Consider the following 112548-nt stretch of genomic DNA (forward strand, 5'->3'; position numbering starts at 1 on the left):
GAGCCAGTGATCGTCTCGTGCTCGAGCGCGACCGGATCAGCAAACACATCGACGATCTCATCAGCACCCGTGACTCACTCGACGTCCTGATCAGGACGAACCGTCGCCATCGCGCCACCCTGGAGCAAACCGCTGCTCCGGCACACTGAGCTGAGCGAACTGCTTGCGAAGGGGGAGGCCTGGGGTGGAGGTCACAGTGTTGTGCGATGCCGTTGCTGTCTTTCCGGAGGCGGTGGAGGCTGCGCTGCCGGGGTGGTCTTCGGAGCACCAGGCGTGGACCGAGGCGAACCTGCCGGGCAACGTGGCCGCGGACGGCGGCTGGCTGCTGCACTTCCACAGCTACCTGGTGACGTCCGATCGTGGAGCGGTCTTGGTCGATACCGGGATCGGGCCGGCTGGGAGTGAGGCGGCCAACTGGCTGGGCACGACCGGGCGACTACCTGGGTTGCTGGCCGCGGCAGGGGTTGGTGCCGACGAGATCGACACGGTGATCCTGACCCATGTCCATCTGGACCACGCGGGCTGGAACACCGCCGAGGAGAACCGGCCGCGGTTCACCAACGCGACGTACGTCGTACAGCAGGCCGAACTGGATCACCTCGGCGACGGCCCGACGTACGAGCGCTACCTCAAGCCGATCGCCGCAGCCGGCCAACTCCGCACGGTGTCGGGCGAGACCACCTTGAACGGCCTCAGGCTGCTGCCAACCCCAGGGCACACACCCGGCCACCAGTGCGTGATCACCGAGGTAGCAATCCTCGGCGGGGACGTCCTCGTCCACCCTGCCCAGGCCCGGTGGCCCGAACTCACCTACGTCTACGAACGCAACCCCACCATCGCCACCACCTCCCGCCACGACGTCCTAGCCCTAGCCACCACCACCGGCACCCCCCTCGCCGCCGCCCACCCCGCCTCAACCATCACCGCAGACCACCTGCGAGCAACCCGCCCAACTAGCTCCAGCCACCCACCACCCCGCACCGACCTCCTGACCCCGTGCCCACCCCACCGGCTCTAACCCGCACACAGCCCGGCGGACTTGAGTGCGCCTACTCACCGCTTCGCCTCTGATCGCGGACTGCCACGCCATCAGTACTCCGCTCCGATCTCCCCGCCCACGCTCAAGCACCGCTCAACCCGCCCCGAAACCCCAACCACTGATGGCCTGCAGGTCCAGGGTGCTCAGCGGTAGCCGGTAGTGTTGGCGGGTTTGCCGGGGTCCTGGATCTCGACGATGTAGCGCCAGGCGTCGGGCTGACTGCCGTCCAGGTCGGTGAAGCCGTAGAGCTGGGCCAGTGCGCCGCTGGAGGTGGACTTGCCGTTCCAGCGGGCCACCTGCGGATCAGCGGCGAGTGCGGCGACCGCGCGACCGACGTACGAAGGACTCTCGGAGATGGCGAAGTGCGGGAAGTTCTTGGTCGCGTCCCGCCAGTTCTCCTCGGTGACGCCGAACCCATCGAGCATCGCCTCCGACCGCAGCCAACCCGGTGTCAGCAGGACGGCTGTCCCGCCGCGGGAACCGACCTCGTGCGCGAGCGCGAACGCCATCCGGCTCACCGCGCCCTTCGCGACGTCGTAGAAGAACGAGACGCGGTAGTTGGTCGCGTTGTACTCGTCAGTGCCGTCGGTCATCTCGACGACCAGCCCACCCGGCGTCTTGAGCAGCAACGGCAACGCGAAGTGGCTGGTGATCGCATGCGTCTCCACACCCAGCCGCAGCAACCGCAGTCCACTCTCGAGCGACGACTCCCAAACCGTCTTGTCCCAGTCGGGTTCGCCGGTCTGACCCCAGATGTCGTTCACCAGGATGTGCAGCTCACCCTGCTCTTGCTCGATCCGCTCGACCAGCGCCCGAACCTGCTCCGGCTCGGTGTGATCAACCCGTACTGCGATCCCGCGACCGCCCGCCGCGTCGACAAGTTCCGCCGTCTCCTCGATCGTCTCCACCCGATCCATCTCGGACCGCCCTGAACGCGTACTCCGCCCAGTCACATACACCGTCGCCCCGGCCGCTCCCAGTTGCACCGCCACCCCACGCCCAGCCGCCCGAGTCCCACCCGCCACCAACGCCACCTTCCGGACCAGCGGCTTCTCCAGCTCGTGACTCATCTCTGCCTCCCGCGGTAGCCATACGCTGTATGATTTCGCTACCATACGACGTATGGTTAATGTCGGCAAGCCGGCGGGTGGGCGATCGGGACGGCCGCGAGCGGGTGAGGAGCGCCTCAGCCGGCAGACGATCCTCGACGCTGCGCTGCGGATCGTCGACGACGAAGGGCTCGAGGCGATGACGATGCGCCGCCTCGCCGCGACCCTCGGGGTGAACCCGATGTCGATCTACCACCACCTGCCGAACAAGGCAGCAGTCTTCGCCGGCCTGGCCGAACTCGTCTTCGCCGACCTCAACAACACGAGTCGCGCTGAGGCCACAACGTCACGGAAGGCGGGAAGAGAAGTCCCCGTACGCCGTTCGGCCGGCCGGAGTCCAGGAGCCAGCACCCCCACTCGCTCCGGCGGGGACCGATGGCAGGACGAGTTGATGAACGCGGCCCACGCCTACAGGAACGCCTTGCGGGCGCACCCGAATCTCGCGCTGCAGGTCTTGGCGGACGCGGCGGCTGTGTCAGAGGTGGTCGTGCTGACCGTCGAGCCGTTCTACCGGGCACTCGACCGGGCCGGGCTGACCCCGCGCCAGATCTTCGAAGCAGTGAACACGTTGATCGATTTCATCCACGGCTTCAGCCTCGGCGAAGCATCGGTGCGGGCCGACACCTTCGAACTGGCACCCGATCTGCTGGAACGGGTGAGCAAACTACAGCCGGGCCAAGCCCCGACCCTGACGCGGATCGTCGAGGAGCTCGGCGCGGACGGCTTGCACTACGAGTTCGACGACGGCTTCGAGACCGGATTGAGTTTGTTCGTCGCCGGCATCGGCGCGCGCTTCGGCCGATAGCGGGAGACGGCGACTCCGAGCAGACACAACGCCCCACCGGCAAAGGCCAGCGGCGCCGGCGACTCGTCGAGGAACAGCCAGCCGAGGAAGATCGCCAACGGCGGCACCAGGTACGTCGTCGCGCCCATCTTCCCCGCGCTCGTTCGCGCCAGGGCATACGCCCACGTGGTGAACGCCAACGCGGTCGGGAAGGCACCCAGGAACACGATCCACCAGATCGTCGACGACCGGGCGTCACCGGTCTCGCGGACCAGCGCGGGCGCGAACGGCAGGCAAGCGACCGCACCGATCGTGCAGGCCAGCCAGGTCACCTCGAGTGCGGGAAGCCGGCCGAGCAGGGGCTTCTGCGCCACCACCCCGACCGCATAGGCGACCGCTGCGACGATGCAGAGGATCACTCCCCAGGTCTCGGCCTTGCCGTCCGAGGACGACGTACCGATCACCACCACTCCACCGAACGCGGCGATGCTGCCGATCACCAACTGCCGCGGGAAGCCTTCACCCAGCAGCAGGCCGGCGAGCAACGCGATCAAGAGCGGGCCGATGTTCACGAGCATGGCCGCCGTCCCCGCGTCCAGCCGCTTCTCGGCCGCATTCAGCGCGACGTTGTAGACGCCGAACCACAACAGCCCGCAGACGAGCAGCAACTTCCAGTCACCCTTGGCCGGCCACCTCCGCGGCCGGGCGAAGACAAACGCGCCGAGCACCAGACTCCCGACCAGCAGCCGCCCGAGCGACAGCGCACCGGCAGAGAACTCGTGACCAACGTGCCTGATCGCCACGAAGGCCGAAGCCCAGAGAACTACCGTCACAGCTGCCGCGCCCGCAGCCAGCAAACCTTGGCGCCTATCGGTCCCGATCACATGCTGACCGTAAGCGCCGCTCGCTTCGGCCGACACCGAATAATCACCCTGTGGAACCAGCGAACCTCGCGTCCGGGGTGACCTGGCCGGGCGCCACCCGATCGCCGACCACAGCACGCCGTCGGCACGCCCGCCATCCACCGACCCCGGAGGCTTCATATGCGCGCCAAGATCCTGTACGTGACCGACCTCACCTACCCGGCCAAGGGCCGTCGGTACGGCGACGAGGACACGTACCTCACGCGCCAACTCCGCGAGCACTTCGATCTCGCGCTCTGCCATCCGCTCGACGCCGCCGCCCTGATGGACGGCTTCGACGCCGTCGTCGTCCGCAACAGCGGTCCGGTCATCCACCAGCAGGCGGAGTACGACGAGTTCCGCGCGGCCGCGATCACCCGCGATACACGGGTCTTCACCCAGCTGACCGGCAAGGCCGACATGATCGGCAAGCAGTACCTGGTCGACCTGTGCGAGATCGGCTACCCGGTGATCCCGACCACCGGCACCGATCCGGCATCATTGCCCGAGGCAAGCAGCTATGTCGTCAAGCCGAAGCTGGGCTCCGACTCGATCGGACTTCTCCGGGTCTCCCGCGACGAGCTCACCCACCTTTGTCTGGAGGGCCAACTGGCCCAGCCCTTGATCGACTTCCGCTACGAGGTGTCCTTCTACTTCATCGACCGGGATCTCCAGTACGCCTTGTACGCGCCGGATCCGGCCAAGCGCTGGGAACTCGAACGCTACGAACCCACCGACGAGGACCGGGCGTTCGCCCAGCAGTTCGTCGACTGGAACACGATCGACCACGGCATCCAGCGCGTGGATGCCTGCCGCACCGCGGCCGGCGAACTCCTCCTCGTCGAACTGGAGGACCTCAACCCCTTCCTGTCTCTCGAACTCACCGACGACGCCACCCGCTCCCGCTTCGTCGAACGGATGGCGCACTCCCTGACCGGCCTACTCGCGCTCTGACTCCAACCTCTCCCCGTCCTCCACAACCTCAGCCGCAGGAGCCGGCAGCGCGAAAGGAGTCAGGAACGCGGTCAGCAGCACCGGCACGGTCAGACCCGCGACCAGGACCGGAAGCGTGAACCAGACCGATCCGACCGCGAAGCCCGCATAAACGGCCACCGCGAACACCTCGGCGAACAATCCCGACACCGAGATCACCGTCGCCCGGGCAGGCCCGGTGATGGCGTCCTGCAACCGCGCCTCGGACACGATGATGACCAAGTGCATCACCCCGTAGCCGATCGCGATCGGCACGAACCCGAGCGCCGTCCCACTGAGCGATCCCCAGGCGATCAGCACGGCCGTAGCCGCCAGCCCGATCGCGAAGATCGACGCACGCAGCTTGTACGCCACTCCCGCGAGTGCACCGGCTATCGCCTGCGCGGCAACCGTGCCGGCGATCAGCAGTGGCACGAGGGTTGTCGACGCACCAACCTCCCTGGCCAGCACGGGGAAGTACTCGTCGAACGCCAGGAATCCACCCAGCAACGCGACCAGCGCAACAGCCTTGCGAACCGTCCGGCTGCTCCCGACTTCGGCCAGTCCCGTGACCAGCATCAACCGGTACCGCCCGAGGGCACTGTGTCTGCCGCCAGGCTCCACCTCCTCCGTTTCGTCAACCGTGGCGACAGCAGCCGCCTCGGGCAGGGACATCGCGACCAGTAGGTGCGCGAAACAACTGAGCACGCTGATCGCGCCCACCAACGAGTAGCCACCGAGCTGGAACAGCGGAGCCGCCAATGCGGTAGCAGCCAAGTTCAGGACCAGCGCGGGCCGCCTTGGCGCGACCGATCAGCCCCGCGTACTTGTGGGCAGTCCCCCGTGCGGCCAACTCGTCGTACACGAGGGCTTCGAAGGTCCCGGAGATCAGCGCGGAGCTGATACCCCAGAGGATGAAACCCAGCGCGAACCCGGCGTACGTGGGCAGCAGGATCCAGCTGGCGTAGCCGAGGCCACTCAGCGCTGAACCGAGCATCAGCAGTTTGCGGCGCGAGAACACGTCCGCCCAGGCACCCGAGGGCACCTCGAGAAGGAACGCGGTCGTCGACCAGATGATGAACAGCGTCGACACCTGCGATGTCGACAACCCGTGATCCGTGAACAGCAACTGGTACAGCGGATACAACGGGATGAAGTCCTGCAGCGCCGCGTAGGCGACGATGCGGACCGTTAGGCGGTCACTGAATCAAAGATGCGGGCTCGGATATCTCATGTCTTAAAAGGTATCCGTGAAGTCAGCCACCCAACAGGGCTTTTGTGCCGGGTGTGGACAAGTGCAGAACCTGGTAACGAGTCCCGGGGACGATCCCCGGCTCACCACTCCACAAGGTGAAGTGCACCAGCTCCCAGCGGCTCGGATCCACCGCGATCGCCGAGCTGTGGACACCGTCCAGCGCGGCGGTCTTCGTCAGCACCTCGACGGCGGCCGCGACCGGATCCGCCGGATCGACGTCGGGCGGCAGCAGCTGCACATGCTTGGTCGCAGCCAACGCCGGCTGATCCACAGCCACTCCCGGCCGGACGTCGACTCCCGTCCAATGCTGAACGGCAGGACGTCCGAAAGACTTGCAGATGCCGGTGAAGAAGCCGCCGCCCCACAGGAACCGGCTCATCCCCGCCGGATCGTTCCACAGGTAGAACGGCGCGTACTGGTTCACGATCGCGCCGTTCGCCTGGTCCTGCACCAGGTAGGCCTTGATGCCCAGACCGTCGAAGTCGTCGGTGCGGTCCCCCAGCGTCTCCACCCGCCGCCGGATGATCCCCATGTCGTAGTCGGTCGGCAGATTGATCTCGTACTGCATCGCGTACACGGCCACTCCTTCTCGTCAGGTGTCGCCATACATACTAGTAGGTACAGAATTTTAATTGGCAGGCGCGGCCGGCAGATTCCGGCCAAGCTTGGGTGATGAGCGACGTCAGCGAGCGGATCTGGAGCCGGCTACCGGCGGGAAGCCGCGAGGCCTTCATCGATGGTCTGAGCCCGTCCGACCTGCAGAGCGCGCTGCTCGATGTCAGCCGGGCCCGGGCTGCGAAGGTGTCGCCGGGCCCGCGTGATGCAGCGCTGGCGCGAGGACCGGTTCGTCCGCCCGACGACCGTCGATCCCCGGCAGCTGGTGAAGACCCAGGCGATGCTCTGGGACCGGCTGCCGGACAGGTTCGCCGGCGTGGAGTTGTCCCCGCTGGCCCCGCTCGGAACCTGCTCCGCCATCGCCACGGTCGACCAGAACAAGGTGGTCACGACCAACCGCGGTACGGAGGTGGCGAGTGACCCTACGAACGAGCTGGCGATCGAAGCCGCCGTACGCCGGAAGGCAGGCGCCGCGCGGGTAGATCTAGCCGCGTGCCAGCGGGTGGTGCGGGCCCAGGCGGTAGACGCACCCGGGATGTTCGCGCACTTCCAGCTGTTCGCCTTGGTGTCGAGCACCCGGGACACCGGCTCCGGCCGGGCCGAGGCCGAGATGCTCCTCGACCACCTCGGTTTCTGGGCGGACATACTCGGCGAGCAGGCGCAGCTGACCTTCACCACGCTCGCGCCAACCGCAGTACGGGAGCGCATCGACGACACCGTGCGCCCTGCACTGAAGGTGGACCTGATGGAGGATCCGGACCGGATGAAGGGTTCGAACTACTACTCCGGTACCGCGCTCGGCATCGCCCAAGCCGGAGCAGAAGTGGGCGACGGCGGCTTCACCCGCTGGACCGCCGACCTCCTCGGCGACGCCAAGGAACGATGCCTGATCTCCTGCATCTCGACAGAACGGCTAACTGCGATCACCGCCTCCTGACCGCGTTCAGCGCCCGCTCCGAGTACGCGACCTCACCTCAGCAGGGTCTCCGCCCAGCGCGCGCCAGACCAGATCCCCGGTTCTGCTCGCCCAGTTCGCGGGCGGCTCCGTCTCGGCGAGCGCGAACGCGTACCAGGAGCCGGTGAGAAACGAGGTCGCGATGGTGAAGTCGGCGTCATCGGGCAGGTCGCCCTGCTCGACCGCTGCGGCCAAGCACGCCTTGAGCCTCCGTCGACGAGGCGCGACGATCTTCTGCGCGTACTGCTCGCGAACCACCTGATCGACACCGTCTCCGAGCATGAGCCCCGCAAGCGGCAGCGCCGAGGCTTCGCTGATGCACTGCCGGAAGTGCTCCAGCTCCGCAACGAGATCGGTCAAAGCCTCCCCCGTCACAGTCGGCGGCGCGACCTCGGCCAAGTGAGCGACGGCGTCGACGACCAGGGCGGTCTTGTCCTTCCACCGCCGATAGATCGCGGGCCGGGTAGTGCCGGCGGCCGAGGCCACGGCCGCCAGGGAGAGCCCGGCCATACCGTTCCTCGCGAGTTCGCAGAGCGCTGCCTCGAGAACCGCCACGTCGATGGCGGTGTCCCGGGGCCGCCCGGCGCCCGCTGGTCCGGGGGTCGTGATCACCCAAGACACATTACGTGACAGACCCGTATTGCCTCTACAACCCTCCGCGGGTTACCTTAATAACGTTACGAGACATGCTTGTAACGTTATTAGAGTGAGGCAGCTGTTCATGAGCACTGATCAACCCCGAGCCGCCAAGAAGGTTCTGCTGCTCGCGTCCAACCCGAGTACGTCCGCCCAGACCGGCTGGCCGATCGGATTCTGGTGGGCGGAGCTGACCCATCCGTACTTCGAGTTCACCGCTGCCGGCTACGAGGTGACGATCGCCAGCCCCGATGGCGGCGCCCTGCAGGCAGACAGCTATTCCGACCCGAGGGACGAGTCCGGCTACTCCGCCGAGGACCTCATCAGCCGTGGCTTCATCGCCAGCCCGAAGCACGCGCAGTTGGTCGAGAAGACCCCCTCGCTGGCGGCCCTCCGCCCACAGGATTACGACGCTGTCTTCCTGGTCGGCGGCCAGGCTCCGATGTACACCTTCCGCACCGACCGGCGGGTCAAGGACCTGGTCGGCGAATTCGTTGCCGCCGGCAAGATCACCGCCGTCGTCTGCCACGCCACCTGCGTCCTGCTCGACGCGACCACCCCGGACGGCGACCTGGTCGTGGCCGGCCGGACCTGGACCGGATTCGCCAACTCCGAAGAAGAGTTCGCCGACGAGTTCGTCAATCAGAAGATCCAGCCCTTCTGGATCGAGGACGAGGCCAGGAAGCTCGACCGGACGAACTTCATCGTGCACGGCAGATTCAAGCCGCACGCGGTCCGTGACGGCAACTTGATCACCGGCCAGCAACAGAACTCCGGCGCGGCCGCGGCTCGCCTCGTCATCGAGGCGCTGGGACGGTGAGCGGCGATCAAGCTCGCAGCTTGAGTAGACCTGCGTTGGTGGGTGAGAAGCCGCAGGCTCTTGAGTAGAAGTTGGTGAGGTGTGGTTCGTAGTCGACGTGTAGCCACTCGCAGCCCGCTGCCGATGCCTCCGCGGCGGCGGTCTGCACTAGCTGCTGGCCGATGCCCTGTCGTCCGTACTGCGGGTGCACTGCGGTGTCGAGCACGAAGGCGTGCGCGCCGCCGTCCCAGCAGACCTGGACGAAGCCGACCAGCCGATCATTGCTGAAGGCACCGACCCAGGTGAGGGCGTGCCGCTCCAAGCGAGCTGCCCAGGGCTGGACTTCGACCGGTGACTCGAAGGCGAGCGCGTGCAGCGTTGACAAGGCATGGTCATCGACCGGGAAGCGCACTCTCATCTCCACGCTCGAGAGCCTGCCTGGTCAGGTCGCTGAGTGTCGACCGAATTCAGGCGAGGCCTCGGTGCTGATCAGGACGACCGTGCTGTCCTCGGTCAGTCCCAGCTCTTCACGGTGACCAGCAGCCAGAGCGGCACGGAGTCCTGCCAAGGTGGCGGCCCCGCTGGCGCCCGAGGAGATCCCTGCAGCACCGAGGTCCCGCTCGGCGCTCAACGCTTCGTCCTCCTCGACCGTGACGGCTGCGCTCAGCCCTGCTCGCAGTACTGGCCAAGCGAGGGTCGACGGCGTACCGCAGTTGAGCCCGGCCATGACTGTGGTGCCCGTACTGACCGAGACGAGCTCGTCCGCCTCCAGGCTCGCGCTGATGCACGCGGCACGCTCTGGCTCAACACCCAGTACTACGGGTGCAGCCGCGCAGCTTCGGTAATGCGTCACCGCCGCTTGCGCAACAGAGCCCACTCCCATCGGCACGACGACCAGATCCGGCTCCACCACGATCTCCCGGAACAGGGTGGAGTAGCCGTCGACGATGCGCTGCGGCACGACCTCGTACCCGGGCCAGGCCGCGTCCTGGATAAGCACTCGGTTCCCTGTCGCCACCGAGGCCGCAGCAGCCACCGCAGCGTCGTACGACTTAGGCACGACCGTGACGGTCGCGCCTTCTGCACGAATGGCATCGACAGCGCGTTCACTGATCACGTCCGGCACGAACACATGCGCCGGCAGACCGAGCATGGCCGCCATCCGAGCAACCGCGCGACCGTGGTTGCCGTCAGTGGCAGTAACAAGCTCCAGAGATCCGGTGTGCTCCTGGACCGCGCAGTGGATCGCCCACCAGGCCCCGAGCGCCTTGAAGGCTCCCAGTCCGAGTCGCTGGGACTCGTCCTTCACCAAGAGACGACCGACCCCGAGCTCCGCCGCCAGAGACGGCACCTCGCGCAACGGCGTCGGGGCGTAGTCAGCCAGCCCTCGATGGAACGCCAGTACTTCGGTCGGCGCGGCTGAACATCGCCAGTCCCGCCCGGCCGGGTTGTGGTGCCAGAGCACCTAGGCGACCAGTGCGAACGCCTGCGACGAGGTGGAGTAAGCCGCGGGACCCGAGGAGGCGACCCGGACCGACTGGGACTCGCGCACCTGAATGGCTGCGGTCTGCAGGCGGATCGGCAGCGCAGTACGGGCGACCGTGGCCAGGTCGTACTGGACCTCGTGCAGCAGGTCGGCAAGCTCCAGGTCGAGAGCGCGGCAGATGGCCGCCAGGATCTCCGACGAGGGCTCCTTGCGGCCGCGCTCGATCTCGGAGAGATACGGCACCGATACCTGGGCCTGTTCGGCCAGCTCGCGCAGGGTGATGCCCCGCTCGCGCCGCAGCCGGCGGAAGACGTTCCCGATCACCTGGCGTAGCAACACGTCTGGTCCTCCTGGTCGTGTGTCCTGTACCGAGTGTGCCACCCCGGCCGGGTCTGCGGTGGGCAGATCTGCCACGGGCAGATTCCCGGGACTACCGGACGGACCGGGGTCAGGCTGGAGAACATGAGCGAGACGAAGCTTCCGAATGCCCTCGACAACCACATCTACCAGCGGCTGCTCTGGCAGCGGATCCTGGTGCTCGGCGACGAGCTCAAGGACGAGAACGCGAACGCCCTCTGCGCCCAGCTGCTGCTGCTGAACGCAGAGGACCCGAAGGCGGACATCTCGCTCTACATCAACTCACCGGGCGGCTCGGTCTCGGCCGGACTGGCGATCTACGACACGATGAGCTTCATCAGCAACGACGTCGCGACGTACGCGATGGGCCTGGTCGCGTCGATGGGACAGGTCCTGCTGGCCTGCGGCGCACCCGGCAAGCGCTACTCGCTGCCGCACGCGCGGATCATGATGCACCAGCCGCTCGGCGGCATCGGCGGTACGGCGACCGACATCAAGACCCAGGCCGAGCAGGCGATCCTGGCGAAAAAGGACCTGGCCAAGCTGATCAGCCAACGGACCGGCCAGCCGCTGGACCGGATCGAGGCCGACTTCGATCGCGACCGCTGGTTCACCGCCGACGAGGCGCTGGACTACGGGATCATCGACAAGGTCCTGACCAACCCGGTCCCCGTCGGCTGAGCCTGTACGCCGTACGCCCGGGTGCGGTCAGTCAGTCTGTCCGTCGAGCGCCTGAGCCAGGTCGGTGATCAGGTCTTCCGCGTCCTCCAGCCCGACGCTGAGGCGCAGCAGGTCCTGATCCGGTCTGGCCTCGGCCGCCACCAGGCGATGTGTCAGGCCCGCCGGGTGCTGGATGAGCGTGTCCACTCCACCCAGGGACACCGCGTGGGTGATCAACCGCACCGACGCCGCCACGCGCGCCGCGTCCTTCGTAGTGAAAGCCAGTACCGCACCCGGCCCGGCCTGCTGCCGCCCGACGAGCCCTAGCGGGTCGCACTCGGGCAGTCCCGGGTAGAACACGTTGTCCACAGCCGGGTGGTCAGTCAGCCACCCCGCCACCTTCGACGCCACCGACTGCTGCGCCCGGACGCGCACCGGCAGGGTCTGCAATCCCCTGTGCAGCTCGTATGCTGCCAGCGGGTGCAGCAGGCCGCCAGTCACCGCCCGCACTTGCCGTAGCCGCGCGACCCACTCGTTCGGCCCGGCGACGAGTCCGCCCATCACGTCTCCGTGCCCGCCGAGGTACTTCGTTGCTGAGTGCAACACCAGGGTCGCGCCATGATCCACAGGCTGTTGAAGCACGGGGGTCGCGAAGGTGTTGTCCACAAGCACCGGGATCTCCGAGCCGGCCTGGCGGACCACCTGCGCGATATCCACCAGCTCCACGGTCGGGTTCGCCGGGGTCTCCACCAGCACCAGTCCGGTGTCCGGCCGTACGGCGTCAGCGACACCGCTCGGGGTCGCCCAGCTGACCGTCGTACCGAGCAGGCCTGTGGACAACAGGTGGTCCGAGCCGCCGTACAAGGGGCGGACAGCAACCACGTGCGGCTTCCCCGCCGCCACAGTCGCGAGCAGGCAGGCCGAGAGCGCGGCCATGCCGCTGCCGAAGGCGACGGCGCCATCGCAGTGTTCGAGCTCGGCGAGCGCCTCCTCCAGGCGGGCGACGGTGGGATTCCACAGCCGCTGGTAGACGAGGCTGCCGCCGTCCGGGCCGTTGCCGAGCGCCAGTTCGTCGTACGACGCGCCACCGGCCTCGACGCCCGGGAGCGGGTAGGTGGTGGACAGGTCGATGGGTGGGACGTGCACGCCCAGTGCGGTCAGGTCGTCGCGGCCGGCGTGTACGGAACGGGTGTCCAGTCGGGTCATCGGAGCCTCCTCGGTTGACCCGAGGATGGAATCTTGTGCAGATTTCGCGCAACAGTTCCGAAGAAAATTCGTCCACAGGCTTGTCCACACGCTGTGGATTCTGTGGAGGGGACTTACAGTGGGGTCATGCCGAAGGATCGCCGGACGCCCGGACCGGCCCCCCGGCCGGTACCGGCAGCGCTCGACGAGGTCGATCAGGAGCTGGTCCGGCTGCTGACCGCCGACGGGCGGATGCCGAACAACGCGCTGGCCGAGGCGACCGGGATCGCGCCGTCGACCTGCCTGATCCGGGTCCGCGCGCTCCGCGACCGGGGCGTCATCCGCGGCTTCCACGCCGACGTGGACCTGGGCGCGCTCGGGCTGCCGCTGCAGGCGATGGTGGCGATCCGGATCGGCGCTCACTCCCGAGACGAGATCGACCGCTTCCGCGCGAAGGCGCCGCGGCTCCCCGGCGTACTGGCGCTCTACCACGTGAGCGGCGCGAACGATTACCTACTGCACGTCGCGGCCGCCACCCCCGACGCCTTGCGCGACTTCGTCCTCGACCACCTCACCGCGGACCCGGCCGTCATCCACGCCGAAACCAGCCTCATCTTCGAACACCTCCGCGGCATCCCCGGCTAGGACCGAGCCCGGTGGGTCAAGGCAGCCATTCCGCTGTCAAGGTCACGCCTGGCTTGCCCTGCCCGATGGCCGGCAGCAGCAGCCTCTCGCCCAGCCAGACAGCCCCTCACCACCGTTCCATTCATTCGCCCCCTTTTCACCCTCATCCGAAGCCACCTCTCCCCAACCCCCACCACCGTCCGCAACCACGCCGCCGATGTGGGTGGGAAGGCGAGTGGGGAGCGGAGTACCCCGGCGAGGGCAGCTGGCGTCCCTAAGCAGCTGGGCAGTGGGCTCGGAGCGCTAAAAGGGGCGAATGATCGGGAGGTGGGCCGCGTTCAGGCGTCTTGAGCGAGCCGCAATCGCCTGTACTGACAAGCCTTGCGGCTGGGCCTGTGGAAAACCCGGCGACCTCCTGAGCCGAACTGGATACATTCCAGACGACAGGAAAGGAGGCCTGATGTCCGATTCGGTCCGCATCATCACCGAGGCCAACCGCACGAGCTGGAACCAGATCGCACCCCAGCGGCCGGGCGATCCGGCCGAGTTCTTCGCTGGCGGCGGCCTCGCGTTGGACGACTTCGAGCAGGAACTGGCAGGGGACGTTCGCGGCAGGCGTGTGCTCCAACTCGCCTGCTCCTCCGGCGACCAGGTGCTGTCCTGGGCCAACCTCGGCGCGAACGCCGTCGGGGTCGACATCTCGGACGTGGCGATCGACGTCGCCCGGCGGAAGGCTGCTGAGGCCGGCATCGAGGCCGAGTTCCTGCAGGCCGACATGTTCGAGTTGCCGGTCGAGCTCAGGGAATTCGATCTCATCTACTTCAGCGCGGGCGCGATCTGCTGGGTGCCGGACCTGGCGCAGTTCGCAGCCATCGTCGCCGACCGGTTGCGGCCGGGCGGCTCCGTGCTGATGGTCGACCATCATCCGGTCTGGGAGGTGCTGGCCGTTCGCGGTGACAACGAGTTCGGCGTGGTCGGCGACTACTTCGGCCGGCACACTCCGCGGGGTGAGACCGACGATGCGAAGCGACCGTTGGGAGCGCGTGGCGCCGAGAGCCCACCACCGTTCTCGGCGTTCATCTGGCCGGTGAGCGATGTGGTGATGGCCTTCATCGGCGCCGGACTCCGGCTGGAGGCCTTCTCCGAGGGCGGTGCGCCTGCCTTGTACGCCGGTGCCGGTGGCGTCGCGGCCAACCTCCCGGCGTACTACGTGATCAAGGCATCCCGGCCACAGCTATCGCGGGTCGCCGAGTAGCCGCATCACCTCGGTGTTGTCGGGCTTGGACCAGAACTGGTCGTGGAGAGCCGGCGGTAGTTCGTCGCGGTGGGCGCCGGTCTGGCCGCGACGGAAGAAGCCGGGGTCGGTCTGATGTAGCTCGTCGAAGGTGGGGATGGTGGCGCTCGCGAGTGGACGCAGACCTGGAAGGAGGCTGGTGAGCGTGCGGTCGACCGACGCGTGGGGATCGCGCGCGAGGTCGTCATACCGGAGGAGAACGCGGTGCGGCGCAGCAGGTTGCAGCCAGCTGAGGAAGTTGTGGCCAATCCGCAGGCGCAGGACGGAGCGGAAGCATTTGCCGGGTTCGTGCACTGGTTGCGGGGCGAGTATCCGGAGCTGCACCTCGACATCAAGCGCGTGATCGGCGAGGGCGATCTGGTGGTCACGCACTCGCACCTCGTGCTTGAGCCAGGCAAGCCGGGGCAGGCGCTCGCGGACCACTTCCGTCTGGAGAACGGCAAGGTCGTCGAGCACTCGGATGTCATCCAGGACAACCTCGAGACCTCGGCCAACAAAACACCATGTTGTAGTGTCCTGCGTCTGAAGTTCGCTGGATAAGTCTCGTTTCGCGGCGTTCACTTCATCGAGTGGAACCAGCATGCCATCGGGAAGCGATTACCAACAGCAGAGCGGTCACAGTCGGTGCCCCGATTCCCACCCTCGACGGTGCCCGCCGGGAAGGGGACAGATCCCCGGCCCGGTCGAGTGAACTCGGGGGTCTGGACACCACGCCGGGGGTCCGCGACAGGGCGTCGGCGGTCCGGACACCATGCCCGGGCGCGGGACGAGGCATTCCCAGACCCCGGCCCCCCCCGGACGGTGTCCGAGGCCGCACCGGTGGCAGCCACCCCCGTTGCCCCCAAGTACGGGCGTCTTTGTGCACCGGCTGAGTACCCCGCTCCCGGGAACATGCCACTGGATGCACAGAGGCCGGCCACCGACGCGGGCGTTCCGCGCTTTGTGCACGGCCTGAGCAAGCGATCGGCCCGGGGACGCTGAGCCGGTGCACAAAGACGTCCATACCGCAGGCAACGTGGCTTCCCGGACGCCCACAGCCCTCGGAGCCAGCTCTCGGAGCCGGCCGACCTCGCCCAATCACGCTCCGCGCGACTTGACCAACCCCATCAGGCCCCCGGGTGCCCCTGCCCCGACGGCGAGACGAACTTCCACCCGATTCGGGCGGGCGAAAGTACTACTGCCACGCAGCCGAAGCCGCCACCACCAACGCATCACAAGACAAAATCCCCGAGACCAACTCGCCCAGCGAACTCCAGAAGCAGGACACTATCGAGACCTCAAGGTTCTAGCGGGGCTTCGGTTCTAGCGGGGTTTCAGGTCCCAGGCGTTTGCGAGCAGCGTGTAGGAGTGGCGGCGTTCGGCTGGGTCGTGGATCGACGTGGTGATGATGAGCTCGTCTGCGCCGGCCTTGTTGGCGCGACGGCCGAGGTCAGCGGCGACCTGGTCGGGAGTGCCGACTGAGACGAGGCCGGTCCATTCCTCGACGGCGGCGCGTTCGCCTTCGGACCACGGGTACGCCGCGGCTTCTTCGGGTGATGGGAGCGGGCCAGGGCGGCCGGAGCGAAGCCGGAGCATGGAGAGCGCATTCGCCAGTGCGAGTTCCTGGGCGCGCTCCTCGGTCTCGGCGACGATCGCGGCGAGGGCGAGGATCGCGTGCGGCTCGACCTGCTCTGCCGACGGCTGGAAGGCGTTCTTGTACGACGAGATGACCCCGGCCGGGTCGAGGGTGCCGAAGTGCCCGGCGTACGCGAAACCGGTGCCGAGGATGGCGGCCGCCTGACCGCCGTACGTGCTGGAGCCGAGGATCCACACCGGCGGCAGCGGGATGTCGTCGGGCTGCGCGGAGATCGGGGCGAACGGATGCCCGGCCGGGAAGCCCTCGGCATACGCGCGAAGTTCGGCGTACTGCTCGGTGAAGTCGTCGGCGCCGAGCGCCTCCCGGCCGCGGCGCAGCGCGAGCGCGGTGCGCTGGTCGGTGCCGGGCGCGCGGCCGAGGCCGAGGTCGATCCGGTCCGGGTACAGACCGCCGAGGACGCGGAACCATTCGGCGACCTTCAGCGGGGAGTGGTTCGGCAGCATGATGCCGCCCGAGCCGACCCGAATCGTGGAGGTGACGGCGGCAACGGCCGCGATCATCACCTCGGGGCTCGAGCTCACGACACTCGGGATGTTGTGGTGCTCGGCGAGCCAGAAGCGGTGATACCCCGCCGCTTCCGTCGTACGGGCGAGCTCCAAAGTTTCGTGCAGCGCCTGGGACGGCCGCGTCCCGGTCGGCACCGGCGAAAGGTCGAGCACGGACAGGGGCATCGGTTCAGGGCTCACGTCCAAAGCCAACCCACCTCCAGCGCCGCCTATTCCTCGCCCGTTGCGTCCGAAGAAGTGGAGTACACGTCCCTCCGCTTCTTCGGACGTAACGGCCGGGGGTCAGACGGGGTACGGCGTGGTGGCGCGGGCGTCGCGGAGGGCGCGGGCCCACCAGGCGAGGCGGTCGAGCAGGGTGGTTGCCGCGTTCGTCGTGCCAGGCTCGACTGGCTCGCCTTCGTTCGTGAAGCAGCTGGGGACCTGGTGGAAGCTGAGGGTTTCGCGGATCGGCACCGCATGGAGTTCGGCGAAGACCAGGCGGAGTTGCTCAGCTGCTCGGAGGCCGCCTGAGCGACCGCCGTACACGATGAAGGCGACCGGCTTCGCGTACCAGGGGCGGCGGACGGAGTCGATCGCGATCTTCAGTTCGCCGGGGTAGGAATGGTTGTACTCCGGGCTGACGATCACCGCCGAGTCGGCAGCCGCGATCCGGTCCGCGAGCGAATCCGGTGGAGTGACCGCGAGATCGATGAGGTCGAGCTTGAAGTCGTCCCGCCGCTCCACCTGCCGCGCGAACCACGCGGTCGCGGCCGTCCCGAACCGCCCGGGCTCGGTCGAGCGCACCACGAGGGCCACGACGAGCGGATGAACGGTCACCCGGCGGACGCTATTACCTCAACAAGACTTGAGGTCAATCCTTGGCTGGTGGTTCGCCTTGCGGTGAGTCGGGGGTGGCGGTCGGCTCGGGCGGGGCAGGCGGGGTGTTGGGCGCGAGGGTCGTGTTGGCAGCACGCATCAGGTCAGCGGACTCAGCACTACTGGCATGCCCCTCGCCGCCCGTCTCGTCCCCACTCGACCGCTCGCCCGGCTCCGCCGGGGGCGGCGGTGCGGCGGGGTCCGCGGCGGGAGAGGGTGAGACGGCGGGGCCTGCGGGTGAATCGGCCGGTGGCTCGGCGGGATCCGCGGGTGAGTCGGCGGGTGAGGTGGTGAGGACTCCTACCTGGTTCCAGGCGGTGGTTACTGCTGTTAGTTGGCGGGAGTCTGCGCCGAACAAGGTGGTGGCGGCTGATTGGGTTGCTTCGGCGAAGGTGGTGAAGTCGGCTGTTTCGGGGAGGGTGCCCGAGGTGAGGGTGGCGTACCAGATGCGGCCCGCTTCGGACCAGGCGTTGCCGCCCAATTCCGTCGCGACCAGGTAGAACGCGTAGTTGGGGATGCCCGAGTTGAGGTGCACACCGCCGCTGTCCTCGGTGGTCTCCACGTACGCCGACATGTGCGACGGCTGCGGATCCTTGCCGAGCCGCGGGTCGTCGTACGCGGTACCGGGTGCTGCCATCGACCGAAGTGCGACGCCTTGCACGCCGGGCTGGAAGATGCCGGCCCCGATCAGCCAGTCCGCGTCGGCGGCGGCCTGACCGAGGTGATGCTGTTTCGCCAGCGAGCCGAACACGTCCGAGATCGACTCGTTCAGCGCGCCCGACTGTCCTTCGTACGCGAGGTTCGCCGTGTACTGCGTGACGCCGTGCGTCAACTCGTGCCCGGTGACCTCGATCGATTTGGTGAAATCGCCGAAGATCTCGCCGTCACCGTCGCCGAAGATCAGCTGGCTGCCGTCCCAGAAGGCGTTCGCGTAGTCGCGGTCGTAGTGCACCGTCGAGATCAGCGGGAGCCCGGCGCCGTCGATCGAGTCCCGCTCGAAGCACTCCTTGTACATCGTCCAGGTCGCGCCGGTCCCGTCGTACGCCTGGTTGACCGTGGCATCGGCAATGGCATCGGCAACGGCATCCGCGCCCTCGGCCCGGACCAAGGCCCCTGGCAACGACGTCTCGTGCTCGGCATCATGGACTTGCCGCCGCAAACCGCCCGAACCTTCGGAAGCAGTAGCGGAAGTAGCGGTTCCGGGCCTGGCCCGGAACTCTGCGTCGTTCTGCAAGGACTGGCGGTAACGAGCCCGCAGGTTCGGGTCGGGCGCGGTTCGCTCAAGGTGCGCGAGCAGGTACGGCGGCACGATGTGATGGACCCTCATGCCCACAGATGGTGCCCTTTTCGGGCTGCCCAGCAAAGGGCGAAATGCGTTAAACTTTCGTATTTGTGGCTGCTACCAGAGAATCCGAAGAATTGATCTGGGAGCCTACGGCCGAGGCCATAATTTTCAGGAAAGACTGAAACGCCTGCATTTTACCACAAGGGGTTTGGAATTGCTGAATCCGGTCCAAGATGAACAGGTTCACCTGACGGCTTTCTACGCGACGCTCGACCACGAGCGCGAGTTGACCGAGCGCCGCCAGGCCGATGAACAGGTGGCCGGCACGCGGAACCGGCAAGCCCTGCACCAGCGCGACGGACGGGTCCGTGACCTCAACGCGAGGCTCTCCCGACTGAACGCCGCCGAGGAGGGACTCTGCTTCGGCCGGCTCGACGACGCCGACGGCGAGGTCCTGCACATCGGCCGGCTCAGCCTTCACGACGAGACCTACGAACCGCTGCTCACCGACTGGCGCGCGCCTGCGGCCAGGCCGTTCTACATCGCCACCGCGATCCAGAACCACGGCGTGGTCCGTCGCCGGCACATCCAGACCCGGCTCCGCCAGGTGCTCGACGTACAGGACGAGCAACTGGACCTCGACCGGTCCGCGCCCGGCCGGTCGCAGCCCGGCCGCGGCGTGGTCGGCGAGCAGATCCTGCTCGGCGCGCTGAACGCCCGGCGGACCGGCACGATGGAGTCGATCGTGCGGACGATCCAGGCCGACCAGGACGGGATCATCCGGTCCGACCTGGCCGGCATCCTGGTGGTCCAGGGCGGTCCGGGCACCGGCAAGACCGCGATTGCCCTGCACCGGGCCGCATTTCTGCTGTACACGCATCGGGCTCAACTGGAAAAGCGCGGAATTCTCGTCGTCGGGCCAAATCCGACGTTCCTGAAGTTCATCGGCCAGGTGCTGCCGTCACTCGGCGAGGACGGGGTCCGCCTCGTCACCCTCGCCGAGCTGTACCCGGGCCTGACCGCGACCCGCCCCGAGCCCGCCGAGGTCACCGAGGTGAAGGGCCGCGCCGTGATGGCCGAGGTGATCACGAAGGCGGTCGCGGACCGGCAATGGATGCCGTCCGGGCCGATCGAGGTCACCGTCGACCGGACCGTACTGCGACTGGATCCCGCCGTCGTCCAGGACGCCCGCGGCAGCGCCCGGGCCCGCCGCACGACGCACAACCAGGCCCGGCCGTTCTTCCTGAAGGACATCGTCGACAACCTGACCAACCAGTACGCCGACATCATCGGCACCGACCCGCTCGACGGCGAGAACCTGCTCGACGAGTACGACCTGGCCGAACTCCGCAAGGAGGTCCTCGCCGAGCCCGCGATCCGCGACCTGCTCGATCGTCTCTGGCCGCTGCTCAGCCCACAGGCTCTCCTGGTCGACCTGTTCGGTGACGAGAAGCGGCTCGCTTCGTCGGCGCCGCAGCTCAGCGCGCTCGACCGCGAACACCTGCTCCGGTACGGCGACGACTGGAGCCCGGCCGACGTCCCGTTGCTCGACGAGGCCGCCGAGCTGCTCGGTGAGGACGACAACGATGCCGCTCGTCGCAAGGCCGAGCGAGCTCGCGCAATCGCTTACGCACAAGGGTCTCTGGACGTCCTGTCCGGCTCTGGCTCGACCGACTACGACGATGAGGACGAGGCGGAAGTCCTTACCGCTAAGGACATTCTCGACGCGGAGGCTTTCGCCGAGCGGTACGAGGCGGACGACGATCGCACCTTGGCCGATCGCGCCGCGGCCGATCGGCGCTGGACGTACGGGCACGTGATCGTGGACGAGGCGCAGGAGTTGTCCCCGATGGCGTGGCGCGCGATCGGCCGGCGGTGCCCGTTGCGGTCGATGACACTGGTCGGCGATGTCGCGCAGACCGGTGCCGCCGGTGGTGGGACGAGTTGGCAGCGGGCGCTCGCACCCACCTTCGGGGATCGCTGGCGGCTGGCGGAGCTCACCGTCAACTACCGCACCCCGGCCGAGGTGATGGACCTCGCGGCGCACGTGCTGGCCGAGGTCGATCCGACCGCGAAGGCGCCGGAGTCGGTGCGCTCGACCGGCGTACGGCCTTGGTACGAAGAGGTCGGGCCGACGGATCAGGCGCAGTACGTCGGGAAGGTGGCACGCGAGGAGGTGCACCACGGGCAGGTCGGCGTGATCACCTCCCGGTCCCGGCTGGAGCTGGTCCAGGAGGCGATCGGCGAACATCCCGACATCACCGTACTGACCGTGGCCGGCGCGAAGGGGCTCGAGTTCGACTCCGTCCTGGTGGTCGACCCGGACGGCATCATGCTCGAGTCCCCGCGCGGCCTGCGCGATCTCTACGTCGCCCTGACCCGCTGCACCCAGCGCCTCGGCGTCATCGGCCCGCTCCCGCCCGTACTACGGAACGCGGACGGCTGGGATGTCCGGGGTCAGTGATCGGCGCAGCATTTCTGCTGGTGTTCGACCTCGAAGGGGATGAGGACGCCGCCGGCCGCCGGTTGGACCAAGAGGACCACCTGGCCGTCGCGGCGGATCGGGCGGATGAAGTCGAGGGTGTCGATCAAGGTGTCGTCCTCGACCGGGAGTCCGCCGAGGGCTTCCACCTGGTCGATGCCGCAGCGGTCCCGGAGCTCCGCGGCGGTCAACACGCCGGTGGCGTGCTCCGCGCCGGGAAACCGGACCAGCCGGCCCGAGGTACCGAGGGCGCTTTCGACCGCGGCGGCGTAGGCGCCACGGACGAGTCGGCTGGGACCGGACAGCTCCGGCTCGGAGGCGCCAGGTCGGGTGATGGCCGCACCGGCCGACCGCTCCACCGACCAGGCCCGCACCCGAGCGGCCAAGCCGTCGGGTGAGTCCGGTGGGACGGTGACCGAGATGGCGAGGTGGGGGCGGTCGCCGGCGGCTACTACGTGGGTGCAGGCGACGACCGAACCGGCCATCGAGCCGAGCAACTCGTGCAGGAGATGCTCGGCTTCGACGGTGTCGCGGCTGTCCGCGTCGACGGCGATGATCACTTGCTCGGCAGGACCCAGATCGGGTTCGTGTAGAACCACAGGTCCGTCCACGGGTCCGCGTCGCCGACCACGTCGAGCGCAGGGCCTTGCGGGTCGATCGCTGCACCGAGATAGCCCGGCTGGCTGCGGTTGCCGTCGGAGCCGCGGACGCGGACGTAGTACGGCTCCTCCGCCTTGCCGAGCGGCAGGGTCAGCTCGAAGGTGCCACGCTTGCCGGACGTGTCCCACTGCCGGACGACCTTGGTGTCGGGAGCCTTGAAGGTGTCACGGTCGCCGACCGCACCCTTCACGGCACCACGGATGACGTCTACCCGGTTGAGGAGCGGGACGAAGTTGGCCCAGTTCGGCATCGTCTGGGTGGTGATCCGGACGACCAGCTCGACCGGACGGCCACGGCGTACGACCAGCGCGCCACCGAGCGGTTCGCTGTGCTTGCGCCCGACCTCGCGGACCTCGACCTCGACGCCCTTGGCGAGCATGCCGTGGTCGACCCACATCCGTCCGCTGCGCAGTCCCTCCATCACCGAAAGGTAGTCGCGTCGCTCGGCGCCGACATGGGTGCGGCTGTAGAAGCCGGGCCAGAAGTCGGTGGCGAGCGGGTTCACAGTGTTGCCGTAGACCGGGTCCATGTAGCGGCCGTCGCGGTCGAACTGCGCCTGGTCCGAGCCGTCAGGGCGACGCGAGGTCTCGTTCCAGTTCACGTGCGAGTCGGAGTTCGCGCTGACCCACCACGGCTTGCCCTCGGCGAGCAGGCTGTCCCACAGACCGCCCACCGTCGCGGTCATCCAGTCGAATCCGCCCCAGGTGCGGTAACTCTCGGCCGGGTAGCCAGGGAACGAGTTCGCGCTCGGCGCGTTGCCGTACAGGCCCCGGGCGCCGGCGGCACCGATGCCCTTCGGGAGGCCGCCGGCCTGGTGACCGGGCGCACCCTCGAAGCCGATGGCGATCCGCGGGTTGGCATCGCGCCAGTTACGAATCTCATGCGGGCTGTCGACGCCGTTGCGGGCCGGGTGATTCGCCAGGAACAGCGCGTCCTGGACGCGGCGGCGGTCCACCTGCTGACCGAGCCACTGGATCCCGTCCAGCGCGAGCTGCTCGTTGGCCGGCGAGTTCGAACTCGCATTGTTCACACTGCCGTCGTAGCTGTTCTCGAACTGCTTCAGTACTTCGACCTCCCGCGACCCGGGGGCGACGAAGACGGTGCCGTGCTCGGCGGCCGGGATGTTCCACTCCAGGCCCTGGAAGATCAGCGTGTTCTTCAGCTCGGTCCGGGCCGCCTTGATCTGCGGGTTGACCAGCTCCACGCCGATCCGGGCGTGGGTGGCACCGCCGTGGTCGGTGATGACCAGCCAGTCGAGACCGAACGCGGCCGCGTGCCGGGCCTGGTCGATCACCCGGTACAGGCCGTCGGAGCTCAGCTGGGTGTGGATGTGGTGGTCGCCGGCGAGCCAGACCTGCGGCTTGTTGCCGTGCTTGAAGAGGATCGAGTCACCCTTCGGAGCGGCAGCGGCGGCTGCTGCGCCTACGCCGGAGACGGCAAGGGCAGCGGTACCGCCGAGAATGCCGGCCGAGCGGAGCAGCGTACGACGGGAGACCTCGGTCGGTGAGAGGTCGCTGTCCGGGATCGACTCGTCCAGCGCGGCAATCGTCGCGGCGTCCAGCTCGGTGTTCGGGTGGTGATGATCGTGGTCGTGCCCATGCCCGTGTCCGTGACCGGCGCCGTGCTCGTGGTCGTGGGTATGACCGTCGTGGGAGTGTCCCATCGTGTTTCCTCTCGGATGGTGGATCCGGCGGGATCATCGCCCTTCGTGGTGACAACCAGGTGTTGTTCCGGTGAACCAATCGAGCCGCTGCTTGCCCCGGAACCCCTTGTTTGCGACGATGTCGCATTTGCTTGCTCACTCCCGAACGCTGGGGATCCCCCTGGAGGTGGACAACGGAGAGCGACGAGGATTCAATGGCCGCGATGGCTGCCCTCGGCGAACGACCACGCTCTGTCACCCGGCCTGTCAGGAAGGCACGGTGAGGTGGTCCGGATGGGCGGTCCTGGCGGTGTCCGCCGTATTCACCTTGTCGGCCTGTGGCGCGTCTTCACCGGATGCCTCGACCAGACCGGATTCACCGGCGACGCCGACAACCTCACTGACGGTCGCGATCCCTTCAGTACCGACGCCCTCACCGGTCCATCCATTGCCTAAGGCAAAGGTTCCGTATGTGTTCCCGGTCGGCGCCTGCCGTGCTTCGGCATCGCAGAGTCATCACGACTACCCGGCATCTGACATCTTCACCAAGGTCGGCTGCCAGTTCGTCTCGCCCGTGGACGGCCGGGTGGACGAGGTGACCCGGGTCGATCTCTGGGATCCGAAGACCAATGTCGGCCGTGATCGCGGCGGCCTGGCCGTGTCGGTGGTCGGCGTCGACGGCGTCCGGTACTACGGGTCGCACCTGTCCGCGATCGGAGCGGGAATCGCACCAGGGGTGCAGGTCCGGGCGGGACAGCTCCTCGGACTGACTGGCAAGACCGGCAGCGCTCGCTTCACCCCGGCGCACCTGCATTTCGCCATCAGCTGGCCCACCTCTGCCGGCAACTGGTGGATCCGTCGGGGCGCTGTGGCACCACAGGTCTTCTTGACCGCGTGGCATCAAGGCAAGGTGGTCTCGCCAGTCGCCGCGGTGGCCCGCGCCAAACGGGCGTACGGCGTCGACCGCGGCTGCCGCTCCTACTGCTGATTCACCTGAGGCTGCGGAAGAACGCGCGACCGTCCCCCACCAAGAGATCCGGCGCCTCCAACGCAGCGAAGTGCCCGCCGCGGTCGTACTCCTTCCAGTGGGTGATCGTGTGCTCACGCTCGAGGAGGTGCCGCATCGCTGGATCCGTGGGGAAGACAGCGACACCGGTTGGAACCTCCGATCGACCGGAGCCCCCGGACCGGTGATCGGGGCGCTCGGCAACCAGCCGATTCTCGTAGTACAGGTTTGCGCTGGTGGCGCTGGTGTTGGTGAACCAGTAGATCGAGGCGTCGGTCAGAAGGTGGCCGAGGGCAACGGCAGCTTCGGGCCGGGTTTGGGCCGGATCGGTCCAGTCGTGGAACTTCTCCAGGATCCAGGCCAGCTGACCGGCCGGGGAATCACTCAACCCGAACGAGACGGTCTGCGGTTTCGTCGACTGCAGCTCGGCGTACCCTGTCCCGGTCCGCCGGATGTGTTCGGCCAGCCGGAGCTTCGCCTGGTCGCGCGGTTCCAGGTCGTCCAGGTCTCCCGGGCGCGCGTTCGGGAACGCGAGACCGCCGTTGATGTGTACGCCGAGGACGTGGTCCGGGGCGATCCGGCCGAGGAGCGGTGACACCACCGAACCGGTGTCGCCACCCTGCGCGCCGTACCGGCTGTAGCCGAGGCGGTCCATCAAGGTGGCCCAGGGCCCGGGCGATCCGCTCATGGTTCCACCCGGGCTGTTCGAGCGGGACTGAGAATCCGTGGCCTGGTACGGAGGCCGCGACGACGTGGAATGCGTCGGCCGGGTCGGCGCCGTGGGCCCGCGGATCGGTGAGCGGGCCGAGGATGTCGAGGAACTCCGCGACCGAGCCAGGCCAGCCGTGCGTGAGGATCAACGGCATCGCGTTCGGCTCGGGCGAGCGGACGTGGAGGAAGTGGATCGACTGGTCATCGATGCGAGTCACGTACTGCGGGAACGCGTTCAGCCGCGCCTCCCACTCACGCCAGTCGTACTCCAGCCAACGGTCGACCGCCCAGCGCAGATAGTCGACCGGTACCCCGCGATCCCACGCGGCCTGCTCCGGGAGCGAGCGAGGCCAGCGGGTCTGGCGCAGGCGAGCACGCAGGTCATCCACGTCCGCTTGCGGGACCTGGATCCGGAACTCCTCCATCAGCCCTCCGATTGGTCTGGTCCGGCTTGTCGACGAGCCGGTACCCAGTTCCAAGAATGAGGTTCCTGACCGTCAGCAGGAGGTCCCTCCGATGAAACATCGAGGTCTACTGGCCGGACGGTAGCTCGGCGGGCCAGCTCGCCTTGGGGTGGCTGGTCCGCCGGTCCGGTCAGAGGTTGGCGTAATACTCGGGTTTCATCTGGATCAGCTGGACGTAGTTGCCGTCGGGGTCGATCAGGGTGGCGAACCAGCCGATGCCGCGGTCCTCGGGCTCGACCAGCCAGGTGATGTCGAGGGTTCGCAGGTGCGCGGCGGCTGCCTCGATGTCCTCGACGGCGAAGTTGAGCACCACCCGGCCGGGCTCGACGGTCGCGGTCGCGACGTCGTCGCGCTTCTCGATCACCAGGCCGAAGCCGCCGAGATTCAGATTGCCGTAGCCGTCGACCTCGGCGTGGAATCCGTCGAGGTACCACTTCTTCAGCCGGTCGGGATCCGCGCTGCCCAGCAGCATGCTGTTCAGAACAGGCTTGTCCATCTCGATCTCCGTCCATCACGAGAGCTGACGGTCAACTCTCGCCCGAGACGTCGGAGCCGGCCGTCGCCCCTCGACATCGATCGAAGAGAAGCCCTCGGGTCCGCTCCGCTCGTCGAGTTGGCTAGGCCGGTACGACGGGCGCCCGGCTCCCCGCCGTACGAATTGGAAAACGTCCGCACCGCCTCATGCTGGAGGCGGTGCGGACGTCGATAGGGGGGCAGGGGTTGAGGGGATTTTGAGGGGATTTGAGGGCGGCAAGCGAGGGGCAGAGCGCCCGCGCTCGCTTGCCGCCGATCATTGGTCTACCGCGGTGCTACGTCCCACATGCGCTCGCCGGGCAGGGGGTCGGGGAGACGGTCCACTGCCGGCATCGGGTCGTTGGTGACCCGCAGTCCGGCGAAGCGACGGCTCATGGCGTGGGCGTACCGCTCGGCCAACGCCGGCTCGGCGTTGTAATCGGCGATCACGTGCTCACCGAACCAGACTCGTACGCGTCGGCGCTCAGACGTCTGGATGGCGGTGGCGGTTGTCACTGGTCCTCCTGGCTGGTGTCTCTGGTGGTCGGCCTGGATTCGCGGGCGAGCGCGGTGCCGGTTAGCCGTGTGTTCACCGTCACGCAAGGTCCAACGGACGACGCGGACAGTAAGTCACGGGCATTTTTTGGGCAGTTGTCCGAAATATCTGAAACTATTTCGGATTGTCTTCGAACGTTTTTTCGGATGTCGATTCACGGGCAATTCACAGGGTTTCCTCAGCATCGACACGCCGAGCTGTCGGAACGACTCCGTAGGCTGGAAGGCGTGACCATCGAAGACGCTGGAACCAAGGCTCTGGCCGTCCCCGACCGGATCGTGCAGGCCACGGGGATCGCCACTGTCCAGACCGAACAGCTGATCGGCGACGTCGGGGACGCGCTCCGGCTGCTCGACGCGGTGGAGCGGGTCCGCGGACACGCTCACCCCCTGATCCTCGGCCTGCAGGACGCGGTCGGGATGAAGATGCCGGCCGCGCTCGTGCTGAATGCGATCTCCAAGGGCCGCGACACAGCGGTGGGTGTCGCGGAGCAGGTCGGCACGACCCCAGGCGAGGCCGAGCTGGCCATCGCCGAGCTAGCGGCGGTCGGGCTGGTCCGGACCAGCCCGCAGTTGGCTGTCACCGGCCTCGGCCAGGCAAGGCTGTCGCAGCTCGACGGGCTGACGGTCCGCGTCCTCGACGTGATCACCGGAATTCTCGGCCCGGCAGACGCGGCCCAGCTGGCCCGGCTGCTGCATACCGTTGCCGACGGCCTCGAAACCGCCGCGGTCACCAACCAGACAGCCGCACTTAACAACTGAGGACTGCCCTCCGGTGTCGAAGTTCAGGCAGTGGCGACGACGTTTCCGGTGAGAGGCGCCGCTGGGGTGTCTCGGGAGTTGGAGGGTGAGATGTTCAAGGAGACGAAGGCGTTCAGCGGGTTCGCTGTCGACGATGTCGCGACGGCGAAGAAGTTCTACGGCGAGACGCTCGGGCTGGACGTGACCGAGGAGAACGGGATGCTGCGGCTGCGGATCGCCGGCGGCATCCCGGTCCTCGTCTACCCGAAGCCGGGACACACGCCCGCGGAGTACACGATCCTGAACTTCCCCGTGCCCGACATCGACGCCGCCGCGAAGGAGCTCACCGCTCGTGGGGTCGTGTTCGAGCGCTACAACGACAAGCACGACGAGCTCGGGATCTTCCGCGGCGGCGGTCCGTTGATCGCCTGGTTCAAGGACCCAGCGGGCAACGTGCTGTCGATCATCCAGGCGTAGTACCGGTCAGAGGTCGTGCGGGCATAGGTCGTTGACGGATTGGGCGCGTGGATGATGATGTTGCCGGTCGGGGTCTGGAGGCAGGACAGTGCGCCGGGCTAAGTACGGGGATCGACGCCTTGGCCGCGCGACTGCGGACAGCGCCGGGCGACTAGCGCCCGCCGTACGGGCGGTAGTTCCGTTGACGATTGCGCCTAGTTGGTGGGGGCCGGGTCGTTGTATTGGCCGGGGCGGCCCTTGTAGCGGGTGCCGTTGAGGTAGGGCCAGGAGTTCGCGACGCAGCCGTGCAGGCCGAGTGTCTGCTGCTCCATCACCGGCGCGGGTTGGCCCGGCCCCGGGCAGAGCTCGTGGTGATTGCCGAGGCGGTGGCCGGTCTCGTGGTTCACCATGTACTGCCGGTACGCCGTGAGCGAGGCGCCGTAGTTCGGTACGGCGTGGGCCCAGCGAGCGACATTCAGTACGACGTTGTCGCCGATCCGGCAACTCGTGTAGCGGTCTGGGCCGCCGCCGCAAAGGATGTCGCGGGTCTCGGGGGTGACGAGCAGGAGCTTGAAGTTGGCATTCTGGCCGGGGCCTACCTGGCGGAACCGCCATTGGCCGGCTGCGGTCCAGCCCTGCGGAGCACCGTACGTCTTCCGCACGAACTTGGCGAACGCCGGGCCATCGACTCCCTGGATGCCACCCTCGATGGCGATCTGGAATCGCATCAGCTGACCGGAACTGCCGATCGTGGCGGGATCGCCGGGGAGGACCGAGTAGGAGACCGTACCGCGGATCGGATAGGTGACCGGCACGACGCCGTCCGTCGGCGTCGACGCGGAGGTCTTCGTGGACGCCTGATGGCTGGGGTTCTGGTCACTGGGGTTCTGGTCGCTGGGGTTCTGGTCGCTGGGGTTCTGGTCACTGGGGTTCTGGTCACTCGGATCCTGGTCGCTGGGGTTCTGGTCACTGGGATTTTGATCGGCTGGATCCTGAGCGTCTGGATCCTGAGCGCCTGGAGCTTGGGCGCCTGGATCCTGAGCGCCTGGAGCTTGGGCGCCCGTGCCGTCGGGACTGTCCTTGCCGGTGGTGTCGTCCGGGTTCGCCGACGAGTGAGCGACCGGCCGGCCGGGGCCATCCTGGTGGTCGAACGGGCTGGCAGGCAGTTCGTACAGCGCCACTCCCGCGACAGCCGCCACGACCCCGAGCGCGGCGATCCTCGTCATGCGCATCCCAGAAACTCCTCACGTCGCACCCTTCGGAAGAGCGCGTCCTCACCAGTACTTGCCAACCGGGCCGAAAACCCTTCTCTCCCAACCGCTCAAGCGCCCCCACCCGCCGCCTTGGTGCATCACCTGAGCATCCCGCCAGCCAGAAACACTCACGTCGCGCACAAAGGCAGCTCCCACTCCCTCCAACCACCGGCCACCCCGCGGCCTTTGTGCAGGACCTGAGCGTCCCGCCGACCGGAAACACTCACGTCGCGCACAAAGGCAGCTGCCCGCCGGTCAGCGGACCGCTTCCGGACCGGTTCGCCTCCGCTCCACCTATGGATGGAGATCAGCAATCCATCTGCTGGATTTGATACAGGCGTATCAGTTGCTGGAAAGAAGACGGATGTATCAAAAGGGAGCGGATGATGAACGCTGGACTGCCGGCCTCACCGCGGCGACCCTGCTGACCGCCTCGACCCCCGCGATGGTCGCCTGGGCCGGTAACCCCACCGAACGACCCCCAAACGCCGAACCACGCCCGGAGTCGGCCACGGTCACCGGGCGCGGAGGGATCGGGGCGGAGCTGCTCGTTGACGGGGATCGCGACGGAGTGGGGGGTGGACAGCCGGCGCGGAGGGAACGGGGCGGTCACCGGGCGCGGAGGGATCGGGGCGGAGCTGCTCGCTGACGGGGATCGCGACGGAGTGCGGAACCGCACGGCCGGGCGTGGCGGTCGTGGTGGGATCGGGGCGGATCTGGTCGCGGACGGTGATCGCGATGGGGTGTTGAGCCGGGCGGACGAGGTGGGTGAGGAGCGGTGGAGGGCTGGTCGCGGGGCGCTCTTTCTGGCGAATCTGGATGATGACGAAGGGCAGTGCCGGGTCGATCCGGGTCCGGCTGGACGAGATCGGGCGGGCGTTCGACGACGAACTGGCGGCGTGCAACGACGCGGCGGACGAGCGGATCAACGGACCGAAGGATGCCGCGGACTTGGCGCCGTTGCAGGTTGTTGCTCGGGGCAACTTGAGCGATGAGGCGACCGGGCGCCGATGAGACGACGCACGTGGTCCGCGCCGGCAACGCGTGCGGCTGGACGCTCGCGGTCGCCGATCCGAGGCTCGCGGTGGAACTCCTGCGCAAGGCTCAACGCGATGGCGCGGGTGCGGCGCGACTGGCGGCCGACACGAACTCCCCCCAGCAAGCCCGACGGTGAACGAAGTGCTTGCTGATAGCAACGGGCTTGCCGAGGATGAGGAGGCTGCGCGACACATCGACGACCAGGTGGAGATCTTGCTCAAGGCAACTGGGTTGCGGCGGAGCGAGCTGGTGCGGCTGCCGGTGTTGTTCGCGAAGAACGCGCGGACCGGGTTGCTGCGAACGATGCTGCCCGGCCTTGTGAACGGGCTGTCGCTGAGCTCCCGCCACATCGCAGTACCCGACCCGCATGGCCCGAAGGTCGCTGGGCGCTGGGCGCTGGGCGGGACATCTTCCGCGCCGCGACCGAGCGGGCGCTCGGGCGGAACGGCTACGGGTGCACTGGGTTGAGGACTACTTCTGGGCCCATCTCGCGGGTGGCGAGGTGCACTGCGCCACCAACGCCCTGCGCGACACGAAGACCACAGACACCTGGTTGGCTCAGCGGGTTATGGCTAGGCGTTGGGTTTGGTAGTTACTGGGGGTGAAGCCTAGGGACAGGTAGAGGGGTGAGCCGTCGGGGGTGGCGTGTAGGTCTATCTGGCCGGCGGTGGTTTCGTCGCGGTACCAGGTGAGGAGGGCGACCACGCAGGCGCGTGCCAGGCCGCGGCGGCGGAAGGCCGGTTCGGTGCTGACGTTGTAGAGGCTGCCGCGTTGCGTGCTCAGGTCCTTCGGGCTTGGCGGGTGCGCGTTGCAGTGGCCGGCCGCGCCCGCCACCACTCCGGCCTCGGGGTCGTCGACCACGAAGGCAGCGAATGTCTCGGGTGACGAGAGCCCGTCTCTGAAGTAGCTCAGCGCGACCTCTCGCCACGGTGCGTCCGGACCGCCGGTGTCCGTCCCCATCGCCTCGAGCATCAGCGCTCTCAGCCGGACCAGCGCCTCGGCGTCGTCCGGTTTGGCGCGGCGTACCTCGATTTCAGTCACCGGGAAATCATGCCGAACTTTCTACCGCGACAACGAGTCAGACCCGGTGGACGCGACACAGGGGACGCGTCCAGCCGTCCTGTTCCCGGCCATTGAGTGGAGATATGTCCCCTAAGGTGGCTAGAGCCCCGGGCGCGAGTAGGGCCAGACGAGCGAAGCCACGAGCCGCCCGCCGGGCCGGACCGGGAGGCCGACAGAGATTGGCCGGGCCGGCCCGGCCGGCAGAGATCCGCGTTCGGCGCGCTGCTCCTCGCAGTACTGGGTGCTGCAGTGCCCGGTACTGCGTACTTGGTGGCCGGGCGAACTCGGCTCGGCACCCTCGTCACGGGGCTCACGGTCACGCTGCTCGGCGCCGCGGCGTACGTCGGGTCGGCGCGGCGGGACGACGTGATCAAGTGGGCCCTCGACCCGAATCTGCTGCTCTGGATCATCGCCGGGCTCACGGCCGTCGCCCTGCTCTGGGTGACGATCGTGGTCACGTCGTACAAGATGCTCCGGCCGTTGGGGTCGGGCATCGGGGCGCGGCTGGCCGGGGCGCTCGTGATCGGGCTGGTGTGCTGCACGATCGCGTCCGGGACCGCGCTGGGAGCGCAGAACCTGCTCGCACAGCGCGATCTGGTGACGCATGTGTTCGCCGGCGGCAACTCCAAGAGCGCCACCCGGCCGACGATCGCGAACAAGAAGGACCCGTGGGCCCAACTGCCGCGGCTCAACCTGTTGCTGCTCGGCGCGGACGACGGGGCGGGACGGCAAGGGACCCGGACGGACACCGTGATGGTGGCCAGCATCGACACGAAGACCGGCAACACCTCGCTGATCTCGCTGACCAGGAACTTCATGCGGATGCCGTTCCCGGCGGACTCGCCGCTGCACGAGTTCTACCCGACCGGCTTCTGGAACCCGAAGCTCGGCGACGTCGAGCAGGGCGAGTTCTACCTGGACGCGATGTACCGGAACCTCCCGAAACTGCACGACGGCATCCTCGGCCCGTCCGACAACCAGGGTGCCGACATCCTGAAGGTCGCGGTGGGTGAGGCGCTCGGGCTGAAGCTGCACTACTACCTGCAGATCAACCTGTCCGGTTTCGAGCAGATGGTCGAGGCACTCGGCGGGATCACCGTGAACATCAATTACCCGGTCCCGGTGGGTGGCGACGACGACAAGCACATCCCGCCGGGGCGCTACCTGAAGCCTGGCGCGAACCGGCACCTGAACGGCTTCGACGCGCTCTGGTTCGCTCGGGGCCGCTACCAGGTCCCCGGCGCCGACCTCGCCCGGCAGGACCGCCAGCACTGCACGATCCAGGCGCTGGTCGAGCGCGCGACCCCGCAGAACGTGCTCAGCAACTACCAGTCGATCGCCAAGGCCGGCAAGCAGTTGATCCGGACCGACATCCCGCAGAACCTGCTCCCCCAGTTCGTTGGCCTCGGCCAGCGGGTCAAGTCGGCCAAGATCACCACCATCGACCTGGACAAGAAGAAGAACTTCCCCAACGGCCGTAATCCCAACTACAAGGCGATGAGCGAGATCGTCGCCAAGGCGCTGGCGCCGAAGGCCGTGCCGGTCGCTAAACCGACAACCAAACCGACGACCAAGCCGACCGGCAAGGCGACACCCCGCCCGCCCGGCACCGACCCCGGCGACCTCGACAGCTCCTGCGCCTACAACCCGCAGTAATCACCGACTCAGCCGGTCCGAGGTCCGTCGCGACAAGCGTCGTACCGTCTCCCGCCGGAATCGGAACCGGTACTGCGAACGACAGGTCACCTCGGTCAAGCTCGGCCAGCAGCTTGTGCTCGAGCGCGATCCGATCAGGTCCGACGTTGCTGTGGACTCGCAGGACATAGCCGTCGCCACCTACCTGGACCAACCACACCGGGTTGTTGCTGCCACGTTCCGGCCGCGTCACCTCGGTCGGCGTACCCAGGTCCCAGGTCTCGAGCAAGGCGGAGACCTTGCTCAATGCTTCATCGGCGGCCATGGCCGTCAGTCTCTCCGCTGCCGCGAACCGCGGCCACTTCATTTCCGCCCTCGCCGTAAGGCCAGCCGAAGTATAGGTAACCAGGGGAGGATGGGTTTGTGGTGAAGATGGCGGATGTGGCTCGGCGGGCTCGGGTATCGGTGACGACGGTTTCTCATGTCCTGAATGAGACGCGGTTCGTGGCACCTGGCACCCGGCAGGCTGTGCTGACCGCCGTCCGGGAGACCGGGTACGTGCCCAACACGGTGGCGCGGTCGCTGGTGATGTCGAAGACGGACACGATCGGTCTGGCGTTGTCCTCGATCTCCAATCCGTACTTCGGGGAGCTGGCTCATCATCTGCAGGCGGAGGCCGAGCGGCACGGCTACTCGATCCTGATCGCGGACACCCACGACGATCCGGAGCGGGAGCTCAAGGTGGCGCGGGATCTGCACGAGCGCCGGGTGGACGGCATCATTCTGGCAACGTCACCAGATCCGGGGCCGACGCTGGAGTATCTGCAGCTGCGGAAGGTCCCGGTGGTGCTGGTCGACCGCCTGATCGGGGCCGGGCTGGACGAGGTCGGGACCGAGAACATCGAGGCGACCTCGCATCTGGTCGAGCACCTGGCCAGTCGCGGGCACACCCGGATCGCGATGGTGAGTGGGCTGGCCGGGCTCGCCACCACCGTGGAGCGCGTCGCCGGATACAGGCTGGGGCTGGAGCGAGCGAAACTCCCGTACGACGATGCGCTGCTGCGCGGAGGCTCCTCGCACGCCGAGCCGGCTCGCGGCGCGACCGCGCAACTGCTGCAGATGCCGGATCCGCCGACCGCGTTGATCGTCGCGAACAACAAGATGACGATCGGAGCCATGCGGGCGCTGCGCGACGCCGGCTTGTCCGTGCCCGCGGATGTCGCGCTGGTGGCGTTCGACGACTTCGACTGGGCGGATCTGTTCGAACCGCGGCTGACCACGATCGCGCAACCGCATCAAGAGCTCGCCGCCAAGGCCGTCGAGCTGATCACGTCCCGCATCGACGACCCGGACCAGCCGGCCCGCAGCATCAGGCTCGACCCAGTCCTGGTCCACCGCAACTCCTGCGGCTGCTGAGCCCTCGTGCGAGTCCGGCGCCCGGTTCGCCGAGCGGGTGCTGAGCCCAGTACGAGACCGGCGCCCGGGTTCGCGGAGCTGTTGCTGAGCCTTCGTACTACGCGTACCGGATACCGAGGCCGCCGTCGACGGACCAGTTGGCGCCGGTGACGAAGGCCGCGGCTTCGGAGGCGAGGAAGCAGACGACTTCAGCGACGTCCTCGGGAGTACCGATGCGGCCGAGCGGGTGGGCGTCGAGCGCGGTTTCGCGGGAGCCGGGGATTGTGTCGAAGAACTCTTCGAGCAGGTCGGTGGCGATGAAGCCGGGGCTGACCGCATTGACCCGGAGGTTGTGCGGGGCAACATCGAGGGCGAGGCTGCGGGTCATGCCGACCAGACCGGCCTTCGCCGCGGCGTACGGGAACATGCCCGCGGTGGTGAGGTGGGCGTGGATCGAGGCGATGTTGACGATCGAGCCACGCCGGGCCGCGATCATCGCCGGCAGGACCTGACGGGCCATCAGCCAGGCGCCTTTCAGGTCGACGTCGAAGACGCTGTCCCATTCGTCGACGGTCATCTTGGTGGCATCGGCGTACGCGTTCTTGCCTGCGTTGTTGATCAGCACGGTGATGGGTCCCAGCTCGTCGACCAGTTGATCGACGGACCAGCGTACGGCGTTCTCGTCGGTGATGTCCCCGACGGCCGCGGCCACCTTCGCACCGGTCTGCTGTAGGTCTGCGGCTGTCGCCGCGACCTGATCGGCCAGTACGTCGAGCAGCGCGACCGCGGCGCCTTCCTCGGCGGCTTTGGCGGCGATCGCGCGACCGATTCCGCGAGCAGCTCCGGTGACGAGCACAACCTCGCCGGCAAGACGTCCACCCACTTGGCTCCTCCTGAAGATCGGGGTGTTCGGAGCCTAGCGCCGGCACTACGGTCAGCTACGGGCTGCCCGGAGCAGATCGAGCCCCTCGATGCCCAACCGGTGTCCGTCGGGGAGCTGGTCGTGCCGATCCCAGCGCCACGCCGTCACTATCGCCAGCGAGAGGCTCCGGCACAGGCGCAGCAGGTCCTGGTCGACACCCGGATAGTCCTCGGCGACCTCTTCGGGCGCATGGGCGAGGTCGAATTCGACCGGCCCGCGACAACAGGTCTCGAGGTCGATGAACAGCAGCCCGTCCACCGTGCTGAGCAGATTGCCCGGATGAGGCTCGCCGTGCAGCAACTGATCGGCGGCGCCGCGTTCGGCGATCGCGCGCCGCAGGCTTGCCAAGGTGTCGCCGAGCAACTCCCGATCGGCGTCGGCGAGGGCCGGACTGCGGTCGCGATCCGCCACTGTTTCTTGAGCCTCCGCGACGCGATCTGTGAAGTGCGGCGTCGGGTAGTCGACCTTGCGCATACCCGCATGCAGCCGCACGAGTGCATCGGCGTACTCCGGCGGTGAGACGTCTTGAGTCGTCACTGGCTCGTAGTAGGTCCAGAGCGTGACCGTGAAGCCATCGCGCTCGTGGACGCGTGGCTCCGTTCGCGGCTCGAGAGCAGCCACTGGGCACCCGGCCTCGAGAAGCCGCTGGCCGAGCTCGACTTCGAACTGGGCGGCCTGACGCAGCATCGGTGCGACTTGAGCCAGGACGTCACACGGCAACAGCCGCAGGGTGATCCTGTTCGAGTCCTGAAGGAGGATCGCGTCGTCGACCGTCAGACCTTGCACCGAGGCGATCGACCTGGCCGCAGCCACCGCACGCGTGATCTCTGCCGCCTGCATCGTTGGCTTGCCTCTCTCTGGGGCGACTTTCCGAGCGGTACAACCTGGGCACCGTACCAAGTTGTCGACGAAGAGGCGGGGTGATTAATGGCAGGAGCTTGAGGCAACGGTCGTCGCGTTTGCAGGGGTGCGGATGTCTGCGACGTGATCAGTGACAGAGGTACCGGTCGGTTCCCTTGGTCACATTCACGCCTGAGAACTCCACCGAGTGAGGGGATTCACTCCGGAGAGGGAGGTGGGTGCCACTCAGGCAGGAGCACTGTGGTGATGTGACCGCAACGGTGGACCCAGCCAGTCAAACCAACGCCGTATTACGTCCTGCGAGTCGCGGGCAGGCAGCGCTCGTTCACCGTCGTCTCCGGATGCGGGATGTGTTGGCGGTGGGGCGGCCGGCGTTCTGGGTTGTGTCGGTGGTTCCTTATTACGTTGGGGTTCTGCTTGCCACGCATCGGCTGATCCCGGTGCCGCACGACTGGCCGCGGTTGCTCGTCGGGGCGGTGGTGATGGGCCCGTTGCTCTGGTTGTCGGTCCTCGCGATCAACGACGCGTACGACCTGCCCGGCGATCTGCTGAACCCGAGGAAGTCCACTTCCCCGCTGCTCGACGGACGCGTCTCGGTCCAGGCGGCCAAGCGGATCGCGGCGATCGCCGGAGTCGCTTCGGTGGCAGCCGGTCTCGCCGTCAATCCGGTCTTCGCGCTCGGAGTGCTGCTCGCCGTCGTCCTCGGCTATGCCTACAGCGTTCCGCCCGTGCGACTCAAGACCCGAGCTGGCTTCGACGTCGCAGCGAATTCGGTTGCCCTCGGCACCTTTGGGCCGGTCGCCGGCTGGGCCGCAGTGACCTCTGACCTGCACGGATTCCCGTGGCTGATGGCGTTGCAGGGAACGTTGGTTGCTGTTGGCCTCTACTTGCCGACTACGCTGGCTGATCTCGAGGCGGATCGGGCCGCCGGGTACAGGACGATCGCGGTTCGCCTCGGTGCGCGTACGACGTACCGGCTGGGGTTCGCGGCGTGGATCGCGGCCGCCGGACTGTCCGTCGTACTGGCGGCTGCCGATCTGGTGATCCCGCGCAGCATGCTCGTCCTGGAGATCGTGATGGTCCCGGTGCTCGTCGCGGCGTACCGGCGATTCATCGGGCCCGGCCAGACCTTCAAGGGCGTGATCGTTGTCGCCTCACTCTTCCTCTCCCCCTGCGCCGCCTTCGCGCTCACCTACGTCGGGATCCTCTGACCCTCACACACCAGGCCCCCACACCGTTCTACAGGTATGGATTTCGACTGGAAGCAACTGACGGCGGAACTCGAGCAGGTCGGCTGCGCGTTGACGCCGCCCTTGCTCACTCCGGCGCAATGCAAGGAGATCTCCGGGCTGTACGACGAGGTCGAGCGGTTCCGGGCGACGATCGACATGCAGCGCTACCGGTTCGGCTCCGGGCAGTACCGGTACTTCGACCACCCGCTTCCCGAGCTGGTGACGCGACTCAGGGAGTCGTTCTATCCGCACCTGCTGCCGATCGCGCGCGAATGGGCCGATCGGCTGGGCAAACCAGCGCCCTGGCCGGACACGTTCGCCGAGTGGCTCGACGACTGTCACCGCGCCGGGCAGACCCGGCCGACCCCGATCCTGCTCAGGTACAAGGCAGGCGACTGGAACGCGCTTCACCGCGATCTGTACGGCGACCTGGTGTTCCCGCTGCAGGTGGTGATCGGGCTCGACCGCCCAGGCGTCGACCATGCGGGCGGCGAGTTCCTGCTGGTGGAGCAACGCCCGCGGGCCCAGTCTCGCGGCACGGTCACGACGCTGCCGCAGGGTCAGGGACTGATCTTCACCACCCGGGACCGCCCGGTCGAATCCACCCGAGGCTGGTCGGCCGCACCGGTCCGCCACGGCGTCAGCACGGTCCGCTCAGGCATCCGCCACACCCTCGGCCTGGTCCTCCACGACGCCGCTTAATCCGCAGGCGCCGGGCTCGCGGAGTTGGTAGAACTTGGTGGTCCTGTCGAACCTGCACTGGAGTCGCGATGTATCCGGAGACCGAGCCGTACGACCAAGGGATGCTCGATGTCGGTGATGGGCATCGCATCTACTGGGAGGTCTGCGGGAATCCCGATGGGAAGCCCGCGGTGGTGCTGCACGGCGGGCCGGGGTCGGGGGCGGGGAAGTTCTGGCGTAGGTACTTCGACCCGGCGCGGTATCGGGTTGTGTTGTTCGACCAGCGGAACTGCGGCCGGAGTACGCCGGATGCCGCCGAAGCCGAGGTGGATCTGAGCACAAATACCACCTCGCACCTGATCGCGGATATCGAGCAACTGCGGAATCATCTGGGTATCGACAAGTGGCTCGTTGTCGGTGGCTCCTGGGGAGCGACGCTCGGCTTCGCGTACGCCGAGCAGCATCCCGGGTCCGTGTCGGAGATGGTCATCTTCAGCGTCACGAACACCACCCAGCGCGAGGTCGACTGGATCACGCGGGACATGGGCCGGATCTTCCCGGCCGAGTGGGCGCGCTTCCGGGACGTCGTACCGGAGGACGAGCGGGACGGCAACCTCGCGCTCGCCTACAGCCGGCTGCTGCACGACGCGGATCCCGCCGTACGCGAGAAGGCCGCGCGTGCGTGGTGCGACTGGGAGGACACGCACGTCGCGACCCATGCGGGACACAAACCGGATCCGCGCTACCAAGATCCCGTACTACGGCTCCGCCTGGCGCGAATCGTCACCCACTACTGGGGAAACGCGGCCTGGTTGCCGGACGGCGTACTGGTTCGCGAAGCAGGCCAGCTCACCGGGATCCCCGGCGTACTGGTCCACGGCCGCCTCGACATCAGCAGCCCGGCCGACATCGCCTGGAACATGGCCCAGGGCCCTGGCCCGACGCCGAACTCCACCTGGTCGAAACCGCAGGCCACGGCCTCGGCACCGCAAGCATGTCCGACCTCGTCATCACCGCCCTCAACCGCTTCGCCGGACCGGCGTAGATCGCCGCAGGACAGCTCGTGATCACTCAGTGTGAAAGGTGATGCGGGCGCCTTTACAACGATGGATGGCGCGCTCACTCTGTTGGGATGACGTTGACCCGTGGTGAGCTCGAGATCGACTACGACCTGGATCAGGCTTCGATCACCCACTTCGCTGCCGACGGTTTCGTCAAGCTTCGGAAAGTGCTTAGCCCGGCGACGATCGCCGCGTACGAGCCTGAGATCACCGGCAAGGTGATCGAGCTGAATACCCAGCATCTGCCGTTGGAGGAGCGCGATACCTACGGGAAGGCGTTCCTGCAGGTGATGAATCTGTGGCAGAACAGTGAGCTGGTGCTGGAGTTCGTGTCGTCGCCGCGGCTTGCGCGGATCGCGGCGCAGTTGCTCGGCGTACGGTCGGTACGGCTGTACCACGATCAGGCGCTCTACAAGGAGTCCGGCGGTGGGGTGACGCCCTGGCATGCGGATCAGTACTACTGGCCGTTCGCGACGGATCGCTGTGTGACGGCGTGGATCCCGTTGCAGGAAACGCCGTTGGAGATGGGGCCGCTGGCGTTCGCCGCCGGGAGTCAGTCGTTCGACCATGGGCGGGATCTGCCGATCAGCGACGACTCGGAGCGCATTCTCCAGACGGCGCTGGCCGAGCAGAAGTACCCCGAGGTGGTGGAGGCGTTCGAGTTGGGCGACGTGAGCTACCACCGGGGCTGGACCTTCCACCATGCGGGGGCGAACGAGACCGACATCCCGCGCCGGGTGATGACGGTGATCTACGTCGATGCGGAGATGGAGATCGCCGAGCCGGTGAACCGGTTCCAGGAAGCCGACCTGGCCACCTGGATGCCCGGCAACCAGCCCGGCGACCGCATCTCGTCGCCCCTGAACCCCGTCCTGTACTAGAAGCGGCGGCGGTGACCACGGCGGGGAGGCTCAACCCGGCGCGACCGCATCTCGGCGGCGAAGGATCCCTGCAACTCCGTTCTTTCGCTCTGTCATCATGCCCTCAACCTGTCGCAAGTAGCGGCCAGGTTCTGGCCTCTACTGAGATGAAGCCGCCGCGTAGCGAACAGCGAGCTGAGCAGCCGCCGTCTTCAACTCGACCGGCCCGACGAACTCCAGTTCGCACTCGAACATGCCGTACGTCGCGGCCACGCCGGTCCAGGACCAGCCGTTGAGGATCAGCCGGCAACTGCTGTCGGTGATCTCCTCGACGATCGCGTCGCGGCCGGCCCAGCGGGCGATATCGGCCGCCTTCGCCTGAAGAATCGCCTCGCCACGGCACGGCCATTGGTTCTGGCCGGAGAACTTGCTCGAGATGTACGCCGAGACGTCGGCCGCGGGCAGCTCGCGCGGGGTGAAGCGCGGCCCGGTCGGTGTCTTCGGCAACATCCGGTCCACCCGGAACGTCCGCCAGTCGTTACGTTCCAGGTCCCACGCGACCAGGTACCACCGCCCACCCCACGTGACCAGGTGATGCGGCTCGACGCGACGCGGCGGCACCCATTCGGTGACACCCGGCGACGCGTAGTCGAAGCGGAGCACCTCGCGGGCGCGCAACGCAGTACCGATCGCGATCAAGTGATCCGAGTCCACCTTCGTACGGCGTGAGTCGGCGTACTTGTCGACCGTCGTCACCTGCAATGCGTCCACCCGCTGGCGAAGCCTGGCCGGCATCACCTGGCGGACCGTGGCCAGCGCGCGAAGGGCGCCTTCCTCGATCCCGGTCACGGTCGTGGTCGCGGTCTGGAGCGCGACGGCGACCGCGATCGCCTGGTCGTCGTCGAACAGCAGCGGCGGCAGTTCGGCGCCCGCGTCGAGGCGGTAGCCACCGTCCGGGCCCTTGCTCGCACGGACGGGATAGCCGAGATCACGCAGCCGGTCCACGTCACGGCGAACCGTTCGCGGGCTGACCTCCAGCCGTTCGGCCAGCAGCGCGCCCGGCCAGTCGCGGCGCGCCTGGAGCAGGGACAGCAGCGAGAGGAGTCGAGCCGAGGTTTCGGACATGGGTTCAGATTGCCACGAGTAACGGCCAGAACCTGTCCTCTATTGCTGGAAATGTCTTCTGCATCAGCCCCCGCTTCGACGAAGGAGACAGCCAGTGATCAGCACCCGAGAGCTCACCAAGACCTTCGAGGTGAGCCGTACCGAGACCGTGCACGCGGTCCGCGGCATCAGCCTGACGGTCGAACCCGGCGAACTGGTCGCCGTCCTCGGCCCGAACGGCGCCGGCAAGACCACGACGCTGCGGATGCTCACCACTCTGATCGCCCCGACCTCCGGCACCGCCGAGGTCGCCGGGTACGACGTCGTCGCCGAGCCGAGCCAGGTCCGCCGGCAGATCGGGTACGTCGGTCAGGGCAACGGCGCGGGCCATTCGCAACGCGTAGCCGACGAGTTGGCCGGGCAGGGCGTGATCTACGGGCTCGATCGACGCGCGGCGAAACTGCGGGCGGAGGAGTTGCTCGAGTCGCTGGAGTTGAAGGACCTCGCCCGGCGCAAGGTCTCCGAGTTGTCAGGCGGTCAGCGCCGGCGGCTCGATGTCGCGATGGGTCTGGTCCACGCGCCCAAGCTGCTGTTCCTCGACGAGCCGTCGACCGGTCTCGACCCGCAGAACCGGGCGAACCTGTGGGATCACATCCTCCGGATGCGCGCGCAGTACGAGATGACGATCGTGCTGACCACGCATTACCTCGACGAGGCCGATTCAATGGCCGAGCGGGTCGTCGTGGTCGACCACGGACACGTCATCGCGGACGACACGGCCGACGCACTGAAGGCTTCATTGGCGGGCGATCAACTCATCCTGACCGTTGCCCCCAGCAACCACGCGGCCGTACGCCGGTTGGCGGGCCACCTACCTGGCGCGCGAGACCTCGCGGTCGACGGCGACCAGTTCACCGTCCGCGTGACGCATGGCCCGACCGCGCTGCCCATTCTGCTCGGCGCGACCCACCAACTCGGCGTACCGGTTGCTGCTGCGCAGGTGCATCGGCCGACCCTCGACGACGTGTTCCTCAACCTCACCGGCCGCAGCCTGCGCGAGGCCGGTACCAACGGAAAGGCAGCGGCATGACCACCCTCACCGTCCCCACCACCTCCCTCGCGACCACCGAGCCGGCGCAGCGGAACCTCTTCCGCGACATCGCGATCGTGATGACCCGGGAGCTGAGGCCGGTACTGCGGGATCCGTTCTCGCTGCTGTTCGGAATGATCCAGCCGTTGATCTTCCTCGGCCTGTTCGGGCCGCTGCTCCGCGGCTCGATGGGCGCGTCGTTCGGCGACGGCGTCTGGCAGTGGTTCGTGCCGTCGATCCTGGTGATGACCACGCTGTTCGGCACCTCGGCGACCGGGTCGAACCTGCTGTTCGAGTTCCAGACCGGCGCGCACGAACGGATGATGGTGACGCCGTTGTCGCGGTCGTCGCTGCTGATCGGGCGCGCGCTGAAGGAGATGGTGCCGCTGTTCGGTCAGGCGCTGATCGTGATCGCGGTGATGACGCCGTTCGGGTTCGACCTGCATGTCGATGGTGCCGTCGTCGGGCTGGCGCTGCTGGCCGTGTTCGGGATCGGGCTGGGCGCCTTCAGCTACGCGCTGGCGATCGCGGTCCGCAAGCAGGACTGGATGTTCTGGGTGGTGCAGCAGACCTTCCTGTTCCCGTTGATGATCCTGTCCGGGATGCTGCTGCCGCTGGAGACCGGACCCGGCTGGATGCAGGTGGCATCGAAGTTCAACCCGCTGTCCTATCTGGTCGACGCGGAGCGCTCGCTCTTCGCCGGCGAGATCAGCTCGACCGCGGTGCTCTGGGGCTGGCTCGCCGCCTTCATCACCGCGGCGGCCCGGGCTGACGGTAGGAATCCGGACGATGCTGCGCTCGGCTACCTGAGCGGCGCCGGGGTCACCTACAGCTTCAGGAGCGCTTCGCGAAGACCGGTCTCGGCTTCGTCGCCGAGCTTCTTGAACTGGCCGCGGAAGAGTGGCTCGAGCAGCCGGGTCACGCCCTTGAACTCGAACTCCGCCCGGTAGGTGACCTCGGTGCCGGCACCGGTGTCCCGGAACGTCATCGTGTCGAGCGCGGTCACGGTCTTGTTGTCGCCGCGCAACTGGAAGATCCGGTCCGCCTCGAGCTGCTGGACGACGTACTCCAGCTCGGTCTCGCGACCGGCGAACGAGGACTTGTTCTGGTACTTCGTCCCCACGCCGCCGTCGCCGTCGAGCTTGACCGTCGACACCGTCCCCGGATCCCACTCGACGGTGTTCTCGAAGTCGGACAGGTAGCTGAACACTGTCTCGATGGGCTTGCTCACGGTGACGGCACGTTCGATGGTGATCACCCTGGCTACGTTACCGGCCGGTCCACCCCGATCCACCCCGATCCACGGCGAATCTTATGCAGCGATCCGCCGATCCGAGATCCGGGCGAGTTCGGCGAAGTGGGGGCGGGTCGCGGGCGGAGACGTACCTTGGTCAGGATCGGGTGATGGCGATGATCTCGGGGATCGCCACGTCCCAGACCTGGGGTGGCAGTTCTTGACCGGCGCCTTCGAGTGGGACGTAACGGGCGCCCGGGATCTCCCGCGCGAGAGCCTCGCCATGCTCGGGCCGGAACATCGGGTCCTCGGTCCCGTGCATGACCAGCGCCGGTACAGCCGTTGGCAGTTCTCATCGCTGGTTGGGGAACTGTGCTGATCCGTACTGTGGAGTGGGTGTAGCTCCGCTGATCCCCTGCCGAGCCTCGCCTGAGCGGGCGCCTGAAGCGAGGGCGAGACCGAAGGCGATGACACCCAGGGCGCAGGCGATGGCGCGGACGTTGTTGGCCGGGTTCCACTTGGCCAGGTAGTTCAGCCAGTCCGCCGCACCGGCAGCCGATGTCGGGTCGAAGGTCGCCAGCTTGTCGTTCAGCGGGATGTTGACCGCGAAGCTGAGCACGATGACGCCGATCAGGTAGAGCGCGGCACCGCCCACCAGCCACCACTTGCCGGGACTGTTTTGGACGAACGCGATGATCGCGAGCGCCACGCAGACCAGCGCGGTCCCCATGAAGATGAGCAGGAAGAGCGGGTTCTGGATCCGGACGTTCATCAGGTTCATCGCGGCGGCGCCCTGACCGGCCGGCATCCGCTGCAGCGACCCCATCACGGCGGTCCCGAAGGCGAAGAAGACGCCGCCCATCAGCGCGGTGCCGACGAGAGCGGCGAGAGTGAGGATCTTGGTGAGGTTCATGCGGACCACACTCCTGTCTGCGCGGCGGTGCGCGCGTAGTCACGGAAATCGCGGGGAGCCCGGCCGAGTACCTGCTGGACCCCGTCGGAGACGTACTCGGATCGGTGGTTGCGGATCACGGCGAACAGGTCGCGGACAGCCTCGGCGTCCTCCTGCGGTACGCCGTACTCGACCAGTTCCGTCACATGCTCCCCGGGATCGAGGTCGACGTACCCGATCGGGCGGCCGGTCGCCGTACTGAGTTCGGCGGCGACCTCGGTCAGGGTGAGCGGGCGCGGCCCGGACAGCGAGTAGGTCTCGCCGGTGTGCCGCTCGTCCAGCAACGCGGTCGCCATCACCTCGCTGACGTCGTCGACGTCGATCCAGGCCTCGGCGCCGGTACCGGCCGACAGCCGGATCTCGCCGGCCAGGACGTCGTCGAGCAGGAAGTCCTCGCTGAAGTTCTGGGCGAACCACGCGGGCCGGACGATGGTCCAGTCGGCCCCGCTGTCCTTGAGGGCGTTCTCCAGGTCGAGCGAGCTTTCGTAGACCGCGAATTCGCGGCCGGGGCTGCCGACGCCGCGGCCGGACAGCAGCACCACCCGGCGGAGGCCTTCGGCGGCTGCTTGCTTGACGAATTTGCCGGCCTGGGCCAGACCCGTCGGACCGACCGGCGGTGCCAGGTACGCCGTGTCGACGCCGGCCCGCGGTCGCGGACCACGTGCTCTCGTCGTACCAGTCGAAAGGCTGCTCGCTGGAGCGGGAAGCGAGCCGGAACTCGATCTGCCGGGCGGCGAGGTGGCCGGCGACGCGGCGTCCGGTCTTGCCCTGGCCACCGAGGATGAGGATGGGTCGTGTCGTTGTCATGGGTTAATTTCATCGCGGTCCGATGAGACAAACCATGGTTGTCAGGCGCACTTCCATGTTCGAGCGTCTCACCCTCGCGATAAGCTCGGACCATGGACGTGCTCGACGATCTGCTGGCCGGCACCCGTGCGCGCGGGGGCGTGTTCAACCTGACGATCATGGATGCGCCCTGGGCGCTCGATATCCGTGACGAGGCGCAACTGGCGCTCGCGACCCTGGTGCGCGGATCCGCCTGGGTGGTGCGGGACGGGATCGTGCCGACCCGGATGGAAGAGGGCGACGTCGCGATCTTCAACGGGCCCGAGCCGTACGTCGTGGGTGACCACCCGGATACCCGGCCACAGCTGCGGATCCATCCGGGCGGCATCTGCGAACCGTTGCCTGGGGCACCTGTCGACTACAGTGCGCGGCTTGGGGTGCGGACCTACGGCGGACGGCTCGAAGGCGACGCGATGGTTGTCAGCGGCACCTATCAGTTGGAGGGTGACGTCAGCCGGCGGCTGCTGAACGCGTTGCCGTCGGTGCTCGTAGTACCGGCGGGTGCGGTCGCCGGTCACGTGATGTCGATGGTGCTGGGTGAGATCCAGCGCGACGAGCCGGGTCAGCAGAGTGTGCTGGACAGATGGCTCGATCTGGCGCTGATCACGACGCTGCGCGCATGGTTCGCCCGGCCGGATTCGCACGCACCCGGGTGGTACCAGGCGCAGAGCGACCCGGTCGTCGGGCTGGCGCTGCGGCTGCTGCACGAAGACCCGGCGTACCCGTGGAGTGTCGTGGAGCTGGCCGACCGCACGGGGGTCTCCCGCGCCAGCCTGGCCCGGCGGTTCAGCGGGCTGGTCGGTGAGGCACCGATGGCGTACCTCACCGGTTGGCGGATCGCCCTGGCCGCGGACCTGCTGCGCGAGACGGCCGATACGGTCGAGACCATCGCCCGCCGCGTCGGCTACGCGAACGCCTTCGCCTTGTCGGTCGCCTTCAAACGCCTCCGCGGCACAAACCCAACCACCCACCGCCGCACAGCGCTGCAATCTGCCTAACGCCTTATGTAGTTGTGGTGTTGATGAAGTCCAACGCCTGGGGCCAGGAGAGTTTGAAGGCTGCGGCGTTGACCTCGACGTCGTGGCGGGACTTGTCGGAGAAGCCGTGGTCCGCGCCTGGGTAGAACTGGGTGATGGTGGCGCCACTCGACCGGCCCTGGAGTGACGTCTGCAGTGCTTCGAAGTCGGCGACGGGCACCGCGGCGTCGTTGCCCGGGTAGATCACCAGCACCGGCGCGGTAATCGCTGCAGCCTCGGCGATCGTGTCGTACGAGTGGTTCGGCCGCAGCGCGGACGGCGTGGTCGGGTGGTACGCCGTGACGCTCGCGAGCCGGTGCTCCCTTGCCGCCAGCAACAACGCGAAGCGGCCGCCGAGGCACCAGCCGATCACGCCGGCCTTCGAACACCCGAGGTCGCCCAGCAGATGGTCGAGCAACGCCACCTGCTCGGCCAGCACGGTGTCGTCGTCGAGCCCACCCAGCAGCTCGCTCAGCTCTTCCCTGCTCGAGTTGTCCGTACTACGGCCCTTGAACGGATCCCAGACCAGCGCGGTGACCCCACGTCCGGCCAGCTCGTCCGCCCAGTCCCGGAGCTGCGCACCGATTCCGGTGATCATCGGCAGCAGCAACATGCCCGGCCCGGCACCGGCCGAAGCCGGGCGGGCCAGGTAAGCAGTGAGATCCCCAACGGAAACAGTCGACGTTTCGATACTCATGCCGCGAGGCTATCCCTGGACGCGATTCGCCTTCAGCATCCGGAGGCCGGCGACGTTGACCATCACCAGGATGATCGCCGAGAAGATCAACAGCGCGACCTGGTCCGGGAGGAAGGCGACGCCGACGCCGATCGAGAGGACGGGGACCGCGAGACCGGCGTACGCGATCAGGAACAGGGCGGCGAGAACCTCACCGCGCGAGCCGGCGTCCGCCAGCGAAGCGGCAGTCACGACAGCTCCACGGAAGACCAGGCCGACGCCCGCACCGGCGACGACACCACCGATCACGAACAGCCACAGACTGGGAGCCAGTCCGCCGACCGCGACACCGATGAGGCCGACCGACATCAGCACCAGCCCGAGCTGCAACTGCCGCTGCCGGGTCAGCCGCACGAACACGGCCTGGCTCAGCGCACCCGCGACGAAGACCGCGAAGGTCACCACCCCGGCGAGCAGCCGCGAGGTGTGATGCAGGGTGCCGCCCAGGAACGTCGGTGCCAGCGAGGTGAAGAGTCCGAAGATCGCGAAGGCGGCGAACGCTCCGGCTGCGGTCGCGAAGAACAACGGCTTCGCGGCGCTCGGCAAGGCCACCTTCTGCGGCCGGTACGCCGGTCGCTCCTCCAGCCGCTCGACCGTCTCCGGAACCAGCGCGATCCCGACGGCGCTGATCAGCAGCAGGACCAGGAACACCTCGTACGGACGGTCGAGCGGCCTGGACACGTACTCCGCCAGGATCCCGCCGACGAGAGGCCCGAACGCGAGGCCGCCGAGGTTCACCATCGAGGAGATCAGCGCCGACCGGCTCGGGTCCTGCTCCGGTCGCGCGATCTGCCGGAGTTCGGAGAGATGCGCGGTCGCGGTGGCGGTCAGCGCCCCGACTCCGACACCCGAGATGAACCGAGCCAGCAGCAGGCCGGGAACGTCCTGCCAGAGCAGGAAGATCACGGCGGACACAGCCTCTGCCAGTACTGCGAGCAGCGCGACCCGGCGACGGCCGAGCCAATCGCTGACGTGGCCGGCCAGGTAGAGGCTCGCCATCACGCCGACCGCGTAGGTGGCGAAGATGACCGTGATCATGAAGGTCGGGAAGCCGTCCCGGCGCTGGTAGATCGCGTAGAGCGGGGTGGGGACCGTGGAGAAGGCCATCGTGATCAGGAATGCGGCCGCGATCACCCAGAAGCCCGTGCCGTGGGCGAACCGCACGCGCGAGCCGGCCTGGGAGAGCGGTCGGGGGCCGGTCAGTGTTGTCATGTCTCCAGAGTGAGCCGCTTCATCTATCGAGTCCAACGAATCTTCTTGCACTCACTTATCGACGTTAGCGATAATAGACGCTATGGACTCGAGACAGTTGGAGTACTTCGTCGCGGTGGCCGAGGAGTTGAGCTTCACCCGGGCGGCGCAGCGGATGTTCGCGGTCCAGTCCACCGTCTCGGCCGCCATCCGGGCCTTGGAGACGGATCTCAAGACCACCTTGTTCGACCGCTCCACCCGGCGGGTCACCTTGTCCGCCACCGGCGAGGCGCTGTTGCCGGAGGCGAAGGCCGCTCTGGAGGCGCTGGACCGGGCCCGCGCGGTGGTCGAGGAGGCGTCGACCGGGCTCCGCGGCAACATCCGGATCGGCACGTTGACGCGACTCGGGCTGGTGGATCTCGCCGCGCTGCTCGGCGCGTTCTACCAGAAGTACCCGTTGGTCGAGGTCCAGGTGACCACCTCGCCGACCGGTTCCAGCGGCCTGGCCGACGACGTCCGGCACGGCCGGCTCGACGTTTCCCTGGTCGGGCTGAACCCCACCGAGCTGACCGGACTGCAGCCACGCGAGCTGGCCACCGTGCCGTACGTCGTACTGGTGCCCCCGGACCACCGGCTGGCCGGTCGCGACGGGATCCGGCTGAAAGACCTCACCGGCGAACGCTTCATCGACCAGCTGGGCGGGTTCGGCAACCGGATCGCTGTCGATCGCGCCTTCGACAACGCCGGGATCCCGCGCCGGGTGCAGGTGGAGGTCCCCGATCTGACCAGCGTGCCGGACTACGTCCGCGCGGGGTTGGGAGTGGCCGTAGTACCGGCGCTTGATGCCGACGGACAGCCTGGGGTGACCGCGCTGCGGCTTACGGACGTGAAGCTGACCTGGACGCTGTCGGCGATCACGCTGAGCGGCAAGCGACCGAGCAGAGCGGTGACCGCTCTCCTCGACCTGCTCACCGACTCGATCCTCCCCCGCAACGCCTTCTAGACCCAGCTTGGCGCCTGGCTACTGTGGGCTGATGGATGACGGGTGGGATCAGGGCGGGGCCGGGGTTTTGCGGCTTCCGTCGGGGCGGTTGGTACGAGGTCGGGGGCTGCGGAATCCCTTACCTGCTGGACAGTTGCCGACGTACGGGGTCTATCTGCTGGGCAAGGAGCCGCCCGAGGTCAGCTGGGAATCACGCTGGCTCGTGTGGCCGGACTTCCGGTTGCCGAAGGATCGCGTCGAGGCGCGGTCGGTGCTGGTGCAGCTCCTCGATCGCGCGACGTCGGAGCGGGTCGAGGTCGCCTGCGCCAGTGGGCGGGGGCGGACCGGAACGGCGCTGGCTTGTCTGGCCGTGCTTGACGGCGTACCGGCTTCTCGAGCAGTGGAGTTCGTCCGTGCGAACTACGACCATCATGCCGTCGAGACGCCCTGGCAGAAGAGGTTCGTACGCCGCTTCGCCGGCTGAGGCGAGCGCAGTACGGAGTACTGACGGTTTTGACTGGATACTGGCGCGGTGGATGTGTCTGAGGGCGAGGCCCCGCCGGAGCGCGCCGGCTACCGGCGGTCGGCCGGGTCGGCGCGGGGTGAAGCGCGGCGGCTCGAACTGCTCGAGAAGGTGACCGACGAGCTCGGCGTCAACGGGCTTGTCGACTTCTCGCTCCGGCGGGCGGCACGCGCAGCCGGGACCACGCACAAGGTGTTGCTCTATTACTTCGACGGCCCCGAAGACCTGCTCACGCAGGCGGTACTGCGACTTCGCACCCGCCGGATCGACCGAAGCATGGCCGCCGCGGCGGAGGAATCAGCCAGCCGAACGCTGGCAGGGCGAGTGCGCGCGATGTGGCCGGTTCTCGTCGGCGAGGAGGCGTGGGTGCTGGACCAGGCGATCGGGCTGGCGATGTACGACTCGGCGCGGTACGCGCAACTCGCTCGGGAAGCGTCCAAGCAGTACCTGCCGTCGCTGCTCTCGATCTGCCCTGACGATTGGGATCCACGCCGCAAGCACGAGGTCGCCGAGATGATCCTCGGCGTGCTTCGCGGCTTCCTGGTCGAATGGCGCACCAGCGGCGACGGCGACGGCATCAACGCCGGCTTCGCCGCACTCGACCGGGCACTTACCCGCGAAGAGTCCACTCCGGCCTGAGCGTCCCGACCGACAGGTAGTGCACCCCCGTACGGCGTACGCGGGGTACCCGGCAACGCCTGGGTGCACTAGTTGCCATCGGCCACTACCTGTCCATCGGGACAGCTCTGGACAGTTTGCGAACCAGGTGGTTCACTTTAGCGAGAGTGGTCCGGGCTGGAGAGGGAGCTGGTGGGTCTGTGGAGCGGGTGCGGGTGCGGTTTGCGAGTGGGGATGTGGAGTGTGTGGCCTGGCACTATCCGGGCACGAACGGCGGGTGCGTGATCATGGCCGGCGGGTTCGCCGTGACCAAGGAGCCAGGGACCGATAGGTTCGCGCAGCGGTTCCACGAGGCGGGGTTCTCCGTGCTGGCCTTCGACTACCGGCATCTCGGGGAGAGCGGTGGGGAGCCGCGGCAAGTGGCTCGCGTCGGGGAGCAACTGGCCGACTGGCGGGCCGCGATCGAGTACGCCGGGACGCTGCCGGAGGTCGATCCGGGCAAGATCGCGATCTGGGCGTTCTCGCTCTCGGGCGGCTACATCTTCCCGGTCGCCGCGCGGAACCCGCAGCTCGCGGCCGCCATCGCACAGACGCCCAACGCCGACGGGCCGGCCGCGGCCCGGAACGCGGCTCGCCATCAGAAGCCGTCGACCATGCTGCATTTCACCGGCCGGGCGATCCTCGATGCGCTCGGCAGTCTCATCGGCAGGCCGCCGCGGCTGGTGCCGCTCGTAGCTGAGCCGGGCACGGTCGCGCTGCTCACCACGCCAGACGCCCAGCGAACCAATGAGGCACTGAATCCTGGCAACCAGTACCCGGACTGGCTGCAGCTCGTCGCCGCCCGCTCCGCGCTCCGCGTCACCCTCTACCGACCAGGCAGGCATGCGCCGCAGGTGAAGGTACCGCTGCTCGTAGTCGTCGCCGACCAAGACCAATCAGCACTCGCCGCACCCTCGATCGCCGCGGCCGGCCGAGCGCCGCATGCCGAACTCATCCGCGTCCCCGGCGGTCACTACGCGCCTTTCCTGGAACAACACGAGCCCGTCGTCGAGGCCGAACTCGCATTCCTCCGCCAGCACCTCCTCAACCAACCCGCGACCACACCCAGGCAGACCGGCGCAGCAGGCGAGGCACCGGTTGTCCAGCTTCGGCGGGGCGCGTGAAAGAGATCGAATTGCCGGCCGGGACGATCGAGTACGTCGACGTCGGGTCCGGGCCGACGATCGTGTTGCTGCACGGGTTGATGATGGACTCATCGCTCTGGGACGGCCCGGTCGCGGAGTTGTCGGCCGGCCACCGTTGCGTAGTACCGACTCTTCCGCTCGGTGCCCATCGACGCGCCATGCGGCCCGAGGCCGATCTGTCGTTGCCGGGCGTGGCCCGGTTGGTCGAGGAGTTCCTCGATCGCCTGGACCTGAGGGACGTCACGCTGGTCGGCAACGACACCGGCGGAGCACTGGTCCAGTTGATGCTCCCCTCCGACCGCGTCGGCCGGATCGTGCTGGTGTCCTGCGAGGCGTTCGACAACCTGCCGCCCGGGCTCACCGGGAAGATGCTCGCGCTGGTCGGCAAGCTCTCGCCGGGCCTGCTCGGGCTGTTCCTCCAGCAGCTCCGCCTCCGGGCAATGCGGCGGTTGCCGATCACCTTCGGTTGGCTGACCAAGCGAGGCGACGCGGCTACCGCCCGATGGTTACAGCCCGTACTGCGGGACGCGGCGATCCGGCGAGACGCAGTACGGGTACTGCGAGCAGCCTTCGCCGACAAACACCTCCTGCTGAAGGCGTCCGAGGAGCTACCCGCCTTCGACCGGCCGGCGCTCGTGATCTGGGCCGCCCAGGATCGGGTGATGCCACCGGAGCACGGGCGGCGGCTGGCGGATCTTCTTCCCCAGGGCAAGCTGATCGAGGTCGACGACAGCTACACGCTCATCCCCCTCGACCAGCCCGCCCGGCTGGCGCAGCTGATCGCCGAGTTCGCCTGAGCCTCGGTGCCGTGGCGAGTGCGCGATATCCCGTTGACGCCGCCCGGCCTGGTGGCGTTGGGTCGGATGGGTGACGATCGAACGCTCGAACCCTGCAGGGCTGCACGCGACGCCCGGGTATCACCATGTGACCAAGGTCGAGGCTGAGCAGCTGGTGTTTCTGGCTGGGCAGTGTCCGCTGGATGAGGCCGGGGAGCTGGCCGAGGGCGGGTTCGACGGGCAGACCGACCAGGTGGTCCGGAACATCCTGGTTGCCCTCGAGTCGGTCGGCGCGCGCCCGGAGGACGTCGTACGGACTGTCATCTATGTGGTCAGCCCGGTGCGGGAGGACCTCAGCGCGGTGTGGGCCCGGTTGACCGAGTCGCCGCTCGCGCCCGCTTTCAGTACTGCGAGCACGCTGCTCGGCGTCGCCCAACTCGGCTTCCCGGGCCAACTCGTCGAGGTCGACGTCACCGCCGCGCTTTAGAACGGGTGGTTGGGCTGGAGGAGTTCGTCGGAGTCATAACGGGCCCGGAGCTCCCACAGACGCTCGTAGTCCCCCTCGTCGAAGGCGGCTCGGAGGTCGGCTTCGTCGAGCGCGGCGCTGCTGAAGTTGAGCAACCGCCCGATCACCTGGTCGGCGAACGGGTCGAGGATCGCGCGCTGCAACGCGCTCTCGTCCTTCTCACCGATCGAGAGCACAGTCACCGAGTACTGCGCGTCGCGGTGACCCATCGCGTTCGGGACCTCGGGCGCTTTGGCGAGCGCTCCGCCGAGGTGCCGGATGCCGATGATGCAGCGCGCCTTCCGCCCGGTCAGCTTCGGCACGGTGGCCAGCGCCTTCGGGTCGAGCGCGCTCAGCAGGACGTTGCGGGAGCTGAAGGCATCGGCCCGATCCGGCTCGGCGAAGATCTTGGCCGACTCGGTGTACGGCAGCTCTCCGACGGTGTCGACCAACGGCTCACCGATCTGCCGGAGCGGCCGGACCAGGTCCTCGCCGCCGTCGAGAATGCTGAGCTGGAATTGGGCGACGTGCTTCCCGCGAAGCGGCGCCGGGACCTGCGGGATGTCCGGGAACACCAGTACTGCGACCGCCGAGGTGACGCTGTCGGGGACGGTGAGGGTCCACTCCCGCCAGGTTTCGAGCGCACCCGGGTTTGCCTTGAGGTCGTAGTACAAGCTTCCGCCGTACAGGGTCTTGACCGGGAACAGGTCGATCTCCAGGCGGGTGACGATGCCGAAGTTGCCGATGCCGCCGCGAAGCGCCCAGAACAAGTTGGGGTCGTCCTCGGCGTTCCGTAGTACGCCGTCGGGCGTGACGACCTCGATCCGGCGGACGTGGTCGGCCGTGTAGCCGTACTGCCGCGCCATCAGGCCGAGGCCGCCGCCGAGGATGTACGGGATCGCGCCGAGATTCGGGAAGCTGCCGGAGAGAGGCGCGAGTCCATGCGGTGCGGCGGCATCGATGACCTGCTTCCAGGTCGCGCCGGCTTCGATCCATGCGGTCTTGGCGTCCGGATCGATGGTGACGTTGCTGAGGCGGTCGGTGGTGATGAGGATGCCGCCGTCGAGCGGGTTCAGGTGGCCGTGGCCCGTGGCCTTCACCGCGAGCTTGAGGCCGTTCTCGTGGGCAAATCGCACCGCCAACTGGACGTCCTGAGCGCACGTGACGCCCACGACGTACGCCGGCTGATGCGGGTCGAGGCGCTGGAATCCCAGCCGGGCCTCGTCGTACCCGTCCGTGTCCTTCGTCCACAGCGGCCCGTCGATGGTGCTCAGTTCGGTAGTCATATGAAGGGACGCTAATCGCCATTCCGGACTCATCTTGTCCTAAAGATCTGCGACTCTGGATCCTGTGAGTGCGCGAAAGGATCTGCCCGGGCGAATGCTCCGGCTGCTGGCCTTGCTGCAGAGCCGGCGCAAGTGGTCCGGCGCCGAGTTGGCCGAGCGCCTCGGCGTCACCGGCCGGACCGTACGGCGTGACGTCGAGCGACTCCGCGCCCTCGACTACCCGGTCACCGGTACGACGGGGCTCGCGGGCGGGTACCGGCTCGCCTCGGGGAAGAACGTGCCGCCCCTGTTGCTGGACGACGACGAAGCCGTCGCTGTGGCGATCGGGCTCGCGAGTGCGGCGGCCGGCGGAGTCGCGGGGATCGAGGAGAGCTCGATGAGCGCACTCGCCAAGCTGGAGCAGGTGCTGCCGCCGCGATTACGGCCCCAAGTTGCTGCGGTCAGCGCGGCCGAAGTGGTGGTGCGGGACGGGATGCCGCAGGTGGATCCCGGGCTGCTCGCAGTATTGGCGGCTTGTTGCCGGGACCTGGAGATCGTTGCCTTCGGCTACTCGACACGGCGTGGTGAGCCGACCCAGCGGCGGGTCGAACCGCATCGGCTGGTGACGCTGCACGGTCGCTGGTACCTGCTCGCCTACGACCCGGATCGGAGGGATTGGCGGACGTTCCGGGTGGACCGGATCTCCGACGTCGCACCGACCCGCCATCACTTCGAAGCGCGGGAGCTCCCGGCCGCGGACGCCGCGTCGTACCTGGCCGAGTCCTTCGCGTCGGCCTCTTATCGGCACTGGGTCCGGATCGAGGTGGAGCTGCCCTTATCGGCGGTGCGAGCAGCCTTCTTCGGCCTGATCCCGGGCCGGCTCTATCCCACCGGTGACGATGCCTGCGTACTACGGATCACCGCCGACTCGCCATCGCTGCTGATCCAGTACGTTGCCGGCGTGGTCGCGCTCGGCGCGCCGTACACGCTCGAAGCCTCACCCGAACTGGCTGACCTCATCGACAAGGTCGGCCGGCAACTGCACGGCTGACTTCGTGGCCTTCTGAGTGCGGAAGCTTTTGAGGAGCACGACGTCGCGCTTGTGAGTCGGCGCCTCGACGTGCATCAGGACCCGCTCGAGCCCGTCACCCGGTCTCCTCGCCGCCCCTCGCGGCGGGGAGACCATCCGGACGAGACCTATTGCAACAGCTCCTCTCGGTGTCGGGCTGGTGGCTCGGTCAGGCGGTGAGGAGGCCGAGGCCGAGGGTGATGACGCCGATCGCGAGGCTGGCCGCACCGGCGGCGAGCATCCAGATGAACTGGTTCGGCTTGGTCCGGTCCTTGCCGGCGGACGAGGCGAAGAAGCCGCCGGACATCAGGATGGCGGCGATCGGAACTCCGAGCCGGCCCACCCAGAGGAAGAATCCGGACAGGCTGGTCGAGTCGACGTACAGCAGCCCGACCAGGCTCAGGATCACCAGTACGCCGGCATGCCCGTGACCAGCACGCGCGAACGACTTCTGGAACTCGGTCATCGGGACGTCCCCGCGAACGATCTTGGTCATGAACCAGCCACCGAACTCGATCGTGGCGATGGTCAGCAGGATCACCCCCGCGATCATCCGGGACGGGTCGCTCAGTTCCATGATGGTGCTCCTTCGGTGGATGCCTGCCGGGGCCGGCGAGACGCGGTCAGCAGACGCCGTACGGGCGTGCTGTCCGCCGAGCGCGCTACCCAGAGCACGACGGCGATATAGAGAATCTGTTCGGGGATCCGCTGCCAGAGCGGGGTCGCGCTTTCGCCGTTCGCGAACGACACATCGGCGACGGCATCGTAGATGTTGGCCGGGAGCAACATCACGAACAGGGCGGCGAGGCTCAGCCCGGCTGCCCACCTGGTTGACGCGATCATCGGGATCATTCCTTGTCTTGGATAGCCACGCTATCCGTTAATGGACACTGGTACTATCCATCACAGGCGACGAGGAGGCAAGTGGATTTTGCGGATCGCTGAGTTGAGCCGGGTCTCCGGGGTGCCGGTGCCCACGATCAAGTACTACCTGCGCGAAAGCCTGCTTCCCCCCGGCGAGCTGACCAGCCCGAACCAGGCGAGCTACGGCGAGCTCCACGTACGCCGGTTGCGACTCGTACGCGCCTTGATCGACCTCGCCGGCGTGCCTGTCGCCCAGGTGAAGGAGATCTTGGCCGGGCTGGACTCGGAAACGATGTCCCTACACGACCAGATCGGCCGCGCCCACCGCGCGATCATCTCGCGCCGGCAGCTCACCTCAGCCCCACAGGACAGCACCACCGAAGCAGCCGCCGCCCAGGTCGAAGCCCTGATCAAGTCCCGCGACTGGAAGGTCGAGGCCGACGCCCCCGCACTCACGACCTTGACGGAGACGCTCGCGACCATGCGCTCCCTCGGCCAGGATCACCTCGCCAACCTCCTCGACGCCTACGCCGACGCCGTCGAGAAGTTCACCGCCCTAGAGGTCGCCGCCGTCACCTCCGGCCCCGACCACACCACCCCCGGCCAAATCGCCGAAAGCGTCATCATCGGCACCATCCTCGGCGAAACCCTCATCTCGTCCCTCCGCCTCCTATCCCAAGAATCCACCTCAGCCCACCGCTGGACCTAGCTCGATCAGCCGTCGTGGTCCTCTGTGCGAAGTGGGATGAGTAGCCCCGACGGTGTCAGTGGCGTCGATGTCCGCCCGCGTCTTGCGATGCTGCAGAGGTGAAGTCGGGATTCCACCGCACGGCGATTCCGTCGCGGCGACCGATCTGTTCGAGTCGTTCGGTCAGGCGACGCTGGAGCTGACCGAGCTCCTCAGCGCCGGCGGCCTCGGCAGACAGCGCCAGCCCTTCGGCTGTCGCGCGCATCCTGCAGGTTGCTCCGCCGAAGTCGACCAGGAGCCCGCCGTCGTCGTCGAGCTGAGCCTGGATGCCGCCTGGCCGATGAGCGAAGTGCTTGGCGAACTGCTCCAGGTAGCGATCCGCTCTGCCAGTCACCACGAGTGCCTCTGAGCCGGTCATCGCCATCTCTCCTTTCACTTTTACGATACACAGTGTCAAGGTCAATGCGATCTGTCTATAGGCAGGACGAGCTGTAAGGTACAGCTGTGCCGAAGCTGTGGAACGTCACGATCGAGGCGCACCGCAACGCGGTGCGCGACGCGACCCTGACCGCGACCGCAGCACTGGTCGCCGAGCACGGTCCGGCCGCGGTGACGATGTCGCAGATCGCCAAAGAGACAGGCATCGGCCGCGCGACCCTCTACAAGTACTTTCCCGACGTAGAGACGATCCTCACCGCCTGGCACGAGCGGCAGGTCCAGTCGCACCTGGACCAGCTCGCGGCGATCCGCGACCGCGCAGACTCCCCCGCCGAACGACTAGAGGCCGTCCTGGCGGCGTACGCCGTGCTTTCGCACCAGCACCCCGGATCCGACCTCGCCACCTCGCTCCACCGAGCCGACCACGTCAGCCAGGCCCGGCAGCACCTCCACACCTTCATCCGAGACCTACTGTCGGACGCCGCCGCAGCCGGCGATGTCCGCACAGACGTCCCTCCCGGCGAGCTCGCGATCTACTGCCTCCACGCCCTCACCGCCGCCGGCGCCCTACCCACCAAAGCCGCCATCCACCGCCTGGTAGCAGTAACCCTGACAGCCCTCCACCCGTGATCAGCCGTCGTGGGCCATATCCACGAACCGCGAGTAGTGGCCCTGGAACGCCACAACGATGTCTGCGGTCGGGCCGTTGCGGTGCTTGGCCACGATGAAGTCCGCTTCACCGGGCCGAGTGGACTCCCGCTCGTAGGCGTCTTCGCGGTGCAACAGGATGACCAAGTCGGCATCCTGTTCGAGCGAGCCTGATTCGCGGAGGTCGGAGGCCATCGGGCGTTTGTCGGAGCGTTGTTCGGAGCCTCGGTTGAGCTGGCAGATGGCGATGACGGGGAGTTCGAGTTCCTTGGCGAGGAGCTTGATGGAGCGGGAGAACTCGGAGACCTCGAGTTGGCGGGACTCGACCTTCTTGCCGGACGTCATCAGCTGGAGGTAGTCGATGACGATCAGCTTCAGGTCGTGGCGCTGCTTGAGGCGGCGGGCCTTGGCGCGGATCTCCATCATGGTGAGGTTCGGCGAGTCGTCGATGAACAGCGGCGCCTCGGACACCTCGCCCATCTTGCGCGCCAGCCGGGCCCAGTCCTCGTCGGTCATCTTGCCGTTGCGCATGTGGTGCAGCGGCACCTTCGCCTCCGCCGAGAGCAACCGCATGGTGATCTCGTTGCGGCTCATCTCCAGCGAGAAGACACACGACGTCAGGCCGTGCTTGATCGAAGCCGACCTGGCGAAGTCCAGCCCGAGCGTGGAGTTGTGGGTCGGGATCATCGACTTGCCGGCCAGGTACAGGTGGTCGTCGTTGTCGACCTCCACGCACCGCACCGGCACACTCGCGACCGGCTCGACCCGCTCCAGCCGACGGTCGGAATCGCCGATGATGCCGGTCGAGACACCGTGCCCGATGACCTCGCGCGGCGCCGATCGCGGCACCAGCGGAGTCAGCCCGGAGTTGCCTCCCATGGCGCTGTACAGATCCAGCGTCGTGCAGACGACGGACTGGCCTCCGTCCTCGACGACCCACTGGTGGTTCGCGTCGGCGATGAGGGTGGTGTGGTCGGAGAAAATGAGCTCGTAGCAGGGCCGGTCGTACAGCACCTCGGTGGCGGCGACCACCCGGGTGGGGCGGCCGTCGGCGTCGATCAGCTCGTCGCCGGCCGCGACCTCGCCCATCGTGGTCCAGCCGGTCGGTGTCGGCAGCGGGGTGTCCAGCGCCAGCGCCTTACCCATCGCCGGCCGGGCCGCGACGATGACCATCTGGCCGGGGTGCAGGCCGTTGGTGAGCTCGTCGAGGTCGGTGAAGCCGGTCGGGACGCCGACCATCGCGTCACCGCGGGAGTCGATCGCCTCGATCTCGTCGAGGGCGCCCTCCATGATGTCCTTCAGCGGCGCGTAGTCCTCGGTGGTGCGCTTCTCGGTGACCGAGTAGATCTCCGCTTGCGCCTGGTCGACGACATCGTCGACCTCACCCTCACCGGCGTACCCGATCTGGACGATCTTGGTCCCGGCCTCGACCAGGCGGCGCAGGATCGCCTTCTCCCGGACGATGTGCGCGTAGTACCCGGCGTTCGCGGCGAGCGGCACCGAGGCGACCAGGGTGTGCACGTACGGCGCGCCGCCGATCCGCGCCATCTCGCCACGCTTGGCCAGCTCGGCGGCGACAGTGATCGCGTCAGCCGGCTCGCCCCGGGCATACAGGTCGGTGACCGCGTCGAAGACGATCTCGTGCGCCGGCCGGTAGAAGTCCGTGCCCCGCAGGGTCTCGATCACGTCCGCGATCGCGTCCTTGCTGAGCATCATCGCGCCGAGCACACACTGCTCGGCGGCCAGGTCCTGGGGTGGGGTCCGGTCGAAACCCAGCTGTGGGGAGCGCTCTTCGTTCCCGCCGCCGCCCGGCCCCCCGCGGAACTCCGCAACGCTCACTCGTCCGACCTCCTCGTCCGCCACCCGAACCCACATCGCACCCGCACGCGCCAGCGCCGCACAGACGCGGATCCAGCACGTTTTCGAACAACTGATCGAATGGTAACCAGCAGCGCCGACACTTTCTACCGGCACATCCGCAGGCGTTCCCGACCCCGAGACTGCGGGCGGACGGTGTCAGTCACGCGACCGTACGCCCCGGACCCCGGACCCTGGTAGTCAGCCGTCCACAGGGGGTGTGGACAAGCCGTGCATAACCCGCCGATCAGGTGTGCACAGGTTGGGTATATCCCTGTGGATAGTTGGGGACGAAGATCCACAACCTGCCTCTGACCTGCGAGTTTGTCTACCCACAACTGTGGAGAAGAAAAAGATTCGATACCCCCAGGTCCGATGCGCTGTCTCACTCCTTCCCCGCCCCACCACCCCGGGCAGGGACACAGGCGGCGCCAGGCACAATGATCCCCGTGCCCCTTACCTGGCCGGCCCAGGACCGGGAGATCCTCCGGCTGGCCGTGCCGGCGTTCTTCGCGCTGGTCTCCGAGCCGCTGATGCTGCTGGCCGACTCCGCGATCGTGGGACACCTCGGTACGCCGCAACTGGCGGCGCTGGGAGTCGCCGGGACGATCCTGCAGACCCTGGTCGGGATCTGCGTCTTTCTGGCCTACGGCACGACCTCCGCAGTGGCGAGGCGGATCGGCGCGGGTGACCACAAGGGAGCACTCGCGCAGGGCATCGACGGACTCTGGCTAGCCCTGCTGCTCGGCGTAGTACTGGCTGTTGCCGGGCTACTGCTGGCCCCGCTCGCGATAGCCGGGTTCCACCCTTCGCCGGACGTAGCGGACTACGCGGTCACCTACCTGCGGATCTCCTGCTTCGGCATACCGTCCATGCTCCTGCTGCTGGCAGCGACCGGCGTACTGCGTGGTCTGCAGGACACCAAGACCCCCATGGTGGTCGCCATCTCGGCCAACCTGGTCAACATCGGTCTCAACCTCTTCCTGGTCTACGGCCTCAACCTGAACATCGCCGGCTCAGCACTCGGTACTGCGCTCGCCCAGACCGCGGCCGGAGTGGCACTGGTCGTCGTGGTGGTTCGTGGTGCTCGCAAGGACGGCGCCAAACTGCGGCCTGACCGCCCGGGGATCCTCGCCTCGGCGCACGCCGGCATCCCACTCGTAGTACGGACGATGACGCTGCGGGTCGCGATCGTGCTCACCACCTTCGTAGCAACCTCACTCGGTACTACGTCGGTCGCGGCACACCAGGTCGCCTTCACACTGTGGACGTTCCTCGCCCTTGCGCTCGACGCGATCGCTATCGCGGCCCAGGCGCTGACAGGACGATCACTGGGCGCAGGGGACGTCGCAGGCACCCGGGCGATCACCCGTCGGATGATGTGGTGGGGCCTGGGGTCGGGTGTGGTCAGCGGTCTGGCGCTGTGGGGTCTGCGAGACCTCTACGTGCCCTTGTTCACCACTGACCCCGAGGTGCGTCACACACTGGCCGCAGTACTGCTGGTTGCCGCGATCTGGCAGCCGATCAACGGTGTGGTGTTTGTACTGGACGGCGTACTGATCGGGGCGGGCGACGGGCCGTACCTGGCGGTGGCGGGGATCATCGCGTTGATCCTGTTCGCACCGCTGGCGCTCAGCGTGCAGTGGCTCGACGGCGGGATCATCGCGCTGTGGTGGGCGTTCGGTGGGTACATGCTGCTGCGCTTCCTCACCCTGGTACTGCGCGAGCGCCGCGACGCCTGGCTGGTCACCGGCGCAGTCCGCTGAATCAGCGAGCCTCTAGCGCCAAGGGTCGAGAGCATGTTTGCCAGTCGTCCGCCTTGCTTCGAGCTCCCGGAGTACCACTGGCCCGTCTGCCAACGGGTGGAGCTGTGGGCGACCTGGTGGATAGACGCCTTGGGCAACGAGTCCATGCAGTTCGGTGAGCAGCGACCGGTACAGAGCCGGCGCAGCGGTGGCCAGGGCTCCGATGTGCAGTCCTTTGACCTGCACCGGGTTGGTGAACACCAGGTCGCGAGTAGTCAGAGTGGCGTCTCCGGAGGATGCTCCGAACACGACGACTCGTCCGCTGATCGGCTTGGCGACGGACAGGCTGGCCGCGAAGGTAGTCCGTCCCACTGACTCCAGGACCAGGTCAACACCACCGGTCAGGCGGGTGACCTCCACCGCGAGGTCGGCACGCGCACTGTCCAGGACCTTATCGGCACCAAGCGCTAGTACGGCGTCATGCTTGGCTGGTGCGGCAGTAGCAATCACTCGGGCGCCGTAGTGGTGAGCAAGGCGGACGGCAGCCTGACCCACACCGCCTGCCGCGGCGTGGATGAGCACGGTCTCACCTGGCTCGAGTCCGCCCAGGGGCTTCAGTGCTGCTAACGCGGTCGCCCAGTTCAGCACCAGACCGAGGGCCTCGGCATCGCTCCAACCCGACGGCACCGGAAGCACGCCGGCCCGCCGGCAACACGACGTACTCGGCGAAAGCGCCAGGGCCCGCACCGATGACATGGGTACCGATCGGGAAGGTATGTTCGACCTCTGGACCGACGCGGACGATCTCCCCGGCTGCTTCGAAGCCTGCGGCGTACGGCGGCTTCGGTCCTCCCCCGTAGCTGCCGTGCGTCTGCATGACGTCGGCGAAGTTGACCCCGGCAGCACCCACTCGCACCAGGTACTCGCCCGGCCCCGGCTCGGGGCGGCGTACGTCGGTCAGGATCAGGTCTCCCGGTCCGTGGTGCGACTGCTGGACCAGGGCTCGCATCGTCTCGTTGGTCTCCATGCGCCGGAACGTAGAACTCTCACGCAGGCGTCAAGGTCAAGCGGGGCGACCGACTTCGCGCAGGTAGGCGTCGAGCGCAGCCTGCTGAGCAGTGAGTACGGCGACCCGGCTCGCGAGCCGATCGCGGTAGTTCTCCACCTCGGCCACGAACTCGGAGCAGACCGACCCGGCGCCGAGGTTGGGCAGCAGATCCCGCACCAGGCGGACCGGCAATCCGGACTCCAGCAGCGAGCGGATCACCGCGACCCGGTCGATGGTGGACTGGCAGTAGTCGCGGTAGCCGTTGCTGAACCGGCCGGGGACGATCAGGCCTTCGTCCTCGTAGTACCGCAGCGATCTCGCGCTCACGCCGCTGGCCGTGGCGGCCGCACCGATCTTCATACCCGGAACCAACACCGTCCTGGCTCCTCTTCTTCCGGCCGGCTGTTCAGCTGACCTGTCCTTGCGGCATCGTGGTGCCTGGACGGAAGGAGCGGCATGGCCGACGCGGACGACGAGCAGACCATCGGGCTGGACCCGGCGCACGCCAAGGGCGAGGACGAGGGCGCGCCTGGCGCGGAGGCCGCCGGCGAGGACCGTCGCGCCCGGGAGTGGGAGGCCGGTGCCGACCTGGCTGAGACCGCGGCCGTCGGCCCGGCGGACGACGACGCCGAGGCGCGGCGAATCCGGGACGACGAGGATGCCCGCGGCGAACGCGAGCGCCACGACACCCGGCGCCGGGTCGATGTGAACCGGGCCGAGGCCGAAGTGGCGGAGGCGCTGCGGCTGGCTCATGCCGGCGAACGCGGCCGGGACAACTTTCGCTCCCACGCGGACTCCGAGCGCCGGCTCGCGCGGCAGGACTTCGATCGCGCCGCCCGGCTGGAAGCGGGTGCGGCCGGCCGGGATGATCCCGCCGCCGAGGCGGATCGCGACGCGGCCGGGCGGGCGCGTGTGTCCGGCACGATCGAGAACCTCCGGGCCAACCGTGATGACGCCACCGCCGACTCGTACGCCGCGGATGCCCGCGAATACCGCCGCGAGGCCGACGGCCGCAAGCTCGAGCAACCTCCTGCTGCCGAGGCGGTGCGCAATCCCCCGCAGCGCACGCCCCGGGCCCGCAAGAACCTCGGCCGCCGCAAACCCAAGACCAAGGAACTCCGGGACTTCGGCCTGGGCGAGTAGCCCCGCGTACGCGGCCAGGCGGCCGGACGAGACGCCGTACGCCGGTGCGCCGGTGCGCCGGTGCGGGTGCCGAACTGCCCCAGCGCGCGGGCTTAGGCCGTGATGTGGCCGAGCCGGATGACGAGCAGGTTCGCGGCGACGACCAGGACGAAGGCCGCGCCGAGGAGCCAGTGGTCGAGGCTCCACAACGCCAGCCCGGCCAGGCCGAAGAAGGCGACCTTGACGATGGTGGTGACGACCGGACTTCCGTAGTTCGCCTTCGGCGCCGCGAAAAGACCCCAGCCGACGGCGGCCAGGACGGGGAGCCCGATCGCGAGCAGGAGCTTGACCGGCGTACCGGCTCCGGTGTGCCAGCCCCACCAGGCGAAGATTCCCAGTACGGCCAGCTCGACCGCGAATGCCAGGCCCAGGTTGCCCCATCGCCAGATCTCCTGCATCGATCCCCACTCCTTCAATTTTGTGAGAGCACCGCTCTCTCTTGCTTCAAGTGTGCCTGATCGGTCGGCCAAAAGCAAGAGCACCGCTCTCTCAAGTTGCCGGTGCTCACCTGCCGCGCGATGATCGGGGGATGACGACGCCGAGACAACGCGCCCATCAGCAGACGATGGCCGACATCCTCCGGATCGCCCACCAGCAGCTCAGCACCGAAGGCTCGGCCGGCCTGTCCCTGCGAGCGATCGCCCGCGAGCTCGGCCTGGTCTCGTCCGCCATCTACCGGTATGTGCCGAGCCGCGACGAGCTGCTCACCCTGCTGATCGAAGAGTCGTACAACTCGTTCGGAGACGCGGTGGAGGCGGCCGAGGCGCGGAGCCGCCGGGACGACCTGGACCGCCGCTGGCTGACCATCGGCCGCGCCGTACGCCGGTGGGCCGTCGCCAACCCGGCCGAGTGGGCCCTGCTCTACGGCAGCCCGGTCCCCGGGTATCACGCGCCGCCTGAGCGGACCACGGCCGCCGGGAGCCGTGTCCCCCTCCTCATCCTCGCCCTGCTCGCAGATGCCCGGCTGGAGCCGTCCCAGGACGATCCACCGATGACGGCTGCCCTGCACCGCGAGCTGGAGCGCGTCGGTCCCGCTCTACCTGGCGAGCTCAGGCCAGAGATCCTCGCGCGCGGCCTGCTGGCCTTCTCATCGCTGTGCGGCCTGGTGAGCCTGGAGTTGTTCGGCCAGTTCACCAACACCGTCACCCAGTTCCCTGCCCACCTGGACCACCAACTGGCCCGCCTGGGCGCCACGCTCGGCCTCCCAGGCTCCGGCGCCTAGACGCCGTGCAGGTTCGTCTGGCGCTGGTCGAAGAAGAGGCCGGCCGGTGGTGCCTCCACGGGAAGCGGCGGGATCGGGTAGTCGCTGTGCGACCCGCGACAGGCCGCGAACGGCCCGTCGGGATCGAGCAACGCCATCATGTGCGGGTCCGCGTGGTCACGCCACCAGACCGACATGCCGGTCGCCGGGTCGAGGCGCAGGTGCTCCCACGCCCGCCAGATCGAGTCCAGCCGGCTCAGCGCCTCCGCGTGCCGGTACCACTCCGGGCACCAGACGAACTGCTGCCCGATGCGGCGGCAGTACAGGTAGACCAGCCGGTCCTCGACGAAGGCGGCAACGTGTGGATAGAAGAGCTCCTGTTCACCATCCACGGCGTTGCTCCTCGGTCTGCTCCCAGACCGGTGCCGGCGGGCCCGCTGGGCGCAGCCGGCGCAGACGACTGCGGACGGCCGGCCGCTATCCACGCGCCCGCACCGCTCTCGGTGATGGCCGGAGCCGACGCGCCCGGATCGTGGTGAGCGAAAGAGGCCTTCACGGCAGCGGCGTACGGGCCGACCATCCAAGGCACCGTCTTGATCATCGTGGCCGGGATCCCGGACGGGAACACGACCGCGCGTCCCGGTGGCATCGAGGCGAGGTCGGAGACCTCCATGATGTGGTGGCGCTGGGTCTGCCGGCTCGTACCGCGCTCGCCCTTGTTGTACGACACCGAGTTCGAGGTGATGTCGTAGTCGCCGATCAGCTTGCTCAGCCGCTCGAGGAAGTTCGCGTCGGACACACCACCGCCGTACACGCGGATGTTCGCGGCGGACCACAGCTTCTCCATGCCGCGCTCGCCCCAGCACTCCACGCCTTGCGCCCAGGACTGCAGGATCGTCATCAGCACGATGCCGCGGGAGCCGAAGTGGCTGTAGAGGTCCGGCAGATCCTTCCAGCGGCAGACGTTCGCCGCCTCGTCCAGCACGCCGACGAGCGGGCTCGGCATCCGGCCGCCGGCGCAGGTCTTCGCGTAGTCCTCGGCGGCTTCGACCACGGCCACCGTCAACGCGGTGACCAGCGGGCCCGCAGTACCGGCGCCTTCCTTGGACAGGCTGTACAGGGTGCCGCCTTCGCGGACGAACTGGTAGGGGTTGAACTGCGGCCGGTTGTCGTTCGGGCCGTTCGGGATGACCCAGCCGGTCACCTTGCGGTTGATCAGGAACTGCGCGCTCTGCTGGGCCGTTCCGTAGATGCCACCGCGCTGCTTGTCGGGCGCGCTGATGACACCGGCAAGCGCATCCGCGGACAGCTGGAGCCCGGGAGTGGACCGCAGGATCCGCTCCGGCTCGTCGTTCCTCGGATCCGCGAGCCAGGTGTAGATCTGGGTGATCGGCCGCTTCGCCACCGCGGCGGCGAGCAGCAGGCCGGCCAGCAGATCGGTGCCGGCGGCATCGAAGAAGGCATCCGTCCGGGCCGACTCGGACCGCTGCGACGCGACGAAGTGCTCAGCCAACTGCCGGGCCTTGGTCTCGTCGGTGATGTAGCTGAGCGGGTTCCACCACCAGTTCGGCTCCTCGCCGCAGACCTCCTGCGGATCGAAGACCCAGACCGGGCCCTTCGCCGCGCGCGGGTCGCGGGTGGCGTCGACGATGTCCCGCTTGTTCGAGGTAGCCACCACCGCCCCCGGCGCTTCCAGGATCGCCGGCACTGCCCGCGACGTGGTCTTACCGGTCCGGGGGCCCCAGACGTCGACGTGCATGTCTTCCCAGGAGCCGAAGACTTCCAGGTTGTCGCGGACGGTGCGGCCGATCATCACACCGGGGCCGGCGTGGCCGGTGCCGAGGCGGTTGGCGATGTCCTGGGCGCCCTGGCGGGTCAGCTTGTAGATGTCCTTGCGCTTCGACATCAGCTGGGCGGACTGGTCCACCCGTGAGCCGGGCTTGCCGATCCTGGTGACGAGGTAGAAGCCGCCGCCGGCCAGCGCGGCGAGCAGGACGAGCTCCAGCAGCAGTACGCCGGTCGCGGCGCCGGACCATTCGACCCGGCCGTTGATCAGGTCCGTGAGCGCGCCGATCGGGTTGCCGCCGATCGTGCGGGACTTGTTGATCGCCGCGGCGACCTTGAGCGACGACCAGATGCCACCGACGACGACCACGAACAGGCCGATCGCGACGAACACCAGCACCGACTCGATCGACAACCCGCCGGGACCGGTGGACTTCTTGCCCTGGGCCATCAGTGTCCTCCGTCCGGAGTCAGCGCGTCGGCTCCGGTGTTCAGGTGGGTGGATCGCAAGGCGGAGGGAGTGGGCGATCCCTTTTCCATCGTGCGCTTCCGACAATGCGGCGAGGCGCCCGCCTGGGCGCCGGAGACGGCGTGCTGACTTCGGATGGTGGACACTTACTCCTCCACTCCAGTTTTGGCGGCTACTCGGGTGGCGGGATCGGGCGGGGGTGCCAGCAGGGTGCCCGGGTCGGGCGGGGGCAGCGTGGCCGGGTCGTCGAAGGTGTACTCCGCGACGACCTCCTCGGTACCGTCCTCGGCGATCTCCACCTTCAGCGGCCGGCCGTCCGCGCCGGTCTTCCACAGCTTGTTGGTGTCGTTGATCTCGCGCTCGACCGAGGTCAGCGCGACATGCACCGGGATGCCGGGGCGGCCACCGACCTTGACCAGGAAGTTCCCTCGTCCGGGCGGTGCCGACTCCTCACCGGTGGCCGGGTCCCAGGCGGGCGGGTCCTGCCAGCCGATGAGCATGTTCTGCTCCTCGCCCGACAGCGGTACGACGGCGGTCAGGTTCTCCATCTCGGCCCGCGGCAGTCCGCCGCAGATCACCATCCCGGACCGCTCGACGAAACCCTTCGCCTTCATCCGGTCCTCGGAGTGCTCCAGCGCGAGCAGGTCGGACATGGTGTGCGAGATCATCGCCATCCCGACACCACGCTGCCGGTTCAGCCGGGTCAGCGCGTCGACCCGGTCGACCAGACCGCGTCCCGCGCGCAGTACCCGCCAGAGCTCGTCGAGGATGACGAAGTAGTGCCGCCGCGGCTCGAGACCGGCATCGGCGAGGGCCTGCGAGACCGCGACCGCGCCGAACCCGTACGACCAGCAGGCCAGCAGTACGGCGGCTTGCAGGCTCGTCTCGGAGTCGTCGATGTTCGACACGTCGAAGACGACCGGCCGGTCCATCGCCATCGGCTGGTCGGTCTGTTCGGAGAAGATCTCGCCGAGCCTGCCGCCGCCGACCAGGCCGATCAGCGAGGCCTCGAGTCCTTCGGTGATCTGCCGGTAGCGTTCCATGCTGCCGCGGTCCAGCGCGACGTCGCGGACCCGGTCCGGAGCTTCCTGGATCACCTTCAGCAGATCCCGCAGTACGGGGGTGCCGTCGTGGCGTTCGTCGAGGACCTTCAGCGCCTCGTCGATGATGGTCTCTTCGCGGTCCGTCGGCGGCCCCGACCGCATGATCGAGATCAGCGCGGACACCATCGTCGACCGGCGCCCGTGCGCGTCGGCCTGGATCGCCTGCCGGGCGCTACCGGTCAACCGCAACGCGGCCTTGCGGGACTCACCGGGGTCGAGCACGTTCAGGTGGCCACGGCCACGACCCAGCTCGATCACCTGGCCGCCGAGGGCCTCGATCAGGTCCTTGTAGTCCGGCTTCAGGTCGCCGAGCACCAGCGGCATGATCCCGTAGCCGGCCAGGCCCAGCGCCATCCGCCGGATGATCGTGGACTTGCCCAGGCCGGGCTTGCCGAGCACGAAGACCGACGGGTTGGAGATCAGCTTGGCGCGCATGAACCAGCTGATCGGGTCGCAGCACATGGTCGCGCCGGAGAGGATGTTGCGGCCGATCGGTACGCCGACCATCGGGCTGCCGGTGCCGGCCGCGAACGGCCACATCCCGCACACCTGGACCGTCGTACCGCGCCACTCGGCCGGTGCCTGCAGGTACGTCGAGTAGCCGCCGCCCATGCCGGGCCAGCCGCGGGGCATCGGCCGCTTGCCGCCCCGCATGGGGTCGACCGGCTTCTTCTTGCTCACAGGGCCTCCCGCTGGCTCATAGCGATTCCCGGATGCCGGCCGGAACCGACAAGTGGCTGTGCAGGACGATGCCGAGTGGCAGCGCCGCGACGAAGGCGGAGTCCTGTGACCCGTACGCCGGGCGGAGCAGCACCCGGGCGGTGGCACCCAGGTTGTCGATCGCGGCGATCATGTCCGGCAACTGCTCGGCGGACATCACCGTGCCGGTGACCACCATGCCGAAGTTGACCAGACCGGCACCGCGCGCCTCCTCCATCGCAGTACGGTCGGCTGCCCTGGCCTCGGCCATCGAGCGGGCCGACGGACGGGCCGAGGCGGTCGCGCGGAACGAGGCGTTGCGCTTGTCCGCCTCCACCATCCGGGCCGAGGTCGCCGCGTCCAGGGGCCGGTACAGCAGGGTGACGCGCTTGCGGTCGATGTCCGGATGCGGAGCGACCAACTGCGACAGCACGGACGAGAACACCTCGCCACGCGGTGCCTGCGACATCTGCCAGGTCACGGACCACGCGCTGTCGTGCCTGTACTTGTCCCAGAACGACTGTGCACCGGCCGGACCGACATCGGTCCACTGCAGCTCCGGCGGCATACCCTGGCCACGGGCCTCGTCGATCAGTACCGCGGCCGCCGGGTCGTAGGCGATCCGGATGGTCTCGCAAAGCTCCTGTGCGGTCACCGGGCGGGCCGCACCGGCACCGGTGGAGTTCAGGCTCTGCGTGAGCGCCGGAAGCCGGGACGCGAGCTCGCGTCCCATGTCCTCTTCCTTGCGGCGCTTGCCTTGGCGGTCCGTCCCCTTGAACGTCAGGGCGACCCGGGCGGACACCAGCGCGGATCCCTCCGGGTACGTCTGGATCACCTCGGCCAGCATCGCCCGGGCGATCGCGGGGGTGCCGTCCTGCATGTTGTGAGTGACCTCGCGCCGCAACCGGATGCCGGTGTCGGGTGCGCTCTCCACCGTCACCGAAGCGGCGATGATGCCCGGCTCGTGCCCGAGCGAGGCGAGCCACTGCCCCCAGTGCGCGACCCAGGCGTCCACCTGGTCCTCGTCGACCAGCGAGGCGCCGTCCGGCTCCGCGTTGATGATGACGGTGAAGTGCCGGGTACTCGGGTAGTACAGCAGGGCGAACGGCCGGCCGTACGAGTCCTGGTACTCACTCAACTGGGACGCGGCCCCCAGCCCGGGCAGCTGGAACTTGCCCCACGCCGTACGACCGAGCGGACCGGAACGATAGACGTTGTGCTTGGCCATCTTTGCTCGCTGCCATCCAATTCGGGTCGAGAGTCTCTGCAGGCTGGACTGCCCGTGCTTGTCCTTGGAGATCAGCATCAACAAGCTGACGCCGACGATCGTCATCGAGATCACGGCGCCGAGGACACCGCTGGCCAGGGTGGCGATGAGCGTCATCACCAGGCCGCCCATCATGATGCCGGTGCCGAGCGTGCCCAGGCCGACGATGCCCGCCGACGCCGGCTGGCGCCAGTTGCCGTAAGTCCTGGGCGTGCTCCGCACGCTGTCAGCCGCTGCCACTTGGTCCCTCATCCATCGATTCGACTTCGTTGGCTACATCTTTGACCGTGTCGACGCCCTTCTTGACCACGGCCGCGGCTGCCACGACAGCGATCCCGACCGGACCGGCGGCCGCACCCGCTCCTGCCGCTGCACCACCGGCTGCCGCGCCACCGCCGGCCGCTGCACCACCGGCTGCCGCACCACCACCTGCGGCCGCGCCACCGCCGGCCGCGGCGCCGCCGCCACTTGCACCCGCACCGGCTCCAGCTCCGCCGCCACCACCGGCACCTCCACCGGCACCTCCTCCACCGGCACCTCCACCGGCACCTCCTCCACCGCCACCTCCACCGCCGCCACCTCCACTACCGCCGCCTCCACTACCGCCCCTAGGCGGTGGACCGGAGTTCGCAGAGCCGCTGGGAGCGGAGGTCGATTGCGGTGCGGGGCCGGAGTTCTCCGAACCGCTGGGGCCGTCGCTCTGGCCCTTGGTCGAGTTCTGGATGCTGTCGGCCGCCTTGTCGGCACCGACCATCTTGGCGGCCAGCATGCCCGCGCCGGCCCCGCCGGCGGTTGCCGACACCATCGGCACGATGAACCGCATCAAGGCGGGCAGCGCGAACAGCGCGAGCACCAGCATGGTGACGCCGGTGACCATGTTCATGATCCTGTCGCCGTCGGACTGACCGGCGTACGCCAGCGGACCGGTCTTCGGGCCCTTCTCGACGGCCACCGAGGTGAGCTTGATCGCCGTCGCGTAGATCAGCGCGGCGACCGGTTTGTAGAGGATGAAGGCGACCAGCCAGGCGACGATTCGCTTGAACCAGCCCTTGCCCATCTCGGTGTTGGTGGCGGCCGCCGCGATCGGCAGCACTCCGAGCAACAGGATCAGCATCGCGTACCGGATCACCATCAGGACGACCTGGATCAGCGACGCCAGCAGCGCGAGGATGGCGATGGAGATCATCAGGCCGACGCCGAGCGTGCCGGTGGGGGCACTCAGCCCGAGCAGCAGCAGCATCGCATGGCCGAAGGCGGTCGCGTTGGCGTCGTGGTTGGTGCACACCCAGCCGGCCCCGCCCGAGTTCAGCGAGGTCGACACGATGCACTCGGAGAACTTGTCGGTGATCGCGATCAGCACCTGCACGAAGCTGACCGCCATGGTCGACGCGATCGCCAGCGTGATCAGCGACCGGAGCAGCTCCCGGGCCGACTCGCCGCGGTGGGACCACGCCATCTGGCAGCCCGCGACGATGACGCCGATGGTGGCGGCGAAAACCGCTATCCACGCGGTGTGCTGCCAGATCCAGTCGACCGCGAACTCCGGTTTCCCGGTGGTCTCGTTCCCGATACCGGGCGTCGGTACGTACACCCAGAATGTCCCGATGGTGGCCATCACGCTGCCGACCGCCTTGGACAGCTCGTCGAAAATCGGGTCGAAGATCACTTTGATCAGCCCATCGATCGCGAAGGAGACGGCGCCCACCAGCGCGTCCTTGAGGCACTCGAGCCAGCCGTCGTCACAGAACAAGGCGATCACGTCAGCCCCCTGTCTTGGGGGAGACGAACCGCAGGATGGCCGGCAGCGCCACAATGGCGAGCAGCATCATGGTGATGCCTGTGATCACCTTGAGGGTCGCGCCCGCTCCGCCGGCGGGCTGCCCGATCAGGAGGATCGCCGTCGCATAGATGAGAGCGGCCACCGGTTTGTAGATGATGAACCCCACCAGCCAGCCGACCGCGCGTTTGAACCACATCATCCCGGCCTCGGTGTTCGTGGCCGCGGCGGTCAGCGGCAGGATGCCGACCAGCAGCACGAGCATGCCGTAGCGGACGATCATCAGGCCCAGCTGGACCAGGGCCGAGATCACCATCAGGATGCCGATCACGATCACCAGCATCAGGCCGACACCGCTGTCCTTGAGCGGATCCGACATCTTCTCGGTCAGCTTGGCGTCGAAGTCGGAGCCATGGACCGCCTGCTGGATGATCCACGCGGAGAAGAGGTCGGACACCGAGATCAGGGTGGAGGCGAAGGCGACGCCGGCGGTGGACACCACGACCATCGTCAGCAGGCTCTTCAAGATTTCTCGCAGCGGTTCCCCGCGCTGCGAGACGGCCATCCGGGCGCCGCCGATGATCACCGAGATGGTGGCCGCGAGGATCAGGATCCAGAACGTGTACGCCTGGACGAACAGGATCGCGCTGTTCGAACCGATGTCCGGGGTCTTGATGTTGACCCACAGTGAGCCGACCGCGTGCAGAACCGCGATGACGGCATCGATGATGATCTTCTTGAGGGTGTCGAAGAGGAAGCTGAAGAGACCGCCGATGGTCTGCTGGACCGCCTCACCGAGGTACTCGTAGGCACAGTCGAGCCAGTCCCAGGGCCACTTCGAACAACCGAGGGCAATCATCACGCGCCTCCGAACCGTACGTAGCCGTCCAGGGATGAGAGGACGTCCGGTGCGACCGCACCGTTGAAGCTGCCGTCGGGCTGCAGGATCACCTTCCAGTCACCGTCCTGCCACAGCAGTGTGACCGGCAACGAGGCCACACTGCGGAAGTCGACCTGGACCGCCAGCGCGACGATCGCGCGCCCGGGCAGGTAGTCGATGACCTTGAAGCCGGTGAACTGTGGTGCTGCTCCGACGTCCTTCTGGAGCGTCGGCGAAGTCCTGTTCTCACTGAGGGCCTTGGTCCGGCCGGCACCTGGCGCGATCCGGCGCTCCAGCACGGTCCTGGTCAGCTCGGGATTGCGGATCTGCCCGAGAGTGACCATCGCCGCCAGCACCGCACCGGTCGGCGAGTGCGCGAAGCAGTAACGCAGGCCGTTCGCGTCGGTACTCGCCGGGCCGCCCTGAGCCTGCAACGGGATCAGCATGTCCGTGTCGAACTGCCAGGACACCGCGGGCGGCGGGACACGCGGGATCCGCTGGTCCGGGTTCTTGGCCTTGCAGCCGCCGGCGGCGTTGTTCACCGGTGGCGGGGTGACCGGACCACTGGTCGGGTCGCCAGGGGTCGCCGCCGGCTCACTGGGCTCGTCGCTGGGCTGATCGGACGGCAGATCCGTCGGCTCGGTCAGCGTCGGCGTCGATCCGGCGCCGGGCTGACCGTTGTCACCGGCCCCGCCCACCACCAGAAAAACGATCACACACACGACCACTGCCCCGATCACGATCGCCGAGGCGATGAAGCCACGGTTCTCCCACGGAGCCGAGGGACTCGTGGCGTCGTCGTCCCCGTCGTCCGGGTCGGAACGGCCGCTGAACAGAGCCACTCTTGATCAGCCTCCGGCCGGGCCCGGGCAGGGCGGTGCGTGGCCTGGTCATACCAGCGCGTTGACAAACGCCGAGGCGGTACCGATGACGATGCAGCCGGCCAGCACCCAGCCGAGCCGGGCAGCGTGCTCGCCACCTTCACCGCGACGCTGGCCGATCGCCATCATGGCACCGGCGATGATGACGCCGAGGATGCAGAGCGAGATGGCGATCGCGGTCACCCAGTCGACCAGGGTCTTGACCTTCGTCCTGACCTCGGGCGGAAGGTCGGCCATCGGAAGAATCAGGTGAATGAGTAGCGAGTGAATGAGTAGCGAGTGCATGAGAGATCGTGCCTTTCAGTATGGGGCGGGGTAATCCGCTGGGTTCGACGCGCGAAGAGCGTAGATGGATTCAAGTACTTCGAAAACCTCGTCGGGGGTATTTTCCGGCGTGGGGTCTTCCCCCCTTCGCCACTCCTCGATCCACGGGATGTCCCAGACCCTCGGCACCCCGCCGCCGACGATGTCGGCGAAGTCGTCCAGCACCCGGGGCAACCGGCCCGAGGCGTCCGCGATCAGCACCAGGCCGAGCACGGCGACTCCCTGGACCACACCGGAGGCCCACTCGATCGCCGCTCGCTGCGCCGCTCGCAGGCCCGCGCCATGCGTCCGCGCGACCAGCACCACCGGTGTCGGCACCGGCGGCGGCGGGATCGGCCAGCGATGACCGGCCGCCCTCGTCCCGGGCAGCAACTGCGCCATCGTCGACTCGCCCGAGCCGCCGTGCACGCCGACCCACCAGAGCGTGTCGGCAGCGGGGATCGCGAACTTCGGCAGCCGCTGGTCCTCGGCCGGCGCGGACACGCCGTGCTGAGGAGCCGACGGGCCCCTCGGCGTCATGTCCACCGGCTCCGGGGGACCCTGCTGCGGCTGCTGCGGTGCCTGGCTCGGCGGTTGTTGCCGAGTCCATGGGTTCTGCTGCGGTTGCGTCATGGCCCCTCCTCTCGCGGCGTGTCACAGGCTGTCGCCCACAGTATTCTCTCGCTATCCGGGTGTACTGATGTGACCCATCCACAGGCGAGGATGTTTCTACCCCCTTTTCGGGGTCAGACGAGCCGGCCAGGCCCGCGAACTGGCATGCCTGTGGACAACGGCATGTCTTCTGGCGGTAGAAATGCTAGAACGTAGGGCTGAGAGCCGACTACCGAGGGAGTTCTGTGGCTGGGACGAGGCGCGACCGTGGCTGAGAAGGGCATCCCGTCCTGGCCGAAGGTCACGATCCGGCTGTACGACGACCACAACGCCGAGGTGAAGATCGCCGGGCGTAGTCACCCGGTGAATCATCACGATCCGCGCCAGGCCGCGATCGCGCTGGTCGCCGAACGGTCGGCCCAGCTCGGTCGCGCGATGAAGGCGACCGCGGTCGAGTCCGACGGTTCCTCCTGGCCGCTGATCATCCATCCGGACGGTCAGGTCGAGGCCGTCGAGGTGGCGACCAAGAACGACAAGCCGATCTGGCCGATCATCGCCGCTGCCGCGCTGGCCGTCGTACTGGTCGCTGGTACGGCGCTGTATCTGCTGGTGATCCGCGATCACGGCCCGGCCAAGCCCACGTCGACCGAGTCGCCGAAGCTCCCCGAGCTGCCGAAGCCGGAGGTCAAGGCGGACCAGTTCGCGGCCCGGCCCGCGCCGCCTGGCTGGAGCACCAACGCCGCCTGGACGATCGACATCAAACCGGACACCCACCCGGCCGTCTCACCGGACGGTAGCGAGGTCGCGGTGCTCACTGCCGACCAGAAGCTCGTCGTCCTCGACAGCGCCGGGAAGGTGATCTACCAGGACAAGGTGCCGCGCGACACCACCAGTCCGGTCTACACCACTGTCGATTCCAAGCCGGTGCTCGCGGCAACCGCACCGGGTTCCCTGTTCTACTGGCCGGGCGACGGCGCGCCGCCGACCGATATCGAGCTGCCGGACTCGGCGCAGGTGCAGTTCTTCGGATCGTCCCCCCTGGTCGACATGGGCACCGAGGCCGGCGCGAGCGTCGTCACCGGTGGCGAGTTGCAAGCGGCACCGAACCAGCCACGGTTGTCGACGATCTTGCTTGCCGACGGCAACCGAGTGCTGATGGCGCGGTACGCCGGGCCCTTGTACTGGAGTGAGCCGGGCAAGGATCTGGTCACTCTGCAGCCCAAGCCGCCGCCCGGAGCCAAGAGCATCGACCACATCGTCGCGGCGAGCGCCGGCCGGGTGATCGTGCACTGGACCACCGGCAAGGCCAACGAGGTCATCGTCTCGGTGAACTCGACGGCGAACGGCGCCGTCGTGGCGACCTGCCCCAAGGTCAGCCCGGACCAGGCCGACGACTGGCACTGGCTGCCGGACCAGGCGGGCAAGGTGGCCTCCCTCGGCGAATGCCTGATCAACTTCACCAGCGGCAAGACCAGCCTGCTCACCCAGTTCGAGCCGCAGTCGGTAAACCAGACGACGATCTACGGCCAGGTCGGTGGCGACCTGGTCTCGGTCGTCCCGGGCAGCAAGCTCGTCAAGCTCCAGCCCAACACGGCCCGCCCCTGGGGCACCGCCGGCGACCACGCCATCGTCGTCCACGACTCAGTCCTCTACGCCCTGGACAAAAAGTGACCCCTGTACGCCGTGACGCGCGTGGCGGGCGAGAGGCCTGTCCTCGCCCGGAGGGACGGGTTGGCCGACAGCGGAAGGGGTGGCGGCGCGGGGTTGGGGTGGTGGTCGTGCTGGTGGCGTTGAGCGGGTTCGGGCTGGCGCCCGCGGTGGCGGACGACGAGGATCCGCGGCCGACCGACTGGCCGTCCGTCAAGGCGCCGACCGAGGGTGGCGCCGGTCAGTCCGATCCCGAACCGACCGAACTGCCGACCATCAAGAAGCCCGACTCGCCCGGCGACGAAGACCCAGGCCCCACGGAATGGCCAGCTCCCGACCCCACCTGACCGGACCAGCGCACCAGCTGCCGGACAGCAACCGCTGGACCTCGGCGGCTCTTGCCGATGCCGCCCATTCCGCCGACCGCGGAGACGACGATGCCCGGAGACTCCCGATCCGGGTTCTTGATCAGGTCGACAGACCGTCGAGGTGCTCCGATCGGCCGGTGAAGTCGACGATCGGGGGTGGTGGCAACTGCCGCGGTACGCCGTACACGGGGGTGTCGTCGGACTTCGGGCGCCGAGCGGCCTCCACCAACCGGTCACGATCGTCGGCTGCCATCCGGAGGAGGGGTGGTCAGAAAAGCAGGACGGCCCGCTTCCTCCGGGGAGGACGCGGGCCGTGCTGGTGTTCTGGGTCAGACTGCGACCACGTCGAGGCGGACCGTGGCGGCCACCTCGGGGTGCAGCTGCACCGAGACCGCGTGCTTGCCGGTCGTCTTGATCGGCGAACCGATGTTGATGACCCGCTTCTCGAGCAGCGGCCCACCGGCCGACTTGATCGCCGCGGCGACATCCGCCGGGGTGACCGAGCCGAACAGACGACCGGTCTCGCCGGCCTTCACGTCCAGTGAGACAGTGAGCTGCTCGAGCTGGTTCTTGACCTCGCTCGCGTGCTCCTTGCCCTGGATCGCCCGGGCGTCACGCGCCCGCTTGATCGACTGGATCTGCTTCTCTGCTCCACGGGTCCAGCCGATGGCCAGACCACGCGGTACGAGGTAGTTACGGCCGTAGCCGTCCTTGACCTCGACGATTTCGCCGGGGGCTCCGAGGCCCTCGACTTCCTGCGCCAGGATGAGCTTCATGTCTCAGACCTCCCTCAGCGAGCGGTGCTCGTGTAAGGCAGCAAAGCCACCTCGCGAGCGTTCTTGATTGCGGTGGCCACATCGCGCTGGTGCTGCACGCAGTTGCCCGTCACCCGGCGCGCACGGATCTTGCCGCGGTCGGAGATGAACTTGCGCAGCAGCGCGGTGTCCTTGTAATCGACGTACGTCGCCTTGTCCTTGCAGAAGCCGCAGACCTTCTTCTTCGGCTTCCGAATGATCTTGGCCATTGTGGTGCTCTCTTCCTACTACTAGAGCCCGGCTGGTGCCGGAATGGTCACTCGGATTTGTGTTGTGGCCCTGTCACGGGTCAGAACGGAGGCTCTTCCATCGAGCCGCCGCCACTCTGACCTGCCCAGGGGTCGTTCTGCGGGGCGGCCTGGCCGCCCCCACCCTGCGGGGTCGCCCAGGGGTCGTTCTGCGGAGCGCCGCCACCCTGGCCGCCGCCACCACCGAAACCACCGCCGGAGTTACCACCACCGGAATTGCCACCGCCACCGCCACCACCGAAGTCGCCACCGCCGCCACCAGGGCCGGACCGCATGGCCTTGGTGACCTTGGCGGTAGCGCTACGCAGGCTGGGGCCGACCTCGTCCACGTCGATCTCGAAGACCGTGCGCTTCTGGCCCTCACGGTCGTCGTACGAGCGCGACTTGAGCCGGCCCTGCACGATCACGCGCATTCCGCGCTGCAGCGACTCGGCCACGTTCTCAGCGGCCTGCCGCCAGACGGAACAACTCAGGAACAGCGACTCGCCGTCCTTCCATTCACCTGACTGCCGGTCGTACGTCCGTGGGGTCGACGCGATCCGGAAGTTCGCGACGGCCGCGCCGGACGGCGTGAACCTGAGCTCAGGATCGTCGACAAGGTTGCCGACCATTGTGACGACGGTTTCGCCTGCCATTGCCGTTCCTCCTGCATTCGGGTGTGACTGTGTCCACAGCTATCAGTACCGGCTGGTGCCGACAGTTCTGAAGCTGCTGACGACCCCAGGGATTACTTCTGATCCGGACGAAGGACCTTGGTGCGCAGAATCGACTCGTTCAGCGTGAGCTGACGGTCGAGTTCCTTCACGACTGCCGGCTCGGCCGTCAGTTCGATGATCGCGTAGATGCCTTCAGACTTCTTCTTGACGTCGTAGGCCAGCTTGCGACGGCCCCAGATGTCGACCTTCTCGACTGATCCACCTTCCTTGCGGACGATGTTCAGGTACGTGTCCAGCGACGGCTCGACGGTACGCTCTTCGAGCTCAGGGTCGAGGATCACCATGACTTCATAACGACGCATGCGCGAACTCCACCTCCTTCGGACTTGGCGGCCACGGTCTCTCCGTGGCAGGAGGGCGATGCGGTGCTTTCGCCGACAATCGCCGTCGACTCAAGCAGTAAGCCCGGTCGAAGGACCGGGCCAACACTGACAGAATACCAGTCCCCGGATACCCTCCTGACCACTTATCCACAGGCACCGGGGCCCGATTCTCAGGTGTCCGGCTCGTCCTCGTCCACGTCGCCGACAACCAGCAGGTCGATGTGGATCGCGAGCGGCTTCCCGTCCGCGTCGACCGTGCAGACCACCGGGTAGACGCCGTCACCCCACCCCGAATGAGCCAGTACGACGTTCTCGGCCGCCTTCGCGGCAGGCATCACGATGTTGGCGCAGCCCGCGATCAGGTGCTGCTCCGAGTCCATCAGCGAGAACCAGCTGTCGTCGGTGTCGTTGTCGAACACCTCCTCGTACCAGTCGCCGGCCGGCATCGCGGCCGGGATCGCCTCGGCATCGGCGAATCCCACTGTCCCCGCGTCGACGGCGACGACCCAGTACTCCTCGACCGGCAACTCCTCGTCCGACCGGGTCGCCGGTACGACGTCGGCTGCTTCACCGTCGGCGAGCACGACGCTCAGGTAGGCCTCGCGGAGGTGACTGCCGTCCTGCTCGTCCGAGACGTCGGCCACGGTCACCCGCACCGGGTAGTCCCCCGGCGGCACGTCGATGACCTGCCCTTCACCCAGATTCACGAACGGGTCACTCGCCTCGAGCCGCCCGCTGGGCACGCGGAGGATGCCGAGGTCGTGCACGGTCAGGGACCAGGTCTCGTCGTCGACCAGGACGGGTCCGGGCCGCAAGGCGCGGAAACTCTCTGCTGCTGGCATCCGGCAAGGCTAGTGACGACCGCCGACAGCCGCGGACGGTGGGCAGAGACCGCGATCAGTGCTGGGATGGCCAGGGCGATGGCGGCGCCTGACAGGAGCACGAACCCACCTGCGGCGAAGAGCAGGGTGGATCCAGCCGTCGCCAGCGCGGAGACGGCCCAGACCCAGGCTTCCACCTTGCTCTCCAGCTTGGCCTGTGTGGCAGGCGTGGTTGCGGCTGTCCGGCTGAGCAGTGCGCTGCCGCCCAGGTAGCAGAGGTTCCAGCCGTAGCCGAGCAGGAACAAACCGGGAGTGAAGGTCATCCCCGCGGGGCCTGCAACCACCACGGCCGACACGGTGATCGTCACGAGCCCCGCGAGCATCACCGGGCGCGGGCCGGACTTGCCGATCCACCAACCGGTGACGGGTGCCAGGGCGAACATGCCGAGGGTGTGGGCCGACAGCATCAAACCAAGTACGCCGAGGCGCTGCCCCTGGTGGTGCGCGTGCACCGGCACCGACGTCATCAGCGCCACCATCACCAATTGCCCGACCAGCATCACCCCCGCCGCAACCACAGCAGTACTACGCGCCGCCGCGTTGGGTGTTGCCGAGTCGCCTGTGGCGGTTGCCGTTCGCACCAGGGCCGCCGGCTCCTCCGGTACGGACGTCGTCGGCGTGATCCGGCTGGCCGCGAGCAGGGCCGCGAAAGCGGCGATCACGGCGAGCAGGAACGGGCCGGACAGCGACGGCAGTCCCACCGACTCCGCTGCAGCCTTCGCGGGCTCCAGGAGAAATGGACCGCCTGCTGCCCCCGCAGTACTGGCCCAGACAACCGTGCTCATGGCGGCGGCTCGCCTGGCGGGTGTAGCCGCGTCGGCGGCGGCGTATCGCGACAGCAGGCTTGCCGCGTTCCCAGCGCCGAGCAGGAACATGCCGACGAAGAGCAGCGCTACCGGTGCTCCGACTGCAGCCAGGGCGGTGAGGGCACCGCCGGCCACTGCGATGCCGTACCCGGTCCGCAGGGCTTGGGGACGTCCTAGCCGGACAGTCCACCGCCCGACAGCGACAGCGCCCGCCGCAGTACCGAGAACGCCTGCCGTGTTTGGCAGACCGGCCAGCGAAGGAGTCAATTGGTCGGCGATCAGGATGGTGCTCACCGCACTGGCAGCGACCATCGCGGCGTTCATCAGGGCGGCGGCAAGAACGACAGGAATCAGCACGCCGTCAACGCTAGAAAGGTCGCTCCGCTTCTTGAAGGCGACAAGCAAGGCGCCGGGGCTTGCTAAGGATCGATATCGAAGGTGTTCTGGGGGAATGACCTTTCAGGATCGAGACCTGGACCCGACCGACTGGCAGATCCTGGCCGAGCTGCAGGCCGACGGGCGGCTGTCATACAACCAGCTCGGCAAGCGAGTGAACCTGTCGCCGCCGGCGGTCGCGGATCGGGTCCGGCGGCTGGAAGAGTCCGGCGTGATCGTCGGTTACAAGGCCCAAGTGGATCCGGCTCGGGCCGGGCAGCCGCTGGCAGCGTTCGTTCAGATGCGCTGCACGACCGGGCGCTGTCTGCTGAAGACGACCCGCTCCGAGGACTTCCCCGAAGTCCTGGAGATCCACAAGCTCAGCGGTGCGTCCTGCACGATGCTCCGCGTCCGGGTCGCGTCGATGCGCCATCTGGAGGGCCTGTTCGAACGGCTCGGCGAGCACGGTGAGATCAACACCCACGTCGTCCTGTCCACCGAGTTCGAGGGCCGCCCGGTGCAGCAACCCAGTACGGACGCCCGGCCGGTGACTCGTTCGGAGGGTTGGGGGGTCGGCGGCTGAGCCGGTTTGCGGAAGTGTCGGCGGGCGGCCATAGGGTGATGGCATGAGCTTGAAACTTGGTGCGCACGTCGATCAGGACGACCCGCTGGCGGAGGCTGCCGACCGGGGTGCGGACCTGGTCCAGTTCTTCCTCGGCGATCCGCAGGGGTGGAAAGGCCCGAAGGTGTCGTACGCCGACGGCGCCGAGGCGCTGCGCGGGCGGGCGGCTGCGGACGGCATCGATCTGTACGTGCACGCGCCGTACGTGCTGAACGTGGCGACGCTGAACAACCGGATCAGGATTCCCAGCCGCAAGTTGCTGCAGCAGACGCTGGACAAGGCGGCCGAGGTCGGCGTCAAGGGTGTGATCGTGCACGGTGGTCACGTCGGCAAGGGCGACGACCCGGAGATCGGGTTCGACAACTGGCGCAAGTGCATCGAGCGGGCCGAGTTGCCGGTGCCGCTGCTGATCGAGAACACGGCCGGCGGCGACAACGCGATGGCGCGCCAACTGGACCGGATCGCGCGGCTGTGGGAGGCCGTGCAGGACTCGGGCAACGAGAACGTCGCCAACGTCGGCTTCTGCCTGGATACCTGTCACTTCCATGCCGGTGGCGAGGACCTGGACTCCGTCGTCGAGAAGGTGCTGGCGATCACCGGGCGGATCGACCTGGTGCACGCCAATGGTTCGCGGGATGCGTTCGGCTCGGGTGCGGACCGGCACAGCAACTTCGAAGAGGGCGAGATCGACCCCGCCAAGATCGTCTCGGTGGTGAAGGCGGCGGGCGCCCCGGTCGTCGTCGAGACCCCGAACGGCGACCACGGTCAGAAGGCAGACATCGACTACCTCCGCGCACACCTGAAGTAACCAGTACTGCGAGCGCTACCGCGGCTGCCGGTTGGCGCGTGGCTGGGTTAAGGCGTGGGGGGCGAGCCCGTACTACGAGCGCTACCGCGGCTGCCGGTCGGCGCATGGCTGAGGTGAAGGCGGGGAAAGCGCGCTGTACTGCGGACGCTGATGCGGCTGCGGGTCGCTGCCCGGCCGGGGGTTGGCGCGGAGCCGCGTGCTGCGAGTTAGTTGTCGGTGGGGTTGGGGTCGAGGTTGTGGAGCCAGTAGCCGATGCCCCAGGGGAGCAGTAGGGCCAAGGTCCCCGTGTAGTGGTCGGGGAGGGTGGTGGCTGCGGCGATGGCGATCACGAGTGGGGCTACCGAGAGCTGGAGCAGCGTGGCCTTGCCGGCGACTGTTGTGGACAGGTCGACTCGGCCGAGCGCGCACCCGGCGTACAGGGCCGTGAGAGTCAAGGTCGACAGGACCACGAGTACGGCGCCTACCCAGGCGAGGGTGCTGACGGTCGCCGGGCCGGTGACCTTGGCGAGCAGGAACAGCAAGGTCAGGGCGCTCAGGGCCGAGCAGGCCCAGTAGAGGTGAGCGCGTGTTTCGGGTGCCGCCATGGGGCGGACGGTACCGCAGGCAAGGAAGGATAGGGGCATGCAGACCTGGGCGGAGCGGTTTCCCGAATTGTTCGCACCGGCGTTCTGGCACTGGGGTGACCTCGACGCGCAGTTCACCCTGGAGCAGCCGGCGGACGAGCTCATCAGCAACGTGCACGTGGTCGCGCGGACCGACGGCGGGATCGTCGTCTGCCGCAACGACCTCGGCTGGCGCTTCCTGCCGGGCGGGACGCGCGAGCCCGACGAGCCGATCGAGGAGACCGCCCGCCGCGAACTGGTCGAGGAGGCCGGCGCACGCCTGACCAGCCCGCTGACCTGGCTCGGCGGGCATCGGGCCGACCATCGCCGGCCCGCGCCGTACCGGCCGCATCTGCCGCATCCGGTGTCGTACTGGATCAACGTGGTCGCCGACGTGGTGGTCGACCGGGAGCCGACCAACCCGCCGGACGGCGAGCAGGTGGTCGAGGTACTGGTGCTCCCACCGGAGAAGGCGATCCTGTTCCTCGACGAGGACAACGACAACAACGGCGTGATGGCCGACCTGGTCAGGCTGGCAATGGCAATGGAGCTGGTCTAGCCGCCTTCCACGGCAGCACGAATGCGCTGACCAGGCAGAGGCCGCCGGCGATGAACAGGGTTGTCTTCAGGCTGGTGAGCCCGGCGAGTGCGCCGCCCGCCGCCATGAAGGCCGGCTGGACCGTCCGTGACGTGATCGACCAGGACGACTGCACGCGCGCCATGAAGCCGTCCTCGGTCGCCTCCATCCGGTAGGTCGCGAACGACGGATTGAAGGCGCCGGCGGCCAGCAGCAGCCCGGTCTCGACCAGCACGATCAACACCATCCCGTCGATGCCGGGCGTTGCTAAAGGCAACAACAGCAACCACGGCGTCCGCAGTACGCCGAAGACGATCAGCATCCGGTGCAGCCCGAAGCGGCGGGTCAGCGGCGGCGCGAGCCGGGCGCCGATCACGCCACCGAGACAGGGCAGGCCGAGCGCCACGCCGTACTGCCAGGGCTTCATCCCCAGGTCGCGCAGCATGAAGACGGCAAGCAGCGGCGAAGTCATCATCACCGGGCCGCCGAACAGCTGCGAGTTCCAGAACAGGGCGCGCAGCCCGCGGTGCTCGAGGATGTACTTCCACCCCGCACCGAGATCGGGCCGGGTCGTCAACGGCTGCGCGACCGGCTCGGGTTGCCGGATCCGGCGGATGCCGATCGCCGACAACAGGAACGAGACCGCGTCCACGGCCAGCGTCACGGTCACCCCGACCAGCCCGACGAGCGCGCCACCGATCGGCGGCCCCACGCTCAACGTCGTCCAGCTGGTGGCTTCGAACCGGCTGTTCGCCTCCACCCGGCCCTCCACCGGCACCAACGCCTTGAGGTGCGCGCCGCTGGCGGAAGTGAACACGATCAACGCCGCCGCTTGCAGGACTCCGACGACACACAACTGGACGAACGTCAGCAGCCCGAAAGCAGCGGCGACCGGGATGCTCGCCAACGCCGCGAACCGGGTCAGATCGGCCGTGATCATGATCGGCCGCTTGTGCCGCTGCTCGATGAACGCCCCCGACGGCAACGCGATCGCGGCGCCGGCCAAGGCCGACAGCGCGGCCAGCAACGCGACCTGGAAGGTACTCGCGTCGAGCGCGAGCAAGGCGACCAGCGGCAACGCACCGGCCCCGATCCCACTCCCCAGCGCACTGACGGCGAATGCGGTCCAAAGCCGCCGGAAGTCGGGACCCAGCGATGACGACATCGGCCGATCGTAGAAGCCGCCGCCGACAGAAACCGCTCAGCGCAGATTGAGCCCGCCGTCGAGCAGGATCACTTCACCGGTCAGGTACGCGTTGCCGATCACGGCAGCGATCAGATCGGCCACGTCCGCGGGTTGCGCCGCCCGCCGCATCGGGCTCGCGGTTTTCCACAGCTCCTGCGCGTCGGTCCAGTCGGCGGTCATCGCGGTATCCACCAAACCGGGCGCGACCGCGTTCACCCGTACGTCGGGGCCGAGTGCCGCCGCGAGCAACTTGGTGACGTGATTCAACGCGGCCTTGCTGGCGGCGTACGCTATCGAACTCCCCTTCGGTCGCACGCCCGCGTGGCTTGTCACGTTGACGATGGAACCCCGCGATTCGCGGAGCGCCGGCAGCGCCGCAGTACAGAGCAACCATGGAGCGATCAGGTTCACGTCGAGCAGGCGACGCCAGTCGGCCGCGGTCAACGCGTCCAGCTCGGCGTGCGGGACCGGCCAGCTGATGCCCGCGTTGTTCACCAGTACGTCGAGGCGCCCGTGCTCGGCCAGCACTCGCGGCACCAGGCCGGCCGCCTCGTCGTCGTTCTCCAGATCGGCCTGCAGGTACGTCCCACCGAGCTCCGCCGCGAGCGCCTCGCCAACCGAACGACTGGTCCGCGAATGAATCACCATGGTCATGCCGTCGGCAGCGAGCCGACGTGCCGTGGCCTCGCCGATCCCCGCCGCCGACCCGGTCACCAGCGCCACTTTCGTCATGACGCCACCCTAGTTTTCTGCGCACAAGAGTGAGGCACGGTACGCGCGCAGGAGTCAGGCGCGGTAGCGGAGGCCGTCCATCAGGAGGTCCAGGAGGCGGCCGGCCTGGTCGCGGTTGGCGCCTGCTGCCAGAGCGACTCCGCTGAGGCTGATGAGGACGTCACCGGCCGCGACGTCCGAGCGGATCTCGCCGGCCGCGGAGCTCGCCTCCAGCAGCGGCTGGATCGCGCCGACCAGAAGCTCGAAGCTGTGCGCGTACGGGTCGGCGCCGGCCGCGATCACGGCCCGCAACGCGTCGGCCATCCCGAGCTTGCGGGTCATGTAGTCGATGAAGCGGTCCATCCAGGCCCGGGTCGCCTCGGGCCGGCGGCAGGGTCGCGAGCAACTCGGGCGCGGCATCGCAGACCACCGCGAGCTCGTTGCGGTAGGCCGCCTCGACCAGCGCCTCGCGGGTCGGGAAATGTCGGTACAGCGTGCCGATGCCGACCCCGGCCTTCTTGGCGATCGCGTCCAGCGTCGCCTCCAGCCCGCACTCGGAGAAGGCCTCGACGGCCGAGGACAGCAGGAGATCCCGGTTGCGCTGGGCATCGGCCCGCAACGGACGCTCACTCATCCCAGTCCCCCCTCCCGGTCGCTTCGACCCCCAGAACCTAGCCGAATCAGCGCACGAACTGATTTCTTGCTTAGGTTAAGCAGACAGTCGTAGGGTCCATCGGCAGCTGGACCGCCACCAAATCTCCCCGCTCACAGCTCCTGGCTGATCAAGGTGGGATAGGCAGCATCCGGTCAGGTTTCCGGCTCGGCTGGGGTCTTGCGCTGCGGGCCGGTAACCTGACCGACCGTGAGCGACTTGAGGATCCGGACCATCTCCGCCGACGAGCACGCGGCCTATCTGACCGCACAGCCGTCGGCGAGCTTCCTGCAGACTCCGGGCTGGGCGGCGGTGAAGAGCGAGTGGAAGGCCGAGTCGCTCGGCTGGTTCGATCCGGCCGCTCCGGAGCAGCTTGTCGGCGTCGCGCTGGTGCTCTACCGGCAGATGCCGAAGGTGAAGCGCTACCTGGCCTACCTGCCCGAGGGCCCGGTGATCGACTGGGACGCGATCGACCTCGGCCGGTACCTGCGGCCGCTGGCGGAGCACGCGCAGGAGCAGGGCGCGTTCGGGCTGCGGATGGGTCCGCCCGTCCCGGCGCGGCGGTGGACCGCCAAGACGATCAAGGACGCCATCGCCGGTGGTCAGCAGCCGAAGCTCGGTGACGTCCGGCCGGACGTGATCGAGCCGTCCGGCGCGACCGTCGCCGCGCAACTGCGGGCACTCGGCTGGAAGGCGCCGCGGGCCGCCGAGGGCTTCGCGGCCGGCCAGCCGCAGTACGTGTTCCAGGTTCCGTTCGCGGGCAAGAGCGAGGACGATCTGCTCAAGGGCATGAACCAGCTCTGGCGGCGCAACATCAAGAAGGCCGACAAGCTCGGCGTCGAGGTCACCCTCGGGACACCGGAAGACCTGAAAGCCTTCCACGCGCTGTACGTCGAGACCGCCGAGCGGGACCACTTCACGCCGCGGCCGCTGCCGTACTTCGTCAAGATGTACGAGGCGATGGCGAACCAGCCGGGCGACTGCTGCGACTTCCGGCTCTACAACGCCTATCACGAAGGGGACCTGGTCGCGTCGACGATCTGGATCCGGGTCGGCGGGCATTCCTGGTACTCCTACGGGGCCAGCTCGACCGCCAAACGAGACGTCCGTGGATCGAACGCGATCCAGTGGCGCATGATGTCGGATGCGCTCGCTGCGGGCGCAACCGTGTACGACCTACGGGGCATCACCGACACCTTGGACCCGAACGACTCGCATGTCGGGTTGATCCAGTTCAAGACCGGCACCGGCGGCGAAGCCGTCGAGTACGTCGGTGAGTGGGATCTGCCGTTGAACAAGGCGCTCTACACCGCATTCGACCTCTACATGAGACGGCGATAACGACCATGCCCCTGATCCTGCACATCGATTCCGATCGATGGCGCGACCACCTCCGTTCCACGTGGAACCCCGACATCGTCCCGGTCGCCAAGGGAAACGGGTACGGCGTCGGCAACCCGCGGCTGATCGCCGAGTCGCGGGCGCTCGGTGCCCGGACCATCGCGGTCGGCACCTACAACGAGGTGCCGCCGGACTCCAAGGACGACGTGGTGGTGCTCACGCCGTGGCGGCCGTTCCTGGAGGTACCGCAGGGGAAGAACGTCATCCACACCGTCAGCCGGCTGGCCGACCTGGTCTCGATCCCGGCCGGCAGCCGGGTACTGATCGAGGTCCAGACCTCGATGCGCCGGCACGGTATCGGTGCCCGCGAACTGCGGCACACGATGCTGCTGAACGCGCTCGACCGGATCCGGTTCGAGGGCTGGTCCCTGCATTTCCCGATGGGTGCGGGCGGTACGTCCGCGAACGTCCGGGAGGCGCAGGACCTCGCCAAGGCGGCCCGCGCGGTCCGGCCCGGTGCCATCTGGGTGTCGCACGTCCCGGCCCAGAAGCTGGCCGACATCGGCGACGACGTGAAGCTCAGGATGGGGACGGCGCTGTGGCTCGGCGACCGGGGCGCCTTCGATGTCCGGGCGACGGTGCTCGACGTTCATTCCGTCCGCCGTGGCGAGCGGGTCGGCTACCGGCAGCGCCGGGTCACCGGGGACGGTCACATCCTGGTGGTCTCGGGCGGGACCGCGCACGGTGTCGGCCTGGAGGCCCCGACCGCGGCGGCCACCGTCCGGCAGCGCGCGATCGCGATGGCGAAGGGCAGCCTGGACGCCGCGGGACTGGCATTGTCGCCATTCACGATAGAGGGCAAGCAACGCTGGTTCGCCGAGCCGCCGCACATGCAGGCCAGCATGCTGTTCCTGCCGGCCTCGGTCGCTCCGCCGGCTGTCGGCGACGACGTCGGCGTCGACGTCCGCTACACCACCACCACGTTCGACAAGGTGTCGATGGACTGACCCGCTTGACTTCAGGTGGACCTGAGGTTGCACCTTGGCTGTATGGCTGAACCGAGCTTTCTGGACCGGATCGAGCAGACGCCCGGCGCGACAGCGCTGCGGGCCGAGTCGTACCGGCTGCTGGGACTCTCGCCGGGCGATGCGGTGGTCGACGTCGGGTGCGGCGCGGGACATGCGGTGGCCGAGCTGGCCGCCGCCCACCTGAAGGCGATCGGCGTCGATCCGGACCCGGCTGCCATCGCCGTCGCCCGGGCACGTAGTACGAATGCGATGTTTCACGTGGCACGGTCGGACGAGCTGCCGCTGGAGGACGAGTCGGTCGACGGCTACCGGGCCGCCCGGCTCTTCCACCTGCTCGCCGATCCGCTGCCGACCCTCGCCGAGGCCCGGCGCGTACTACGCCCTGGCGGCCGGATCGTGCTGGTCGGCCAGGACTACGGGTTCATCCTCATCGACGGCACCGATCAGGACTTGACCGACGTCGTCCTGCTCGGCCTCGAATCCCGTACGCCGGCTCCGCGAGCAGCCAGAAGCTATCGGGACCTGCTCCTCGACCAGGGCTTCCGCGACCCCGAGGTCGTCGTCCACAACGAGGTCATGACCGACTACACCCAACTCGCGAAGCAACTCCAGGCGGCAGCGGCGGCCGCGGTCGAGAAAGCCCTGATCACTCAGCAGGACGCCGACGACTGGCTCGCCGACCAAACCGAGCGCGGCCGCAACGACCGCTTCCTGGCGGTCCTGCCGATCCTGCTGGTCGCCGCGACCCGTTGAGCGCAATCCGTACTGCGGCGACCGCGCCGGCCGAGAGCCGGGTCGGCCTCGTGCTCCCGCAAGGGCACCCGGCCGGCCGGCAGCCAGGCGTTTCGTCGAACTGGTCAGCTCTGCTTGAGACCGCCCTGCCAGCGGACGGTCGGGAGCAGCGCGGTCAGGTCAACCCGGTCCTTGTTGGCGGCAACGATGTCGAAGAGTGACTCGATCAGCGTGTCCGACAGCAGGTGCGGCTGGAGACCGAGGCCGATCAGGCCGGTGTGCTTGACGTTGTAGTAATGCTCGGGCTGCTCCACCCGCGGGTTGTCGAGGTGCTCGACCTGGACCGGGGCCGGGGAAGCACTCGCCGACGATCTTGGCGATCTCACCGACCGAGTAACTCTCGGTCATCTGGTTGAAGACCCGGAACTCGCCGGCGTCGGCGGGATTCTCGACCGCGAGCCGGATGCACTCGACCGTGTCCCGGATGTCCAGCAGCCCGCGGGTCTGGCCGCCCGCGCCGTACACGGTCAGTGCCTCGCCGAGGACCGCCTGGATGACGAATCTGTTCAGCACCGTGCCGAACACCGCGTCGTAGTCCAGCCTGGTCGCGAGTCTGGGGTCGCGCGCGGTCTGCGGCGTCTGCTGCCCGTAGACGATGCCCTGGTTGAGGTCGGTCACCCGCAGTCCCCAGACCCGGCAACCGAACTCCAGGTTGTGCGAGTCGTGCACCTTGCTCAGGTGGTAGAACGACCCGGGCTTCTTCGGATAGAGCATCCGGTCGGTCCGGCCGTTGTGCTCGACCTCCAGCCAGCCTTCCTCGATGTCGATGTTCGGCGTGCCGTACTCGCCCATGGTGCCGAGCTTGACGACGTGGATCGACGGATCGATCTCGGCCACGGCGTACATCAGGTTCAGCGTGCCGATCACGTTGTTCTGCTGGGTGTAGACGGCGTGCTGCCGGTCGATCATCGAGTACGGCGCGGCCCGCTGCTCGGCGAAGTGCACGATCGCCTCGGGCCGGAACTCGGTCAGCACCCGGTAGAGGAAGTCGGCGTCGAGCAGGTCGCCGGTGTACGCCGCGATGCTCTGGCCCGAGACCTCTTGCCAGGCGGCGATCCGGGTGTCCAGGTCCTCGATCGGAACCAGGCTCTGAACCCCGAGTTCCTGGTCGTAGCCGCGCCGGGCGAAGTTGTCCAGCACCGCCGTCTGATGGCCGGTGTCGGACAGATGCAGCGCGGTCGGCCACCCTAGGTAACCGTCACCACCTAGGACGAGAACTCGCACGAGGGGACTCCTTTACGGCGGAAAAATCATGTCTTGCTCCCCTGTTTACCCATCCCGAGCCCTGATCAGCTGAGTGAAGACTGTCAATTTCCTGTGAATCGGCGCACCTGTTTCCTTCGACGATGCACAATGGGGGCCGTGCGGGTCCTACTTCGCTACTCAGCGTCATCAGTTGTTGCCACCGCGATCAGTCAGCTGGCGTTCTTCCTCTGCTACTGGGTCGGTACTTCGGCGACCGCGGCGGCCGTGATCGCCTTCGCCGCCGGCGCCGTGCCGAACTACCTGCTGAACCGGCGCTGGGCGTGGGGCCGGACCGGCCCGGCCCACCCGACCCGCGAATTGTTGCCCTATGTCCTGATCACGATCGGGTCGGCCTTCGTGATCACGTTCCTGACCACCGTCGCCGACGACTGGATCCGGAACGTGATCGACGCGCACTCGGCGCGGACGCTGCTGGCCGGCACCGCCTACCTGGCCGCCAACGGCTTCACGTTCATCCTGAAGTTCGTGCTGTTCGACCGGTACGTGTTCGCCAGGCCGGTCGACGCCGAAGTACGTACTCACGCCACCAGGTAGTCGTCATCACCCGCGCGTAGTTCGCGCCGTACACCAGCCCGGGACCCTTCTTGCTCGTGCCGTCGCCACGGCGCCGCATGGTCATCGGCAGCTCCACCACCCGCGCTCCGCTCGCCAGTACTCCGAGCAGCAGCTCCGACGACTGGTACTGCGGCTCACGCAGTGTGACCGAGCATGCCAGCGCGGCCCGCATCGCCCGGAACCCGAACGACGTGTCGGTCAGCTTCCGCCGGGTCAGGACCGACGCGAGTACGGCGAAGACCCGTACGCCGAGCCAGCGCAACTTGCTGTCGGCATCTTCTTTGCCGAGACGGCGCGACCCGGTGACGAAGTCGGCCTGCCCGTCCAGGATCGGCTGCAGCAACACGTCCAGCTCACTGTTGTCGTACTGCCCGTCCGCATCCGTTGTCACCACGTATTGCGCTCCGCCCTGCGCAGCCAGCTGGTAGCCAAGCCTGAGCGCAGCGCCCTGACCACGATTGGCAGGCGCCTCGCAGACGAAGGCCCCGTACGCCGCGGCCACCTCCGCCGTGTTGTCAGAGGCACCATCCACCACCACCAGTACGTCGAGCGGCAGCCCTGCACCTGTCTTCGGCATGTTCTGCAGCACCGAACCGATCCCGTCGGCCTCGTTGTAGGCGGCAATCACCACGACCAGCGGTGCGAAGCTAGCTGCGCCGTGAACCTTGCGGAAGTTCTCCACAGCCTCGGAGTCGACCTTGTCGGGGTAGGTGGCCAGTGGAGGCCTCGCCTGGTCCCGGCCGAGGATGGCCGTCAGCCCGATCGCCCCGGCGAGCGGGAAGAGCACCAGCCCCGGCAGCTGGTACCGCCAGGAGAACTCGAAGGCGGCGGACCCCAGTAGCAACACGATCCCGGAAGCTGCAGGCAGCAGTGCCGCAGCGCGGAGCCTGGATTGTCTGGCCCGGCCGAGTCCGGCAGCGGCAGCCAGACCGATCAAGGCCGCGATCCCCAACGCCAAGCCGGAGGTGTAGCCGCCGTTCAGCTGGTAGGCGCGCAGGATCTCCGCCGCGCCTTTGTGCACGCGCGGCGAAGACCCGCCGTACTCCCGAGCCGCGTCGGCGGTGTTCTGGTCGCTCCCGTTCGGATAGGTCAGCTGGAACTGCCACCGATCGAGCGGTACGTCGTCCGGCGAGGTGGTCCGGGTCGGCGCGAAGCCCTTGAGGAAGTCCTTCAGGGCCGCCTTGGTCACGTCCAGCGGCTGGTGCTGGATCACCAACCTGGCGAACTTCGTCGCGAGCTCTTGCTTGGTCGTGCCCGGCGGCAACGGCTGCGGTGGCCAGTTCGGGTCGCCGTAGTGGTTGTGGGCGTACTTGTCGACGCCCAGTCGCTGTCCGAGCGGCTCGACCGGGCAGAACAACTTGGTACCCGCATCGAGCGGCAACTTGGAGCAGTCCGCGACCACGGCGGTCCGGCCGTAGAGCACCTGGTTCTCTGCGCCGGTGAAACCCCACCGGCCGGTCTCCGAGTGGAAGTAGCCGACATAGCCGGCGAAGACCAGCAGGAATCCGGCGATGGCAGCGCCAGTACGCAGTACGAGCCTGGTCTTGTGGTGACGCCAGGCAGAGCCGGCCACGACGAGGTACAGCACCACGCCGAGCAGCAGAGTCATGCCGATCGCGCGTACGGCGAAGGCGGCCCCTAGCAGCAGGCCGACCATGCCTGCCCGCTCCCAGCCGGGCACGCCTCGGCCTAGAAGCAACCAGAGAATGCCGACGAGCAGTACGTCGAACGTGGTCTCGGCCATGATGTTCTGCTCGATCTGGACCTGGTAGGCGTCGAGCAGGACCGGAGCGGCGGCCACTGCGGCCAACCAGCGATAGACCCCGAGCCGCCGGGCAAGTGCGTAGAGCGCGATGCCCAGGCAGAGCCCGACCAGGTGCTGCACGATCACCACGAAGGCCAAGCCGCCCAGGTCGACCAGCGGGCGCAGTACGAGGTCGTAGCCGATCGGGTTGAGCTGATCCGGCTTCAGCTCCTCCATGTTCGCCAGGTAGTGCACGGAGTCTGTGTAGATGATCGCGGGGCGGTAGGCGATCGTTGCAAGTACCCGAAGCAGCGTGCCCACCACCAGGAAGATGGTGAGCAGCCAGTGCTTACGCAGTACCTGCGTCATTATTGGCGAAAGTACTGCCACGTTCGTGCCAGGGCCGTCGGTCAGCGACACACTCGGCCGGTAGCCCAACGACTCGGCACTGGCCGACACGTCGACCACCACTGCCGGCATCTCCCCCGCAGGAGCGTCCACGTGCTCGGCCGGGATCGCAGTACCGGTCACTGCTCGTACGGCGTCGACCAGCTCGAGCACGGAGACCGAGTTGCCCGAGCCGACGATCGCCCGGCCGCTGTAGCCGGTCTCCAGCGCCAGCAGGATCGCTCCGACAACGTCGTCCACGTAGACGAGGTCCCGTCGCTGCAGGCCATCGCCGTAGACCCGTACGCCGGAGCCCGTGAGCGCCGCGCGCATCAGGCGCGGCACGAAGCTGTCCTTGTGCGACATGCCCGGCCCGTAGACGTTGGTGAAGCGCAGTGCCGCAGTACTGAGGCCGTAGCTACCCGAGTACGCCGAGAGCAGCATCTCCCCCGCCGCCTTCGTCGCGCCGTACGGCGTGAGGGGGCGCAGCGGCAGGTCGGCGGTGATCGTCGATGCGCCGACATCACCGACGACGGCATTGGTGGAGGCGAGCACGAACGAGCCGACGCCGCTGCCGCGGGACAGCTCCAGGAGCACCTGGGTGATCGTGACGTTCTCGGCGAAGGTCCGCATCGGGGCGTCGACGGAACGGAGTACGGAGGTCAGTGCGGCGAGATGGACCACGGCCCGGGGTCGCGTCTCGAAGGCCGAGATACAGACCTCCTGTTCGGCGAGATCGCCGGTGATCACCGTGACGCCGTCGTCCCAACCGGGGTCCGGCTGCTCCCGGTCGACGGCCGTCACCGGGACGTCCCGTTCCCGCAGCGCGGCCACGACCGCACGCCCGATGAAGCCGGAGGCTCCGGTGACCAGCACCCTGTCCGCATCCATGCGAGTCAACCTACCGCCGGGCGCCCAACGCGCCGCCGCGGGGAACCGTCCGCGACGAACCCTTGACCAGGGGTGATCATGATGGGCAGGATCACCCCGGACGCGGGCTGACAACCTTGTCATCGGGGCCGCGTATCCATCGGCGATCGGCGCTGCCGCGTGCCGGTCTTCCTGTTCTAGGAGCGTAGATGAATCTCCGCCGCCCTCTGGGGCTCGTCACGTCTCTCGGCCTTGTTGTGACAATGACTGCCATGACGTCAGCGAGCGCCTCCGTGCCCACCGAGTCCCAGGCCGCCGGCCAGCCGGTCGCCACCGGCTCCATCGCGATCGGGTCCTCCTTCTTCACTTCCTTCGAGCCGGGCCAGCCGCAGCCCGGCTACACCGATGCGGTCGAGACCGGACCGGACGGGAAACCCCGGACCGGCGGTGTCGAAGGCCCGACGCCGACCGGGATCGGCGGCAGCGAGATGGACAAGGTCACCAAGGTCGAAGCGAGCGGCGAGAACACCGGAGGCGGTGAGATCGCGACGAACGTGGCCGACGGCGACAAGTTCACCAAGTGGCTGGTGTTCGAGCCGACCGGCTGGCTGACCTACCGGACGTCCGCGCCGGTGACGATCAAGAAGTACGCGCTGACCTCGGCGAACGACGCCGACGGCCGGGACCCGAAGAACTGGACCGTGTCCGGCTCGAACGACGGGACGACCTGGTCCACTCTGGACACCCGGACGGACGAGAGCTTCGAGTCCCGGTTCCAGACCAAGGAGTACACGTTCGACAACGCCACGGCGTACACGTTCTACAAGCTCGACATCACCGCGAACCACGGCGAGAACATCGTCCAGCTCGCCGACTGGTACCTGTCCAACGGCGCGCCGCTGCCGCCACCCGGCGAGGTCGCCGAGTCGCGGCTCGACTCCGGCCCGACCAGCGCCTACAACGCCCGCGCCCGGACCGGTTTTACCGGGGTGAAGTCCTTCCGGTACGCCGGGCACCAGACCGCCGAGGGTCGCGGCTACACGTGGAACAAGATCGCCGACGTGGATCTCAAGGTCGGCAAGGACACCCGGCTGGGCTACAAGATCTTCCCCGAGCACGTCGAGGGTGATCTGAGCTACCCGAGCACCTACGCGGCGGTGGACCTGGCGTTCACCGACGGCACCTACCTGAGCGATCTGAAGGCCAAGGACAACCACGGCTTCCCGCTCAGCCCGCGCGGGCAGGGCGAGGCGAAGGGCCTGTCCACGAACCAGTGGAACAACATCGACGCCGATCTCGGCAAGGTCGCCGCGGGCAAGACGATCGCGCGGATCCTGGTCGGGTACGACAAGCCGTCCGGACCGGCCGACTTCCGCGGCTGGATCGACGACGTGCGGATCGCAAATGGCACAGTCGACCCTGCCTTTAGTGACACAGCGGCCCAGAAGACGGCGAAGAAGCACCCGTCGGACCTGGCGATCACCACTCGCGGGACGAACTCGACCGGCGGGTTCTCCCGGGGCAACAACTTCCCGGCGACCGCCGTACCGCACGGCTTCAACTTCTGGACCCCGGTCACGAACGCCGGCTCGACGTCCTGGCTGTACGACTACGCCAAGGGCAACAACGACCAGAACAAGCCGGAGATCCAGGCATTCTCGATCAGCCACGAGCCGAGTCCGTGGATGGGTGACCGGCAGACCTTCCAGGTGATGCCGTCCACGGCCGACACCCCGACGGCCGACCGGGACGCCCGGGCCTGGGCGTTAAGCCATGACAACGAGATCGCCCGGCCGTACTACTACGGCGTCACCTTCGACAACGGCAACGCCGTCGAGATGGCACCGACCGACCATGCCGCGATGCTGCGGTTCTCCTTCCCGGCGGGCAAGTCGTCGCTGATCTTCGACAACGCCAGCAACCTCGGCGGGTTGACGCTCGACGCGGCGACCGGTGTGGTGACCGGCTACACCGACATCAAGTCCGGCCTGTCCACCGGCGCCGGCCGCCTGTTCGTGTACGGCGTGGTCGACCAGAAAGTGGTTGCCTCCGGCAAGCTTGCGGACGGTGGCGGCGCGAACGTCGGCGGCTACTTCTCCTTCGACCCGTCGGTGAAGCAGGTCCAGCTGCGGATGGCGACCTCGCTGCTCGGTACCGCGCAGGCGAAGAAGAACCTCGAGCTGGAACTCGGCGCGAGCAGCAAGTTCGACAAGGTGAAGGCGGCGGCCCAGGACGCCTGGGACGGCAAGCTCAGCACCATCGAGGTCGAGGGTGCCACCGCGGACCAGCTGCACACCATGTACTCGAACCTCTACCGGCTGTTCCTCTACCCGAACAACGGCTCGGAGAACACCGGTACGGCGAGGAAGCCGGTGATCACCTACGCCTCGCCGACCTCACCGAAGGTCGGTGCGGACACCCCGACGGCGACCGGCTCCAAGATCGTGGCCGGCCAGACCTATGTGAACAACGGGTTCTGGGACACCTACCGGACCGTCTGGCCGGCGTACTCGCTGTTCTCGCAGGACGACGCGGCCGCGCTGGTGAACGGATTCGTCCAGCAGTACAAGGACGGCGGCTGGATCTCGCGCTGGTCCTCGCCGGGCTACGCCAACCTGATGGTCGGCACCAGCTCGGACGTGGCCTTCGCCGATGCCTACCTCAAGGGGATCAAGGGCATCGACGTCCAGGCGGCGTACGACGCTGCGCTCAAGAACGCAGCGGCCCGGCCGCCGACAGACAACGTCGGTCGCAAGGGGCTGGACCGGTCGGTGTTCAACGGCTACACGGCCAACACCACCGGTGAGGGCTACAGCTGGTCGATGGACGGCTACATCAACGACTTCGGCATCGCGAACATGTCGAAGGCCCTGTACGACAAGGCGAAGAAGAGCGACCCGCGCAAGCAGGAGTACCTGGACAACTACAACTACTACCTGAACCGCGCCCGCAACTACGTCACGCTGTTCGACCCGGCGCTGAACTTCTTCCAGGGCAAGGACGAGCAGGGCGTCTGGGGCAACTCGCCGTCGACGTTCGACCCGCAGGACTGGGGTCACGACTACACCGAGACGAACGCGTGGAACATGGCGTTCTCCGCTCCGCAGGACGGCGCCGGCCTGGCCGCCCTGTACGGCGGTCGCGACGGTCTGGCGAAGAAGCTCGACGAGTTCTTCAGCACTCCTGAAGACGCGTTGCACACCGGCGGTTACGGCGGCACGATCCACGAGATGCTCGAGGCTCGCGACGTCCGGATGGGCCAGTACGGCCACTCGAACCAGCCGTCGCACCACATCGCCTACATGTACGACTTCGCCGGTCAGCCGTCTAAGACGCAAGAGAAGGTGCGCGAGATCCTCGACCGGCTCTACCTCGGCTCGGAGATCGGCCAGGGCTACCCCGGCGACGAGGACAACGGCGAGATGTCGTCCTGGTACCTGTTCAGCATGCTCGGGTTCTACCCGCTCCAGGTGGGCTCCCCGACGTACGCGATCGGTGCGCCGCTGTTCACCAAGGCGACGATCCGGCTGGCCGACGGCAAGAAGCTGGTGGTCAGCGCGCCGAAGAACAGCGCGAAGAACCTGTACGTGAAGGGCGTCAAGGTCAACGGCAAGAACTGGACCTCGACCGCGCTGCCGCACTCGCTGATCGCGGACGGCGGCAAAATCGAGTTCGACATGACCGACAAGCCGTCGGCCTGGGGCAGCGGCCGCAACGACGCTCCCCCGTCGATCACGAAGCCGGGCGAGGACCCGATGACGTGGCGCGACTCGACCGAGGACGAGGGCGCTGTCACCGCGTCCGGTGGTGCCGACGTCGCCGCACTGACCGACAACGACTCGAAGACCCAGGTCACGCTGACCGGGGCGACTCCGACCGTGACGGTCAACCTGACGACCGGCCGGCCGGTCACGATGTACAGCCTGACCAGCGGAAACACCGGTACTGCGCCGTCGGCATGGGCGCTGGAGGGCTCGAACGACGGGACCAGCTGGACGCAGGTGGACAAGCGGACCGCCCAGACCTGGGCCTTCCCGGCGTACACCAGGTCGTTCAGCGTGGCCTCGCCGAAGGCGTTCACGCGGTACCGGCTGGTGCTGACTCCGGCCGCCGGGGCTGACGGGGTGACGTTGTCCGAGCTCGAGCTGCTCGGCACTCTGAAGGGCGTCGAGGCCGGGACGCACCCGAGCGACAAGCGGGTGGCAGAGACCAAGCCGAGCCCGACCCCGTCGCAGTCGATCGACCGCAACTTCGGCTGAGCCGAAAACGGCGGCCACCAGAACCTGGTGGCCGCCGCCTGCCTCGCGGGCAAGACTTCCGGCGGAACCTGCCCCTGAGAGGTTCCGCCGGACGTTTGTTCCCGTCGATCAGAAAGAAATGGAGGGGTGGCGACCCCGCCCGGCCTGCCACCCCTTCACACCGTACTGACGACCGAGCCCCCGGATAGGTTGCCTAGGGCCAAATCTGTCCACATCATGGACAGGTACGCCTGGCAACCGAGGTCTCCTCAACCGGTCCAGCGGCCGATGAAGAACGCGGCGGCCCAGACGGCGGCGAGGGGGATCGCCACGGCCAGGTACAGCCGGCCGAGCCATGGTCTTCGTTCGACCAGGACGGCGAGGCCGATCCACAACGGCCACCAGAGCAGCGTCGCCCGGGTCAGCGAGTAGACCCAGAAGGAAGTAGTGAACGCGCCGACCGTCGCGGCGACCCAGGCGGCCTCGCCCCAGGACCGGCGCCAAAGCAGCCAGGCCAGCAGCACGAGTCCGACGAACAGCGCGACCAGCTCGGCGCGGAACATCCAGGTCCAGTCGCTGCGGTCGGCCGGGAAGTGGCCCTTGGTCGCGGCCTGGACCGTGTGCAGCACCGAGGTCCACGGCCAGGTGAACTCGCGCGCCCAGCCCTTCTCCTGCGCCTGTTGCCAGGCGAACCATGACCCGTGGATCTTCTTCAGGTACGCCATGAACGCGACCACCGGGAGGACCGGCAGCAGCAGCCATGGCAAGGAGGCCCAGTCGCGCTTCTTCGAGGTGAGGAACTCGACGCCGAGCGCGAAGATCAGGAAGATCCCGGACACCCGCACGGTCGACGCGAACGCGACCAGGATCGCCGCCCGCGCCCAGCGCCCCTGCCGCGCCGCCAGCCAGGCAGGGAAGGCGAAGGCACAGAACAGGGCCTCGGTGTACGGCGCGGCGAGGAAGACACCGACCGGCGCGGTGAACCAGATCAGTGCTGCCTTGGGCCCCAGGTTGGCCAGCTGGGGAAACTCGTACTGCGCCAGCCGGGCCAGGTAGATCCCGGCGACGGCGCTGGCGATCAGGGAGACCAGGATCCCGCCGCCGACGTACCCGATCCCGAGCCAGCTCGCGGCGCGCATCAGCGCCGGGAAGCCGGGGAAGAACGCCGCCAGCGGTGCGCCCGAAGGCTCACCGTGGTTGTAACCGAACTCCGCGACCGCCTTGAAGTGCCAGACGTCCCACTGCAGCCAAGCCCGCCAGACGTTCGGGTAGTCGGTGCCCCGGTTGAAGAGCAGCGGCGCCGAGATCGAGAGCACGAAGATCCCGATCCGGCTGACCAGCCACCAACCGAGCGTCTCGCGGGCGCTCAGGTCCGACAGATACCGCCGCGGGCTGACACCTTCACGAGCCCGCCGGGCCCGCCTCGGCTGCTCGTCAGCCGTCCGTTCGAACACAGCACTCACCACCCAGGCGCGGACAACCAAGAGGGCGGCTCATGCCCCCAATCGTGCCTCATAACCGCAGGACTACCCCCTACTGGCCGACGGTTCCGCCGTTAGGAGTCGGAGGACCGCCGGTGGGGATGGTGGGCAACTTCGGCGTGTGCGTCTTGGTCGGCTTACCCGTCGGGGTGTTCGTGGGCGGGTTGGTCGGGGTGTTCGTGGGCGGGTTGGTCGGGGTGTTCGTGGGCGGGTTGGTCGGCGTGTTCGTGGGCGGGTTGGTGGGCGGGTAGGTCAGAGTGTTCGTCGGCATCGGCGAATCCTTGAGCGCGTCGTCACTGGGCTGGTCGAACTCCGCCTTGTCCGAACTGCCCAGCGCCGGGTCCATGAAGGCCAGCCAGGTCCGCAGCGGCCAGTTGCCGCCGAAGAAAGCGGGGTCGTCGCTGTACGGGTCGAGGTCGCTCTCACCGGTCTTACCGGCGCGATACAGGACCGACGTCGACAGGCCCTTCGAGTCAGTGGGCGATTTATAGCCCGCCGTGTAGCCGGTCCACCAGGAGGTCAGCGTGTCCGAGCCGTCCTTGCAGCCGTCGCACTTGGTGTTGGCCGCCCGGTGTTCGACACCGACACCACCGGCGGTCCCGGTCTTGCCGGCTACCGGACGGTCCAGATCCTTCGCCAGCTTGCCGGTCCCGTTCGGGCCGTCGACCACATTCTGGAGGACGTAGTTGACCTGATCGGCGACATCTTGGGGGACGGTCTGCTTCCTCGGCAGTTTGGCGTCCGTCCAGTCCTGGGCCTTGCCCGGGTAGTCCACCTTCTTGATGGTGTGTACCGGCACGTAGAGTCCGCGGGCCGCGAAGGTCGCATAGGCGTTCGCCATCTCGACCGGGCTGGCGTACGGGTCAGGGCCGAGCACCGTCGACGGGTTGTCCTTACCCCGCTCCAAGGCGTTCGTCTTCGGGATTCCGGCGGCCTCGGCCGCCTTGACCAGCTCGGCCGGGCCGTTCTCCATCTGATTGTCGACCAGGTCGTAGAAGGCCGTGTTGATGGATTGCTCGGTGGCCTCCTTCAGCGTGACGTCGCCGAAGTCCTTGTTGAACTCGTTCTTGAGCTTGTGGCCCTGGACCTCGATCGGGCTGTCACCCTGGAAAGTGGAGTAGATGTTGAAGTCGTTCTGCAGGGCCGCGGAGACCGCGAACGGCTTGAAGGACGAGCCGGGACGGGCCCGCAGCGTTGCCCAGTTCAACTGGTTCTTGAGGTAGTCGGGGCCGCCGTACACCGCGACCAGCTCGCCGGTGCCGGGCCGCACCGAGGCCATCCCGATGTGCAGATCGCCCTTCTTCTTGGGGCGTTCGGCGATCGAGGCGTTCATCTTCTTCTGCAGATCCACGTCGAAGGTCGTGGTGATCTTCAGCCCGCCACCACTGATCTGGTCATCGGGAACACCGAGCCTGGACAGTTCCTTGCGGGCCATGTCGAGCAGGAAGCCCTGGACACCCTTGAAGCGGTTGGCCTTCGGCTTCTTGTCGAGCGGCGGTACGGCCTTGCTCCACTTCGCATAATCGGCTTCCGTGATCGTGCCAGTCTGCCGCATGCCGTCCAGCACATAGCGATAGCGGTCCAGGACGCGCTGTTTGACCGCCGGCTCGGTCGAATCGGTGTCGAACCGGGTCGGGTTGTTCAGCACGGTCGCCAGCAGGGCGGCCTCGCCGATACTCAACTTCGCAGGGTTGGACTGACTGAAGTAGGCGTCGCCCGCCGCCGCGACGCCGTACGCGCCCTCGCCGAAGTAGATGGTGTTCAGGTATCCCTCGAGGATCTCCTTCTTGTCCTTCTCGCGGCTCAGTTTGGTCGCGATGAACAGCTCGGAGAACTTCCGCGAGAAGGTCCGCTCCTGGGTCAGGTACATGATCTTCACGTACTGCTGGGTGATCGTCGAACCACCCTGCAACTGCTGGCCCCGGGCGATGTTGAACGCGGCGCGGGCCATCCCCGACGGGGAGATGCCGGGGTTGGTCCAGAAGGTCCGGTCCTCGGCGGCGATCACGGCGTCCTGGACGGTCTTCGGGATCTGGCTGAGCGGTACCGAGCGGCGGTTCTGGTCGTAGAAGCTGCCGATCGGGGTCCTGCCGTCGGAGAAGTAGACCGTCGTGGTGTTGGTCGCGAACGCCTTGTTCGGGTCCGGGATGTCGGTGGTCTGGTAGCCGATGAAGAACACGGCCGATACCGCGATCACGCCGAGGAAGAACAGCGCCGCCATCCAGCCGAGAACCCGCAGCGCCCAGTGTCGCTTCCCTCGCCGACGGACCGGGGCGGCTTTCCTACGACCTTCACTCACAGTGCAATCCTCGACGATCTCGCTGAAGTCATTGCCACCCAGAGTACGGGCGATGTGGTAGCGCTCCCTATTCCGCCAGGAATCGTAGCGCCCCCGGCGACCACCCGGCGTCATCCCTTCGGAGGAGCCGGAATTGGTCTGCGCCTCTTCGGCGGAGGTGCTCACAACGGTGGAGAAATCGGTTTCCTCGGTGCCGCTCCGCCCGTGCTGCCGAGACTACCCATCCGGCCGAGACGTTAAGCCGCCGCCGAAGCGGCTGGGGGTGACGCATTGGTCGTCTCGGCTGCTGGCCGAGCGGTTGAGGGTCGGCAACGCGACGGGGCACCAGCACGTTGTTCGCGGCCTTGGAGATCGCCACCGGCACAGTGACCGCGGCCTGCAAACCGCGGCACCGTCACCAGGAGTCCCTGACCTTCCTCAAACAGATCGATCGCTCCAACCCCGACGACGGCACCGGTCAGGAGCTGCACCTGTTGATGGACAACTACGCCACCCACAAACGGGCCGAGATCCGTGACTGGCTGGCCGCGCACCCCCGGTTCAAGGTCCACTTCACCCCCACCTCCGGGTCATGGCTGAACCTGGTCGAGGTCTGGTTCGGCATGATGGAACAACAAGCCATCCACCGCGGAACCTTCACCTCGGCCAAAGACCTCAACACCAAGATCCGCACCTTCATCACCGGCTGGAACGACCGCTGCCACCCCTTCGTCTGGACCAAGACGGCCGACCAGATCCTCAAGAAAGCGGACCGGCACCAACTTCAGAAACGACCCCCTGAGGATCTAGACTGCCTCCGTCTAACGGCGCCAAGTGAGGGGTTAGCTACATGAACAAGAGGCTAGTAACTTCCGCACGAGCTGCCGCGGTTGTCGCGGTCGCCACCACTTTCGGCTCGATTGGGATACCCGCCGCAATTGCTGACACCCCAGACGCATGTCAATACTATGGATACACGGATCTCAACCGCAGAATACTTGGCTGCGACTGGTTGGAATGGACCGGTCTGGACAGTGATCCGACGCGCTACCTGAATCAGAACGGCAGCGTGGAGATTGGCCCGGAGGCTACGTCAGCGACGGGGTGCAAGGTGACCGGGTGGGCAACTCTCAACGGTAACCCAAATTGGACGAGTCCGCGCGTGAGCAGGGACTGCAAGTGGGCACTGAATAACAGGGGCATGGGTCAATATGTGAATTTCTGGGCCGGAACAACCTCTGCAGGCTACGGGACAGGAACACTGTGTATTGATCTCTACTTCAACTCGTCGTCGTCAGGCTGGCAGCGATGCAAAGTCACAGGTATTTCAGCGGGTTAGTTGAATCACTAACTCAGCTTAGCCCAGATATTCCATAGAGCTTCGGCGTGTCGTTGGGGGTCTTTGTTTGGTGGGGTTTGGTTGTTGGTCGGGGTGGTGGCGTGGGTTGGGGCCGACTGTCGCGTCGGGTGGGCGGGGTCTGATGTCCTTGGGTGGTAGGGGCTTGGGGTGGGGGTCAGGTGGCTGGCCAGGGGGCTGTGCGGAGTCGGTCGAATGCGGTTGCGAGTTGGTGGCGTAGGGCCAGTCGGTGTCGAGTCTGAGGCGCCGGCCGCGGGCGGTGCGGACGAGAACGGCGGCGGTGTGGAGGATCTGGTAGCGGTAGGTGGCGGGTTCGGTGCGGGCGAGGGTGCCGGTGAAGCACGGTGCTTGGGACCAGGTGAGTAGGTCAGCGGCGGCCAGCGCGAGTTCGAGCCAGCAGGCGTTGGCTGTGTAGGCGTGGAAGGGCAGGTTGCGCATACCGGTGTCTTTGCCGGTGCGGATCCGGTCTTCGACCCGGGCGTGGGCGCGGTGTTCCATTCCAGGTCGGGGAGTTACTGGCAGCTTGGGGTGTCGGTGAGGAACGCGGTGAACCGGTGCCCGTCGATGTCGGTGAACGTGAGCTGTGCGCCGGGGTGGGGCCGTTCGCGGCGGACGATGACCCGGGAACCGGTCGGCCAGTTAGGCAGGTTGAGCAGCCCTGTCAGTTCGGCCACCCAGGCGCCGCGGCGGGGTTGCCCGTCGGCGTTGTAGGCCGGTAGCCAGGCGTGTTCGGGGGTTGCGAGGATCGCGTGTTGCACGTTCTCGTCGACGGAGAACCCGAGCGAGAACCCGATCCCGTGAGCCCGCAGCGCGGCAGCGAACACGTGGGTCGCTCCGGCCGAATCAGCACTGGCCGTCACCTTCGGCCCATCGGGATCGGCGGGCCTGGGCCGGGCGTGGGCGGGGTAGCGCGGCGATCGCCATGTCCAGCACCGTCACATGATCGGCGGCGGTGTTCGAGCCGGCGTTGCCTGGCCGCAGTAGCCCGGCCAGGGCTTCCCCGCCGGACACGTCGGGCCGGTCCAGGTAACACAACAGCGGGTGGAACCCGACCCCCTTCTTCCAGGTCGGTGCGGCGTTCTCCTTGTCCGAGTGCGCGGTCAGCAGGTCGCGTCGAAATGCAGCCACAGCGGTTCGGCCAGATCCGGGCCCGCACCGACAGCCCACGCCCGCTCCCGGCCTTGCGCGCGTGCCGCCCGCAACGCCTCCAGCCGGGCATCATCGACCTTGTCGACGACCCGCCAGGCGGTTGGGTCGGACACGACCAGCCCGAACAGGCGCGGCTGGTCCCGCAACGTCCGCAGATGCCGCAGTGCGTCGCCGCCGTCGGCGATCGTCACCGCCACGTCCACCAGCACCTGACCCGGTGCGTGCAGCGGCGGCAACCCGGTAAGTGTCGATCAACGCCTCGGTCCGCCCTTCACCAGACCGGTCTCGGCAGCCAGTTCCCGCAGCAGCGCGGTCCTGGCATGCGACACGATCCCCTTACCATCAGCCGACACCTTGAACCCGGCCCCGCCCTTGCTAAACTGCGCCGAGAGTGTCTTCCTGTTCGAGAACTTGGACCTTCGCAAACCCAAATTTTTCCTTACAGACAAGGCACTCGCGCCTTTCTACCTCACGTGTCGCACCAATTTCCGTGAAACGCCGAGGTTAGCCGGTGACGTTGGGTGCCAGTAGCGTCACCGCGATCAAGGCGGCGGGGAAGCAGGCCAGGAACATGGTGAAGGTGTAGCCCATGATGTCGCGGGCTTTGAGGCCGAGGATGGCCAGCGTCGGCAGCATCCAGAACGGCTGCAGGAGGTTGGCGCTGGCCTCCCCTAGGTCGTAGACCACCACCATCCAGCCCGCGTCGACCTTGAGCTCGTTGGCCGCCTGCAGGACGTACGGCGCTTCGATCACCCACTTGCTGCCGCCACTGGGCACGAAGACACCGAGGATGCACGAGTAGATCGCGACGAGCGGCGGGAAGAAGAACTGGTTGCTTGCCTGCACCAACCAGCCCGCGATCCGCGCGGACACCCCGGTATAAGCGATCATGCCGAAGATCCCGCCGTACAAGGGGAATTGGAGCAGTACGCCGGCCGCCGCCGGTGCCCCGTCACGGACTGCCCGGGCCATCCGCCACGGCCGCCAGTGCAGCAGCATCGCCAGCAGGAACAGGATCAGGTTGACCGTGTTCAGGTCGAGTGCGTTGAAGAAGCTCTTGCCGTCGAAGTACCTGACCAGGTAGATCGCGCCGAGTCCGACCACCAGCAGACTGAACAGTGGTGAGTGTTCCAGCCAGTCGCCCGGCCTTCTCGCCTCTGCGTCGACGCGCTGCCCGTTGTACGCGGAGCCTCGGCCGATCAGGGGCTTCAGCTCGATGCCGATGTCCTCGGCCGTCCTGGCGTGGTCCGCGCCGGGTGCGATGAACCACGCCATCGCCACGCCGACGGCGTACACGATCAGCGTGGCCACGATCGCCTGCCAGCTGAAGATGGTGTCGCTGAGTGGGATCAGGCCATCGGCGTGGCCGCCCGCCTTGATGACCTCCTGGACCGGAGCCGGGCTGCTGCTCGCGCTGGCGACCTGGAGAGCGGCCGAGCCGGACAAGCCCTGCGCCCAGACCGTGCCGAGACCGAGGAACGCCATCGCGCCGAGAGCGCGGTAGTCCGCCTTCGGCACGTTGCGCGCGACCTCGCGGGCCAGGATCGCGGCGAAGATCAGGCTGAAGGCCCAATTCAGGTACGACGCGACCATCGCGACCGCGGCCACGAAGGCGACCGCCGTCCGCGGCGACTTCGGGATCCGGGCCAGCCGGGTGATCAGTCGGGCGACCGGGCCGCTGGTCGCCACGGCGTACCCGCCGATGATGATCATGGCCATCTGGAGGGTGAAGGTGATCAGGCTCCAGAACCCGAGACCCCAACTGTCGATCAGGCCGTAGCCCTTGGTCGCGGCCGGGTCATCGGGACGCTTCAGCAGCGGCTCACCGGTGACGAGGCCGAACAGCAGGACGACGAAGGTGCCGACCAGGACGAACCCGAAGGCGTCCGGGAGCCACTTCTCGGTGAACGCTGTGAAGCGCAACGCCGTACGGGCCAGCGGCCCTTCGTCCTCGATGCCGTGCTTCGCGTGCTTCCCATGGCTGTCGGCCATGACCCTCCGCTCCTGGACCACGACGCTGTGTGTCAGTCGAATTAACGCAGATCGGAGCCTGACGTAACAGGTTTTGTGCTCGCGTGGCGTGGCCGAGGTGACAAAGGCCGACTTTGTCAGGAGTTGAGTGGTTTCGGTCGATCTGCCTACAGTGGCGCCACGATGTATCGAGTCGATACATCAAGTCATGACAAACTGGACCGAGGGAGGTGGGTCATGGGAAACCGCAGTGGGGTCCTCGAGCTCGCCGTACTCGGTCTGCTGCACGAAGCGCCGATGCACGGTTACGAGCTCCGCAAGCGCGTCAACGCCCAGTTCGGCTGGGGACGCGTGCTGTCTTTCGGGTCGCTCTACCCGTGTCTGAAGGCGATGCTCCGCAACGGACTGATCTCCGCCGATGCCGGTACGCCGGACGGGCGGAGGCAGAAGATCGTCTACACGATCACGGCCGACGGCAAGGACCACTTCGCGCAAGCGATGCACGACGCCGGCCCGTCGGCGTGGGAGGACGACACGTTCGGCGTCCGGTTCTCGTTCTTCGGCCGGACCGATCCGGCCACCCGGTTGCGCATCCTCGAGGGCCGCCGGACCCGGATGGAGGAACGGCTGGCCAATTTCAAGGCCGCGATGAGCCGGACCGCGGAGCGGGTCGACACCTACACCCTCGAGCTGCAACGGCACGGCCTGGAGTCGGCCGAGCGCGAGGTCCGCTGGCTGAACGAGCTGATCGACGGCGAACGCAGCCGGCAGCGGCCCCCCGAAGAGCATTCCCCGCCTGTTTCACCCCCCAATTAAGGAGTTCCAGATGACTTCGATCCGCGTAGCGATCGTCGGTGTCGGCAACTGCGCCAGCTCGCTCGTCCAGGGCGTGCACTACTACCGCGACGCGAAGCCCGACGAGCGCGTCCCCGGTCTGATGCACGTCCAGTTCGGCGACTACCACGTCCGCGACGTCGAGTTCGTCGCCGCGTTCGACGTGGACGGCAAGAAGGTCGGCCTCGACCTCGCCGACGCGATCGGCGCCAGCGAGAACAACACCATCAAGATCTGCGACGTGCCGCCGAGCGGCATCACCGTGCAGCGTGGTCATACCCTCGACGGCCTCGGCAAGTACTACCGCGAGACCATCACCGAGTCCGACGCCGCGCCGGTCGACGTCGTCGCCGCCCTTCGCGAGGCCCAGGTCGACGTCCTGGTCTGCTACCTGCCCGTCGGTTCCGAGCAGGCTGCGAAGTTCTACGCCCAGTGCGCGATCGACGCGAACGTCGCGTTCGTCAACGCGCTGCCCGTATTCATCGCCGGCACCAAGGAGTGGGCCGACAAGTTCACCGCGGCCGGTGTCCCGATCGTCGGCGACGACATCAAGTCGCAGATCGGCGCCACCATCACGCACCGCGTGCTGGCCAAGCTGTTCGAGGACCGCGGCGTCACCGTCGACCGGACCTACCAGCTGAACGTCGGCGGCAACATGGACTTCAAGAACATGCTGGAGCGCGACCGGCTGGAGTCCAAGAAGATCAGCAAGACCCAGTCCGTCACCTCGCAGCTGGTCGACAAGATCGACCCGCGCAACGTGCACATCGGCCCGTCCGACTACGTTGCCTGGCTCGACGACCGCAAGTGGGCCTTCATCCGGCTCGAGGGCCGCAACTTCGGCGACGTCCCGCTGTCGCTGGAGTACAAGCTCGAGGTCTGGGACTCGCCGAACTCGGCCGGCATCATCATCGACGCGATCCGCGCGGTGAAGATCGCCAAGGACCGCGGCATCGGCGGCCCGATCCTGTCCGCCTCGTCGTACTTCATGAAGTCGCCGCCGGAGCAGTATGCCGACGACGTCTGCCGCGACCTGGTCGAGAAGTTCATCAAGGGCGAGGTCGAGCGCTGACCGCAGTTCCCCTGCAGTTCTGCTGAGTACTCCGTACTTCGAGCGCGGAGTACTGCGGGCCTCGTGGCTTCTTGCCGCGGGGCCCGTTGCGCTTTCCTGTCGGACGGCTTCGATAGCGTCGGCGGCATGCGGTTGCATGTGGGGTGCGCGATGTGGACGCACGCGCCTTGGCAGGGCCGGTTGATCCCCCATCCGCTGCCGCCGTCGGAGCGCCTGCGCGCCTATGCGAGCTGGTGCAACGCGGTCGAGGGCAACACCACCTTCTATGCGACGCCGGCCCTGGCCACGGTGGAGAGCTGGGCCGCTCAGACCGCCGAGGACTTTCGCTTCGTGCTGAAGCTGCCGAAGACGGTCACGCATGAGCGCCGGCTGCGTGGTGCGGACGCAGAGTTGCAGAGCTTCTTCACGGCGATGGAGCCACTCGGTCCGCGCAATCACGCCTTCTGGATTCAACTGCCCGGCTCCTTCGGGCCTGCTGATCTCGGCACGCTGGCGACCTTCCTGTACCGGCTTCCTCGTTCCTATCGGTACGCCGTAGAGGTCCGGCACCCTTCGTTCTTCGACGACGAGCGCTCGGCCCGGCAACTCGAACAGGTCCTCGGTCGCGTCGGTGCCGAATGGGTGCTCTTCGACACCGTGACGCTGTTCGGCACTCCGGCGACCAGCTATGCGGAACGCGAAGCCTGGATGAAGAAGCCCCGCGTACTACGGCGGTCGCGCGCGCTCACCGATCGCCCGATCGTCCGGTACATCGGGCGGGACGATCCAGCACTCACGATGGCGGGCTGGGCGTATCTCGTCCGGGCGGTCGTTGATTGGCTGGCTGAAGGTCGCTCACCGACTGTCTTCCTGCACACGCCCGACAACGTCGATGCGCTGAAGCTGGCTCGTCGCTTCTACGACGAGGTGCGGACTTTGGTGCCTGGGCTCGCACCGCTTCCCGAGCCGCTACCGGCCGCGCCCGAGACGCTCTTCTGAGGTTTATCCACAGCACCTTTATCCACAGCCTGGAAATCCGCGGCTGACTTCGCGGTGCGGCTCCATATGTTCTCCGGCGAGTAGCCAATCCCGGGAGGACAGCGATGGAGCACGAGATCCCTGAGACCGACGAACGACGAGCGCGAGCCGACTGGCTGATCGCCGAGTTGCGCCGCCGCGCGGCAGCCAGTGAGGATCCCACCGAACGGACCGACCTGCGCCGATCCGCCGACTCCCTCGTCCGCCTGGCGACGGCGATGCGCGGATGACCGCCACCGATGAGGTCACTGCGGCGCTGCACCTCCTCAACTCAGCCCGGTACGTCGACCGGTCGGCAGGACCACCCGACTCGCTGCCCGCTCTGCTGGCGGCGCATGCCCGGGCTGCCATCCAGGTCAGCGGCGCCGACCAGACCGCCTGGAACGGCCACGTCATCGAGGCCGGCGAAGGCATCCTCGGCGTCGCCCACTGGGACGGGACGCTGCAGCTGGACCGCGAGTGCATTCTCGATCCCTTGCGAGAGCTGTACGAGTCGCCAGGTGTCAGGCAGCCGGACGAGGCTCTGATCCGTTGCCGGGAGGCACTCGTGACCGTGCTGCATGAGCAATCCCATTTCTTGGGTCCGGCCGGCGCGACCCAGGACGCGGCCAGGGCTGCGTTCCGGTTGCCCGGAGCCCGTCCCTTGGAAGAGGGCGTTGCCGAGGCGTGGGCACAGGATCATCTGAACGAGTACCTCGACCGTCTCGGCATCGAAGAGGTTGCCCCCGGCATCTCGCAGGTCCGCAGCGCACCGTCGTACCAGGCGTTCGTCCCTGCGGTCCGAGTTCTGACCACCGACCTGGACAGGCGTGCCGGCCTGCCTCGAGGCGAGACCCTCCGAGCACTCAACCGGCAGACGGCCGAGGGCCAATGGCCCTTGATCGTCGACTCCGCCTACCGATCGAGCCGTCTTCCCGACCTCGTCCCAGCCGACCGCGAACCAGCCGTCCGGCTCCGGCTCGAAACGACCCTCCGGAATTCCTTCGACTCCCTCGCCCAGTTCGAGACCGAACCCCGAGACCTCGCCGCCACCAAGTCCCTAGCCGCCGGCTACCGAAGCGTCCACCGCCTCACCGAAGAAATAGCCACCGCCGAGGCCATCTTCGAACCACCTCAGCCGCTGTCCCCCACCAGACCGACCGCAGAAACCCTCCCCCTCCGAAAGGCCCTGTCCGGCCTGGCCCCACCAACCGCGCCAGCACAACCAGCTCCAGCCCACCCCGCCGCGCGAGCGGTCACCGGCCCGCACCGCGCCTACTCGGCGGCGGTTCGCCAGGGGGTGGTGTCGAGATCCGGGTAGCGCCGGGTGATGTCGGTGAGGGTTTCCCCGGTCCAGTACGGATGGTCCGAGGCCGGGAAAGCCGAAGAGCTCTAGTTGACGGGGAGTTGCACGATGAACGAACTCGTACCAGCCCAACTCATAACTGCGACCGCCGGACTGCTCCGCGTCGTACAGGCGGGGGTTGTCATCCGGCGAGACGAAGTCGCCGCTGCCGCCGCTGCGTGGGTAGAAGTTCGGATTCATCGGCCGCTCCGCGGTGTGCTCGTCCGGCACCAGGTGCGGCGGGCCGAGTTCCTCGGGAACATCGACGAGGAAGACGAACATCTCGAGATGCTGGTAGCGATCGTCGGTGGACGGCACCAGGATCGTCTGGTTCAGGTGATCCCGATGGAGGTTCTGGTCGTACGACGCGGCGCCGGTGTACTTCGCCCACGCCTCGGCCGACGACAACCGCAGCTTCGTCTGCCCGAGCAAGGTCTCCGCAAGCTCCACGATCCTCGATGCACGGCCGGCAGGCTGAACTCGGTACTGCCGAACGGAACCGCGTCGATCCCGTCGAACTCGTCGTCCACATACCGCCCACGCCGTTCATCCGTTCCGTCGTGGAAACCCTCAGCGGTGGGGAACATCGTTCCCAGCTCACCAAGCGCCGGTGCCAACTCCTCGCCCGACAAGAACCCCGGAAGCACCACGGAACCCCCGCGTCCGCCATTCGTCCGGAACCTCCCGACTCTCCGTGGCAGCCACCTCCCGCCCCTTCATCCACCCCTCAACCGAACTACGCGAGACTTCAGCCATCGCGGCCGGACACAAGCCGCAGTGGAGTCGACAGCGACGTCGATGCCATCACGGAAGGGAGAATCTGACGGTGGAAGAGGCCGAAGGGGATCTGGCCGGAGGAGCCGAAGAGGTTCTGGCCGGGGGAAATGTCGCCGCCAGTGTGGTGCGCATCGGGGCAACGGTGCGTAAGCCCGCCATTCCCGCTACTGCTGGCATCGAAGCGGTGCTGGATCATCTGGCTCGGGTCGGCTTCGAGAGTGCCCCACGCACGCTGGGGAGAGATGGTCGGGGCCGACATGTTGTGGAGTACGTCCCCGGGACGCTTGCCGACACGCTGCCGCCGTTCACCATGAGCGAGTTGCGTCGGCTCGGCAAAGTAGTCCGCGAACTGCATGAGGCGATGGCGAGCTTTCGCCCGCCCGCGGAGGTGGCCTGGGATGTCGTGATCCCGGATCCCACCGGCGGTCGGCTCATCTGTCACAACGACCTGGCACCCTGGAATCTGGTGATCGACGGCGATCGCTGGGTCTTCATCGACTGGGACGGTGCCGGTCCGGGGTCGGCGCCGTGGGACCTCGGGTACGTCGCCCACGGCTTCGTACCCTTCCGAGCGGACGGCGATCCGGCCACGGACGCTCCCAGGTTGCGCGCGCTGGTGGACGGATACGGCCTGGACAGTGAGGAACGCCGGGCCTTTCCCGCTCTGATCGAAGCCCACACGCGTGGGATGTACGACCTGCTCAGGCGTGGGTCGCAGACCGGACAGGAACCCTGGGCCCGTCTGTACGCGGAGGGACATGGCGATCATTGGGGTCCGACCGCGGACTACATCAAGGCCCACCACAAGTCTTGGATCGCTGCCTTGCAGTGAATCGATGAGCTCGGGTGGCAGATAGTTCTGAGGAACGAGGTGCCCGTACGGTGCCGGCACTGCCGTCGATTGTGAGCAGGTCCCCATCCTGCACGCTGCTGAGGATGGTTGGGACGCCGAGGACTGCGGGGATTCGGCGTTCGCGCGCGACGATCGCGGCGTGGGAGAGGCGACCG

General features: G+C 67.7%; 117 protein-coding genes and 5 pseudogenes (1 of these 122 only partly in view). 55 read left to right on the top strand and 67 right to left on the bottom strand.

The annotated features are described in order from the left end of the window. The first annotated feature begins 184 nt into the window (after nt 1-184). Complete coding sequence (locus F1D05_RS19790; RefSeq protein WP_185441684.1) at nt 185-1018, top strand: MBL fold metallo-hydrolase; 834 nt, start codon at nt 185-187, stop codon at nt 1016-1018. Between the two features lie 164 nt (nt 1019-1182). Here F1D05_RS19790 and F1D05_RS19795 read toward each other — a convergent pair whose 3' ends face one another. After that, on the bottom strand, nt 1183-2109 hold the full coding sequence (locus F1D05_RS19795) for an SDR family oxidoreductase (RefSeq protein WP_185441685.1): 927 nt from the start codon (nt 2107-2109) through the stop codon (nt 1183-1185). A 52-nt stretch (nt 2110-2161) separates the two neighbouring features. Here F1D05_RS19795 and F1D05_RS19800 point away from each other — a divergent pair, with 52 nt between their 5' ends. Next, nucleotides 2162-2953, top strand: coding sequence for a TetR/AcrR family transcriptional regulator (locus F1D05_RS19800; RefSeq protein WP_185441686.1), 792 nt, complete (start codon nt 2162-2164; stop codon nt 2951-2953). On the opposite strand, the gene F1D05_RS19805 is transcribed toward F1D05_RS19800, so the two are convergent. Beyond that, nucleotides 2878-3816: a DMT family transporter gene (locus F1D05_RS19805; protein WP_246485781.1), complete on the bottom strand. Its 939-nt coding sequence runs from the start codon at nt 3814-3816 to the stop codon at nt 2878-2880. The two genes, F1D05_RS19800 and F1D05_RS19805, sit on opposite strands and share 76 nt — an antisense overlap. Before the next feature lie 159 nt (nt 3817-3975). Here F1D05_RS19805 and F1D05_RS19810 point away from each other — a divergent pair, with 159 nt between their 5' ends. Next, nucleotides 3976-4788 (top strand): hypothetical protein, encoded by an 813-nt coding sequence (locus F1D05_RS19810; protein ID WP_185441687.1) that lies wholly within the window; start codon nt 3976-3978, stop codon nt 4786-4788. Here the strand turns inward: F1D05_RS19810 and F1D05_RS40480 are convergent. From F1D05_RS40480 to F1D05_RS19820, 3 genes are all read right to left on the bottom strand, one after another. Next, nucleotides 4774-5481 (bottom strand): hypothetical protein, encoded by a 708-nt coding sequence (locus F1D05_RS40480; protein WP_246485782.1) that lies wholly within the window; start codon nt 5479-5481, stop codon nt 4774-4776. The genes F1D05_RS19810 and F1D05_RS40480 overlap by 15 nt on opposite strands. Then, nucleotides 5444-5953: an MFS transporter gene (locus tag F1D05_RS40485; RefSeq protein ID WP_246485783.1), complete on the bottom strand. Its 510-nt coding sequence runs from the start codon at nt 5951-5953 to the stop codon at nt 5444-5446. The genes F1D05_RS40480 and F1D05_RS40485 overlap by 38 nt, the downstream gene beginning before the upstream one ends. Before the next feature lie 109 nt (nt 5954-6062). Beyond that, the gene (locus tag F1D05_RS19820; protein WP_206686374.1) at nt 6063-6629 is read right to left on the bottom strand and encodes a DUF4865 family protein; all 567 of its coding nucleotides are present in this window, start codon (nt 6627-6629) and stop codon (nt 6063-6065) included. Between the two features lie 249 nt (nt 6630-6878). On the opposite strand from F1D05_RS19820, the gene F1D05_RS19825 reads away from it, so the two are divergent. Then, nucleotides 6879-7613 (top strand): hypothetical protein, encoded by a 735-nt coding sequence (locus tag F1D05_RS19825; protein ID WP_343066481.1) that lies wholly within the window; start codon nt 6879-6881, stop codon nt 7611-7613. Between the two features lie 6 nt (nt 7614-7619). On the opposite strand, the gene F1D05_RS19830 is transcribed toward F1D05_RS19825, so the two are convergent. Beyond that, nucleotides 7620-8243 (bottom strand): TetR-like C-terminal domain-containing protein, encoded by a 624-nt coding sequence (locus tag F1D05_RS19830; RefSeq protein ID WP_206685768.1) that lies wholly within the window; start codon nt 8241-8243, stop codon nt 7620-7622. A gap of 109 nt (nt 8244-8352) precedes the next feature. On the opposite strand from F1D05_RS19830, the gene F1D05_RS19835 reads away from it, so the two are divergent. Next, nucleotides 8353-9087 carry a type 1 glutamine amidotransferase domain-containing protein gene (locus F1D05_RS19835; RefSeq protein WP_185441689.1) on the top strand — a complete coding sequence of 245 codons (735 nt, stop codon included), beginning with the start codon at nt 8353-8355 and terminating at the stop codon, nt 9085-9087. A gap of 7 nt (nt 9088-9094) precedes the next feature. On the opposite strand, the gene F1D05_RS19840 is transcribed toward F1D05_RS19835, so the two are convergent. Genes F1D05_RS19840 through F1D05_RS19850 form a run of 3 tightly spaced genes read right to left on the bottom strand, consistent with a single transcriptional unit; the run spans nt 9095 to nt 10891 of the window. Continuing rightward, the gene (locus tag F1D05_RS19840) at nt 9095-9484 is read right to left on the bottom strand and encodes a GNAT family N-acetyltransferase (RefSeq protein WP_185449257.1); all 390 of its coding nucleotides are present in this window, start codon (nt 9482-9484) and stop codon (nt 9095-9097) included. A 24-nt stretch (nt 9485-9508) separates the two neighbouring features. Continuing rightward, nucleotides 9509-10531: a pyridoxal-phosphate dependent enzyme gene (locus tag F1D05_RS19845; RefSeq protein WP_185441690.1), complete on the bottom strand. Its 1023-nt coding sequence runs from the start codon at nt 10529-10531 to the stop codon at nt 9509-9511. Beyond that, nucleotides 10532-10891 carry a helix-turn-helix domain-containing protein gene (locus F1D05_RS19850; RefSeq protein WP_185441691.1) on the bottom strand — a complete coding sequence of 120 codons (360 nt, stop codon included), beginning with the start codon at nt 10889-10891 and terminating at the stop codon, nt 10532-10534. A 123-nt stretch (nt 10892-11014) separates the two neighbouring features. Between F1D05_RS19850 and F1D05_RS19855 the strand changes: the two genes are divergently transcribed. Then, entirely contained in the window at nt 11015-11590 is a 576-nt protein-coding gene (locus F1D05_RS19855) for a ClpP family protease (RefSeq protein WP_185441692.1), read from the top strand. A gap of 27 nt (nt 11591-11617) precedes the next feature. Here F1D05_RS19855 and F1D05_RS19860 read toward each other — a convergent pair whose 3' ends face one another. Next, nucleotides 11618-12775, bottom strand: coding sequence for a trans-sulfuration enzyme family protein (locus tag F1D05_RS19860; RefSeq protein ID WP_185441693.1), 1158 nt, complete (start codon nt 12773-12775; stop codon nt 11618-11620). A 126-nt stretch (nt 12776-12901) separates the two neighbouring features. On the opposite strand from F1D05_RS19860, the gene F1D05_RS19865 reads away from it, so the two are divergent. The 3 genes from F1D05_RS19865 to F1D05_RS43060 all read left to right on the top strand — a co-directional run bounded on the left by F1D05_RS19865 (nt 12902) and on the right by F1D05_RS43060 (nt 15212). Then, nucleotides 12902-13399: an Lrp/AsnC family transcriptional regulator gene (locus tag F1D05_RS19865; RefSeq protein WP_185441694.1), complete on the top strand. Its 498-nt coding sequence runs from the start codon at nt 12902-12904 to the stop codon at nt 13397-13399. A gap of 439 nt (nt 13400-13838) precedes the next feature. Further along, nucleotides 13839-14633, top strand: coding sequence for a class I SAM-dependent methyltransferase (locus F1D05_RS19870; RefSeq protein WP_185441695.1), 795 nt, complete (start codon nt 13839-13841; stop codon nt 14631-14633). A 327-nt stretch (nt 14634-14960) separates the two neighbouring features. After that, complete coding sequence (locus F1D05_RS43060; RefSeq protein WP_428995033.1) at nt 14961-15212, top strand: nuclear transport factor 2 family protein; 252 nt, start codon at nt 14961-14963, stop codon at nt 15210-15212. A gap of 762 nt (nt 15213-15974) precedes the next feature. Here F1D05_RS43060 and F1D05_RS19880 read toward each other — a convergent pair. The 3 genes from F1D05_RS19880 to F1D05_RS19890 form a co-directional block, all read right to left on the bottom strand. Next, nucleotides 15975-16994 carry an LLM class flavin-dependent oxidoreductase gene (locus tag F1D05_RS19880; RefSeq protein WP_246485785.1) on the bottom strand — a complete coding sequence of 340 codons (1020 nt, stop codon included), beginning with the start codon at nt 16992-16994 and terminating at the stop codon, nt 15975-15977. A 102-nt stretch (nt 16995-17096) separates the two neighbouring features. After that, nucleotides 17097-17630 carry an NADPH-dependent FMN reductase gene (locus tag F1D05_RS19885; protein WP_185441697.1) on the bottom strand — a complete coding sequence of 178 codons (534 nt, stop codon included), beginning with the start codon at nt 17628-17630 and terminating at the stop codon, nt 17097-17099. A 34-nt stretch (nt 17631-17664) separates the two neighbouring features. Next, nucleotides 17665-18996, bottom strand: coding sequence for a M4 family metallopeptidase (locus F1D05_RS19890; protein ID WP_185441698.1), 1332 nt, complete (start codon nt 18994-18996; stop codon nt 17665-17667). Between the two features lie 166 nt (nt 18997-19162). Between F1D05_RS19890 and F1D05_RS19895 the strand changes: the two genes are divergently transcribed. After that, entirely contained in the window at nt 19163-21418 is a 2256-nt protein-coding gene (locus F1D05_RS19895; RefSeq protein WP_246485786.1) for a HelD family protein, read from the top strand. Here the strand turns inward: F1D05_RS19895 and F1D05_RS19900 are convergent. Beyond that, nucleotides 21412-22035 carry a hypothetical protein gene (locus F1D05_RS19900; RefSeq protein ID WP_246485787.1) on the bottom strand — a complete coding sequence of 208 codons (624 nt, stop codon included), beginning with the start codon at nt 22033-22035 and terminating at the stop codon, nt 21412-21414. The genes F1D05_RS19895 and F1D05_RS19900 overlap by 7 nt on opposite strands. Continuing rightward, a complete protein-coding gene (locus F1D05_RS19905; protein ID WP_185441699.1) occupies nt 21993-23759 on the bottom strand; it encodes a histidinol-phosphatase in 1767 nt (588 codons plus the stop codon). Before F1D05_RS19905 ends, F1D05_RS19900 begins: the two co-directional genes overlap by 43 nt. A gap of 273 nt (nt 23760-24032) precedes the next feature. Between F1D05_RS19905 and F1D05_RS38970 the strand changes: the two genes are divergently transcribed. Next, nucleotides 24033-24194, top strand: a complete 162-nt coding sequence (locus F1D05_RS38970; protein ID WP_206685769.1) for a hypothetical protein — start codon at nt 24033-24035, stop codon at nt 24192-24194. A 16-nt stretch (nt 24195-24210) separates the two neighbouring features. Continuing rightward, on the top strand, nt 24211-24726 hold the full coding sequence (locus tag F1D05_RS38975; protein ID WP_206685770.1) for a M23 family metallopeptidase: 516 nt from the start codon (nt 24211-24213) through the stop codon (nt 24724-24726). A 1-nt stretch (nt 24727) separates the two neighbouring features. Here F1D05_RS38975 and F1D05_RS42590 read toward each other — a convergent pair whose 3' ends face one another. The 4 genes and pseudogenes from F1D05_RS42590 to F1D05_RS19925 all read right to left on the bottom strand — a co-directional run bounded on the left by F1D05_RS42590 (nt 24728) and on the right by F1D05_RS19925 (nt 26948). Continuing rightward, nucleotides 24728-25432, bottom strand: coding sequence for a hypothetical protein (locus F1D05_RS42590; RefSeq protein ID WP_343066667.1), 705 nt, complete (start codon nt 25430-25432; stop codon nt 24728-24730). A 190-nt stretch (nt 25433-25622) separates the two neighbouring features. Continuing rightward, a pseudogene (locus tag F1D05_RS42595) lies at nt 25623-25880 on the bottom strand (epoxide hydrolase N-terminal domain-containing protein); the annotation flags it as partial. Between the two features lie 169 nt (nt 25881-26049). Next, entirely contained in the window at nt 26050-26415 is a 366-nt protein-coding gene (locus tag F1D05_RS19920) for a VOC family protein (RefSeq protein WP_185441701.1), read from the bottom strand. Nucleotides 26416-26717: 302 nt separating this feature from the next. Then, complete coding sequence (locus F1D05_RS19925; protein ID WP_112245252.1) at nt 26718-26948, bottom strand: hypothetical protein; 231 nt, start codon at nt 26946-26948, stop codon at nt 26718-26720. 267 nt (nt 26949-27215) lie between these two features. Here F1D05_RS19925 and F1D05_RS19930 point away from each other — a divergent pair, with 267 nt between their 5' ends. Continuing rightward, entirely contained in the window at nt 27216-27749 is a 534-nt protein-coding gene (locus F1D05_RS19930; RefSeq protein ID WP_185441702.1) for a MarR family transcriptional regulator, read from the top strand. Nucleotides 27750-27839: 90 nt separating this feature from the next. Continuing rightward, nucleotides 27840-28205 carry a VOC family protein gene (locus F1D05_RS19935; RefSeq protein WP_185441703.1) on the top strand — a complete coding sequence of 122 codons (366 nt, stop codon included), beginning with the start codon at nt 27840-27842 and terminating at the stop codon, nt 28203-28205. 194 nt (nt 28206-28399) lie between these two features. Here F1D05_RS19935 and F1D05_RS19940 read toward each other — a convergent pair whose 3' ends face one another. Then, on the bottom strand, nt 28400-29416 hold the full coding sequence (locus F1D05_RS19940; protein ID WP_246485788.1) for a DUF3152 domain-containing protein: 1017 nt from the start codon (nt 29414-29416) through the stop codon (nt 28400-28402). Nucleotides 29417-30259: 843 nt separating this feature from the next. Here F1D05_RS19940 and F1D05_RS19945 point away from each other — a divergent pair. The 3 genes from F1D05_RS19945 to F1D05_RS19955 are packed head-to-tail and all read left to right on the top strand — an operon-like array spanning nt 30260 to nt 30943. Next, a complete protein-coding gene (locus F1D05_RS19945) occupies nt 30260-30451 on the top strand; it encodes a hypothetical protein (protein WP_185441704.1) in 192 nt (63 codons plus the stop codon). Continuing rightward, a complete protein-coding gene (locus tag F1D05_RS19950) occupies nt 30429-30611 on the top strand; it encodes a hypothetical protein (protein WP_185441705.1) in 183 nt (60 codons plus the stop codon). The genes F1D05_RS19945 and F1D05_RS19950 overlap by 23 nt, the downstream gene beginning before the upstream one ends. Nucleotides 30612-30616: 5 nt before the next feature. Further along, nucleotides 30617-30943, top strand: a complete 327-nt coding sequence (locus F1D05_RS19955; RefSeq protein ID WP_185441706.1) for a protein-arginine deiminase family protein — start codon at nt 30617-30619, stop codon at nt 30941-30943. 90 nt (nt 30944-31033) lie between these two features. Here the strand turns inward: F1D05_RS19955 and F1D05_RS19965 are convergent, their stop codons facing one another. Continuing rightward, nucleotides 31034-31516, bottom strand: coding sequence for a GNAT family N-acetyltransferase (locus tag F1D05_RS19965; protein ID WP_185441708.1), 483 nt, complete (start codon nt 31514-31516; stop codon nt 31034-31036). 270 nt (nt 31517-31786) lie between these two features. On the opposite strand from F1D05_RS19965, the gene F1D05_RS19970 reads away from it, so the two are divergent. Further along, on the top strand, nt 31787-33193 hold the full coding sequence (locus F1D05_RS19970) for an LCP family protein (RefSeq protein WP_246485789.1): 1407 nt from the start codon (nt 31787-31789) through the stop codon (nt 33191-33193). A gap of 411 nt (nt 33194-33604) precedes the next feature. Beyond that, nucleotides 33605-34588 (top strand): LacI family DNA-binding transcriptional regulator, encoded by a 984-nt coding sequence (locus tag F1D05_RS19975; protein ID WP_246486878.1) that lies wholly within the window; start codon nt 33605-33607, stop codon nt 34586-34588. Between the two features lie 97 nt (nt 34589-34685). Here F1D05_RS19975 and F1D05_RS19980 read toward each other — a convergent pair whose 3' ends face one another. Both F1D05_RS19980 and F1D05_RS19985 read right to left on the bottom strand, forming a co-directional pair. After that, the gene (locus F1D05_RS19980) at nt 34686-35450 is read right to left on the bottom strand and encodes an SDR family NAD(P)-dependent oxidoreductase (protein ID WP_185441710.1); all 765 of its coding nucleotides are present in this window, start codon (nt 35448-35450) and stop codon (nt 34686-34688) included. A gap of 51 nt (nt 35451-35501) precedes the next feature. Beyond that, nucleotides 35502-36329, bottom strand: coding sequence for an aminoglycoside phosphotransferase family protein (locus F1D05_RS19985; protein WP_185441711.1), 828 nt, complete (start codon nt 36327-36329; stop codon nt 35502-35504). 362 nt (nt 36330-36691) lie between these two features. On the opposite strand from F1D05_RS19985, the gene F1D05_RS19990 reads away from it, so the two are divergent. From F1D05_RS19990 to F1D05_RS20005, 4 genes are all read left to right on the top strand, one after another. Then, nucleotides 36692-37561, top strand: a complete 870-nt coding sequence (locus tag F1D05_RS19990; RefSeq protein WP_246485790.1) for a UbiA prenyltransferase family protein — start codon at nt 36692-36694, stop codon at nt 37559-37561. A 36-nt stretch (nt 37562-37597) separates the two neighbouring features. After that, nucleotides 37598-38284 carry a 2OG-Fe(II) oxygenase gene (locus F1D05_RS19995; protein ID WP_185441712.1) on the top strand — a complete coding sequence of 229 codons (687 nt, stop codon included), beginning with the start codon at nt 37598-37600 and terminating at the stop codon, nt 38282-38284. 68 nt (nt 38285-38352) lie between these two features. Continuing rightward, nucleotides 38353-39330, top strand: a complete 978-nt coding sequence (gene pip, locus F1D05_RS20000) for a prolyl aminopeptidase (RefSeq protein WP_246485791.1) — start codon at nt 38353-38355, stop codon at nt 39328-39330. Nucleotides 39331-39395: 65 nt separating this feature from the next. Continuing rightward, a complete protein-coding gene (locus F1D05_RS20005) occupies nt 39396-40205 on the top strand; it encodes a phytanoyl-CoA dioxygenase family protein (RefSeq protein ID WP_185441713.1) in 810 nt (269 codons plus the stop codon). A gap of 138 nt (nt 40206-40343) precedes the next feature. Here F1D05_RS20005 and F1D05_RS20010 read toward each other — a convergent pair whose 3' ends face one another. After that, nucleotides 40344-41309, bottom strand: coding sequence for a helix-turn-helix transcriptional regulator (locus tag F1D05_RS20010; RefSeq protein WP_185441714.1), 966 nt, complete (start codon nt 41307-41309; stop codon nt 40344-40346). Between the two features lie 94 nt (nt 41310-41403). Between F1D05_RS20010 and F1D05_RS20015 the strand changes: the two genes are divergently transcribed. Then, on the top strand, nt 41404-42378 hold the full coding sequence (locus F1D05_RS20015) for an ATP-binding cassette domain-containing protein (protein WP_185441715.1): 975 nt from the start codon (nt 41404-41406) through the stop codon (nt 42376-42378). Nucleotides 42379-42458: 80 nt separating this feature from the next. After that, nucleotides 42459-43070 (top strand): annotated as a pseudogene (locus F1D05_RS20020) (ABC transporter permease); the annotation flags it as partial. A 134-nt stretch (nt 43071-43204) separates the two neighbouring features. Here the strand turns inward: F1D05_RS20020 and F1D05_RS20025 are convergent. The 4 genes from F1D05_RS20025 to F1D05_RS20040 all read right to left on the bottom strand — a co-directional run bounded on the left by F1D05_RS20025 (nt 43205) and on the right by F1D05_RS20040 (nt 45340). Then, nucleotides 43205-43636 carry an SRPBCC family protein gene (locus F1D05_RS20025; protein ID WP_206685771.1) on the bottom strand — a complete coding sequence of 144 codons (432 nt, stop codon included), beginning with the start codon at nt 43634-43636 and terminating at the stop codon, nt 43205-43207. Between the two features lie 133 nt (nt 43637-43769). Then, nucleotides 43770-43934: an alpha/beta fold hydrolase gene (locus tag F1D05_RS20030; protein WP_185441716.1), complete on the bottom strand. Its 165-nt coding sequence runs from the start codon at nt 43932-43934 to the stop codon at nt 43770-43772. A 30-nt stretch (nt 43935-43964) separates the two neighbouring features. Then, on the bottom strand, nt 43965-44525 hold the full coding sequence (locus F1D05_RS20035; protein ID WP_185441717.1) for a DUF1772 domain-containing protein: 561 nt from the start codon (nt 44523-44525) through the stop codon (nt 43965-43967). Continuing rightward, nucleotides 44522-45340, bottom strand: a complete 819-nt coding sequence (locus F1D05_RS20040; protein WP_246485792.1) for an NAD(P)H-binding protein — start codon at nt 45338-45340, stop codon at nt 44522-44524. Before F1D05_RS20040 ends, F1D05_RS20035 begins: the two co-directional genes overlap by 4 nt. A gap of 123 nt (nt 45341-45463) precedes the next feature. Here F1D05_RS20040 and F1D05_RS20045 point away from each other — a divergent pair, with 123 nt between their 5' ends. After that, entirely contained in the window at nt 45464-46408 is a 945-nt protein-coding gene (locus tag F1D05_RS20045; RefSeq protein ID WP_185441718.1) for an AraC family transcriptional regulator, read from the top strand. A gap of 4 nt (nt 46409-46412) precedes the next feature. On the opposite strand, the gene F1D05_RS20050 is transcribed toward F1D05_RS20045, so the two are convergent. After that, complete coding sequence (locus F1D05_RS20050; RefSeq protein ID WP_185441719.1) at nt 46413-47123, bottom strand: dienelactone hydrolase family protein; 711 nt, start codon at nt 47121-47123, stop codon at nt 46413-46415. A gap of 9 nt (nt 47124-47132) precedes the next feature. Beyond that, nucleotides 47133-48374 carry an MFS transporter gene (locus F1D05_RS20055; protein WP_185441720.1) on the bottom strand — a complete coding sequence of 414 codons (1242 nt, stop codon included), beginning with the start codon at nt 48372-48374 and terminating at the stop codon, nt 47133-47135. 82 nt (nt 48375-48456) lie between these two features. Here F1D05_RS20055 and F1D05_RS20060 point away from each other — a divergent pair, with 82 nt between their 5' ends. From F1D05_RS20060 to F1D05_RS20085, 6 genes are all read left to right on the top strand, one after another. Next, nucleotides 48457-49356, top strand: coding sequence for a LysR family transcriptional regulator (locus F1D05_RS20060; RefSeq protein ID WP_185441721.1), 900 nt, complete (start codon nt 48457-48459; stop codon nt 49354-49356). Nucleotides 49357-49387: 31 nt separating this feature from the next. Further along, the gene (locus F1D05_RS20065) at nt 49388-49819 is read left to right on the top strand and encodes a protein-tyrosine phosphatase family protein (RefSeq protein WP_185441722.1); all 432 of its coding nucleotides are present in this window, start codon (nt 49388-49390) and stop codon (nt 49817-49819) included. A 48-nt stretch (nt 49820-49867) separates the two neighbouring features. Further along, nucleotides 49868-50497, top strand: a complete 630-nt coding sequence (locus F1D05_RS20070) for a hypothetical protein (RefSeq protein ID WP_206685772.1) — start codon at nt 49868-49870, stop codon at nt 50495-50497. Between the two features lie 224 nt (nt 50498-50721). Continuing rightward, on the top strand, nt 50722-51639 hold the full coding sequence (locus F1D05_RS20075) for an alpha/beta hydrolase (protein ID WP_206685773.1): 918 nt from the start codon (nt 50722-50724) through the stop codon (nt 51637-51639). Then, nucleotides 51636-52457 (top strand): alpha/beta fold hydrolase, encoded by an 822-nt coding sequence (locus F1D05_RS20080; RefSeq protein ID WP_185441723.1) that lies wholly within the window; start codon nt 51636-51638, stop codon nt 52455-52457. Before F1D05_RS20075 ends, F1D05_RS20080 begins: the two co-directional genes overlap by 4 nt. Nucleotides 52458-52527: 70 nt before the next feature. Then, on the top strand, nt 52528-52923 hold the full coding sequence (locus F1D05_RS20085) for a RidA family protein (protein ID WP_185441724.1): 396 nt from the start codon (nt 52528-52530) through the stop codon (nt 52921-52923). On the opposite strand, the gene F1D05_RS20090 is transcribed toward F1D05_RS20085, so the two are convergent. Beyond that, complete coding sequence (locus tag F1D05_RS20090) at nt 52920-54227, bottom strand: FAD-binding oxidoreductase (RefSeq protein ID WP_185441725.1); 1308 nt, start codon at nt 54225-54227, stop codon at nt 52920-52922. The genes F1D05_RS20085 and F1D05_RS20090 overlap by 4 nt on opposite strands. 64 nt (nt 54228-54291) lie before the next feature. Between F1D05_RS20090 and F1D05_RS20095 the strand changes: the two genes are divergently transcribed. Beyond that, on the top strand, nt 54292-55257 hold the full coding sequence (locus F1D05_RS20095) for a helix-turn-helix transcriptional regulator (RefSeq protein WP_246485793.1): 966 nt from the start codon (nt 54292-54294) through the stop codon (nt 55255-55257). 187 nt (nt 55258-55444) lie between these two features. Here the strand turns inward: F1D05_RS20095 and F1D05_RS20100 are convergent, their stop codons facing one another. Beyond that, nucleotides 55445-55852, bottom strand: coding sequence for a hypothetical protein (locus tag F1D05_RS20100; RefSeq protein WP_185441726.1), 408 nt, complete (start codon nt 55850-55852; stop codon nt 55445-55447). After that, a complete protein-coding gene (locus F1D05_RS20105) occupies nt 55843-56118 on the bottom strand; it encodes a hypothetical protein (protein ID WP_206685774.1) in 276 nt (91 codons plus the stop codon). The genes F1D05_RS20100 and F1D05_RS20105 overlap by 10 nt, the downstream gene beginning before the upstream one ends. Nucleotides 56119-56206: 88 nt before the next feature. Between F1D05_RS20105 and F1D05_RS20110 the strand changes: the two genes are divergently transcribed. After that, a complete protein-coding gene (locus F1D05_RS20110) occupies nt 56207-56848 on the top strand; it encodes a MerR family transcriptional regulator (protein ID WP_185441727.1) in 642 nt (213 codons plus the stop codon). A gap of 55 nt (nt 56849-56903) precedes the next feature. Here F1D05_RS20110 and F1D05_RS20115 read toward each other — a convergent pair whose 3' ends face one another. After that, on the bottom strand, nt 56904-57245 hold the full coding sequence (locus tag F1D05_RS20115) for a DUF2218 domain-containing protein (RefSeq protein ID WP_185441728.1): 342 nt from the start codon (nt 57243-57245) through the stop codon (nt 56904-56906). A gap of 86 nt (nt 57246-57331) precedes the next feature. On the opposite strand from F1D05_RS20115, the gene F1D05_RS20120 reads away from it, so the two are divergent. Continuing rightward, nucleotides 57332-57895, top strand: a complete 564-nt coding sequence (locus F1D05_RS20120) for a TetR/AcrR family transcriptional regulator (protein WP_185441729.1) — start codon at nt 57332-57334, stop codon at nt 57893-57895. Here the strand turns inward: F1D05_RS20120 and dnaB are convergent, their stop codons facing one another. Next, nucleotides 57896-59788: a replicative DNA helicase gene (gene dnaB / locus F1D05_RS20125; RefSeq protein ID WP_428994967.1), complete on the bottom strand. Its 1893-nt coding sequence runs from the start codon at nt 59786-59788 to the stop codon at nt 57896-57898. It abuts the gene before it with no gap. Nucleotides 59789-60210: 422 nt separating this feature from the next. Here dnaB and F1D05_RS20130 point away from each other — a divergent pair, with 422 nt between their 5' ends. Continuing rightward, the gene (locus F1D05_RS20130) at nt 60211-61536 is read left to right on the top strand and encodes an MATE family efflux transporter (protein WP_185441730.1); all 1326 of its coding nucleotides are present in this window, start codon (nt 60211-60213) and stop codon (nt 61534-61536) included. A gap of 12 nt (nt 61537-61548) precedes the next feature. Here the strand turns inward: F1D05_RS20130 and F1D05_RS40495 are convergent, their stop codons facing one another. The 3 genes from F1D05_RS40495 to F1D05_RS20140 are packed head-to-tail and all read right to left on the bottom strand — an operon-like array spanning nt 61549 to nt 62938. Further along, nucleotides 61549-62097, bottom strand: coding sequence for a zinc-binding dehydrogenase (locus tag F1D05_RS40495; protein ID WP_246485794.1), 549 nt, complete (start codon nt 62095-62097; stop codon nt 61549-61551). Between the two features lie 4 nt (nt 62098-62101). Beyond that, nucleotides 62102-62542 (bottom strand): alcohol dehydrogenase catalytic domain-containing protein, encoded by a 441-nt coding sequence (locus F1D05_RS40500; RefSeq protein WP_246485795.1) that lies wholly within the window; start codon nt 62540-62542, stop codon nt 62102-62104. A 36-nt stretch (nt 62543-62578) separates the two neighbouring features. Next, on the bottom strand, nt 62579-62938 hold the full coding sequence (locus F1D05_RS20140; RefSeq protein WP_206685775.1) for a MerR family transcriptional regulator: 360 nt from the start codon (nt 62936-62938) through the stop codon (nt 62579-62581). A gap of 81 nt (nt 62939-63019) precedes the next feature. Between F1D05_RS20140 and F1D05_RS20145 the strand changes: the two genes are divergently transcribed. Beyond that, nucleotides 63020-63706, top strand: a complete 687-nt coding sequence (locus F1D05_RS20145; protein ID WP_185441731.1) for a hypothetical protein — start codon at nt 63020-63022, stop codon at nt 63704-63706. A 92-nt stretch (nt 63707-63798) separates the two neighbouring features. Here the strand turns inward: F1D05_RS20145 and F1D05_RS20150 are convergent, their stop codons facing one another. Beyond that, a complete protein-coding gene (locus F1D05_RS20150; RefSeq protein WP_185441732.1) occupies nt 63799-64143 on the bottom strand; it encodes a YrdB family protein in 345 nt (114 codons plus the stop codon). A 131-nt stretch (nt 64144-64274) separates the two neighbouring features. On the opposite strand from F1D05_RS20150, the gene F1D05_RS20155 reads away from it, so the two are divergent. Continuing rightward, nucleotides 64275-64967, top strand: coding sequence for a TetR/AcrR family transcriptional regulator (locus F1D05_RS20155; protein ID WP_185441733.1), 693 nt, complete (start codon nt 64275-64277; stop codon nt 64965-64967). Here F1D05_RS20155 and F1D05_RS20160 read toward each other — a convergent pair. The 9 genes from F1D05_RS20160 to F1D05_RS20200 all read right to left on the bottom strand — a co-directional run bounded on the left by F1D05_RS20160 (nt 64964) and on the right by F1D05_RS20200 (nt 74743). After that, the gene (locus tag F1D05_RS20160) at nt 64964-65281 is read right to left on the bottom strand and encodes a DUF4913 domain-containing protein (protein ID WP_185449269.1); all 318 of its coding nucleotides are present in this window, start codon (nt 65279-65281) and stop codon (nt 64964-64966) included. The two genes, F1D05_RS20155 and F1D05_RS20160, sit on opposite strands and share 4 nt — an antisense overlap. Then, the gene (locus tag F1D05_RS20165) at nt 65203-67182 is read right to left on the bottom strand and encodes a type IV secretory system conjugative DNA transfer family protein (RefSeq protein WP_185441734.1); all 1980 of its coding nucleotides are present in this window, start codon (nt 67180-67182) and stop codon (nt 65203-65205) included. Before F1D05_RS20165 ends, F1D05_RS20160 begins: the two co-directional genes overlap by 79 nt. Nucleotides 67183-67346: 164 nt before the next feature. After that, entirely contained in the window at nt 67347-68984 is a 1638-nt protein-coding gene (locus F1D05_RS20170; protein WP_246485796.1) for an ATP/GTP-binding protein, read from the bottom strand. Nucleotides 68985-69000: 16 nt separating this feature from the next. Further along, nucleotides 69001-70521, bottom strand: coding sequence for an SCO6880 family protein (locus F1D05_RS20175; RefSeq protein ID WP_246485797.1), 1521 nt, complete (start codon nt 70519-70521; stop codon nt 69001-69003). Continuing rightward, nucleotides 70496-72028 carry a hypothetical protein gene (locus F1D05_RS20180; protein WP_185441735.1) on the bottom strand — a complete coding sequence of 511 codons (1533 nt, stop codon included), beginning with the start codon at nt 72026-72028 and terminating at the stop codon, nt 70496-70498. Before F1D05_RS20180 ends, F1D05_RS20175 begins: the two co-directional genes overlap by 26 nt. A gap of 1 nt (nt 72029) precedes the next feature. Then, nucleotides 72030-72905, bottom strand: a complete 876-nt coding sequence (locus tag F1D05_RS20185) for a hypothetical protein (protein WP_185441736.1) — start codon at nt 72903-72905, stop codon at nt 72030-72032. Continuing rightward, nucleotides 72905-73768 carry a hypothetical protein gene (locus tag F1D05_RS20190; RefSeq protein WP_185441737.1) on the bottom strand — a complete coding sequence of 288 codons (864 nt, stop codon included), beginning with the start codon at nt 73766-73768 and terminating at the stop codon, nt 72905-72907. Before F1D05_RS20190 ends, F1D05_RS20185 begins: the two co-directional genes overlap by 1 nt. Nucleotides 73769-73816: 48 nt before the next feature. After that, a complete protein-coding gene (locus F1D05_RS20195; RefSeq protein ID WP_246485798.1) occupies nt 73817-74044 on the bottom strand; it encodes a TrbC/VirB2 family protein in 228 nt (75 codons plus the stop codon). A gap of 63 nt (nt 74045-74107) precedes the next feature. Then, nucleotides 74108-74743 carry a DUF6668 family protein gene (locus tag F1D05_RS20200; protein WP_185441739.1) on the bottom strand — a complete coding sequence of 212 codons (636 nt, stop codon included), beginning with the start codon at nt 74741-74743 and terminating at the stop codon, nt 74108-74110. 246 nt (nt 74744-74989) lie between these two features. Here F1D05_RS20200 and F1D05_RS20205 point away from each other — a divergent pair, with 246 nt between their 5' ends. Beyond that, nucleotides 74990-76393: a hypothetical protein gene (locus tag F1D05_RS20205; protein ID WP_185441740.1), complete on the top strand. Its 1404-nt coding sequence runs from the start codon at nt 74990-74992 to the stop codon at nt 76391-76393. 101 nt (nt 76394-76494) lie between these two features. Continuing rightward, entirely contained in the window at nt 76495-76716 is a 222-nt protein-coding gene (locus F1D05_RS20210) for a hypothetical protein (protein WP_185441741.1), read from the top strand. Between the two features lie 121 nt (nt 76717-76837). On the opposite strand, the gene F1D05_RS20215 is transcribed toward F1D05_RS20210, so the two are convergent. From F1D05_RS20215 to F1D05_RS20245, 7 genes are all read right to left on the bottom strand, one after another. Then, nucleotides 76838-76990, bottom strand: coding sequence for a hypothetical protein (locus F1D05_RS20215; protein WP_185441742.1), 153 nt, complete (start codon nt 76988-76990; stop codon nt 76838-76840). A 76-nt stretch (nt 76991-77066) separates the two neighbouring features. Beyond that, on the bottom strand, nt 77067-77513 hold the full coding sequence (gene rplI / locus F1D05_RS20220; RefSeq protein WP_185441743.1) for a 50S ribosomal protein L9: 447 nt from the start codon (nt 77511-77513) through the stop codon (nt 77067-77069). A 14-nt stretch (nt 77514-77527) separates the two neighbouring features. Then, nucleotides 77528-77761, bottom strand: a complete 234-nt coding sequence (gene rpsR / locus F1D05_RS20225; RefSeq protein ID WP_012924539.1) for a 30S ribosomal protein S18 — start codon at nt 77759-77761, stop codon at nt 77528-77530. Between the two features lie 80 nt (nt 77762-77841). Beyond that, a complete protein-coding gene (locus F1D05_RS20230) occupies nt 77842-78435 on the bottom strand; it encodes a single-stranded DNA-binding protein (protein ID WP_185441744.1) in 594 nt (197 codons plus the stop codon). A gap of 92 nt (nt 78436-78527) precedes the next feature. Beyond that, the gene (gene rpsF / locus F1D05_RS20235; RefSeq protein WP_185441745.1) at nt 78528-78818 is read right to left on the bottom strand and encodes a 30S ribosomal protein S6; all 291 of its coding nucleotides are present in this window, start codon (nt 78816-78818) and stop codon (nt 78528-78530) included. Between the two features lie 191 nt (nt 78819-79009). Next, entirely contained in the window at nt 79010-79681 is a 672-nt protein-coding gene (locus F1D05_RS20240; protein ID WP_185441746.1) for a DUF4241 domain-containing protein, read from the bottom strand. Then, a complete protein-coding gene (locus tag F1D05_RS20245; protein ID WP_185441747.1) occupies nt 79609-80883 on the bottom strand; it encodes an MFS transporter in 1275 nt (424 codons plus the stop codon). The genes F1D05_RS20240 and F1D05_RS20245 overlap by 73 nt, the downstream gene beginning before the upstream one ends. A 94-nt stretch (nt 80884-80977) precedes the next feature. Between F1D05_RS20245 and F1D05_RS20250 the strand changes: the two genes are divergently transcribed. Both F1D05_RS20250 and F1D05_RS20255 read left to right on the top strand, forming a co-directional pair. Next, nucleotides 80978-81484, top strand: a complete 507-nt coding sequence (locus tag F1D05_RS20250) for an Lrp/AsnC family transcriptional regulator (protein WP_185441748.1) — start codon at nt 80978-80980, stop codon at nt 81482-81484. A 43-nt stretch (nt 81485-81527) separates the two neighbouring features. After that, on the top strand, nt 81528-82331 hold the full coding sequence (locus tag F1D05_RS20255) for a deoxyribonuclease IV (RefSeq protein WP_185441749.1): 804 nt from the start codon (nt 81528-81530) through the stop codon (nt 82329-82331). A gap of 206 nt (nt 82332-82537) precedes the next feature. Here the strand turns inward: F1D05_RS20255 and F1D05_RS20260 are convergent, their stop codons facing one another. Further along, nucleotides 82538-82915, bottom strand: a complete 378-nt coding sequence (locus F1D05_RS20260; RefSeq protein WP_185441750.1) for a hypothetical protein — start codon at nt 82913-82915, stop codon at nt 82538-82540. A gap of 37 nt (nt 82916-82952) precedes the next feature. On the opposite strand from F1D05_RS20260, the gene F1D05_RS20265 reads away from it, so the two are divergent. Beyond that, nucleotides 82953-83492 (top strand): NUDIX hydrolase, encoded by a 540-nt coding sequence (locus F1D05_RS20265; protein ID WP_185441751.1) that lies wholly within the window; start codon nt 82953-82955, stop codon nt 83490-83492. Here F1D05_RS20265 and F1D05_RS20270 read toward each other — a convergent pair. The 4 genes and pseudogenes from F1D05_RS20270 to F1D05_RS40510 all read right to left on the bottom strand — a co-directional run. Further along, complete coding sequence (locus F1D05_RS20270; RefSeq protein ID WP_185441752.1) at nt 83461-84675, bottom strand: MFS transporter; 1215 nt, start codon at nt 84673-84675, stop codon at nt 83461-83463. The two genes, F1D05_RS20265 and F1D05_RS20270, sit on opposite strands and share 32 nt — an antisense overlap. 36 nt (nt 84676-84711) lie before the next feature. After that, nucleotides 84712-85428, bottom strand: a complete 717-nt coding sequence (locus tag F1D05_RS20275) for an SDR family NAD(P)-dependent oxidoreductase (protein WP_185441753.1) — start codon at nt 85426-85428, stop codon at nt 84712-84714. A gap of 54 nt (nt 85429-85482) precedes the next feature. Beyond that, nucleotides 85483-85770 (bottom strand): hypothetical protein, encoded by a 288-nt coding sequence (locus tag F1D05_RS40505; RefSeq protein WP_246486967.1) that lies wholly within the window; start codon nt 85768-85770, stop codon nt 85483-85485. Between the two features lie 145 nt (nt 85771-85915). Further along, nucleotides 85916-86041: pseudogene (locus tag F1D05_RS40510) on the bottom strand (TetR/AcrR family transcriptional regulator); the annotation flags it as partial. A 228-nt stretch (nt 86042-86269) separates the two neighbouring features. On the opposite strand from F1D05_RS40510, the gene F1D05_RS20285 reads away from it, so the two are divergent. The 3 genes from F1D05_RS20285 to F1D05_RS20295 are packed head-to-tail and all read left to right on the top strand — an operon-like array spanning nt 86270 to nt 89181. Further along, nucleotides 86270-87400: a lipid II:glycine glycyltransferase FemX gene (locus F1D05_RS20285; RefSeq protein ID WP_185441754.1), complete on the top strand. Its 1131-nt coding sequence runs from the start codon at nt 86270-86272 to the stop codon at nt 87398-87400. Between the two features lie 5 nt (nt 87401-87405). Further along, on the top strand, nt 87406-88407 hold the full coding sequence (locus tag F1D05_RS20290) for an alanine racemase (protein WP_185441755.1): 1002 nt from the start codon (nt 87406-87408) through the stop codon (nt 88405-88407). A 42-nt stretch (nt 88408-88449) separates the two neighbouring features. Then, nucleotides 88450-89181: a methyltransferase domain-containing protein gene (locus F1D05_RS20295; RefSeq protein WP_185441756.1), complete on the top strand. Its 732-nt coding sequence runs from the start codon at nt 88450-88452 to the stop codon at nt 89179-89181. A 159-nt stretch (nt 89182-89340) separates the two neighbouring features. On the opposite strand, the gene F1D05_RS20300 is transcribed toward F1D05_RS20295, so the two are convergent. After that, on the bottom strand, nt 89341-90444 hold the full coding sequence (locus F1D05_RS20300; protein WP_206685777.1) for an NAD-dependent epimerase/dehydratase family protein: 1104 nt from the start codon (nt 90442-90444) through the stop codon (nt 89341-89343). 138 nt (nt 90445-90582) lie between these two features. On the opposite strand from F1D05_RS20300, the gene F1D05_RS20305 reads away from it, so the two are divergent. Continuing rightward, nucleotides 90583-91020: a GtrA family protein gene (locus tag F1D05_RS20305; RefSeq protein ID WP_185441757.1), complete on the top strand. Its 438-nt coding sequence runs from the start codon at nt 90583-90585 to the stop codon at nt 91018-91020. On the opposite strand, the gene F1D05_RS20310 is transcribed toward F1D05_RS20305, so the two are convergent. Further along, nucleotides 90938-94063, bottom strand: a complete 3126-nt coding sequence (locus F1D05_RS20310; protein ID WP_219732952.1) for an NAD-dependent epimerase/dehydratase family protein — start codon at nt 94061-94063, stop codon at nt 90938-90940. The two genes, F1D05_RS20305 and F1D05_RS20310, sit on opposite strands and share 83 nt — an antisense overlap. 251 nt (nt 94064-94314) lie before the next feature. On the opposite strand from F1D05_RS20310, the gene F1D05_RS20320 reads away from it, so the two are divergent. Continuing rightward, nucleotides 94315-98301, top strand: coding sequence for a GH92 family glycosyl hydrolase (locus F1D05_RS20320; protein ID WP_246485799.1), 3987 nt, complete (start codon nt 94315-94317; stop codon nt 98299-98301). Between the two features lie 248 nt (nt 98302-98549). Here the strand turns inward: F1D05_RS20320 and F1D05_RS20325 are convergent, their stop codons facing one another. Together F1D05_RS20325 and F1D05_RS20330 are read right to left on the bottom strand one after the other, a co-directional pair. Beyond that, nucleotides 98550-99734, bottom strand: a complete 1185-nt coding sequence (locus F1D05_RS20325) for a mannosyltransferase family protein (protein ID WP_185441760.1) — start codon at nt 99732-99734, stop codon at nt 98550-98552. A gap of 79 nt (nt 99735-99813) precedes the next feature. Continuing rightward, nucleotides 99814-102060: a transglycosylase domain-containing protein gene (locus tag F1D05_RS20330; protein WP_185441761.1), complete on the bottom strand. Its 2247-nt coding sequence runs from the start codon at nt 102058-102060 to the stop codon at nt 99814-99816. A gap of 314 nt (nt 102061-102374) precedes the next feature. Here F1D05_RS20330 and F1D05_RS20335 point away from each other — a divergent pair. Continuing rightward, a pseudogene (locus F1D05_RS20335) lies at nt 102375-102893 on the top strand (IS630 family transposase); the annotation flags it as partial. A 660-nt stretch (nt 102894-103553) separates the two neighbouring features. Here the strand turns inward: F1D05_RS20335 and F1D05_RS20340 are convergent. Continuing rightward, nucleotides 103554-104898 (bottom strand): annotated as a pseudogene (locus F1D05_RS20340) (IS1380 family transposase). A gap of 151 nt (nt 104899-105049) precedes the next feature. Continuing rightward, on the bottom strand, nt 105050-106537 hold the full coding sequence (locus F1D05_RS20345) for a short-chain fatty acid transporter (protein ID WP_185441762.1): 1488 nt from the start codon (nt 106535-106537) through the stop codon (nt 105050-105052). Between the two features lie 216 nt (nt 106538-106753). On the opposite strand from F1D05_RS20345, the gene F1D05_RS20350 reads away from it, so the two are divergent. The 6 genes from F1D05_RS20350 to F1D05_RS20375 all read left to right on the top strand — a co-directional run bounded on the left by F1D05_RS20350 (nt 106754) and on the right by F1D05_RS20375 (nt 112372). Further along, a complete protein-coding gene (locus F1D05_RS20350) occupies nt 106754-107332 on the top strand; it encodes a PadR family transcriptional regulator (RefSeq protein WP_185441763.1) in 579 nt (192 codons plus the stop codon). Between the two features lie 10 nt (nt 107333-107342). Further along, nucleotides 107343-108422 carry an inositol-3-phosphate synthase gene (locus F1D05_RS20355; RefSeq protein ID WP_185441764.1) on the top strand — a complete coding sequence of 360 codons (1080 nt, stop codon included), beginning with the start codon at nt 107343-107345 and terminating at the stop codon, nt 108420-108422. 126 nt (nt 108423-108548) lie between these two features. Beyond that, on the top strand, nt 108549-109400 hold the full coding sequence (locus tag F1D05_RS20360; protein ID WP_185441765.1) for a DUF72 domain-containing protein: 852 nt from the start codon (nt 108549-108551) through the stop codon (nt 109398-109400). A gap of 104 nt (nt 109401-109504) precedes the next feature. Beyond that, nucleotides 109505-109669 (top strand): hypothetical protein, encoded by a 165-nt coding sequence (locus tag F1D05_RS20365; RefSeq protein ID WP_185441766.1) that lies wholly within the window; start codon nt 109505-109507, stop codon nt 109667-109669. Beyond that, complete coding sequence (locus tag F1D05_RS20370) at nt 109666-110739, top strand: hypothetical protein (RefSeq protein ID WP_185441767.1); 1074 nt, start codon at nt 109666-109668, stop codon at nt 110737-110739. Before F1D05_RS20365 ends, F1D05_RS20370 begins: the two co-directional genes overlap by 4 nt. 850 nt (nt 110740-111589) lie before the next feature. Further along, a complete protein-coding gene (locus tag F1D05_RS20375; RefSeq protein ID WP_206685779.1) occupies nt 111590-112372 on the top strand; it encodes a phosphotransferase enzyme family protein in 783 nt (260 codons plus the stop codon). Here the strand turns inward: F1D05_RS20375 and F1D05_RS40515 are convergent. Continuing rightward, nucleotides 112332-112548: the 3' end of a PEP/pyruvate-binding domain-containing protein gene (locus F1D05_RS40515; protein ID WP_246485800.1), read on the bottom strand. Its footprint extends 1229 nt past the window's final position; 217 of the gene's 1446 nt are visible here — the last part of the coding sequence; its start codon lies off the right edge, out of view; its stop codon occupies nt 112332-112334. The genes F1D05_RS20375 and F1D05_RS40515 overlap by 41 nt on opposite strands.

Source organism: Kribbella qitaiheensis (assembly GCF_014217565.1).
Lineage (GTDB): Bacteria > Actinomycetota > Actinomycetes > Propionibacteriales > Kribbellaceae > Kribbella > Kribbella qitaiheensis_A.

Bases quoted from the DNA above. Each gene is read 5' to 3' on its own strand.
- F1D05_RS19795 (WP_185441685.1), bottom strand. From the start codon at position 2,109: ATGAGTCACGAGCTGGAGAAGCCGCTGGTCCGGAAGGTGGCGTTGGTG.
- F1D05_RS19800 (WP_185441686.1), top strand. From the start codon at position 2,162: ATGGTTAATGTCGGCAAGCCGGCGGGTGGGCGATCGGGACGGCCGCGA.
- F1D05_RS19810 (WP_185441687.1), top strand. From the start codon at position 3,976: ATGCGCGCCAAGATCCTGTACGTGACCGACCTCACCTACCCGGCCAAG.
- F1D05_RS40480 (WP_246485782.1), bottom strand. From the start codon at position 5,481: ATGTCCCTGCCCGAGGCGGCTGCTGTCGCCACGGTTGACGAAACGGAG.
- F1D05_RS19820 (WP_206686374.1), bottom strand. From the start codon at position 6,629: ATGCAGTACGAGATCAATCTGCCGACCGACTACGACATGGGGATCATC.
- F1D05_RS19835 (WP_185441689.1), top strand. From the start codon at position 8,353: ATGAGCACTGATCAACCCCGAGCCGCCAAGAAGGTTCTGCTGCTCGCG.
- F1D05_RS19840 (WP_185449257.1), bottom strand. From the start codon at position 9,484: ATGAGAGTGCGCTTCCCGGTCGATGACCATGCCTTGTCAACGCTGCAC.
- F1D05_RS19855 (WP_185441692.1), top strand. From the start codon at position 11,015: ATGAGCGAGACGAAGCTTCCGAATGCCCTCGACAACCACATCTACCAG.
- F1D05_RS19860 (WP_185441693.1), bottom strand. From the start codon at position 12,775: ATGACCCGACTGGACACCCGTTCCGTACACGCCGGCCGCGACGACCTG.
- F1D05_RS19865 (WP_185441694.1), top strand. From the start codon at position 12,902: ATGCCGAAGGATCGCCGGACGCCCGGACCGGCCCCCCGGCCGGTACCG.
- F1D05_RS19870 (WP_185441695.1), top strand. From the start codon at position 13,839: ATGTCCGATTCGGTCCGCATCATCACCGAGGCCAACCGCACGAGCTGG.
- F1D05_RS19890 (WP_185441698.1), bottom strand. From the start codon at position 18,996: ATGAGGGTCCATCACATCGTGCCGCCGTACCTGCTCGCGCACCTTGAG.
- F1D05_RS19905 (WP_185441699.1), bottom strand. From the start codon at position 23,759: ATGGGACACTCCCACGACGGTCATACCCACGACCACGAGCACGGCGCC.
- F1D05_RS38970 (WP_206685769.1), top strand. From the start codon at position 24,033: ATGGGCGGTCCTGGCGGTGTCCGCCGTATTCACCTTGTCGGCCTGTGG.
- F1D05_RS42590 (WP_343066667.1), bottom strand. From the start codon at position 25,432: ATGAGCGGATCGCCCGGGCCCTGGGCCACCTTGATGGACCGCCTCGGC.
- F1D05_RS19920 (WP_185441701.1), bottom strand. From the start codon at position 26,415: ATGGACAAGCCTGTTCTGAACAGCATGCTGCTGGGCAGCGCGGATCCC.
- F1D05_RS19935 (WP_185441703.1), top strand. From the start codon at position 27,840: ATGTTCAAGGAGACGAAGGCGTTCAGCGGGTTCGCTGTCGACGATGTC.
- F1D05_RS19940 (WP_246485788.1), bottom strand. From the start codon at position 29,416: ATGCGCATGACGAGGATCGCCGCGCTCGGGGTCGTGGCGGCTGTCGCG.
- F1D05_RS19945 (WP_185441704.1), top strand. From the start codon at position 30,260: ATGACGAAGGGCAGTGCCGGGTCGATCCGGGTCCGGCTGGACGAGATC.
- F1D05_RS19950 (WP_185441705.1), top strand. From the start codon at position 30,429: ATGAGGCGACCGGGCGCCGATGAGACGACGCACGTGGTCCGCGCCGGC.
- F1D05_RS19975 (WP_246486878.1), top strand. From the start codon at position 33,605: ATGGCGGATGTGGCTCGGCGGGCTCGGGTATCGGTGACGACGGTTTCT.
- F1D05_RS19985 (WP_185441711.1), bottom strand. From the start codon at position 36,329: ATGCAGGCGGCAGAGATCACGCGTGCGGTGGCTGCGGCCAGGTCGATC.
- F1D05_RS19990 (WP_246485790.1), top strand. From the start codon at position 36,692: ATGCGGGATGTGTTGGCGGTGGGGCGGCCGGCGTTCTGGGTTGTGTCG.
- F1D05_RS19995 (WP_185441712.1), top strand. From the start codon at position 37,598: ATGGATTTCGACTGGAAGCAACTGACGGCGGAACTCGAGCAGGTCGGC.
- pip (WP_246485791.1), top strand. From the start codon at position 38,353: ATGTATCCGGAGACCGAGCCGTACGACCAAGGGATGCTCGATGTCGGT.
- F1D05_RS20005 (WP_185441713.1), top strand. From the start codon at position 39,396: ATGACGTTGACCCGTGGTGAGCTCGAGATCGACTACGACCTGGATCAG.
- F1D05_RS20010 (WP_185441714.1), bottom strand. From the start codon at position 41,309: ATGTCCGAAACCTCGGCTCGACTCCTCTCGCTGCTGTCCCTGCTCCAG.
- F1D05_RS20030 (WP_185441716.1), bottom strand. From the start codon at position 43,934: ATGCACGGGACCGAGGACCCGATGTTCCGGCCCGAGCATGGCGAGGCT.
- F1D05_RS20035 (WP_185441717.1), bottom strand. From the start codon at position 44,525: ATGAACCTCACCAAGATCCTCACTCTCGCCGCTCTCGTCGGCACCGCG.
- F1D05_RS20045 (WP_185441718.1), top strand. From the start codon at position 45,464: ATGGACGTGCTCGACGATCTGCTGGCCGGCACCCGTGCGCGCGGGGGC.
- F1D05_RS20050 (WP_185441719.1), bottom strand. From the start codon at position 47,123: ATGAGTATCGAAACGTCGACTGTTTCCGTTGGGGATCTCACTGCTTAC.
- F1D05_RS20055 (WP_185441720.1), bottom strand. From the start codon at position 48,374: ATGACAACACTGACCGGCCCCCGACCGCTCTCCCAGGCCGGCTCGCGC.
- F1D05_RS20060 (WP_185441721.1), top strand. From the start codon at position 48,457: ATGGACTCGAGACAGTTGGAGTACTTCGTCGCGGTGGCCGAGGAGTTG.
- F1D05_RS20065 (WP_185441722.1), top strand. From the start codon at position 49,388: ATGGATGACGGGTGGGATCAGGGCGGGGCCGGGGTTTTGCGGCTTCCG.
- F1D05_RS20090 (WP_185441725.1), bottom strand. From the start codon at position 54,227: ATGACTACCGAACTGAGCACCATCGACGGGCCGCTGTGGACGAAGGAC.
- F1D05_RS20100 (WP_185441726.1), bottom strand. From the start codon at position 55,852: ATGGAACTGAGCGACCCGTCCCGGATGATCGCGGGGGTGATCCTGCTG.
- F1D05_RS20105 (WP_206685774.1), bottom strand. From the start codon at position 56,118: ATGATCGCGTCAACCAGGTGGGCAGCCGGGCTGAGCCTCGCCGCCCTG.
- F1D05_RS20115 (WP_185441728.1), bottom strand. From the start codon at position 57,245: ATGACCGGCTCAGAGGCACTCGTGGTGACTGGCAGAGCGGATCGCTAC.
- dnaB (WP_428994967.1), bottom strand. From the start codon at position 59,788: ATGTGGGTTCGGGTGGCGGACGAGGAGGTCGGACGAGTGAGCGTTGCG.
- F1D05_RS20130 (WP_185441730.1), top strand. From the start codon at position 60,211: ATGATCCCCGTGCCCCTTACCTGGCCGGCCCAGGACCGGGAGATCCTC.
- F1D05_RS40500 (WP_246485795.1), bottom strand. From the start codon at position 62,542: ATGGAGACCAACGAGACGATGCGAGCCCTGGTCCAGCAGTCGCACCAC.
- F1D05_RS20145 (WP_185441731.1), top strand. From the start codon at position 63,020: ATGGCCGACGCGGACGACGAGCAGACCATCGGGCTGGACCCGGCGCAC.
- F1D05_RS20150 (WP_185441732.1), bottom strand. From the start codon at position 64,143: ATGCAGGAGATCTGGCGATGGGGCAACCTGGGCCTGGCATTCGCGGTC.
- F1D05_RS20155 (WP_185441733.1), top strand. From the start codon at position 64,275: ATGACGACGCCGAGACAACGCGCCCATCAGCAGACGATGGCCGACATC.
- F1D05_RS20165 (WP_185441734.1), bottom strand. From the start codon at position 67,182: ATGGCCCAGGGCAAGAAGTCCACCGGTCCCGGCGGGTTGTCGATCGAG.
- F1D05_RS20175 (WP_246485797.1), bottom strand. From the start codon at position 70,521: ATGAGGGACCAAGTGGCAGCGGCTGACAGCGTGCGGAGCACGCCCAGG.
- F1D05_RS20185 (WP_185441736.1), bottom strand. From the start codon at position 72,905: ATGATTGCCCTCGGTTGTTCGAAGTGGCCCTGGGACTGGCTCGACTGT.
- F1D05_RS20195 (WP_246485798.1), bottom strand. From the start codon at position 74,044: ATGGCCGACCTTCCGCCCGAGGTCAGGACGAAGGTCAAGACCCTGGTC.
- F1D05_RS20200 (WP_185441739.1), bottom strand. From the start codon at position 74,743: ATGACGCAACCGCAGCAGAACCCATGGACTCGGCAACAACCGCCGAGC.
- F1D05_RS20215 (WP_185441742.1), bottom strand. From the start codon at position 76,990: ATGGCAGCCGACGATCGTGACCGGTTGGTGGAGGCCGCTCGGCGCCCG.
- rplI (WP_185441743.1), bottom strand. From the start codon at position 77,513: ATGAAGCTCATCCTGGCGCAGGAAGTCGAGGGCCTCGGAGCCCCCGGC.
- rpsR (WP_012924539.1), bottom strand. From the start codon at position 77,761: ATGGCCAAGATCATTCGGAAGCCGAAGAAGAAGGTCTGCGGCTTCTGC.
- F1D05_RS20230 (WP_185441744.1), bottom strand. From the start codon at position 78,435: ATGGCAGGCGAAACCGTCGTCACAATGGTCGGCAACCTTGTCGACGAT.
- rpsF (WP_185441745.1), bottom strand. From the start codon at position 78,818: ATGCGTCGTTATGAAGTCATGGTGATCCTCGACCCTGAGCTCGAAGAG.
- F1D05_RS20240 (WP_185441746.1), bottom strand. From the start codon at position 79,681: ATGCCAGCAGCAGAGAGTTTCCGCGCCTTGCGGCCCGGACCCGTCCTG.
- F1D05_RS20250 (WP_185441748.1), top strand. From the start codon at position 80,978: ATGACCTTTCAGGATCGAGACCTGGACCCGACCGACTGGCAGATCCTG.
- F1D05_RS20255 (WP_185441749.1), top strand. From the start codon at position 81,528: ATGAGCTTGAAACTTGGTGCGCACGTCGATCAGGACGACCCGCTGGCG.
- F1D05_RS20260 (WP_185441750.1), bottom strand. From the start codon at position 82,915: ATGGCGGCACCCGAAACACGCGCTCACCTCTACTGGGCCTGCTCGGCC.
- F1D05_RS20265 (WP_185441751.1), top strand. From the start codon at position 82,953: ATGCAGACCTGGGCGGAGCGGTTTCCCGAATTGTTCGCACCGGCGTTC.
- F1D05_RS20270 (WP_185441752.1), bottom strand. From the start codon at position 84,675: ATGTCGTCATCGCTGGGTCCCGACTTCCGGCGGCTTTGGACCGCATTC.
- F1D05_RS20275 (WP_185441753.1), bottom strand. From the start codon at position 85,428: ATGACGAAAGTGGCGCTGGTGACCGGGTCGGCGGCGGGGATCGGCGAG.
- F1D05_RS40505 (WP_246486967.1), bottom strand. From the start codon at position 85,770: ATGGACCGCTTCATCGACTACATGACCCGCAAGCTCGGGATGGCCGAC.
- F1D05_RS20290 (WP_185441755.1), top strand. From the start codon at position 87,406: ATGCCCCTGATCCTGCACATCGATTCCGATCGATGGCGCGACCACCTC.
- F1D05_RS20295 (WP_185441756.1), top strand. From the start codon at position 88,450: ATGGCTGAACCGAGCTTTCTGGACCGGATCGAGCAGACGCCCGGCGCG.
- F1D05_RS20310 (WP_219732952.1), bottom strand. From the start codon at position 94,063: ATGGATGCGGACAGGGTGCTGGTCACCGGAGCCTCCGGCTTCATCGGG.
- F1D05_RS20320 (WP_246485799.1), top strand. From the start codon at position 94,315: ATGACGTCAGCGAGCGCCTCCGTGCCCACCGAGTCCCAGGCCGCCGGC.
- F1D05_RS20345 (WP_185441762.1), bottom strand. From the start codon at position 106,537: ATGGCCGACAGCCATGGGAAGCACGCGAAGCACGGCATCGAGGACGAA.
- F1D05_RS20350 (WP_185441763.1), top strand. From the start codon at position 106,754: ATGGGAAACCGCAGTGGGGTCCTCGAGCTCGCCGTACTCGGTCTGCTG.
- F1D05_RS20355 (WP_185441764.1), top strand. From the start codon at position 107,343: ATGACTTCGATCCGCGTAGCGATCGTCGGTGTCGGCAACTGCGCCAGC.
- F1D05_RS20360 (WP_185441765.1), top strand. From the start codon at position 108,549: ATGCGGTTGCATGTGGGGTGCGCGATGTGGACGCACGCGCCTTGGCAG.
- F1D05_RS20365 (WP_185441766.1), top strand. From the start codon at position 109,505: ATGGAGCACGAGATCCCTGAGACCGACGAACGACGAGCGCGAGCCGAC.
- F1D05_RS20370 (WP_185441767.1), top strand. From the start codon at position 109,666: ATGACCGCCACCGATGAGGTCACTGCGGCGCTGCACCTCCTCAACTCA.